The sequence below is a fragment of the Sanguibacter gelidistatuariae genome (assembly GCF_900096585.1).
In the GTDB taxonomy this organism is placed as follows: domain Bacteria; phylum Actinomycetota; class Actinomycetes; order Actinomycetales; family Cellulomonadaceae; genus Sanguibacter; species Sanguibacter gelidistatuariae.
The window spans coordinates 282,972-398,314 of sequence record NZ_FMYH01000001.1; the positions used below are offsets into that span (position 1 = coordinate 282,972).

Genomic DNA, 115,343 nt, shown 5'->3' on the forward strand with positions numbered 1-115,343 from the left:
CAGCGAGCGGCAGCACCAGGACCGCCGCGGCCGCGCCGAGCAGCAGCACCGGGCGGACCCGCGGACGGTCGACGATCGGTGCGTGCACGGCCCAGTAGAGCGCAAGGTAGGTGGCGACCGGCACGGCGACCGCGTAGCCGACGACCGTCGCGGGGATCGTCAGGTGGTGTCCGGTCTGTTCGACGGCCACCTCGAGCCCGGCCCCGAGGGCGGCGAGGGCGACGAAGATCCCGTAGTGGGCGTAGCCCCACAGGTAGGAGCGGTCGCGGTGACGGGCGAGGGCGTCGCCCGTGGCCTCGAGGAAATATAGCCACCACAGCGCGAAGATCAGGACCAGCCCGGCCACGGCGATCACGACGAGCGAGCCGCTCACCCCGCGCGACCCGAGGGCTGCCTGGACCCCGGTCGAGGCCGCGAGCACGCCCTCCCCCAGCACGATGATCGTGAAGAGGCCGTACCGTTCGGCGATGTGCTCGGCGTGCCAGGCCGTGCTCCCTGGGCGCTCGGCCCACACCGGCACCGCGAGCTCGCAGACGACGAGGGCGCCGAAGAGCGGCACCTGCCATCCTGTCGGGACGAGGCCCTGGTCCGTGGCCCACAGCCGCAGGAGCCATCCCACCTGAACCACTGAGATCCCCGCCGCGTAGCGCAGCGCGGTCTCGCGGCTCTCGGGATGCTCGCGCGCAGCGCGCAGCCACTGCGCGACAAGACCGATGCGCATAACGAGGTACCCGAGCGTGACGGCCCGGTAGTCGCCGTCCACGGCCGCCGGCACCCCAGCGGCGAGCAGCAGCACGCCTCCCATCTGGAGCATCGTCATGAGCCGGTAGAGGACGTCGTCGGTGTCGTAGGCCGAGGCGAACCATGTGAAGTTCATCCAGGCCCACCAGATGGCGAAGAACACCTGCAGGAACGGGGCCAGCACGGTCGTCGCGTGACCTTCGGCGATACCGTGGGCGAGCTGCGCGGTCGCGCTTGCGACCGCCACCACGAAGGTCAGGTCGAAGAGCAGCTCGAGCTCGGTCGACGCGCGGTGCTCCTGCTGGGTGTCGCGTGCCGTCATCCGGACCCGGATGCTGCGACGCGCTGGGGCACCTTCGTGGCTCATGTGCACACCTCGGCTACGGGGCGGACGGACCTGTCACACCACTGTAGGTCCGACCGCACCAGTGGCCCCGTCCGTGCCGTCGCGGCGGTCGACCGCCATGCCCACCGCGGCCCACCACGGCACCTACCCGCTACGGCACCTCAGGAGATCCGGGGTTGCGAAAGTTCGCACCGCCGAGGAAGATAAGTTCGCATACCCGAACTTTTGAGAGCAGGCAATGATTCCTTCCGCGAGTCCGACGACCACAGCCCCGGCCGGACCGCCCGAGGCCCGGCCGCGACGACGCACGCTGCTGCGTCTCCTGGGCCCAGCCTTCGTCGCGGCGATCGCGTACGTCGACCCCGGGAATGTCGCCGCGAACATCTCCGCCGGCGCGCAGTTCGGCTACCTGCTGGTGTGGGTGCTGGTCCTGGCCAATCTCATGGCCGTGATCGTGCAGTACCTCTCGGCCAAGCTCGGCCTGGTCACCGGGAAGTCCCTGCCCGAGGTCATCGCGGAACGCATGGGCCGTCGGGCCCGGCTCGCCTACTGGGGGCAGGCCGAGATCGTGGCCGCCGCGACCGACCTGGCCGAGGTGATCGGCGGCGCCATCGCGCTCAACCTGCTCTTCAACCTGCCCCTCGTGCTGGGCGGGGTCATCACCGGCATCATCTCGGTGCTTGTCCTGACCATCCAGCAACGCCGCGGCCAGCGGACCTTCGAGACCGTCATCACCTCGATGCTGGCGATCCTCGCGGTCGGTTTCTGCGTCGGTCTTTTCGTGTCCCCTCCCTCCGCGTCGGGCACGCTCTCCGGGCTGGTGCCGCGCTTCGAAGGCACGCCGTCGGTGCTCATCGCCGCGTCCATGCTCGGCGCGACGGTCATGCCGCACGCGATCTACCTGCACTCTTCCCTGGCCCGCGACCGGCACGGCCGCACGCACACGCCGTCCGGCCTGCGCCGGCTGCTCGTGGCCACGCGGTGGGACGTGGGGCTGGCACTCCTGCTAGCCGGCACGGTGAACATCGCGATGCTGCTGCTCGCGGCGTCGACGCTGCAGGGTCGCACCGGGGTCGACACGATCGAGGGCGCGCAGGCCGCGATCAGCGACGCCCTCGGGCCGCTCGTCGGGGCCGCGTTCGCGATCGCCCTGCTCGCCTCGGGCCTCGCCTCGACCTCCGTGGGTTCCTACGCCGGCGCCGAGATCATGCAGGGCCTGCTCCGAGTGCGGGTCCCGCTGCTCACCCGGCGCCTGGTCACCCTCATCCCCGCGCTACTGCTGCTCATGACCGGGGTCTCGCCGACGTGGCTGCTCGTGCTGAGCCAGGTCGTGCTGAGCTTCGGCATATCCTTCGCCCTCATCCCGCTCGTCCGGATCACGAGCGACAAGGCCGTCATGGGCGAGCACCGCAACGGCGTGGCGATGACCGTCGCCGCCTGGACGGTTGCGGCGGTCATCGTCGTCCTCAACGTCACGCTGATCGCGCTGACGGTGAGCGGGGCCGGGTAGGCGCCCGCGCGAATCGCGAGACCCCGACGGCGTCAGGCGAGAGCCTTCGCCTTGAGCGTCTGGAACTCCTCGGCCGAGATTGCCCCGGAGTCCAGGAGCGACTTCGCGGTGCTGATCTGGTCGGCGGGCGACTGCCCACCCGCGACCTCACGGATATAGGAGTCCGCCTGCGACTTGGCCGCCGTCGCGGCCACGTAGTGCCGCTCCGACATGCTGCGACCGCGGACGATGATGTAGACGAGCGCGGTGAGGAACGGGACGACGATGAGACAGATCACCCAGAGCGCCTTCCACCAGCCACTGAGCTCCCTGTCACGGAACAGGTCGCCAAGGATCTGAAAGAGCAGCATCAGGTAGACGATGAAGAAGAACCAGTACACGAGGAGCCAGAAGAAATCCCAGAAGTCCATGATCCGTCCGTTCGCTAGAACAGTGCGCGCGGTCCGCGGAGCGCTGAAACCAGCATAATCTCGACGTTCTCGGGCCGCACGGGCAAGCGCCTGCGGTCTGCTGGACACCGATTCGGCCCTCACCGCCGTCGCTCCCTACCCGCCGACGGCCCGCCATGCGAAGGAATAGCTGGTCGCCCGGGCGTCGAGCCGGTGCTTCGCCAGCACGCCCGGCCCGCAGGACTGCGAGCCGATGCCGTGCTGGCTTGCGTCGATGTTCAGCCACACGCGGTCGCCGCGTTCGAGGTCGGTCGGGTGAGCCGCCGCGTCGAGGTCGTGGTGGGTCCACGGGCGTGCCGTGATGTCCACCGTCGTCGTCGCACGCAGCTCGATCCCGCTGCCCGACGACGACACGATCCGCGCCCAGCGCACGTCCTGACGGTTGCCGTTCTCCTGCGGACGCAGGTACGGAGTCTGGAGGTCGTCGACGGACGACTCCCATCGTCCGACCCGTTGGGCGCGGCGCGTGTCTGCGTACGCCTCCCCCGGCCCCAGACCGAACCACTCGACGTGGTCGAGCTGCGCCGGCAGACCGACGCGCAGACCGATCCGCGGCACTGTCACCGGGGATCCGTAGCCAAGTCCCAGCGACTCCAGCTCCCGGTCCTTGTGGAACTTCCCCTCCGGGACGACCTGGACATCGACGTGGATCCAGCCGCCGGTTCCCGCCCGCCAGGTGAGAGTGGTGAGGAAGGCAGACGCCGATCCGGCCGCAGACGTACGGGACCGCACGACGAGGTCGGCCCCATCGACCGTCACGTCGACGTGGCGGTGGTGGACCCGGTCGAGGCCGAGGGCACGCCACGACCGCGCCGCGTCCTCGCCCACCGTGGACACGTCGTTGTCGGTGGGTGCTCGCCAGACGTCCAGCTCGAGCCGGCCCGTCGCCACGTCGCCGATCGCGACCAGCCCACCCTGCTCGTCGAAGGACGCCCCGCCGAGCTCAAACCCCGTCGAGATCCGCCGAGGTTCGAGCGATACACGTCCCTCCGGCTGCGCCTCCGGGGCCACCACGCGCTCGGGCCGCGCACCAAGCCGGGTCTGGGTCCACGCGACCTCGTGGCCGGCCGGCGCCCACGGTTCGTCCTGGACGAGTGCGGCGACGATCGTCAGCCAGGTCTCCCCGGTCGCGCCGCGCTCTGCGGCCCTCGCGACGTCGTCGGGCAGGGAGAGGACGACGACCGTGCTGCCGCGCGCGGGCACGACGGGTGCGTCGAGCAGGCCGGACGCGATGGTCGCCCCGTCCGTCTCCGCCGTCCAGCGGAGCTCAAGGTGCGAGGAGTCGCGGTGGTCGTAGCCGCTGGTCACCGTCACCGCGATACCCTCGCCCGACGGCTCTGCGGACAGGCGCAGGGGTGCGGTGACCTTCTTGTACTCGAGCAGACCGGGTGACGGCACCCGGTCCGGGAAGAGCAGCCCGTCCGCAATGAAGTTCCCGTCATGGAGCTCCTCGCCGAAGTCGCCTCCGTAGGCGTAGAACTCCTCGCCGGCGTTCGGCCCACTGGTCGCTCGCTGGCGGATCCCGTGGTCGATCCACTCCCACACGAAGCCGCCGTGCAGACGCGGGTAGCGGTCGAAGAGATCCTGGTACTCGGTCAGCCCGCCTGGTCCATTGCCCATCGCGTGCGCGTACTCGCACAAGATCATCGGAAGCGAGCGACGACGGGCGTCGGCCGCGGGGTCGGTCGTGCGGACCTCGGCGTTCTCACCGAAGAGGCGCATGGCGTCCGGGTGGTCGTACATCTTGCTCACGACGTCGACGTAGGGCGAGTCGAAGTCGCCCTCGTAGTGGACGAATCGGCTCGGGTCGCGGCCATGAGTCCACTCCGCCATCGCCCGCAGGTTGTCTCCGGTTCCGGACTCGTTGCCGAGCGACCACGCCACGACGCTCGGGTGGTTCTTGTCGCGCTCGACCGTGCGCGACATCCGGTCGAGGTAGGCCTCTTGCCAGCGGGGGTCCGCGCTCGGGTTGCCTTCCCACCCCTCGAAGGTGAACCCGTGGGTCTCGAGGTCGCACTCGTCGATGACCCACAGCCCGTACTCGTCGCACAAGTCGAGGAAGCGAGGGTCGGGTGGATAGTGGCTCGTGCGGACGGCGTTGATGTTGTGCTGCTTCATGAGGAGCACGTCAGCCAGCAGCGTGCCCGCATCGAGGGTTCGACCTGTGTCCGGGTGCCACTCGTGACGGTTGACCCCACGGAACTGGATCGTCTTCCCGTTGACTGTGATGAGCCCGTCTGCCACGCGCACCGTGCGGAAGCCGATGCGCAGGCTCAGTCGTTCGGTCGGTGTGGACAGCACGGCGTCGTAGAGGACCGGTGTCTCGGCGGTCCACGGGACGGCGGCAGGGATGCGGAGCTCGTCACCCGCGGGCACGCCCTCGATGCCGAGCGCCGGGATGGAGAGGACCGCAGCGACCGCCGTCTCGATGCGGAGAACTCCCTCGCCTGACGCGTGGTCGAAGTCCGCGTGGACGAAGTGGTCACGAAGGCCACCTTCGGGGAGCACGACGAGACGTACGGACCGGAAGATCCCGGAGATCCACCACATGTCCTGGTCCTCGAGATAGCTCGCGGCAGACCACTGGTGGACGCGAGCAGCCAGGACGTTGCGACCGGGCACGAGGTGCTCGGTGACGTCGAACTCCACGGGAAGGCGGCTGCCCGTGGAATACCCGAGCGGGTGCCCGTTGCACCACAGCGCGAACGAGGAGTCGACCCCCTCGAACCGGACGAGGACCCGGCCGCCGGCAGCGATGGCACCGAAGGCTTCGTCGGGGAGGTCGACGACGCGGCGGTACTCCCCGGTCGGGTTGTCGTCGGGGACGAACGGCGGCTCGACGGGGAACGGGTAGACGACGTTCGTGTATGCGGGCCGTCCGTAGCGCTCCTCGCCCGGTGACAGCAGGTCGCCCGATTCCCCTCGCAGACCGGCGATCTGCCAGCTGCTGGGCACTGCGAGCCGGTCCCAGGACGCGTCGTCGAAGACTGGGCTCTCGAATCCTTCGGTGACCTGCGCGAGCGACGGGACGAGCTGGAAGGCCCACGGGCCGTCGAGATCGATCGTCAGCGAGTCCGAGGGAGCGACGGCACGAGCGGGCTCGCGTCCCGCGCCGGGCGAGAACGAGGTGACGTAGGCCGAGGCGTCAAGCTGGTCGGACACGTCGTGCGGCGCGCGGGGGTGCATAGAGATGTACCTCTTCGGGTCGGCGGAGCGGATCCGCGGAGCTGGTCGGACGTGCCAGATGCCTCACTGCCCCTGGCCGCCGAGCGTGACCCAGATCATACGTGTTATCGGCGCCGCGCAGGCCGATACAATGCATGAAGGCCAGAAACCCGAGGGTTTCTGGCCTTCATTTCCGTACCTATCTGTGCGCCCGAAGGGATTCGAACCCCCAACCTTCTGATCCGTAGTCAGATGCTCTATCCGTTGAGCTACGGGCGCAGGTCATGCAGTTTTCGTGCTGTGAACCGTTCAGAACTTTACATGCCACTCACCGAGATCCCAAACCGGCAGGGTGGTGATCCGCGCCACGCTGCCGTGACGGCGTCAATCACACGTCCAACCGGTACCCCCGCTTGACCACCGTGGCGACCAGGCCGGGGACCCCCAGGGCCTGGCGCAGCCGGCTGAGCGAGACCTCCATCGCGTGGTCGTCCTGCGGCCCGGAGAAGGACCGGCTGGTCAGCGCCCGGGTGAGCTCCTCCCGGGTCACCACCGCGCCCTGGGCCGCCACCAGGCACCGCAGGATCGTCAGAGCCGACGGCGGCAGCTGGCGACGCTCTCCGCCCACCTCCACGACCGACCCGCGCAGGGCGAGCGGGCCGTGCCGGGTCTCGATGCGGTCGATCCCCTTGTCCTCGAGGTGCTCGCACACGAGCCGGATGAGCGCACCCATCCGGAAACGCTCCGGCTGGATCGGCTCGATGCCCACCGCGAGCAGCGGCGCGGAAGTCACCGGGCCGACGGCGGCCGCGCACACACCGGCGCGCAGGGCCGCGACGACCTGGGAGTAGACCCCCATCCCCTCGGCCGCGACGAAGAGCGCGTCGACGGCCGGGGCGCTCGTGAAGGTCACACAGTCGAGCTGCTGGGTGCAGATCGCCTCGACGAGCCGCTGCACGCGTTCGTCGGTGTCGTCGATCGCGGTCCACCGGTAGGGCGCAACGGTGATGACGTCGCGGTGCACCGCCCGCAGCCGGTCGAGCTGCGTCTCGTCGGTGTAGCCGTGCACCTGGATTCCCACGACCAGGCCCGGCGGGTAGTCGGCGAGCACCTTGTCGACGAGGGACGCCGTCGTCTCGGAGTCGCTCATGCCGGTGTCGTTGAGCCCGGCCGCTCGGATGCCGCCGCGGGCCTTGGGCCCGCGCACGAGGATGTCGGTGCTGGCGAGGGCGGCGAGAAGGTCCGGGCCGAGCCCCGCGGCGTCGGCCACCTCGAACCAGCGACGGATGCCGTAGCCGGTGGTCGCGAGCAGCACGTCGGGGACGGCGGCGATCATCGCGCGGGTGTCCTCCAGCAGCGGCCCCTCCTGCGGGGCGTGGGAGATGCGCAGGGTGGGCGCGTGCATGACCTTGGCGCCGCGCCGCTCGAAGGCGTCGATCAGGTCGCTCGAGCGGCGGTCGCTCGTGACGCCGATGCGGAAGCCCTCAAGCTGGTCCGCGCGGAAGCCGGGCCCGGGGGCATCGGTCGCGTCGGGGCCCACGTCCGGGGTCGGGAGGGAGCTTGTCGCGTCGGTCATGCCGACTGCCCCGCTGCTGCGCGCTCGCTGGACCGCGCCAGGAGGTGCTCGTTGGACGTCATGAAAGAACTCCCGATGCTGGTGGGCCGGATGCGTGAGCGATGCGCGCACCACCTCCAGGGGCATTGTCCCTGCGAGCGTAGCGCCCACCAGTTGCTGCCTGATTTCTGCCGTGTATCTCAGATGAGACAAGGATCTCACAGCTGCCATTCGGCCCTGTGAGGGCGCAGGGCACGACTGTCGACCGAAAACGCCCATCCCCTCGCCCAGCCCGTGAACAGACGAAAGGCCCCGGTCATCGACCGGGGCCTTTCGTGAAGCGGAGACGGAGGGATTCGAACCCTCGGACAGGTTTCCCCGTCACCACCTTAGCAGGGTGGCGCACTAGACCGGGCTATGCGACGTCTCCTCACCGGGACGAACCCGGCGCGGCTTCCCGCGTCAGAAGTCATCTTCTGCGGGCTGTGCAAGGGTACCCGCAAGGCGCGGCGTGGAGCAAAACGCGCTGCCCGACGGCGCGGCGCTAGTGAGCGCCCGACTTCCACGAGTCGCCGGTCACCGTCCGGGCGATGGTCAGGCCGATCGCCAGGGCGAGGACGACGAAGCCCGCCTGGACGCCGTAGGCGAGCGCTTCCACGGTCTGCCCGTCATTGAGGAAGTAGACCGCCCGGTAGGCCGCCGCGCCGGGCACCATGATGACCACCGCCGGGACCGACAACGTGAGCCGCGAGGCATTCATCCGGGGGGCCACAAGGTTGGCAAGGATGCCGACGATGAGGCCGGCCGCGCATGCAGCGGCCTGCACCACGACCCCGGCGTCGACCATCTCGATCCGGATGACGTTGGCGACCATCCCGATCCCGGCTGCCGCCAGGGCCACCCGCCAGCGGCTGTTGAACATCAGCGCGAAGCCCAGCACGCCGAAGGCGCTCGCCAAGAGCCGCAGGACCAAGGCGGCACCGGGCGCCAGGGCCAGCGGGGCCGCCGGGTTCGGGGTGAGCTCCATGACCGCGGAGACCGCCCACACGCTCATCGCCGCGGACGTCATGATCAGCAGGGCGTAGGTCAGCCGGGACACCCCGGCCGAGAAGTCCAGCCGGGACAGGTCGAGCCCCGCGGTGATCAGCGGGAAGCCGGGCACGAGGAAGAGGACCGCCGAGATGTATCCGCTCTCGTGGATCGTGTCGACCACCCCGAGCGCGAAGAGCAGGTTGACGATCCCGAGATAGACCACACTCGCCACGGCCGCGGACAGCATCGTGACGCCTAGCTGGTTGAACCCCCGGTGCAGCATGACCCGGCGGGTGGCCTGCCCCAGGCCGGCCCCGACGAACACGACGAGCACCTCGACCGGTCCGCCGTTGTTGAGGAAGGCGAACGCGGCACAGGCGACCGCGGCGAACAGCGCGTTGGCCCAGGTCTTGTAGAGCAGCGGTCGGCGCTCGATCTCGTCGAGGCTCGCCTCGATGTCCTGCTGGCGGGCGCCGGGGGCGAGAGAGCCGCACAGGCTCTCGAGGGCAGCGATCCGGTGCGCGTTGACGCCGATGCTGTGGCTCATGGCCACCTCGGTCCGGAAGATCGACCCGCGTCGTGCGGTGGCGGTGATCTCGTTCACCGTGACCTGGGCGTCGACGGAGTCGATCCCGAGTGCACGCCCCACCTGAGCCATGGCGATCTTGACCCGGTAGCTCCCGCTCCCGGCGCCGAGCAGCAGGATCCCGACCCGCAGGATGATGCCGGACTCCCGAACCAGGGCGACGGGTTCCAGGTCGTCCTGTTGAGGCAAGGCTGACGTCATCTGAACATCATCGCCGGTCGAACCCGTCCCGCGCGGGACGTGAGTCCCACCCAGGGGCCGATGGGCGTCGCGCGAGCACGGCGTGCCCGTGAGTCGCACCGCCGCGGGCGCTCAGACACCGCCACTCAGTAGCCAGCGAAGACCTGGGTCGCCCAAGCCACCCCGGTCGCGTCCACGACGTACCCGATGCCGACCTGGGTGAAGCTTGTGCGCAGGATGTTGTCCCGGTGGCCCGAGCTGTTCATCCATGCGGTGTGGATCGTCCCGGCGTTGTCGGCATAGCCTCCGGCATAGCCGACGTTCTCGCCCCAGGAGGTCCACGCACCCGGGATCTGACCAGACGTGTTGGGGTTGTGGGACATCGAGGCGGTTGCGGACATCGACGCGGACCAGTTGGACGCGATCGACTCGAGGCTTGCGCTGTACGCCAGCGGCGCCAGTCCAGCCGAGCTGCGGGCCGCATTGAGCGCGCTGAACAGAGCCTGGGCTCCGCCCGTGCTCGGAGATGCCGAGGGCGACGGGGGTGGCGCATCGACCACCGGCGCGGGCGCGGGCGCCGCCGCGGGCTGCTTGGCCTTCGGTGACTGCTTCACCGGCTCAGCCGCTGGAAGCGGCTCGGCGGGCACAGGAGCGGGATCGACCGTGGGAACCGGCTCCGGGGTGGCCTCGACCGTTGGTTCCGGTGCGGGTTCCGGTGCAGGAGTGGCGGCCGGCGTCGGCGACGCGGTCACCACGGGGCGGTGCGTCACCGTGACAACCATCAACTCGTCCGCGGAGGCATGCTCATCGACAGTGCAGCCCGAGAGCGCCAGGAGCGCGACAAGAACCAACACCACGGCTCGCGGATGACGCGCCAGGCGGCCAGATCGTCCGATCGTCATGAAGTCCTCATACCATATCCATCGGCACCGCGGCACCGGATCAGTAGCCGCGGCGACCCAAGAATACGGCCTGAAATACTGCCTGGGAACGGCCCCGTGCTGTTCGCGGCCGCCGCGAACGGGCGGGCGCGGCTGCGTTCAGGCGGAGCGGGCGAGCTCCTCGCGGGTGACGGGGTGTGCGGGCGGGCGCCCGTCGCCCAGGCGCGTGAGCTCGTCGAGCACGCCCTCGGCGAGCAGTCCGAGCTCGGTGCCGAGCGACCCGGCGATGTGCGGGGTGACGACCACCCACGGGTCGGCGAAGAGCGGCGACGTCGCCGGCAGCGGCTCCGGCTCGGTGACGTCGAGGACGACGTTGAGCGTCTCGCCGACGTCCCGGCGTCGGGCGAGCTCGGCGACGAGGGCGTCGTGGTCGAGCAGCGCGCCGCGGGACGTGTTGACGAGCGTGGCGCCGTCGCGAAGCAGCCCGAGCCGACGGCCGTCGACGAGGTGCCGGGTGCTTGGCAGGGACGGCGCGTGGACGGAGACGACGTCGCTCGTCGCGACGATCTCGTCGACGTCCGCAAGACGCACCCCGAGCGCCGTGGCCTCGTCCGCGGTGAGAAACGGGTCGGCGACGAGCACCTCGACGTGGTGGCGGTCGAGCAGCCCGATGACGAGCCGTCCGATGCGCGACGCCCCGATGATGCCGACCCGCTTGCCGTACCCGCCGATGCGAGGGAACGCGGCAGCGGCCGAGAACGTCGCGGGCTCGGCCGCGTAGGCACGGGCGGAGGGGAGGAACGACTTGTTCGCGAGGAGGATCACCCCGAGCGTGTACTCGGCGACGGGCCAGGCGTTCGCGTCGACCTGGCTCGTCACGGTGATGCCGCGGTCCCACACCTCGGTGTCGAGGAGCCACTTGACCGACCCGGCCGAGTGGACGATAGACCTCAGCCGCGGCATGCGGTCGAGCACGGAGGCGTCGACCCGCGGGCAGCCCCACCCTGTGACAAGGACCTCGATGTCCGCGAGCACCGCCTCGTCCTGCGGGTCCTCGAAGCCGACGAGCTCGGCGAACGTGCCGCCGTGGCTGAGCCCGGCGAGGCGCACCCGGGCGGCGTCGTCGAAGAGCCTGTCGAGAACCCCCTCGCCCATGACGGCGGCAACAACGGGGCGGGTCGCGCCGGGCGCCGCGGGGGTGGCCTGGGCAGTCTGGTCGACGAGGGTGGCGCGAGCGGCGGGTTCGGTCATTTGATACTTCCTGCGGTCAGTCCTGCGCGCCAGAACCTCTGCAGGAAAAGGAACGCGAGGAGCATGGGGGCGGCGATACCGGTCAATAGCCGAAAAAAGAAAGGGTCCCCAATCTACGTTTCCGCAGTTCAGGGACCATTTCTCGTAAATTGCATCGACATTGCGGAGGCGGAGGGATTTGAACCCACGGTCGGCTTTCACCGACTCCAGTTTTCAAGACTGGTGCAATCGGCCGCTCTGCCACGCCTCCTTCACGCGATCGCCGCACAGCGGCTCTCGCACAGCACATTCTGGCACGTGCCTGAGAAAGTTCCGAACCGCCCCACGGTATGGGGCGGTTCGGTCAAGGCACGGTTCAGGCCGCCCGCAGCTGCTGCATGGCGTGCTGCACGAGCGCGATGAGCGACTGCTTGGTCGCCGCACGAGAACGCGCATCTGTGTAGAGCATCGGCACGTGGGCCGGGATCTGCAGGGCCTCGCGAACGTCTTCGAGGCGGTGCTTGGCAACACCGTCGAAGCAGTTGACGCCGACGACGAAGGGGATGCCCCGCGACTCGAAGTAGTCGACTGCGGGGAAGCACTGCTCGAGCCGGTCGGTGTCCACGAGGACGACCGCTCCGATCGCGCCACGCACCAGGTCGTCCCACATGAACAGGAAGCGGTCCTGCCCGGGGGTGCCGAAGAGGTACAGCCACAGTGAGCCCGGGAGCTCGATGCGACCGAAGTCCATCGCGACCGTGGTTGTCGTCTTGCGATCCGTCACACCGCCTGCATCGTCGACCCCGAGCGAGTGCTCCGTCATCGCGGCTTCGGTGTTCAGCGGCTCGATGTCGGAGATCGAACCGATGAACGTGGTCTTGCCGACGGCGAACCCACCCGCCACGACGATCTTGACGACGGTGGGGGCCCCGGCAGGCTTGACAGGCGCGGGGGCGGCAGCATCTGCCGTACCGCTAGAGGGCTGAAATGCCATTGAGAACACTCTCCAACACACTCAGGGACAGGGCAGGGTTCTGACCGTGGCCGGTGTGGACGTTGACGGGCGTCGACGTGTGGATGGTGAGATAGCCATCATCCGCGAGGTCGGCAATGAGAATCCGGACGACGCCGAGCGGCATCCGCAACAGCGCGGAGACCTCGGCGATCGAGACATAGTTGAGCGCGGCGTGGCTGAGGATGGCCCGCTTCTCGGGAGGCAGCCCGCGGCTGTCGACGGCTCCGGGCATCACCTCGATGAGGGTCTCCAACGGCAGGTTGGAGGTCGCTGAACGCACGCGACCACCGGTCACCGCATAGGGCCGCACCGTCGCGGCCTCAAAGTGCTCGCCATCCATGGAGTGCGAGGTTGACCTGGAGTTCGTCATCGTGACCTACCTCATCCGATCGGCGTGCGGGTAGCCCCGTCAACTGGAAGCTGACCGCGCATCTCCGTGATGAGCTGGGGCGTCAGCGTTGCCTCGGTGCGGGAGACGAGCATCGCCATCTCGTAGCCGATCAGGCCGACGTCGCAGGTGGAGTCCGCGACGGCCGCGAGCACCGAGCCGTTGGAGACGTTCATCAGGAAGAGGAAGCCGTTGTCCATCTCGATGATGGACTGGCGGACCGCTCCCCCGTTGAGCTGACGCGAAGCGCCACGGGTCAAGCTCGACATACCTGCGACGATCGCGGCCAGCTGGTCCCCGCTCGTGCGGTCCAGGTGGTCCGACATGGCCATGAGCAGGCCGTCCGCGGACACGACGAGGGTGTGACGGGTGCCAGGAACTGTCCTGACGAAGTTGTCCAGCAACCAACCGAAGTTCGTCGCCTCAGTGCTGAGAACGCTCACGCTTCCTCCTTCTTCCGATGCCTCAGTGGCGATAGATCATTCAACGCGGCTGGGGCGCCGAGTCTGGAACGTTGTCCGTAAAAGTAGCAGAAGCCGTGGCGGCCCCGGCTCCCCCGCCGGACTGCCCGGTCTCTGGCGCCTGGCGACCACGCGAGGTGGCCGACTGGAACGCCGAGAGTCGGGATCGAAGCTCAGCCGCATCACGGCTGATCTTCTGCGAAGCGAGGTCGTCAGTGGTTGCTGCGACCTCCCCCCGGGTACGGCGGGTAAGCCCGCCGCCCTGGGTCGTCTGGACCGCCGCAGGGCGGTAGGAGGACAGCTGGCTGAGCTCGGCCAGCGCTTGCTCCTGGATGTTGGACCGCATGGCCAGCATCGAGGAGATGTCTCCGTCGATCTCGCTCGGCGGCGACCAGCTGTCACCGGCGTCGCGGCCTCTCGGCGGCGACCAGCTGTCACCGGCGTCCTGGCCGCTCAACGGGAGTTCCTTGAGCGGCAGAGGCGAGGGCGCGGGTGCCGCGACCGGCGCCGGGGGAGCCCAGCCTCCGAATCCGCCGAATCCGCCGTCGTCGCCCGACTCGCTGATCGACGTCGCAGGCATCCACCCGGAGACCGTCGAGGCGACCGCCGGGCTGGGAGCAGGCGCGAGCGGCTCGAAGGCACGCATGGGAACCGGAGCCGGAGCAACGACGTCGGGCGCGCGGTCTGGCACCGGAGCCACGAACTCGGCCAGTGACGGGACGAACTCGACCGGTGCGGGCGCAACCGGTGCCGAAGCGACCGATCCCGCCGGGTTGAAGGTCGGGAACGAGGTCGGGGCGACGGTCGCGTCACCGTGCTCCTGCCCCGACTCGGTGTGGCCCTTGCGTCGCAACCACCCGAATGCCCCGCGCTTGGCTGGCACAGTGCTCTGCCGCGACGACCGCCGGGTCGGCGCGTCCGAGACGACGTCCGCGAAGGTCGGCATGGTCGGCTCGAACTGTGCCGCAGGACTCACCGGGAACGGAGCAGCCGGTGAATTGGCAGGCTCGTAGTGACCGACCGGCGCGTAGGCGACCTCGTCCGGCAGCGCGGCGACGGGGAGCTGGTACGCGTCCGCCGGCTCCGGCAGCACAGCCTCGTCGTACTGCACGGCGGGCTCGTACGTACCGGCGACCTCGTCCGGCTCAAGACCGATCGGGGCGTCCGTCCAGGCCGGCTCCACGTCCACCTGGTCGTCCCGGTGAGGCAGCGCAGCCCGCCGCAGCGGCTCGAAGGCCTGAACGGGCTCGAAGGCCTGCTCTGGCTCGAAGGCGAGCCCCTCATAGGACGGCGCGACCGGAAGCATCGGGGCGAGGTGTGCACCGTACGACGCGACCGGCTCAGCCTCGTCGTATGCCTCCGGCAGGTCGAGCGACTCAGGCTCGGCCAGGTGTCCTGGTACGGCGACGAGCTCCTCTACGGGCTGCGGCCAAGTGATCGGCTCAAGCTCCTCGCGCCGAGCAGCCTGAGCACCCTGCTCCTGCCCGAGGCCTGCCTCGGCCTCGAAGGCCTCGACCGGCCGGAAGCCGTCGACCTGGAAGTCCTGCACGGGCTCGAAGAACTGAACAGGTTCAAAGGACCGAACCGGCTCGAACGCCTGAACCGGTGCGAAGGGCTGCTCGGCGTCGAAGGCCTCGACCGGCTGGAAGGACTCGGCGGGCTCAAAAGCGCCCGCGGGATCGAAGGTGTAGGGCGCCTCGAAGCTCTGCATCGCGTCGTAGGACGGCTCGGATGCGAAGCCGTCCTGCTCGACCTCGAGCACCGCGGCCTGCCACGGGAACTCCTCGTCCGGGGCCAGACCGGGGATCACCAGCGCCGGGACGGCGGCAGCGTCCTGCGCCTCGGTGCCGGCGCTGTCATCGTCGGTCGCGGACGCGTAGAGGCCAGCCGCGCTGCCCGATGCCTCGAGGCTGTTCGCGGCCTCGGCCGAGGCGCGGGTGCGGAAGTTCGAGAACATCGCGCCGCGTCGTTCGCCATCAAGGATGGGGGTGTCGTTGACCGGCTCGAGGGCGCTCACGACAGTCTCCGCGGCCTCGCTGCGGGGCCTGCTGGGCAGGCCCGCGGGCAACGTCTCGGAGAGCGTCTGGGCGGGTGTCCAGTTCTGGTCGGTCGCACTCGCCAGGTTGACGTCGGGGTTCGCCGCCTCGAGCGGCGGCAGGACCATCTCGTTGACCCCGGTCGACACATCCGCGGTCTGCTCGGCCGGTTGGGAGATCGCTGCACGCCGTCGCGGCATGCCGATGCTCGTCGCGCCGTCGGTCAGCGCGGCGATGTCCACCGGGAGAGCGTCCGGTTCGGGCGCGATCCAGTCTTGGGTCGCCTGGCGCGCAGACGAGCTGAGCGGGTCGGCGGGCGCCTCGAGCGGCACGTCGGCCTCGTCGACGAACAGTGCTAGCGGGAACGACACGGTGGCCGTGGTCCCCGCGCTACCGTCGGCGGCCCGGCTGAAGACCACGTGGGCCCCCAGACGGTCGGCCAGACGACCGACCACGAACAGGCCGAGGCGTTGCACGCCGATGACGTCCGAGGCGGAGCGGGAGGCGACCTTCTGGTTAGCCTCAACGATGTCGGTCTCGCTCATGCCGAGGCCGTGGTCGCGGACCTCGACGGTCACGTACCGCGTGGAACGGTTCGTGGTGACCTCGACCGGGGTGTTCGGCTCGGAGAACGTCGTCGCGTTCTCCAGGAGCTCGGCCAGCAGGTGTGCGGCGTTGAGCGCGTTGTGGCCGAGCATGAACGGGTCGGCTTCGAGGTTGAGACGCACGCGGTCGTAGAGCTCGATCTCCGAGGAGGCCGTCCGGACGACGTCGGAGATCGGCATGGGCGCGCGCACCCGACGCCCGGAGTCGATGCCGGCGAGCACGAGCAGCGACTCGGAGTTGCGACGCATCCGAGTGGCGAGGTGGTCGAGGCGGAAGAGGTTGGCGAGGGTGTTCGCATCCTCCTCGGACCGCTCGAGCTCGTCGAGGAAGGCAAGCTGGCGGTTGAGCAGCACGTGGTCACGGCGGGCCACGTTGACGAACATCTCGGCGATCGAGCCACGCAGTGCGGCCTGCTCCTTGGCGACCTCGACGGTCGTCGCGTTCACCGCGTTGAGCACGGCGGCGAGCTGTCCCACCTCGTCGGTGGACTCGACCTTGATGGTGGCGAGCGTGAGCTCGGGGCCTTGCCCCGGGACCGACACCTGCTCGACGAGCTTGGGCAGCTGCTCACGGACCTCCGCGGCCGCCTGGGTGAGGTGGCGCAGCGGGACAGTGATCCGGCGCGCGATACCGATGGCAATCGCGACGGAGGCGAGGACCGTCAGGACGGTCGCGAGGACGGTGACGATGGCGGTCTGGCGGGCGCTGGACGTCGCTTGGCTCGCGGCAGCATCGGTCTGCGACAGCACCTCGACCCGGATCGGCTCGAACACCTCGAGCTCGGTCGTGGAGGACGTGCCCCAGGTGTTTGCGAGCCCGCTGTTGATACCGGCAATCTGACCGGACCCCAGCAGACGTCGCACGGAGGTGTAGCTGTTGGATCCGGTTCCGATCTTCAGGTCATCGCCGTCGAGCGACGCGATGGACTCGTTCGCGGCGGTGCGTGCGGCGTTCGTCTCGCCGAACACGGCCGACAGCTCGCGGACCCGGTCGTTGCTCTGGTCCTCGGCCGCGATGTTGTCCAGCACGTACTGGACCAGGGGAACCTCGACGGCGGTCTTGTTGAAGAGGTCGTTGACCGCCACGTAGGCGTCGAGCTTCACCGCGAGCTGACGGTCGGTCAGCGTCGCGGCCAGGGACGCCGGGACATTGAGCAGCCGGTCGATCATGGCGGTGTAGTTCGTGGAGGCCAAGGCCGGCGAACGCGCCCCACGGCCCACGTTGTCACGGACGATGGCGAGGTCGGTGACGTTCTGGCTCGCGGCACCTGAGACGGCCTCGGAGACCATGGGGTCGAGCCGCGTGATGTCGAGGTTCGTGTAGATCCCACGCAGCTCGGCGAGGACCGTGTCCGTCTGCGCCTGCGCTGCGGTGTACGCGTCCTCAGCCCCAGCGACTCCTTGGAGCAACTGCACAGCCGCCAGACGTTCGGCCTGGAGCACGGTGACTGCGTCCTGCCCGCTGGGGAGGGCCGCGACGATCGCCTTGGCCTGACCGGCGAGCTGCGCGTTGCGGATCGCCTGGAGCGAGAACATCGACGCGGCGAGGCACAGCACGAGCACCGGCACGGTCAGAGCTGCGAGGATCTTGCCTCGCACACTCAGTCTCCGGAGCATGTGGACCCCTTCCATTCACTGTCTTGCTGACGCATCGCTGCTCGGTCACGGCCTTGTGCGAGCAACATCGTCCGCATGGGTTCATCGGCCGATAATCGACGCACCATTAGCCTGAAGGAGGACTTTAACCCGCCGCAGGCCCCAGACCGTGCCGCGTGACCAGGTGAGTCGTAGGCTCGGGGGCATGCGCGCGGTGATGATTGAGCAGTTCGGCGGCCCCGAAGTTCTAAAGTACACCGAGGTCACAGACGTTTTGCCGGGACAAGGCGAGGTCCTCGTCGAGGTCCGTGCGGCCGGAGTGAACCGCGCCGACGTCCTCCAGCGCCAAGGCCACTACCCACCCCCTCCCGGCGCCCCGGCCTGGCCCGGGCTGGAGGTCTCCGGGGTGATCACCGGGCTCGGCGCCGGTGTCTCCGGCTGGCAGGTCGGTGAGCGCGTGGCCGCGCTGGTCGACGGTGGTGGCTACGCCTCCCACGCCGCAGTACCCGCCGCCCAGCTGCTCCGGGTGCCCGACGGCGTCGGGCTGGTCGAGGCGGCCGGCCTGCCCGAGGCGGTGTGCACCGTGTGGAGCAACCTCGTCGACACCGCCCGCCTGCAGGCGGGCGAGTGGGTGCTCGTGCATGGTGGCTCCGGGGGCGTGGGCACCGTGGCGATTCAGCTCGCCGCTGCGCTCGGGGCGCGGGTGATGGTCACCGCGGGCAGCCAGGACCGGGTGGACCGGTGCCTCGCGCTGGGCGCCGAGGTGGGGTTCGTGCACCGAACGAGCGACGGGTCCGACTTCGCCTCAGCCCTGCCGGGCCTGGTCCAGGAGGCGACGGGCAGGCACGGTGCGGACGTGATCCTCGACGTCGTCGGGGCGGCGTACCTGGACGCGAATGTCCGCTCGCTCGCGACCGGAGGCCGCCTGGTAGTCATCGGGATGCAGGGCGGTCGCCGCGGCGAGCTCGACCTGGGCAGGCTGCTGGCGCTGCGGGCGAGCGTCAGCGGGACGACGCTGCGGGCCCGCCCCGCCCAGGAGAAGGCCCAGATCGTGACGGCGGTCCGGGCGCACGTCTGGCCGATGCTCGAGGACGGGCGGTTGCGTCCGGTCATCGACTCCGTCGTGGCCATGTCCCGGGCGGGGGAGGCCCATGCGTTGCTGGACTCAGGGGCGGTGTTCGGGAAGGTGCTGCTCGTCCCCTGACCGCTATCTCCGCCGTAAGCGGTGATCCTGGGTGAGACTGGGAGCATGGCCCAGAACATCGATCCCACCTCCCAACCTTCGGCGCGATCCGCGGCGCTCTCCCGGCAGGAGAACCAGCGCGAGGCCGAGCGTGAGCTCACCGACAGCGCAGTCGAGAGTGCGGCCAACCGCGACCAGGTCACGACCGTGATCGAGGAACCCGCCAAGATCATGCGGATCGGGGAGATGATCAAGCGGCTCCTGGACGAGGTGCGCAGCGCTCCCCTCGACGAGGCGGCCCGGTCCCGTCTCGCCCAGATCCACGAGCGGTCCCTGACCGAGCTCGAGGAGGGCCTCTCCGAGGACCTCGTGGCCGAGCTGCACCGGATCACCCTGCCGTTCGAGGACGACGTCGTGCCCTCCGAGTCCGAACTGCGGATCGCCCAGGCCCAGCTGGTCGGCTGGCTCGAGGGCCTGTTCCACGGCCTGCAGACCGCGCTCGTGGCCCAGCAGATGGCGGCGCAGGCCCAGCTGCAGCAGATGCGTGGGGCGGCCCGGGCGCTGCCCCCGGGACTGCTGCGCTCCATGAGCGGGGACGAGGACGGGGGCCAGACGCCCGACGGGCGCCCGACCCCCGGGCAGTACCTCTGACCCACCGCGTCGCTGGTCGCGGTGGGCTCCGATCAGCTCACCCCTTGACGGAGCCAGCCAGGAGGCCTCGGACGAAGTAGCGCTGGAGCGACAGGAAGACGATCAATGGGACGACGATTGAGATGAAGGCACCCGCCGAGAGCAGGTACCACGACGACCCCCGCGTGCCCGAGAGCTCGGCGATCCGCACGGTCAGTGGAGCGACGTTCGTCGTACCGCCAGCGAATGTGAGCGCGACGAGCAGGTCGTTCCAGACCCAGAGGAACTGGAAGATAGCGAAGGACGCAATCGCCGGTGTGAGCAGCGGGAGCAGCACCCTGAAGAAGATCTTCACGTGACCGGCGCCGTCGACCCGGGCCGCCTCAACGAGGGACGCCGGGATCTCTTTCATGAAGTTGTGCAGAAGGAAGACCGCGAGCGGCAGCGCGAAGATCGAGTGCGAGAGCCAGAGGGTCCAGAACGAGCCGCTGATCCCCCACTTGACGTACTGGCTGAGCAACGGGATGAGCGTCACCTGGATCGGGATCACCTGGAGCGCGAACACCGCCACGAACAGGACGTTGCGTCCCTTGAACTCGATCCAGGCGAAGGCGTAGGCCGCGAGCAGCGCGAGCGAGATCGGGATGACGACCGCAGGCAGCGTGATGACAAGAGAGTTGACGAAGTACGTCGCAAACTTCGTGGAGCTGCCGAAGAGAACCTCGTCGTAGTTGTCAAGGGTGAGGCCGGGGTTGGACAGCAACGTCCACCATCCCGAGGACTGGATCTGCGACTGCGGGCGGAAAGACGTCACGAGCAGTCCAAGAGTCGGGATCGTCCACAGGACCGCGATGATGATCGCGATACCCGACGCCCATGGTGAGCTGAGCTTGCCGCGAGCCGCGATGGCACGCTTCTCTATCCGGCTCAACTTCTTGTTCTGGATACTCATGCCCTCCTCGGCAGGCACGTCGACGAGGTTGTCGACCGGGGTCGATGGAACGCTCATCGGATCTCCTCGGTGAGTCGGAGCTGGCGGACGTTGTAGATGACCAGTGGGATGACCAGGACGAAGAGGATCACGGCCAGGGCCGCACCGAGCCCCTGATCGCGGATGGTAAAGCTCTGTTTGTAGAACTCGTTGGCGACGACGGAGGTGTTGAAGTTGCCACCCGTCATCGTGCGGACGATGTCGAAGACCTTGAGCGTGCCCATGGCGATCGTGGTGATCACGACGATGAGGGCCGGGCGGATGCTCGGCACGGTGATGTACCGGAACATCTTTATGCCTTGCAACCCATCCAGCCGCGCGGCCTCGACGATGTCGTCGGGGATCGCCTTGATCGCGGCGGACAACACCGTCATGGCGAAGCCGGCCTGGATCCAGACCATGACGACGATGAGATAGAACGTGTTCGCCGGTGCGTTGAGCAGGAACTGCTGGGGATCGAACCCGAGCCAGACGAGCAACTGGTTGAGGAGCCCGGTCTGGTTCACCCCCGGCTGGTTCGGCTTGTACTCATACACGAACTTCCAGATGATCGAGGCGCCCACCATGGAGATCGCCATCGGCATGAACACCAGCGTCTTCGCCAGTGCCTCCATCCGTGTGCGATCGACGACGACCGCGTAGACGAGGCCGATGAGGGTTGCCGCGATCGGGACCGTGATCACCCAGAAGACGGTGTTGCGCAGGACGACCTGGAACTGTTCCTCGGTGAAGGCTGTGATGTAGTTGTCGAGCCCGACGTAGTTCTTGCCCTGCCGGTCGAACAGCGAGGACCAGATGGTCTTCAGACCCGGGTATACGAGCCCGAAACCGAGCCCCAGGACCGTCGGGGCCAGGAACCCTGTCGCCACGACCCAGGTGGGAATCTTCTTGGGGCGGTCGACAGCAAAGAGGATTGCTCCCATGACCGCGACGAACAGCACGATCGCAACCACCATAAGCGCAAGCTTGTGGCCGGTCGTATCCGCGTTGATGAACCAATCCATGCTCTACCTCCGCGTGGGACTGAGCTCGGGCGACGTTGCCCAGCTGCATGGTGACAGGTCGTGCGGGTCGCCGCCATCCTGGGGCGCCCCGCACGACCTGGTCGAACAGGTGAAGCCGATCCTGACTGATCAGGTCAGCTCGCGGGCCAGGACTTCTCGATGGCCGTGAGAACCGCCTCGTCGGACTTGTCGGTCGCGATCCAGTCCGTCATCTCCGTCCAGAACGACCCCGCACCCACGGCGGCAGGCATCTGGTCAGATCCGTCGAAGCGGAAGGTGTACGCGGGGTCGGTGAGCAGCTTGTAGGACATGATGTCGATCGGGGACTGCAGCAGCGACGCGTCGAGGCCGCTGTTCGCCGAGATCCAGCCCTGGCCGGTGACCTTGGCCTTCTCGTTCGCCCACTCAGGGCTCGAGAGGTAGGCCTGGAAGGCCTGGACCTCTGGCCGGTCGGAGAAGGCAGTCACGAACTCACCACCGCCGAGCAGCGGCTTGTCGTCGGCCGTCTTGCCCGGGAGGTAGAAGGCGTAGACACCGTTGTCCTGCGGCTTCTCAGCGACAGTGACGTCCGTGGCCCAGTTGGCCTGGTAGAAGTTCGCCGCTCGCATCAGGGAGCAGGTGCCGGCGGGGATGCCGTTGCCTGCCTCGTTCCAGGGGGCCGTCGCGATCGACTGGACGTCGCCGAGACCGCCATTGACGTAGGCCGGGTTCTTCAAGACGTCACCAACCGTGGCCAGCGCCTCGACGATCTTCGGGTCGTTGAACGGGATGGTGTGGTTGACCCACTCGTCGTAGACATCGGGCCCGGCCGTGCGGAGGACGACGTCCTCGAGCCAGTCAGTGGCAGGCCACCCTGTGGCGGTGCCGGACTCGATGCCAGCGCACCACGGGATGCGCCCGGAGTCGGCGATGGTCTGCGACAAGGTCATGAGCTCGTCCCAGGTCGTAGGGATCGTGTACCCGTTGTCGGCGAACTCCTTCGGGGAGTACCAGACGAAGGACTTCACGTTGGCACCGAGGGGGGTCGCGTAGAGCTTCCCGTCGACTGTGCCGTAGTTGACCCACGCCTCGGAGTAGTACTTCGTGGCGTTGTCGATGACGGCCTGAGGTGCCGGCTTGACCGCATCCGGGAAGTCGGCGACGAGGGACTTGAGGAAGCCAGGCTGCGGGATGTAGGCGATGTCGGGTGCAGTCTTCGCGGAGAGGCGAACCGGCAGCTGAGACTCGAACTCGCGGGATCCCTCGTAGGCGATCTTCGCGCCTGTGCAGGTCTCGAAGGGGATGTAGGAGTCTGTCTGCTGCTTGGACTCGGGGTCGACGATCGAGGTGTACACCGACACCGTCTTGCCCTTGAGGTCGCCGTACTGCTTGTAGGCCGCGCAGTCGACCTTGCCCGTGCTGGAGGCGTCGGGCGACTTGTTGCCACTGTCGGAACAGCCGGCGAGGATAAGGGCGAACGCCGCCCCGGTTGCAAGAGCCGCGTAGGAGCGGCGAGTCATACTTCTCATCGTTGAGATCCTCACATCGTCGTGATCGGGTGAAATCGACAGCCGCAGGTGGCTGGGCCGCCTCGTGCCTTGCGCTCTATGCAAGCGCTTACATCTGGATTCCGCAACCGCTGCAGGGGGTATTCACGGTAACAATTCAGTCACATCTGCGCACGTCAGAGATCGACTCCCGCTCCACGAGCCGGGTCGGGTGAACCACGAGACCACCCCCCGTGGTCGCGCTCCCGCGGGATATCAGGTCTAGCAGCAGCTCGGCCGCCTGTGCCCCTGCCCCGAGGCGTCCTGGGAGATGGTCGTCAGCCCGACGAGCTCCCCGAGGTCATGGCCGTCGATCCCGATCACTGACAGGTCACGCGGAACGTCCAGCCCGCGGTCCCGCGCGGCCAAGATGACACCCATCGCCATCTCGTCCGAGGAGGCGAAGATCGCAGTCAGCTCTGGATGGGCATCAAGCAGCGCATGGGTCGAGGCCCGTCCGCCCTGGACGTCGAAGTTCCCGTTGACCTCCCAGCCCGGGTTCGGCTCGATCCCCGCGGCCCGCAGGCCGTCCACCCATCCTGAGTGTCGGGCCGCCGGCGGCGACCACGAGTGCTCCTCGTCGGGGGTCCCGGTCACGTGACCGATCAGCCGGTGACCGCGTGAGATGAGGTGCGCCGTCGCGCACTGCCCGGCGTCGTAGTCGTCCAGGCGCACCGTGAGGTGGTTGTCGCGACCGGTCCCCACGAAGGCCAGCGGGACACCCAACGCCTCCAGGGAGGCGACCTCGGCGTTGCTGAGGGGGAGCCCGACGACGAGGATCCCGTCCACCCGACGATGCAGGACGCTCGGGTCCACGGCCCTCCGCGGCTGCTCCCGGGCGATGTCGAAGGTGTAGAGCAGGGCGTCGTAGCCGACCCGGCGCAGCGTGCGCTCGGCTCCCTCGATGACGTTGGAGAAGAACCAGCGGTTCACCCAGGGGGTGAGCAGCCCGATCGTCCGGGTCCGGCCCGACGCGAGGCTGGCCGCCGACGGCGACGCGACGTAGCCGAGCTCGCGTGCGACCTCCTCGACCCGCTGGCGGGTCTTCGCCGAGACGTTGGGCAGACCGCGCAGCGCGCGCGACACGGTTGCCGTCGACACCCCCGCCGCCTTGGCCACATCGTCTATTCCCTGGGTCACGAGGGACGATTGTTCACCGGATCCGGGAGTCACGCGAACGCTCAGCCCCGCTCGACGTCCAGCAGGCTGCGCAGGACCGGGACCGCGCCGTCGTCCGTGATGGACAAGGTGACCTCGTCCGCGGCCGCGATGACGGCTGCCTCGGCGTGGCCCATGGCCACCCCGCGAGCCGCCCAGCCGAGCATCGCCACGTCGTTGCCGCCGTCGCCGATCGCAACCGTCAGCGCGGGGTCGATGCCCAGCTCGGCGCGCAGCCGCTCAAGAGCATATGCCTTGGTCACTCCGGTGGGAGCGACATCCATCCACCGGGTCCCGGCGATCATGAAGTACGTGTCGATCAGGCCCAACGAGCGCATCTGCTCCCCGAAGTCGGGGCCGGCGGTGCGGGCATGGGCGACCACGACGCGAGCGGTCTGGCGCACGCACAGGTCCTCGAAGGCCACGATCGTGTTCAGCCCGTGCAGGTTGCTGTCGGGGAACACGTCGTCGATCCAGTACCCGACGCCGACCTCTTCGAGGGCGATCCGGGCGAGCGGCATGTGCTCACGCATGACCCGTAGCGCCTGCGACGGGTCGAACATGACCACGTGCTCGAGGACAAAGCCGCCCGGGGCGCTCGGGTCGAGCCGCGCGGTGACCGAACCGTTCGAGCACACCACCCAGCCCTCGTCGATGCCGAGGTCGCGGGCGACCGGCAGGACCGCGACGAGCGGGCGGCCCGTGGCGAGCACCACCTGGTGGCCGGCCGCACGGAGGTCCGCGACGCACTGACGGACCTCGTCGGAGAGGAACTCGTCATAGGTCATGAGCGTGCCGTCGACGTCGAGGGCGACGAGCAGCTGGTCGCCAGCGCGCGTCTGGAACAGGGACGACCTGCCCTGGTCAAGACGGTCGCCGTCGCCGAGGGCGCACCCGGGCGCGTCCCCCAGACCAATGGTCATGCGTCGACCGGTTCGAGCACCTCGAGCCCGCCGAGGTAGGGCCGCAGGCCCTCGGGGACACGCACGGAGCCGTCGGCCTGCTGGTGATTCTCCAGGATGGCCACGATCCAGCGGGTGGTGCCCAGGGTGCCGTTGAGCGTCGCGACCGGGCGGGTCTCCCCCGACTCGGTGCGCTCTCGGATGCCCAGGCGGCGAGCCTGGAAGGTGGTGCAGTTCGAGGTCGAGGTGAGCTCGAGGTACCGGTTCTGGGTCGGCAGCCACGCCTCGCAGTCGAACTTGCGGGCGGCACTCGACCCGAGGTCGCCAGCCGCGGTGTCGATCACCCGGTAGGGCAGCTCGGCCTTGGCGAGCATGGCCTCTTCCCAGGCCAGCAGGCGCTCGTGCTCGGCCGCCGCCTCCTCGACGGGGACGTAGCTGAACATCTCGACCTTGTGGAACTGGTGCACGCGGATGATCCCGCGGGTGTCCTTGCCGTAGGACCCGGCCTCGCGGCGGTAGCACGCACTCCAGCCCGCATAGCGCTTGGGACCGGCGGACAGGTCGAGGATCTCGTTCGAGTGGTAGCCGGCCAGGGCCACCTCGCTCGTGCCAGTCAGGTACAGGTCGTCGGCCGGCAGGTAGTAGATCTCGTCGGCGTGCTTGCCGAGGAACCCGGTGCCCGCCATGATCTCCGGCTTGACCAAGGTCGGGGTGATCATCGGCGTAAATCCGGCCTGGTAGGCCTGGTCCATCGCGGCGTTGAGGAGCGCAAGCTCGAGACGCGCCCCGATGCCGGTGAGGTAGTAGAAGCGCGCGCCGGAGACCTTGGCGCCGCGCTCGGTGTCGATTGCGCGCAGGCGCTCACCGAGGTCGAGGTGGTCACGCGGGACGAAGTCGGCCCCGTACTCGGCCGCGAAGTCCCGCTGGCGGCCTTCGGTGCGCAGCACGATGAAGTCGGCCTCGCCGCCGGGAGGAGCCCCTTCGACGATGTTGGCGATCTGCCGGGTGAGGTCGCCGAGCGCCACCTCGGCCTCGTCGGCCTCGGCCTGCAGGCCCTTGACCTCCTCGGCGATCTTCTTGGTGCGGGCGAGCAGCGCCGTCCGCTCCTCGCCCTGCGCCTTGGCCACGTCCTTACCGAGAGACTTCTGCTCGGCGCGCAGCTGCTCGAACTCCGTCAGGGCGCTGCGGCGCCGGGAATCGGCGTCGAGCACCTGGTCGACGAGGGCCGGGTCGTCCCCTCGGGCGACCTGGCTTGCACGGACGAGGTCAGGGTTGTCGCGAACTACACGCAGATCGATCACAGTGCAAGAGTATCGACCCGCGCGCGCCTGTGGGCACACACGGCCCCGCGGCCGGTCGCAGGGCCTACCGTGAACCCATGGAACTGGAAGTGTGGCTGCTCGTCGTGGCAACCGTCGTCGCCCTCGTGGCGATCGGCCTGGCGCTCGTCGTCGTCGGGCAGCAGCGCGCGTTGCGCACGGCGGAAGATGCGCGGAACGCAGCCGACGACGCCGCGCCGACGGAGCCCGCCGGACCGGTCGGGCCGTTGCTGGCCTTCGTGGCGAACCCGTCGAAGAACGGCATGGGTCAGCTGCGGCCCGCGGTCGTCGCGCGGTGCGCGGCGGAGAACCTGCGCGAGCCGCTGTGGTTCGAGACGACCGTCGATGACCCGGGCGTGGGCCAGACCCGGGAGGCGCTGGCCCGTGGCGCGGACGTGGTGGTCGCGGTCGGCGGGGACGGGACCGTGCGCGCGGTCGCCGAGGCGATGGTCGGGACGGGACGCCCGATGGGCCTGCTCCCGATGGGCACCGGGAACCTGCTGGCCCGCAACCTCGACATCTCGGTGACAGACCGCGAGGAGGCCTTCGATGTGGCGCTCCACGGCATGGACCGGGCGATCGACGTGGGCTGGCTCCGGGTCGACCGGCCGGCCCCGACCAAGGACGGCTCGGGGAAGAAGGACGACGAGTCGCAGGCCCCAGCGGACACCAAGGACCACATCTTCCTCGTCATCGCCGGCCTCGGCTTCGATGCCGCGATGGTCGCCGACACCGACGCGAACCTCAAGTCGAAAGTGGGCTGGGTGGCCTATTTCCTCGCGGGCTTCCGCCACCTGCACGGGCGCCGGCTGGAGATGGTAATCACCCTCGACGACCGCCCGCCGGTCACCGCGCGGCTGCGCAGCCTCATGGTCGGCAACTGCGGGCGGCTGCCCGGCGGCATCACGCTCATCCCCGACGCCGTGATCGACGACGGCATCCACGACATCGCCGCGATCGACACCCGCGGCGGGATCATGGGCTGGGCGCAGCTGTTCGGCGAGGTGATGATGCAGGGCTTCGGGGTGACCAACGACCTGCCCAACAAGATCGGGCGGATCGACCACACCCGCGCCAAGAAGGTGCAGCTGCACGTGAGCGAGGGCGAGCAGGTCCAGGTCGACGGCGACGTGCTCGGGCGGGCCATCGACGTGAGCACCTGGGTGGATCCGGGTGCGCTCATCGTGCGGGCACCTGTCCCGCGTCTCAGCTCGAAGTAGGTCGTCGGCCGCGACCGGGCTGGCGCGCAGCCCTCTGGGGGTCGGCCTTCACCGAGGATTCACACGGCCCACCGCATCCCTTGCTGCCTGAGCGGCCGGGCACGCGTCGTGGCATCTAGGCTGATCCGGTGCCCCACCACCTGAGTTCCCCTGCCCGACGCCGCGCCCTCCCACGCCTGCGCGCCGCCACTTCGGGGCTGCTCATGGCAGGCGTGCTGCTGCTCGGTCCGTTGGTCGCCCCGAGCGCCGCGCTCGCCTCCGCGGGGACGACAGCCACCACGACGGGGACTGCGGGCACCGGAGCGACCACGGCCGACACCGCATCGCCCGCTCCGGTCGGCGACCGCGTCGTCCTCATCGGCACCGGTGGCGTGACCTGGGACGACGTCTCCGAGCTTGGCACGCCGGCGCTATGGAGCCTGGCTCAGGACGGCTCGATCGGCAACCTCGTGGTCCGCAGCGTCCGGAGCACCACCTGCCCCGCCGACGGCTGGCTCGCCCTGTCCGCCGGGAATCGGGCCGCCGACGAGTTCAACGCCAAGTCCATCCCGTGCCGGCTGCTCGAGAACGCGGACACCGGGACCGCTCCCGCAGTCCCAGCCTGGGACGACTACCTCACCCAGGTCGCCGACCAGTCGTTCAGCGCCGTCCCCGGAGCGTTCGGCGACGCCGTCGCCCACGCCGGGATTCCCGCCACGGCGATCGGCCCCGGCGCCGCGATCGCCCTGTCCACCACCGACGGGACGGTCGCCGGCGACTACCTCGCCACTGCCCAGGGCACCACCCCGATCCCGCCCACCGCGAACCTGGCCGACTCGATGACCACCGCGCTGGAGTCCTCCCGGCTGATCGTCGTCGACTCCGGATCGGCGCGGCGGCTGGGCTACGCGACCGAGCTCAAGGTGCCGCCCGAGCCGGTCGATCCCGAGGCCACCGACACGCCCACGGAGGAGGAGGGGGAGGAGGTCGAGCCGGGGATCGAGGAGGAGCTGGAACCTACCTCCGACATGATCCACGCCCAGGACGTCACCACGATCGACAACAACGTCGCGACGATCCTGGCCTCGCTGCGGGCCGACGACCCCGCCCTCGCCCATACGACGGTCATTCTTGCCTCGGTCTCCGACCCGGCGACCACCTCGCGCCTGAACATCGCCGCCATGCTCGGCGACGGCACCCCGGTGGGCACCCTGACCTCCCGCTCGACGCGCCAGCCGGGGTTTGTGCAGACCACGGACGTGCTGCCGACCCTGGCACGGCTGCTCGACCTCACCGACGACCTGCCGCGCAGCGCGCTCGTCGGGTCGCCGTTTACCTCCGACGCCTCCGGAGCATCCGCCGCGGCGCGAGTGGACGCCCTCGTCGACGCCGAGCGGCACGCCCTGGCCACCGCCCCGCTGATCGAGCGGTTCTTCCTCCTGTACTGCGTGGTCAACCTGCTGCTGTTCGCGGCCGTGTCCCTCGGCTTCAGCCGCCGTTTCGTCGACGCGATCGCCCGCAGCTCCGCGACCCCGCCCGTGCGGGCCCCAGCCAGGCCGGGCGCCCTGCACGGGCTCGCGGACCGGCTCGCGCCCGTGCTCAGCCGGGCCCCCGTCGTCGTGCTCACCGCACTGCGGGCAGCTGGCATCGCGATCGCGGCGATCCCGGTGGCGACCCTGCTGGCCAACCTCGCGCCCTGGTGGCGCGCGTCGACGCCGTCCCTCGCCCTCACCGCGATCATCCTCGCCTGGATCGCGGCGATCACGGCCGTCGCGGTCCTGCCGCCGTGGCGCACGTGGCTGTTCGGACCGGTCGTCATCGTCGCCACGCTCACGGCGGTCGTCCTCGCGGTCGACGTCGCGACCGGTGCGCACCTGCAGGTCTCGGCGCTCATGGGCATCCAGTCGACCGTCGCCGGTCGCTTCTACGGCTTCAACAACACCGCCTTCGCGCTGTTCGCGACGACCACGCTGCTGCTCGCGGCGGCCGTGAGCAACTGGCTCGTCTCACGCGGGCGGCGGGGGCTCGCCGCCGTGGCCGTGCTGGCCATCGGCGCCGTCGCCGTCCTGCTAGACGGCGCCCCCGGGATCGGCGCCGACTTCGGCGGCCCGCCCGCGCTCGTCCCAGCCTTCGCGATCCTCGCGCTGCTCGCCGCCGGCCTCAAGGTCACCTGGCAGCGCGTCGTCGGCGTGCTCGGGGCGGGGGCGGTCGTCGTCATCGGCTTCGCGGTGCTCGACTGGCTGCGGCCGCCCGCCGAACGCACCCATCTGGGCGCCTTCGTCGACACGGTCCTCGACGGCGGGCTGTGGGACGTGCTGGTGCGCAAGGTGGAGTCCAACATCGCCACCTTCTCCAACCCCCTCGCCCTCGTCGGCGTAGCGGGCCTGCTCGTCATCCTCTTCGTGCTGGCTCGTCCGCTGCGGGCGGCGAGCAAGGCGCCCGACTCCGAGCCGTACAGCTGGCTGACCGAGGGTGCACCGCTCAAGCAGATCACCACGGACGCCCCGATGTTCACCCCCGGGGTCATCAGCGTGGGCATCGCGCTGGGCATCGGCACGCTGGTCAACGACTCGGGCGTGGTGATCCTAGCCGTGGGGATGTCCGTGCTCGTGCCGCTCATCGCGGCGACCTACGCGGGATGGATGCTCACCCTGCGCGCGAAGTCCCGCACGCAAGTCCGACCACACCCGTGAGTGCTGGGTTTTACACGCGAAACACGGCGTTTCGCGTGTAAAACCCAGCACTCAGCGGAGGGGAGCGGGGTGGGTCAGGGCTTCTTTTTGGTCGTGAGGTTGCGGACGGCGCCACCGACTGCACGGACCTTGCGGGCGTTGATCGCCAGCAGCACGTCGCGGTACTGGCCTGCGCGGTGCATCTGGCCGCGGAAGTCGCTCCCGGAGGGGCGGTGGCGCAGGTCGCACGGCACCTCCACGGCGACGTAGCCGAGGCGCAGCAGGTCGATCGTCAGGCCGGTCTCGACCCCCCAGCCGAGGGCCAGCGGGGTCCCAGCCTCGAAGGCCTCCCGGGTCAGGCAGCGCATGCCCGACAGCGGCTGGGTCGGGGTCCACCCGGTCATCGAGGCGATCGCCCGGCGGGCGGCGCCGACGACGATCCCGCGTCCACCGGCCCCGGGCTGGGGCGGCAGCAGCGCGATGGACATGTCGGCGTGGCCGTCCAGGACCGGCGCCACGAGCGGCGCGGTGTTGACGGCCGTCTCGGCCAGGTCCCCGTCGATGAAGAGCAGCAGACGCGGGGCACGCCCGGGGGCATCCCGCATCGCGACGACGGCGGCGCCGGTCTCCATCGCGGCGGCCTTGCCCCGGTTGTGGGAGTGACGCACGACGACGGCCCCGGCGTCGCGCGCGACGTCCTGCGTGTTGTCCTCGCTGCCGTCGTCCACGACGAGCACGAGGTCGACGTGGGGGATGGCCTTCGCGGCGCGGACGGTTGCGGCGATGCGGCGGGCCTCGTCCTTGGCCGGGATGACCACGGCGACCCGCTGGCGGGCCCGCTCGCGCTCGGTGAGGTGGGCGGATGCCGACTTTGCGCGGCGCACGTGCACGAGGACCTTGTCCGCGCGGTCGTTCGTGGGCACCGCTGCATCCTTGGCCACTGGCTCACCTATCACAACGCCAACCCTAGTCGCCCGGCCGATCCTTTACCTCATCGCCCACCACGCCGCGCTCGCGCCCCATTCCGCACCAGGTGAGTCCGGTCAGTTGGCTGCCTGAGTACCGCTGGCCCCGACGTGACCTCCCGCGCTCCTCCGACTGCTCCCACCCACACCCGACACAAGTACGGTGCGTGCCCTTGAATACGGTGCGCGTGTTTGAACACACGCCCCGTATTCAAGAGCACGCACCGTATGGACACCGGGGCCGCCGGTCGACCCGTCAGAGCGTCAGACCCGTCGACCTGTCAGCGCAGGGTGATCTGGCGGGAGACGATGCCGGCGCGGGCGCGACGCTCGTCGGCCCCCAGCGGTGCGTCGTTGGCGAGCTCGGCCTGCAGGGTCGGCCAGAAGGCCGCAACGGCCTTCTCGATGTCCTCGGCCTCGGAGCCCTTGGGCAGCTCCCAGACGGGGATGACGATGCCCGAGGACCGGAAGGCGCCGAGGAACTTCGACCCGGCGAAGCCGGACTCACGCTTGGCGTGCAGGCGGGCGACCGCGCTGATGACGGTGTCCTCGTCGAAGGGCATGGCCCAGCGCAGGTACTCCCGCGCTCCCATCCGGCACCAGTACGCGCTCTCCACGGAGGAGAGCTTGACCGTCTCGATGAGCGTGGAGTTGGCCTCGTCGAGAGACTCGCGCACCTCGGCCGCGAGCGGCTCGGCGGGGTCGAACCAGTAGTCGAAGCCGTCCTGGACGGTGATCTCGAGCGGAACTGACAGGTCGAGGATGTCCTGCAGGCGCGGGCCCGGGCCGGGTAGGCCGGTACTCGTCAGCGACTGGCCGGGCTCGAGGTCGAACGCGTCCAGGGCAGCCTGGGCGAGGTCGCGGCTCGCGTCGCCGGAGCCGGCATTGGTCTGCAGCGCGACGAAGATGGTCCCGTCGGCGCGGTGCAGGGCCGGCCAGCCGCCGGGGAGGACGGTCGTGAAGGTGATCTCGCGGGCGCCGTGCTCCTTGGTGGTGCGGGCGACCGCGGTCGCCGCGGGCACCACCTCACGCAGGGCGACGAGGTCGGGCTCGCCGGCGATCCCCTCGAACGGACGCAGCACAAACTCAGGGGTCGTGTTCTTAGCCATGGCACGAGCGTACCGGCACCGATCCGCGCCGTGTTGCCCGACGCCGGCCCTGCGCCCCCCTGACGCCTCGCCGCGCGGGTGCGCCGCGCTGCCCTGGCCGTCCCGCGGTGGCAAGATCGGGTCATGGACCCGCGCGCAGGCACCCTTGCCCTCCCCGAAGACCTCATCGACGTCGACGCCGTGGTCGGCGCCTACTACGACCTCTCCCCCGACGTCGACGACCCGGCGCAGAAGGTCGTCTTCGGCACGTCCGGGCACCGCGGGTCGAGCCTCGACCACGCCTTCAACGAGGCGCACATCATCGCCACGACCGCGGCGATCATGGAGTACCGGCAGGCTCAGGGCACCGACGGCCCGCTGTTCATCGGCCGGGACACCCACGCCCTGTCCCTTCCCGCGTGGCAGACGGCGCTCGAGGTGCTCGCCGCGGCCAGCGTCCAGACCTACGTCGACGCCCGTGACTCCTACACCCCGACACCGGCCGTCTCTCACGCGATCTTGCTGCACAACGGGGCGAGCACGACCTCGGGCGTGCAGACCACCGGGCCCGGTCGGGCCGACGGGATCGTTGTGACCCCCTCGCACAACCCGCCGCGGGACGGCGGCTTCAAGTACAACCCGCCGCACGGCGGGCCCGCCGACTCCGACGCGACCAGCTGGATCGCCGATCGCGCCAACGAGATCTTGCGCAGCGGCGTCGGGCAGGTGCGCCGGGTGTCGCTCGAGACGGCGCTCGAGGCGGAGACCACGCACCGCCACGACTACCTCGTCGCCTACGTCGACGACCTCGCCACGGTCCTGGACATCGACGCGATCCGCGCCGCCGGTGTGCGGATTGGCGCCGACCCGCTCGGCGGCGCGTCCGTGGAGTACTGGGGCGCGATCGGCGAGCGCTACGGGCTCGACCTCACGGTGGTCAACCCGCAGGTCGACCCACGCTGGGCGTTCATGACGCTGGACTGGGACGCGAAGATCCGGATGGACTGCTCCTCCCCGTATGCCATGGCCTCCCTGGTCCGAGCGATGGAGGCGGGCGCCCCCTACGACATCGCGACCGGGAACGACGCCGACTCCGACCGGCACGGGATCGTCACCCGCGACGCCGGTCTGATGAATCCCAACCACTACCTCGCGGTCGCCATCAGCTATCTCTACGGCGGCGCCCGGCCGGGGTGGCCGGCCACGGCGGCGATCGGCAAGACGCTTGTATCCTCGGCTCTCATCGACCGGGTCGCCGGCGGGCTCGGGCGGCGCCTGGACGAGGTCCCGGTCGGCTTCAAGTGGTTCGTCCCCGGCCTGCTCGACGGCTCCGTCGGCTTCGGTGGGGAAGAGTCCGCGGGCGCGTCCTTCCTGCGCAAGGACGGCTCGGTGTGGACCACCGACAAGGACGGCATCCTGCTCGCCCTGCTCGGCTCGGAGATCCTCGCGACGACCGGGAAGTCACCGTCGGAGCACCACGCCGCCCTCGTCGAGCAGTACGGGGAGTCCTGGTACGCACGGGTCGACGCGCCCGCCACGCTCGAGCAGAAGGCGACGCTCGCCAAGCTCTCCCCCGAGCAGGTCACTGCCTCGACCCTGGCGGGCGAGGACATCACGGCCAAGCTCACGACCGCCCCGAGCAACGGGGCGGCGATCGGCGGCCTCAAGGTGACGACCGAGAACGCCTGGTTCGCGGCCCGCCCCTCCGGCACCGAGAACGTGTACAAGATCTACGCCGAGTCCTTCATCTCCCCGACCCACCTCGCCGAGGTGCAGGAGGCCGCGAAGGCTCTGGTGAGCGACGCCCTCGGGTAGTGCTCGCGCCAGCTGGGCAACCAGCTCGAGCAACGCCACGGCCGCCGGGGAGAAGTCCCCAGGCGGCCGTCGTGCTGCCCAGTCGCACTCGGTCGCACTCGGTGGCACAGGCGCTGAATCACGCGGAAGATCGCGCTCCGACGTGCCCGATCGGGTGAATCGGATGGGGAGTCCTCACCATCGCAATCGCCGATAAGCATGGCCGATGTTCGTTACCGTCGAGAGCGACCCGGACCATCAACCGAAGCGAGCACTCTCATGCGCATCTCCCGTGGCATCGCCACCCTGTCCGTCGCCGCGCTGACTGTGGTGGGCCTGACCGCCTGCTCGAGCGACAGCGACTCGGCCAAGACGTCGACCCGCGTGTCGACCGAGTCCAAGACGCCCACTGAGGACGTAACCCCGGACGACACCGACGAGGCGACCCCGACCGAGGAGGCCACGACGGACGCACCTGAGGCATCCGGCGACGGCATGTCCCCGGCCTGGGCCATCCCGACCACCACCCCGGGCACCCTGCTCACCACGGTCACCGGCTCGAACTTCACGGTCGACATCTACCAGGTCTCTACCGCGGTGGCGTCCAAGACCGGGCAGTTCGTCAACCCGGACACCAACACCCCGATCATCGACACAGGCGACGAGATCGTCTACGTCAACTACGTCTTCACGAACACCAGCTCCGAGGTCATCCCGCTGACGTACTCCCTCGTGAGCATGTCTCCCCGATACGCCGACTGGCCGTACATGCAGGGCATGGACTCGATCGTGGACAGTGCCCAGTTCGAGGAGATGGACGTGACCGCCTCCTCGATCGCACCGACCGGCGACTTCGAGGCCCCCTTCGCGTGGGCCCCGGGCGAGACCTTCTCCAACGGCGCGAACTTCAAGTACCAGGCCGGTTCGCCGATCGACTTCACCGCAAGGCTGACCCCGGCCGACGAGGCCGGAGACCTCGTCCACGACCTGCGCCAGGAGATCGTGGCATCCACGACGATCTCCTGACGATCGGAGCGGGCAGAAGGGACCACCCGTGGGTGGTCCCTTCTGCCTTCTCTAGCCTCGGGCGCACTGCAGGTCAGAGACCTACGAGGCCAACCGCTCACGTGCGAACCGACCAGAGCTGGTCGGTTCGTCGCAACGTTCGGGCTGGTGGATCTCGGCCCACACCGCATCGAGGGAAAGGCCGAGCACATCGGCGATCGCCGCGATGGTCGGGAAGGCCGGGGTCGCCACGCGGCCAGTCTCGATCTTCCGGAGGGTCTCCGGTGAGACGCGTGCAGCGAGCGCGGTCTCGAGCATCGAGCGCTCTCCCCTGGCGCGACGCAACAGGGCACCGAGGCGCTGTCCGCGCTCGATCTCGGCGGGTGTGAGTGGCAGTCTGACCATGGCCCCAATGGTACCGGGATAGTATGGCCGGGATAGTTATTGGTCGCGCGAGAGAGACGCCTCATGATCGAGATCCTCAACACCGCTGAGTTGGCGCGAGCGCGAGAGACAGGCGCGCTGGTCGCTCACATCTTGCAGACGCTGAAGAGCCGCAGCACGGTAGGCACGAACCTTCTGGACATCGACCGGTGGACCCAGGCCATGATCACCGACGCCGGCGCACAGTCCTGCTACGTCGACTACGCGCCATCGTTCGGACGCGGGCCGTTCGGCCACTACATCTGCACGTCGGTCAACGACGCCGTGCTCCACGGACTGCCATACGACTACACGCTCGCCGACGGCGACCTGCTGACGCTCGACCTCGCCGTCTCCCTCCGCGGACTCGCCGCAGACTCTGCCATCAGCTTCATCGTGGGCGACTCACGGCCCCCCGAGAGCGTCGCGATGATCAACGCGACCGAAGGCGCACTAGCCGCAGGCATTGCGGCTGCCGTTCCTGGTGCCCGCATCGGCGACATCTCCCATGCCATCGGCTCGGTCCTGCGCGAGGCGGGGTATCCGATCAACACCGAGTTCGGGGGTCATGGCATCGGATCGACGATGCACCAGGACCCGCACGTCACGAACACCGGACGGCCGGGCCGTGGATACACACTGCGCCCTGGGCTGCTCCTCGCACTGGAACCGTGGGTCATGGTGGACACCGCCGAACTCATCACTGACGCCGACGGGTGGACGCTCCGAAGTGCGACAGGCTGCCGGACAGCACACAGTGAGCACACGATCGCCATCACCGACGACGGGGCCGAGATCCTCACCCTGCCGAAGCAGGCGTAATCGTGAGGTCGGAGCCACACGTGCGTCTCAACGTCTCCGATCAGCACATCTAGCACACGTGTCCTGTGTCACAGTTCTCCCATGGATGCGCTCCCGCTCTCCCGCCAGGCTGCCACGCTCGCCCTGGTTCTCGCCTTCTCCGCCCTCTCGGGCTGCGCGCCGGAAGCGAGCACGCCCACCACGGCCGCGTCGTCGGACGCCCCCTACCGCGATGTGTCCCTCCCCGCGGGCGAGCGGGTCGAGGACCTCCTGTCCCGGATGGACCTGGCCGACAAGATCGGCCAGATGACCCAGGCCGAGCGGGCCGACGTGACCAACGAGACCGTGACGACCCTGCGGCTCGGCTCGGTGCTCAGCGGCGGTGGGTCCAGTCCCGTGCCGAACACCCCGCAGGCGTGGGCGGACATGTACGACGCGTTCCAGACGGCTGCGGCCCACACGCCGCTGGGCATCCCGATCCTCTACGGCATCGATGCCGTGCACGGGAACAACGCCCTCGACGGTGCGACCGTCTTCCCGCACAACATCGGGCTGGGTGCCACGCGAGACCCGGAGCTGGTCCGCAAGATCGGGCAGGCGACCGCCGAGGAGGTCGCCGCGATCGGCATCGACTGGACCTTCTCCCCGTGCCTGTGCGTCGTCCGCGACGACCGCTGGGGCCGCAGCTACGAGTCCTTCGGGGAGGACCCGGCCCTGGTGGCCTCGATGGCCACGATCATCACCGGCTACCAGGGGGACACCCTGGGCGGCTCGCCCACCTCGATCTTGGCCACGGCCAAGCACTTCATCGCCGACGGCGGGACGTCCGGCGGCACGGACCAGGGCGATGCCGTGCTGTCCGACGCCGAGCTGCGCGCCACCTACCTCCCGCCCTACCGGGCCGCGGTCGAGGCCGGCGTCGCCTCGGTCATGGTCTCCTTCTCGAGCGTCAACGGTGAGAAGGTGCACGGCAGCCCCGCGCTGCTGACCGACCTCCTCAAGGGCGAGCTCGGCTTCGACGGGATCGTCGTCTCCGACTGGAACGGCATCGACCAGATCGACGGCGTCGCCGGGTTCGACCAGGCCGAGGTCGCCCGGGCCGTCAACGCCGGGATCGACATGGTCATGGTGCCCACCGCGTACGCCACCTTCATCGCGGACCTCACCGCGGCGGTCGAGGCCGGCGACGTGCCGATGGACCGGATCGACGATGCCGTCCGCAGGATCCTCACCAAGAAGTTCGAGCTTGGGCTCTTCGAGTCCCCGCTCACCGACCGGTCGTTGTTCGCGACTGTCGGGAGCGATGAGCACCGAGCCCTGGCCCGCGAGGCCGTCGCGAAATCCCAGGTCATGCTGACCAACAACGGCGGGCTGCCGATCGCGGCGTCGTCCCGGGTGCTGGTCACCGGATCCGGCTCCGACGACCTGGGAAACCAGGCAGGGGGGTGGACCATCACCTGGCAGGGATCCAGCGGGGACACGATCGAGGGGACGACCATCCTCGAGGCCACCGAGGACGCCTTCGCCGCGGCCGACGCCGGGGGCACAGTCACCGCACGGCCCCAGATGACCGCGGACTCCGTCGCGGAGATCGCAGGCGAGATCGACGTGGCGATCGCGGTCGTGGGCGAACGCCCGTACGCGGAGTTCAAGGGCGACCGGCCCGACGGTGTGCGACTCACCGGTGCGGACGTGACCACCTTGGAGGCGCTGCGCGACGCGGGCGTGCCGACAGTCGTTGTTGTCATCTCCGGTCGCCCGATCGACCTCGGCGGGGCTGAGCGATGGGCAAGCGCGGTCGTGGCGGCCTGGCTGCCCGGGAGCGAGGGTGCCGGGGTGACCGACGTGCTGCTCGGCACGGTCGACCCCACCGGGACCCTGCCGGTGAGCTGGCCTGCCACGGCGGATCAGGAGCCGATCAACGTCGGAGACGGTCAGGTGCCGCTGTTCGCCTTCGGCGCTGGGCTGGTCGGGCCGCTCGGCTAGCCGGCCGCACGGTCAGGGCAGCAGGTCCTGGTACTCGGCGTGCCGCTCGACGAACGCCCGGACGTAGGGGCACTCGGCGATGACCGTGAGGTGCTGCGAGCGCGCGTGGTCGAGGGCCGTGCGCGCGAGGAGGGCCGCGACCCCGCGGCCCTCCCAGGCGGGCTCGACGATCGTGTGGATAGCCACGAACAACCCGTGGCCCCCCACAACATGCGCCGGGACCGGGTCGTAGGCGAGGAAACCCGCCACCTGACCGTCCGGCGTGACCGCCTCGAAGCGCTGGGAGCTCGTGTCGTTGCGGACGGACAGGTCGTCGCCGCTCGTGTCGCCGTTCGTGTCACCGCTCATCAGCCCATCATGCCCGCAAGCAACCTCACACGCCCTGGGGTACCCCGTCCACCGCGAGCCGTCCGTACAGTGAGACAATGGGGCAGTGCCCGAGGACCCCCAGCAGCCCCAGACCGCCGTGAAGACATCCCGCAACCCCTACAAGGCGCTCCTTGCGATCCCCGGCACCATGCGCTTCTCAGGCGCGGGGGCGATCGCACGGCTGCCGATGTCCATGGTCGGCATCGGCATCGTCCTGATGATCCAGCAGATCTACGGGTCCTATGCGCTCGGTGGTCGGGTCAGCGCGGCGTACATCGTCGCCCAGGCCATCTGCTCGCCGCAGATCGCCAGGTACGTCGACCGCAAGGGTCAGTCCCTGATCATGCGGCCGCTGTTCGTCATCACCTCCGCCTCCCTCGTCGGGCTCATCCTCTGCGCGGCCCTGCGCGCCCCGCAGTTCACGCTCTACGTGTTCGCGGTCCTGACTGGTGCGACCATCGGGTCGGTCGGGTCGATGGTCCGCGCCCGCTGGTCCCACCTGCTCGACGACCCGCGCCAGCTGCACAGCGCCTACTCCTTCGAGTCGGCGGTCGACGAGCTGTGCTTCGTCATCGGCCCGATGCTCGCCACCATCCTGGCGACCAGCGTGACGCCGACCGCAGGGCTGGTCGTCCCGCTGCTCGCCGTGCTGATCGGCGGGTTCTGGTTCCTGTCGCTGCGCGCCACCGAACCCCCACCGTCCATCCCCGTGCCCGGGTACAAGCGCCGCTCGGTCCTGCTCAACGGCGGCATGCTCGCGGTCATCGCCGTCTTCATCGGCATGGGTGCGATCTTCGGGGCGACCGACGTCGCGACGATCGCCTTCGCCGAGGAGGCCGGCCACGAGCCGCTCGCCGGTGCCATCCTGGGCATCTTCGCCCTGGGGTCGCTCATCTCCGGGCTGCTCTACGGCGCCAAGCACTGGATCTCTCCGCTGTGGAAGCGGTTCGCGCTCGGCATGGTCGCGCTGGCGATCGGCGTGACGCTATTCGTGTTCGTCACCTCGCTCCCCGTGCTGGCGATCGTCATGTTCGTCACCGGCTTCGCGATCGCGCCGACCCTCATCAACGGCAACAACCTCGTGCAGCTCCTCGTCCCGCCCTCCCAGCTGACCGAGGGCCTCACCTGGGTGGGCACCGCACTGGGCGTGGGTGTGTCCATCGGCACGTCGATCGGCGGTCAGCGGATCGACGCGGCCGGCGCGCACGCCGGGTTCGAGGTCGTCCTCGTCGCGGCGGCCCTCGCCGTCCTGGTGACGCTCGCCTCGCTGTGGACGCTGCGTCGTCGGACGACGGGGGCCAACAGCGCGGCCGAGGCCGCCGAAATCGCCTGAGCCATCCCGCCCGGGCGGGTGTGTCGCGAAAGACACCCGACTTGTCTGCTTCTCCTGGGCGCCGCGGCGCATCCTGGCAGAGGATGGACGGAGCGGACGACGCCGCGCTCAGCACGCTGCGCGGGCGACGCCCGGTCGACCAGCGAGAGGTGCCTAGAAGTGGCCAAGCAGAAGCAGCGCAACCAGACCGTCGCAGATCTCCTTGTCTCCCAGATCATCGAGGCCGGCGCGAAACGCATCTACGGCATCGTCGGAGACAGCCTCAACCCCGTGGTCGACGCTGTGCGCCGGGCCGCCAAGGCCGGCGCGGACATCGAGTGGGTCCAGGTCCGCCACGAGGAGGCCGCCGCCTTCGCGGCCGCCGCGGAGGCCGAGGTCACCGGGAACCTCGCGGTGTGCGCCGGGTCCTGCGGACCCGGAAACCTCCACCTCATCAACGGCCTCTACGACGCGAACCGTTCCAAGGTCCCGGTGCTCGCGATCGCCAGCCACATCCCGAGCAAGCACATCGGCACGAGCTTCTTCCAGGAGACCCACCCCGACCGGCTGTTCACCGAGTGCTCGGTCTACTCCGAGATGATCTCCTCGGCCGAGCAGGCCCCGCGGGTGATCAACTCCGCAATCCACCACGCCTACGGCGCCCCCGGCGTCGCCGTGCTCACCATCCCCGGCGACATCGCCGACCACGATGCCCCGGCCAAGCCGCTCGCAGACGTGTCCACCCGCCCGGCCCGCCCGCGCGTGCTGCCCGACGACGCGTCCCTGCGCCAGCTCGCCGCCGCGATCAACGCCGCGGACAAGGTCACCTTCTTCGCCGGGGTCGGTGTGCGGGGCGCACACGACGACGTCCTCGCTCTGGCAGACAAGGTCGCGGCCCCGGTCGGGCACTCCCTGCGCGGCAAGGAGTGGATCCAGTACGACAACCCCTTCGACGTCGGCATGTCCGGGCTGCTCGGCTACGGCTCCTGCTACGAGGCCACCCAGGAGGCGGACCTGCTCGTGCTGCTCGGGACCGACTTCCCCTACGACCAGTTCCTGCCCGAGGACGTCCGCACCGCCCAGGTCGACATCGACCCCACGCACCTGGGCCGGCGCACGCGCCTCGACCTCGCGGTCGTGGCCGACGTCGGCGAGACCGTCCGCGCACTGCTCCCCCTCATCGAGGGCGGCCGCTCGCGCAAGTTCCTCGACTCGATGGTGGGCAAGCACGAGAAGGCGATGAACGGCGTCGTCGGGGCGTACTCGGGGCGCAAGGCCGAGACCATGACCCCGATCCACCCCGAGCTCGTCGCAGACATCCTCGACCAGGAGGCCTCCGACGACGCGATCTTCACGGTCGACACGGGCATGTGCAACGTGTGGGCCGCCCGCTACATCCGGCCCAACGGACGCCGCCGGGTGATCGGCTCGTTCCTGCACGGCTCGATGGCCAACGCCATGCCGCACGCGATCGGCGCGGCAGCGTCCCAACCGGGACGTCAGGTCGTGTCGATGTCGGGGGACGGCGGCCTCGCCATGCTGCTCGGTGAGCTCGTGACGATCCGGCAGTACAACCTGCCCGTGAAGATCATCCTCTTCGACAACGCGACTCTGGGGATGGTGCGCCTGGAGATGCTGGTCGACGGCCTACCCACCTACGGGGTCGACTCGCCCTCGGTCGACTACGCGGCCGTCGCGACCGCGATCGGCATCCCGGCCGTGCGCGTCGAGCACCCACGGGACCTGCGTGCGGCGATCCGCGGAGCACTCGACCGTCCCGGACCGGCCCTCGTCGACGTCGTGACCGACCCGCACGCCCTGTCCATCCCGCCGACCATCACCGCCGGTCAGGTGCGCGGATTTGCCGTCGCCCTGAGCAAGGAGGTGCTCGGCGGCGGGCTCGGGGAAGTCGTGTCCATGGCGCGGTCCAACCTGCGCAACATGCCGCGGCCCTGAACGGGGGATGACGGGGAGGCTCGTCCGGGACTCGGTGCCTCCCCGTCATCAGAGCAGGAGGGTCAGTCGGCCGGGCGGGGCCAGGGCCGACCCTCGAGGCGCTCGATCCCCCGGTTGAAACGCTCGAGCGACCGGGCGAAGGCCTCGACCTCCTCGCCGGTCCACTCCTCCATGATCCGTCCGAGCGTGTCGACGGTCACGGAGCGCGCGTAGTCCAGGCGCTGGACGCCCTCTGCGGTCATGGTGAACTTCCTGGCCAAGCCGCCGTCGGGGTCCGGGATCCGCTCGAGGAGGCCGCCGCGCAGCATCGTCGCGGTCTGCCGGTTGACGGTCGAGGTGTCGAGGCCGAGCGCCGCACTGAGCTCCCCGATAGACAAGGGGCCGTCGATCTCGATGCGGGTGAGCACGATGTAGGCGCTGCGGTCGAGCTTCTTGTGCTCGTCGAACTTGCGCGGACCGTCGAAATAGCTGTGCCGGTTGAGCAGCATCGTCTCGAACTCGACCTGCCGCGCGGGCTCGACCATGGGTCCGGGCCTTCCTCTCGTCGGTCCGGCGCGACGTCGCGACGGACTTGAAATATGCATTTTACATACGATGTGTATAGTACACAGCCGGTGTGGCGCGCACGTCGACCGACTGAGCAGCACCGAACGACGGGAACCACCTGCATGAACGAGACTGCTCCGGCAACTCGCCCCGGGATCATCATCGCCACGCTGTCCCTGGCTGGCATCGTAGCCGCGCTCATGCAGACCCTCGTGGTCCCGCTGATCGGCGACCTCCCCACGATTCTCAACACGGCCGCCACGAACACCACCTGGGTCATCACGATCACCCTGCTCACGGCCTCCATCGCGATCCCCGTGGCCGGCCGGCTCGGCGACATGTACGGCAAGAAGCGCCTGCTGCTCGCCAGCACCGTGCCGCTCGCCGTCGGTTCCATCGTGTGCGCGCTGTCCACCTCGCTCATCCCGATGATCGTCGGACGCGGCCTGGAAGGCCTCGGCATGGGCATCGTCCCGCTCGGCATCAGCCTGCTGCGCGACGTGCTGCCCGCCAAGCGTGTCGGCTCGGCCATCGCGCTGATGAGCGCCTCGATGGGCGTCGGCGGCGCGCTCGGCCTGCCCTTCGCGGCAGCAATCGCACAGAGCGGCAGCTGGCGGGTCCTCTTCTGGGTCGTCGCAGCGCTCAGCGTCCTGGTGGCCATCGCGATCGCGGCCTTCGTCCCGGCGGGCGACGCCCCGGCCAAGCCCGGACGCTTCGACGCCGTCGGCGCCGTCGGCCTCGGAATCGGCCTCGTCGCCTTGATGCTCGCGATCTCCCGCGGCTCCGACTGGGGCTGGGGCTCCGCCACGACGGTGTCGCTCTTCGCCGGTTCGGCTGTCGTCCTCCTGGTGTGGGGCTGGTGGGAGGTCCGCACGACCGACCCGCTCGTCGACCTGCGGGTGACCGCCCGTCCCCAGGTGCTCATGACCAACCTTGCCTCGCTCCTCGTCGGGTTCGCGATGTACGCCCAGTCCCTCGTCGTCCCCCAGCTGCTCCAGATCCCGGTCGAGACCGGCTTCGGCCTGGGGCAGTCGATGATCGCCATGGGGCTGTGGATGGCCCCCGCCGGCCTCATGATGATGGCGGTCGCCCCGGTGGGCGCCAAGCTCTCCGCTGCCCGCGGCGCCAAGACCACGCTCGCCCTCGGCGCCCTGGTCATCGCGATCGGCTACGCCTCCTCGACGCTGCTGCTCGGCTCGACCGTCCGTGTGCTGGTCATGACCCTCATCATCAACTCAGGGGTCGGTCTCGCCTATGGCGCGATGCCCTCGCTCATCATGTCGGCCGTGCCCCTGAACGAGACCGCCTCGGCCAACGGTTTCAACTCGCTCATGCGGTCCATCGGCAGCTCGACCGCCGCCGCGATCATGGGCATGATCCTCGCCTCCAGGACGATCAGCTTCAGCGGCATGACCCTGCCGTCCGAGGCGGGATTCCACATCGCCCTGATGATCGGCTGCGGGGTCGCACTGACAGCCGCGATCGTCGCCTTCTTCATCCCGATGCGCCGGACTGTGTCGCCGTCGACCGCCGCGACACCTGCGGACACAGACGCACCCGACGAGGGCCTCGTCCCGGCACTGGTCGCCAGCTAGCGGGCAGATCTCCCCATCGAGGGAGACCCACGAAAGCATCGTCTTCGGATATGGTTCAGGCAAAGAACCGTCTTTGACGACGACATGGAGGCAGCGATGACAACGTTCATCATCATCGGCTCTATCGGGCTGTGCCTCCTCGTCGTGTCGATGATCCTGGGCGAGCTCATCGACTTCGGCGACGGCACGATCTCGGGCACCTCGCTCGGGGTCGGCGCCGTCGTCTTCGGTGCGCTCGGCGCCATCGCAACGGCCAACGACCTGCCCACCTGGACCGCCTACGCTGGCTCGGCCGTCGCGGCCGTTCTCGTGGTGATCCTCGTCCAGCGGCTCGTCAAGAGCCTCGCGGACACGGAGGACGGGACCGCGCGGCCCCTCGCCGGGCTCGAGGGCGTGGCCACCTCGCGAATCACCACCACAGCCGGCGAGGTGTCCCTCGACGGCGAGCTGGAACGCCGTCTGGCCTGGGCCAACCAGGTGATCACCGAGGGCACCCGGATCGTCGTCGTCGAGGAGACCCCCGGCCGCGTCCTGGTCGCGCCCCGCTGGCCCAGCGCCAGCTCGACCACGCCTCGACGCTGGCCTCAATCCACCTGACCGACCGTAGTGCAGCCATCCACCCCTCGCGGAAGGAGCCGCCCTCCGGGGCGACAACTCATGACTGACCAGACGATCACCATCATCGCCATCGCGGCCCTCGTCATCGCGTTCTTCGCGGTGCTCATCTTCATCGCCAACCGGATCCGCCGAGTGCCACCCAACGAGGCGCTCATCATCGTGGGCCGCGGAGCCGGCAAGAAGATCTCCGAGGAGGGCGGCCAGCGGGTCGTCGTCGGGGGGCGAGTGTTCGTCTGGCCGATCCTCCAGCAGGGCTTCTCGATCTCCCTCGAGCAGCGCCAGATCGGCATCACGGTCGAGGGCGTGGACAAGAACCGCATCAAGATCGCGATCAAGGCGTCCATCAACTTCAAGGTCCGCGGCGACGAAGAGGGAGTGCGCCGGGCCGGTCAGCGCTTCCTCTCCCAGCAGGGCACGCTGACCGAGATCATCAAGGAGTCCCTCGAGGGGTCGCTGCGATCGATCGTCGGCGACATGACGATCGAGCAGATCATCTCCGACCGCAAGGGCCTCTCCGACCGGGTTGTCGACTCGACCAAGACGGACCTGTCAGAGCAGGGCCTGCAGGTCGACCTGCTCAACATCTCGGACATCTCCACCCCGGGATCGGACTACCTCGCCAACCTGGGACGCGCCGAGAACGCCCGCGCGCGCCAGGTGGCCGAGGTCTCCGAGGCCGAGGCGCAGCGAGCCTCCGAGTTCGCCGCGATCGAGGCCCAGGAGCAGGTCGCCGAGCGCCGCAAGGCCTTCGAGCTCAAGCAGGCGACGATCAAGGCCCAGACCGACCGCGCCAACGCCGAGGCCAACGCGGCCGGCCAGCTCGCCCGGGCCGAGCAGGACCGCCTCGTGGCGACCCAGCAGCGCGAGGCCCTCGCCGAGCAGGCCAAGGTCACCGAGGAAGAGCTCGACATCTCCATCCGCAAGCCCGCCGAGGCGGACGCGTACGCAACCGTCCAGCGGGCAAATGCCGAGCGTGACGCGGCCAACGCCGCGACCGAGGCCGACGCGTTCAAGCGCACGACCATCGCCCAGGCCAACAAGACGGCGGCCCTGCAGGACGCCGAGGCCAACGCCGAGGCGGTGCGCCGCGCCGGTGAGGCCGAGCGTGACCGCCAGGTCGCCCTCGCCGTCGGTATCCGCGCCGAGGGTGAGGCCCGCGGTGCGGCGACCGAGGCCGAAGGGCGCGCCGAGGCGATCGCGATGGACGCCAAGGCCGAGGCGCTCAAGAAGTACGGCGAGGCGGCCCTCGTCCAAGAGCTCATCGAACGCCTCCCGGAGATCGTGCGGGCGGCGGCAGAACCGATCGGCAACATCCAGGGCATGACCGTGATCTCGACCGACGGTGCGTCTGCCATCACCAAGAACGTCGCCTCGGTGCTCAGCGAGGGCCAGGGCGTCATCAAGCAGCTCACGGGCGTCGACATCAACCAGCTCATCGCCAACCTCGCGGGATCCAAGCTCACTGGATCATCGACGCCCTCCGGGCCGTCTGCCTGACCGATTCCCGTGCCCTGACCGGCAGCGCCAGACCAGGAAAGTCCCGCCGGTCAGGGCACGCGAGGTGCCAGAATGGTCCCGTGACCACGACGCAGACCGCTGCCACCGACCTGACCGACATGACCACCCGGCTCGCCCGAGTCGTCGCCCCGCTCGCGCGCGACCTCGGCGCTCTTGAGAGCATCGAGCGCCTTGAGGGCGGCATGTTCGCCACGACGTACCGGCTGACCTTCGCCGGCGGCGGCCGCGCGGTCGCGAAGATGGCACCGACCGACTCCGGCCGCCTCATGCGCTACGAGCACGGCATCCTGGGCACCGAGGAGCTCGTCTATCGCCTCGCCTACGGGCGCCCCGAGCTGCTCATGCCCACCGTCCTGCTGTCCGACTTCAGCCGCGAGCACATCGAGACCGACATCCTCGTCGTCACCCACCTGGACGGCGTGCCGTGGCGGAGCCTGACCGAGCAGACGCCCGAGCAGCAGGCCACGATCCGGACCGGCCTGGGCAGGTTCATGGCCGCGTTGCACACCGTGACCGGCACCCGCTTCGGCTACCCCGCAGCGCCCACGCTCCAGGGCGACACCTGGCCCGAGGCCTTCGCCGTGATGTTCGGTGCCCTGCTCGACGACGCGGCCACCTGGGGATCTGACCTCCCCACCGAGCGGATCATCGCCGCCGTCGCGCGCCACGAAGAGGCCCTCGCACTCGTCGAGACACCCCACCTGATCCACACCGACCTGTGGGAGGGCAACATCTTCATCGACCCTGACACTCTGGCGATCACCGGGATCATCGACACCGAGCGCGCGTTCTGGGGTGACCCGCTCTTCGAGTTCGTCGGCGCGGACCAGGTCGGCATCGGGCCGGTGCCGGCGTCCCTCGCCGACAGCTACCGGGGCACCGGCGGCGACCTCGACGTGACCGAGCCGCCCCGCGCGGGTGCTCTGAGCCCGGCCGACGCCCGGCTGCTGCTCTACCGTGCCTACATGTACACCGTCATGCTCGTCGAGCCGGCGCCGCGCGCCTACTCGGGCGACTGGGTCGCCGCCCAGAACGCGGACCTGACCACCAAGCTCGGCGCGACGCTGGACCTGCTGCTCGCCTGAGCCGGTCCGCCTGCCCACTCTGCCTACCCACCCCGCACGCCCGCACCGACCCTCCGCGCCGCGCTCATCCGCGCCCGCGTACGCTGGCGCCATGTCGACGAAGCCTCACACCCGCCCCGCCACCCCGACGCACCTCGTGGTCATGGGCGTCTCCGGATGCGGCAAGTCGACGATCGGCATGCTGCTGGCTGACCGCACCGGCGCGCTGTTCATCGACGCCGACGACCTGCACCCCGAGGCCAACGTCGAGAAGATGCGCGCGGGCACCCCGCTCGACGACGAGGACCGCGCGCCCTGGCTCGCCGAGGTCCGTGACACCATGTCCGCGATCGCCGACGCCGGCGGGTCGAGCGTGATCGCCTGCTCCGCCCTGCGCCAGACCTACCGCGAGGTGCTCGCCCACGCGGTCGGACGGGTGCGGTTCGTGCACCTCGACGTCCCGGCCGAGGTGCTCGCCGGCCGCGTGGAGGCCCGCGCCGACCACTTCATGCCCGCCTCGCTGGTGACCTCCCAGCTCGCGACCCTTGAGACACTCGGCGACGACGAGGACGGCGTCGTCGTGCCCATGACGGGCGATCCCGACGCCGTCACGACCGCCGCGCTGGCAGCGCTGGCCGGGCAGCGGTAGACGGTCAGCGCATCAGCTGACGGCCGCGCGAGCTCGCGGGACGGTGCGAGGCGGGGCGGGACGGGGCGAGGTGCGGTGCGGTGCGGTACGGTACGTTCTGGGGATGCTGAGGGCAGACGAGATCCTGAAGAAGCAGTTCCCGGCGACGAAGTTCCGTGAGGGGTACGAGGCGTCCGCCGTGGACGACTTCCTCGACACGGTCACCGAGACGCTCCGCAGGTACGAGTCGGGGACGGGTCGGGCGCCGGACAGCCTCACGGCCGACCAGGTGACCGTCCAGAAGTTCGCCGCGACGAAGTTCCGTGCGGGCTACGGCGTCGACGCCGTCGACGACTTCCTCGACGAGATCACGGCGACGCTCCGCGGCTGGGAGAGCGGGGCTGCCGGCGCGCCGGTCCCAGCTGAGCCGGGCGTCTCGCTCGATGCCCTCGTCACCGAGCTCCAGCGGTCGATGGTCCTCTCCGGCGCCCAGCGCAGCCTCCCGGTGCTCGTCGAGATGCCCGACGGCCGGCGCCTCGCGGTCCACGACGTCGTGGTCGTCGACGGCCACGCGGTCGTCCGCGTCGGCTGACGGCAAGCCGCGCGCCGTCGCGCCGTCACCGTCGCCTTCTCACCCCACCGCCGCCCCGAACACGAGGCCGAGCGCGTACGTCGCCCCGGCGGCGCCGAACCCGATCGCGAGCTGGCGCAGCGCCCGCTTGACCGGCGACGCCCCGGAGAGCACCCCGACGGTCGCGCCGGTCAGGCACAGCGCGATACCCACCAGGCCGGAGCCGACGACGATCGCGGTGAGCCCCTCCGCGCCGAACAGGTACGGCAGCACGGGGATGAGCGCGCCCGACGCGAAGAAGCAGAAGCTCGACGCCGCCGCCCCGAACGCCGTGCCGATCGCCTCGTGGTCGCCCTCGGCGCCGTCGGGTGCGATGACCGTAGACGCGGAGAACGTCGCGATCACCGTGTCCGCGTGTGCCTGGGCCTCCTCGGCGGTGAGCCCGCGCGCCCTGTAGACCAGGGCGAGCTCGTTCACGTCGACGTCGAGGTGCCCGATCGCAGCAGCAGCCTCCGGGCTCGGGTTGGCGGCCTCGAGCAGCTCGCGCTGGGAGCGGATGGACACGTACTCCCCGGCGCCCATGGACAGCGCACCGGCGAGCAGCCCGGCCAGGCCGGACAGCAGCACGGTGGCCTGGGATGCACCCGAGGCCCCGATCCCGAGGATGAGCGCGAGGTTGGACACGAGCCCGTCGTTGGCGCCGAAGACCGCCGCACGGAACGTCCCCGACATCCGCATCCGGCCGCGGGTCGCCAGCCCGCGGACCACCTCACCGTGGATCCGCTCGTCGGCGGCCATCGCGGCGGTCGCATCGACGTCGGCGTCGTAGGTGGACCGGGCCTCGGCCTGCTGGGCGAGCGCCAGGACGAACACGCCCCCCAAGCGGCGGGCGAGCAGCCCCAGCCCGCGGGTGCGCCAGTGTCCGCGCAGCGGGCGCCCCACGTGCGGCCCCAGCAGCGCGAGCCAGTGCTCTTGGTGCCGCTTCTCGGCCTCGGCGAGGGCGAGCAGGATCTCCCGCTCCTCCCCAGTCCGACGGGCGGCGAGCTCGCGGTACACGGCGGCCTCGGCGCGCTCGTCGGCGAGGTTGCGGCGCCAGCGGCGGATCTGCCGCGATGTCGGCGTGGGGTGCACTCGGGCGGTCTCAGGCGGTGTCGTCACGGCTCCAGTGTGACAACCCTCGCCCGAAACGCAGTTCGGTCGACCGCACGCGCCGCGCAGGGGCGGCCCAAGACGCGCGTTCGTCGTCGTGAGCGCTCACCCTAGGGTGTGAGGAGATGTCGACCAGCGACTCGTGAGGAGCCGACATGACCCGGACCCGGCGGCTGCGCCTGTGCGCCCTCCTCGGGGCGCTCGCCCTCGGGGGTGCTTTCGCCAGCACCAGCGCCCCCGCGAGCTCGCCCGAGATCGCCGCTCAGCGGGCCGAGACTCGTGCACAGGACGCGCACTACCGTGCCGAGCAGCAGGTCGCGGTGCAGTCTGAGACCGCCGAGCGGCTGACGGCTCGCGGAGCCGCTGAGACCGCCATCGCCGAGCGCCTGACCGAACAGCTCCTGGTGGACCGGGCGGCGGCAGAGCAGGCCGTGGCCGAGCAGGCGGCTGCGGATCAGGCTGCCGCAGACCAAGCTGCTGCGGACCAGGCCGCCGCGGATGCCGCCAAGAAGGCGGCCGCCGACGCCACCGCACCGGCCGCGCGTGCAGACCAGCCGTCACCTGCGCCGTCGGCCACCACGCCACCCGCGCAGTCTGCCCCCGCGTGCGTCAACGACTCCACCTACACCGGCCCGCCGTTCTACACCTCACCGCCGTCGACGGAGGGCGACGGGTCCAACGGCAACATCCCGGCCTCGGCGATGACCCAGCTGACCTGGGGCTTCGACACGGTCGGCACGCCTCAGTACCTCGCGCACCGGGCCGCCGTGTCACTCGATCGGCTCAACAACTCCTATCGAGCGGCCTTCGGCGGGGACCTCGACCTGGACCTCACGTACCGCTCTTACGCCGAGCAGGTCCGGATGCGAGAGGCGTTGGGCACGATCGCCACCACGCCCGGCACCTCGACCCACGGCACCGGTCGGGCCCTCGACCTGCCCGAGTGGTCGTGCTACGCCTTCGGCTCCGAGCGATACGTCTGGCTCGTGAAGAACGGCCCGGCCTTCGGGTGGGTCACTCCTGCCTGGGCGCGGCAGGGCGGCGCCAATCCCGAATACTGGCACCTCGAGTACACCGGCTGAGGCCGCCGGCCTACGGTCGAAGGTCCCGACCCTCCCGCGGAGGCCGACCTACAGTGAAGAGTCCACCCGGCGATGAAAGGTCTCACCATGCGCACCCCCACACTCTGGGAGCAGAACCTCGAACGCAACCCCAGCCACTCGCTCTGGTACCTCGAGCGGATGCGGTCGTTGGCGGCCGGGGGCAAGGACCTTGCGGGCGAGGCTCGGACCATCGACGCCATGGTCCCGCGCGGCGCCCGCGTGCTCGACGCCGGCTGCGGGCCTGGGCGGGTTGGCGCGGCTCTCGTGGCGCTCGGGCACACCGTCGTCGGCATCGACGTAGACCCGGTCCTGATCAATGCCGCGATCGAGGACCACCCGGGGGTGCGGTGGCTCGTAGGGGACCTCGCTGAGATGGACCTCGCAGCCCACCAGGTCACCGAGGGCTTCGACGCGATCGTCTGCGCTGGGAACGTCATGACCTTCCTTGCCCCGGGGACGCACGTCACCGTGCTCGAGAACATGCGGCGCCACCTCTCGCCGTCGGGCCGGATCGTGGTGGGCTTCGGCGCCGGGCGCGGCTACCTCACGAGCGCGTTCCTGGACGATGTCGCCTCAGCCGGGCTGGCCGTGGACGCCCTGTTCTCCACGTGGGACCTACGCCCCCACAACGAGGACTCCGACTTCCTCGTCGCGGTCCTCAGCTCCTGACGTCTCCGTCCCCGATCGGACAGCTCCGGACGGCACAGTTCCCGATCGGATTCAGTAGGGTCTGAGGATGACCGACCTCACCACCTTCACCGCAACCGTCCGCGCCTTCTCGACCGAGCGCGACTGGGGACAGTTCCAGGACCCCAAGTCCCTCGTCCTGGCCCTGATGGGCGAGGTCGGCGAGGTCGCCGAGCTGCTCCAGTGGGTCCCCGCGGATCAGGCGGTCGCGACCTTCGAGGCTCCCGACCGCCGCGAGCGCATCGGCGACGAGCTCGCCGACGTGTTCATCTACCTCGTGCGCCTGGCCGACGTCCTCGGGGTGGACCTGGGTGCAGCCGGTGAGGCCAAGCTCGCGCGGAACCACGAACGGTTCCCGGTCGACGGACACGCGAGCGTCGTCGGCGTCGCGCCGCACAAGGCCTGATCATGACCGACACCCACGCGGCCCACGAGGTCCCCGAGGCCTTCGAGCTGGAGATCACCACCCCCGTCGTGCTGTGCCGACCCGACGGGCGGCTCGACCCGCTCGCGGCGGGCTGGTCACGGACGCCGCTGCACCGCACAAACCTGCCGGGCGGCATCGGGCGCGCGGGCGCCTGGGGACGCAACAAGCGCTGGGAGTACTGGGGGATCATCACCCCCACCCACGTCGTCGGCCTGACCGTCTCGAGCCTGGACTACGCCGGGGTGCACCAGCTGTGGGTGCTCGACCGCGAGACCGGCGAGGTCGTGGACCAGTCGGTCATTGCGCCCTTCGCCGCCGGGACCATGCTCCCGCACAGCCTTCACACGGGAACCGTCACTGCCCGACGCCGCGGCTTCGCCGTCGAGATCACCCCGGGACCGGCGTCGGTCCGGATCCAGGCGGCGACCGACCGGGTCCGCCTCGACCTCACCGTGGAGATGCCGGTGGGCCATGAGTCGATGTGCGTAGTCGTGCCATGGAGCGCGCGACGCTTCCAGTACACGGTCAAGGACCCGGCGCTGCGGGTCAGCGGACGGCTGAGGATGGACGGCATCGTGGTCGACGTACCCGCCGACGACAGCTGGGCGGTCCTCGATCACGGGCGCGGGCGGTGGCCGTACTCGATGGTGTGGAACTGGGGGGCGGGGTCCGGGGTGGTCGGTGGTCGCACGGTCGGCCTGACCATCGGCGGTCAGTGGACCGTGGGGACCGGGGCGACCGAGAACGCGCTCGTCGTCGACGGCCGGGTGCACAAGCTGCACGACGAGCTCACGTGGACGTACGACCGCGAGGACTGGATGGCGCCGTGGCGGGTCACCGGGCCGCGGGTGGACCTGACGTTCACCCCGTTCCACGAGCGGGTCGCGGTGACGAACCTCGTGGTGCTCGCGGGCGAGACCCACCAGTGCTTCGGCCACTGGTCCGGGCACGTGGTCGACGACGCCGGCACCCCGGTATCCGTGGACGGCCTCGTCGGCTGGGCCGAGGAGGCCCGGAACCGCTGGTAGGTGGCCCCGGTAGGTCGGGACGCCCCTCCCCCGCCCCCTTTACCCCCACCCCCGCACCCCTCCCGATAGGTGCCCGATTACCGCCCCGTTTCACGGTGAAACCAGGGCGGGAATCGGGCACCTATCGGGAGGGTGATGACGTGCGGGGGTGCGGGGTTGGGACTGGAGGGGCGGCGATCAGCGGCGATCAGGGGAGCGGGGCGGGGGCGGTGCCGTCGCCGAAGGGGCGGCCGCCGAGCGACTCGCGGCCGTGCGCCGTCGTCCAGCCGGCCAGGTCCGGGCCGACGGGGACGATCCCGGAGGGGTTGAGGTCGCGGTGCACCACGTAGTAGTGGGTCTTGATCTGGTCGAAGTCGACCGTCTCACCGAAGCCGGGGGTCTGGAACAGGTCGCGCGCGTAGGCCCACAGGATCGGCATCTCGGTGAGCTTGGACCGGTTGCACTTGAAGTGCCCGTGATAGACGGCGTCGAAGCGGACGAGGGTCGTGAAGAGGCGGACGTCGGCCTCGGTGATCGACTCGCCCATGAGGTAGCGCTGCGACGCAAGGCGCTCAGAGAGCCAGTCCAGCGCAATCCACAGCCGGGCGTAGGCCGCGTCGTAGGCCTCTTGGGTGCCGGCGAAGCCGCAGCGGTACACGCCGTTGTTGACCTCGGTGTAGATCCGGCGCATGACGGGGTCCATCTCGGCACGCAGGTGCTCGGGGTAGAGGTCCGGGGCGCCCTCGCGGTGGTAGGCGGTCCACTCGGTCGAGAAGTCGAGGGTGATCTGGGCATAGTCGTTGGTGACGACCTTGCCGGTAGTCACGTCGACGATCACCGGGACAGTGATACCCCGGGGGTAGTCGGGGTCGTAGGCGAGATAGGCCTGCTGGATCCGCTCGATCCCCAGGACAGGGTCGACGCCGCCCGGGTCGAGGTCGAAGGTCCAGCTGTCCTTGTCGTGAGTGGGCCCTGGCATGCCCAACGAGATGGCATCCTCGAGGCCGAGAAGTCGGCGGACGATGATCGTCCGGTTGGCCCAGGGGCACGCCTTGGCCGCAATCAGACGGTAGCGTCCCGCCTCCACGGGAAACCCGTCCCGCCCGTCCGCGGTGATCCGGGTCTGGATGTAGTTCGTGTCGCGAGTGAACTCTGTGCCGGGGACGGAGTAGACGCCATTCTCATTGCTCATTCAACTAGTCTGCCGCAGAATGCTGCCATTTGCAGTCCTCCCACGGGTCGACACGGGTGAATCGGAGACAGGTGCCCATGAGGATCTGCGTAAAGCGTGCGAACACCTCTTCCCAGGCTTGACCGCTGCCCGCTACTGTGGGCGCGTGACCTCACCCAACGACTTCACTCCGCCGCCCTCGGGCCCCGGTGCTGACTACTCTTCCGCCGGCTACGGGTCGGCTCCCGCAACTGGCTACGGCGCCTACCCGGTCGCAACGACCCCGTATCCCGGCGCCTACCAGAATGGCCCCTCGGGCAAGACCCGGTCCCCGATTGGCGTCTTCCTGCTCTCGATCATCACCCTCGGGATCTACGGGATCGTCTGGTACTACAAGGTCAACGTCGAGCTCAGGAACTTCAACTCCTCGATCCGAGTCAACCCGACCAACATGATCTTGCTGTATATCTTTGTGCCGTACTTCTCCTACTTCTCGATCTACTGCACGGGTCAGCGGATCCAGCAGGCCCAGGCCGCGGCCGGCCTCCCGACGAACACGTCGCCCGGGATCGGTGTGCTCCTCACCTTCCTCATCGGCGGGCACACCTTCTACTACCAGGACGCCCTGAACTCGATCTGGCAGTACCGCCAGGCCTGAGTCCTAGCCTCATTCGACGGGCCGTGCACCCACCGGGGCGCACAGCCCGTCGACGTGTCTGCCGCCCCGCATTCGCACCAGATGCTGTTGTCAGCCGGCGCGGACGGTCAGGGTGCTCGACCCGTCGGGAAGACGGCGGACGGAGATGCCGTCGGCGATGGTCTGCTTGAGCGCCTCGACGTGCGAGACCACCCCGACCACCCGGCCGCCGGCCCGGAGACGGCCGAGGATCGCGAGGACCGAGTCGAGCGTCTCGGGGTCGAGGGAACCGAAGCCCTCGTCCACGAACAGGGTTCCCAGGTCCACACCGCCGGCCTCGGCCGTGACGACGTCGGCCATGCCGAGCGCGAGGCACAGGGAGACGTAGAACGTCTCACCCCCGGACAGCGAGCTGGGCAATCGCGGGACTCCGGTCTGGTGATCGAGGACCCGCAGCGCGAGCCCTACCTTCGTGTTGCCCTTGACCTCCTTGACGTCTGAACGGACCAGCTCGTACCGCCCGTCCGACATCGTCGAGATCCGCGAGTTGGCCGCCGCGACGACGTCCTCGAATCGGCGCATGAGAACAAACGTCGCCAGGGTGAGCCGGGTGGCATTGTCCGCGGACACGCCGCCCGCCAGGTCCGCCATCCGCACGACCGGCTCGGCGGTCACCTCGACCGTCTCGAGCTGGGCGCTCGCGCGGGCGAGCACCGCCGCGTCCCGCCCCGCGTCCTCGACCGTGCGTCCGGCCAGCGCAGCGGTGACCTGGGCCTCGTGGACTGCGGTCTCGGCCGCTGTCTCCTCGGTGCGGACCGCCTCGAGGTCGACGTCGACGACGTCCGGCAGTGCGACGATCCGCTCCTCGGCCAGTCCGGCCCGCACCCGGTCGCGAGCCGCCCGATAGGCGGCCACGACCTGCTCGTGCCCCGCGACCCGATCCTTCGGGAGGACCGCGGCGCGGGCCGCCTCCGTGCTGTCGAAGGTGTTGTCCACAAGGCTGCGATCAAGCTCATCCCGGCGCTGACGGTGCCCGGACCAGGCGGTGACGGCTTGGTCCGCAGAGGTGAGCAGCGCGTCGACGGCTTCGACCCGCCCCGTGAGGTCTGCGACGACCTCCGTAACCGTGCGCGCCCCAGCCGCCGTGGAGATCTCCTCCTCGTCGGAGGCAAGGTCTGCGCCGTCGTGGTCCAGGCGGGCCCGGTCGGTCGCGGCCTGCTCCACGCGTACGGCGTGGTCGGTGCGCAGCGCCGTGGTCTCCAGGTCGAAAGCCTCGAGGTCTCGGGCGGCGGCGGCAGCCTGGTCGTGCGCGGCCGTCGCGGCCGTGACCGCGACCTGCGCAGCGGTGAGCTCGGCGGCCGCCGTGACGAAGTCGGTCCCCGCGATGGATTCTCCTGTCGTGGCGAGCCGGTCTGCGAGGCGCGCGACGAGCTGGTCGGCCGCCGCGAGGGCAGCTTCGCACTCCTGCCGGGCGGCTTCCGCGGCGTCCACGGCTGCCTGGTCCACATGGTCCGCACCGAGGCGTGCCGGTTCCGGGTGTTCCGCCGAGCCGCAGACCGGACACGGTGTCCCCACATCGAGGTTGGCCGCGATCTCGCCCGCGATGCCCGCTATCCGGGCGCGGCGAACGTCCCCTTCAGCGTCGACCGCTTGCTGGGCGAGGACGCCCATGGCCGACCGGGCGCTCAGGGCCGCGTCGTGCTCGGTCGTGAGCAGCTCCAGGCGGGCGAACGTCTCCACGAGCTCGCGGGCCGACGTCAGCCGGGCGGTGCGCAACGGCAGGTCCGCCGCGAGCGCGCGTGCCGTGTCCCGGGCGGTCTCGAGCTCGAGGTGGCCTGCTGGCCGCGCGGCGAGCGCGGTCCCCAGGTCAGCGATCGCCGCGCGTTGGGTGACCAGCGCGAGCGCTCCTGCGGCCAGCTCCGTCCGCCGTCTCGCGAGTCCCGCCTCGACCAGCAGCAGCCGGTTGAGCAGCGCGATCTGCCCGGCGTCCTCGTCCCGTCCCTGACGCAGCGCCGACCGGGCTTGCTCACGCGACCCGTCATGGGTGCCGGGTGCGGTATCCGCGGCAGCGCGATCAACGCCGTCGGCACCGCCGACAGCACCGGGTTCGAAGTCGTCCCGGCCGACGGTGAGGGCAGCCGGGACCTCGACGACCGATCGAGCCCGCTCCAGGTCGGTCTGCAGGCGCGCCGCGGCGGCCTCGGCCGCGCCCCGGGCGACCACCTCGGCCGTGATCGACGGCTCGACCATGGCTCCGCGACGAGCGGCAGTGAGCGCAAACTCCAGGTCCTGGACCTCTTGCGCCCGCCTGTCGAGCACCTGGTTCTCGGCGAGCAGAGACTCTCGGCGTGCCGCGGTCTCCACGAGCTGCTTGGCGCTCTCGAGGTCCACCCGGGCGGCCCTCAGACGGGTTCGCGCGGCGGCCTCGACGAGGGAGTGCTCCTGGGCGGCGGACGCCAGTGCGGCCACGTGCTCGTCGGCGAGCTTGGGTGCGTCGCGGGTCGAGGCCCCCCGCAGGATCTCCTCGTCCTCGAGGCTCAGCGACGCACCGACGATGAAGGACTCGACCGCGCTGCTCACCTGCGCCCGGGCCGCGGTCAGCTGATGCTGGGCGGACGCACGCATGGACGCGAGCTGCGTCTGGGCCTTCTCGTAGATCTCGGTGCCGAACACCTTCTGCAGCAGCCCCCGCCGGTCCTCAGGGTTGGCACGCAGGAAGTTCGCGAACTCGCCCTGCGGCAGCACGATGGTCTGCACGAACTGGCTGCGGTCAAGCCCGATGATCCTCGTCAGCTCGGCCCCGGCCTCGTCGAGACGATTGGCCAGGAGCTCCCCGCTGTCCCCGGGGTCCCCGAGCCCGGCGGCGACCTCGTCCCCGGTGAGCCGCCACAGCTTGATGCTGGCCTGCTGCTTGGTGGTGCCGTCCCCGCGCTTCTTCGGGCGCAGCCGCTCGGGCGTGCGCACAACCCGGAACACGCCGGCCCCGGTTTCGAAGGTGAGGTCGACGAAGGACTCGGTGTCGTCAGAAGCGTAGGCGGAGCGCAACCGGTCCTCGCTCGCGGCCGCCGAGGCGACCCTGCCATAGAGGGCGAAGACGACCGCGTCGATGAGCGTCGACTTCCCGGCTCCCGTGGGTCCCTCGAGCAGGAAGATCCCCGAGTCCGCCAAGGCCGCGAAGTCGACCGTGTGCCGGCCAGCGAAGGGGCCGATCGCCTGCAACGTCATGGAATGGAGGTACATCATGCGCTCCGGTCGGTGGCATTGGCAGCCTCGAAGGCGGTCCGCAAGACATCGGTCTCGGCGGCGCTGGGCGCCAGGCCGCTGACGTGCGCCACAAAGTCGGCGGCCACCACGACCGGGTCGCTCGCGGCCGTGACCGCGAGGGTGAGCGACTCCCGGGGCCGATCGCCGGCCGGGCGGTGCATCATGACGAGCGCGTGCGGGAATCGGTCCTTGAGCCGGGCGTTCATCTCCTGAGGACGCATCAGATCGGTGACGATCAGGCGGACCCAGTCGTCGTGGTGGCCCTCACCGGCCGCTCCGAGGAGGTCGTCGATCGTCCCGGTCACCTCCGCGAGACGGCGGGGGACGGGTGCGGCCACGAGCTCCGGCTCGCCGGACACGCCGTCGTCGTGCAGGTCGACCAGCACGGTCGACTTCGCGTGACGCATCTCGGAGAAGGAGTACGCGAGGGGGGACCCCGAGTAGCGGCCGACGGTGGGCCCCGGGCATGCCACCCGTTGCGGGCCGTGCAGGTGACCCAGGGCGACGTAGTCGACCCCCGCGAAGGTTCCGGCCGGGACCGAGTCGACGCCCCCGACCCGGATGTCACGCTCGGACTCCGAGGCGTCCGCGCCGATGACAAAGGCGTGCGCCATGACGAGCGAGCGCACCCGCTCCCCCGGTTGAGCGGCCTGACGACGCGACAGGTCGCCGCGGACGCGGCGCATGGCCGCGGCCATGACCGCCTCGTGGGAGCGTCCGAGCGGTACGCCATCGTCTTCCCGCAGGGCCGTGCGGGCCGCGTCCGGGTCGAGGTAGGGCAGGGCGTAGACCAGGACCGGGCCGCCACCGGCCGGGTCGGCGATCGCGACCGGCTGCCCGACGTCGGCCACCCGGGTGCGCAGGTGGACGTCGTCGCGCATGAGCTGGGCTCCGAAGCCCAGCCGGATCGCGGAGTCGTGGTTTCCCGGCGTGACGACGACCTGAGCGTGCTCGGCGAGCCGGGACAGCGTCTGGGACAGCAGTGTGACGGCCTCGACCGGGGGGATTGCTCGGTCGTACACGTCTCCCGAGACGACGACGGCGCCGACCCGCTCGGTCCGCACGACCTCAACCAGGTGGTCGAAGTACTCGGCCTGATGGTCGAGCAGGTCGACCCCGTGCAGCGTTCTGCCAAGGTGCCAGTCCGAGGTGTGCAAGATGCGCATGCCCAGACGGTATCCCGGACCACCGACATTGATGGTGGACGCGTCAACTCAGGTGGTCGTGGCTCCTGCGCCGAGGGTCTCGCGGTCTTCGGTGTGCTGGACGGTGAACTCCCCGGCCATACCCAGGACCTCCAGGAGGTCGAGGATGTTCTGCGACGGGTCGCGCAGCTCCAGGTCCAGCCCGCTCTCCGCGCACAAGCGGTGCAGCTGGACCAGGAAGGCCAGCCCGGAGGAATCGATAAACGTGACATCAGCGACATCGGCGACGACCGGGCTGTTTGCCGCGACGACGAACACCATCGCCTCGCCGGCCTGGTCTCGCAACGCTGCGTCGATCTCGCCGCGCAGGATCACGTGGGTGGTCCCCTCGACGTCCCGGCTCGTGATCGAGTACCCGGTGTTCGACTCACTGCTGCTCATGATGTGCCTGCCTTGTCCTGCGAAGTGGTGCGGTGTGGTGCTGTCCCTGGCGACGCGCTCGATCGGAACCGACCGGCGGAGCAGGTGCGTCACAAGACGGTAACGCTCTCCACCGACAGGCACCAGACGTGCAGTCATATCGCCACATTTCTCTCGCATCTGCGACGTCCAGCACCTGTGCCCAAAGCCAGAAGCTCTGCTGCAGGGGCTGTACCCCTGCAGCAGAGCTTCTGGCGGACAGGCCCGCTAGGCGACGACGTCCAGACGCAGCGAGCGCAGCAGGGCGAGGGTCGCCGGGCTCAACGTGACGAGGACGGGGTTGGAGCTCGTGGTCAGACCCTTCCAGATCTGGTTGGCGCCTGTGGTCCTGGGGTACATCCCGGGCGTGCTCGGCGTGAGGTGCTTGTAGAGATCGAGGTAGCTCGACGTCGCACTCTTCAGGTGGCCGTCGCTCTCCCAGGTCCAGACCTGTGACGCGGTGGCCGTCGAGCACTTCGTGAGCGTCGCCGGAGTTGCCGCCGTGAGGCAGAGGCCCGGCAGAGCAACGTTGTGGATGGCGCCACGGACATCCATGACCCAACGCTGCTCGTCGCCATCGGCACACAGCTTGCTGGTCGCCGTGGCGACAACCGAATGCGTCCCGCTGATGTCGTCGACGGTCAGGCACCGGCCGTTGTCGATCGTGAGGGCAGCGCCCTTCGGCAGGACGACCGAATCACTCTCGGTCATCCCGTTCGCCGTCAGCACGTCGACCAGCCCGGCCTTGACGGCCGAGTCGCCTGCGGCGAGTGCCGTCTTGTTCGTCGCCACGAAGGTCTCCACGGCATCCGCCGCCGCCTGCTGCAACCGGATGCGCTCGAGGACGGCCAGGGACGACGCGCTCAGGCCGGTGAGGTCGCTCTCCCAGCTCGACAGCTGGAGTGCCGCCGTGGTCGGCAGGACCGGGACGGCCGAGCCGACAAGCTTCTGCAGGGATGCGTCAAGCTCGACGATCTCGACCGCGCGGAGGGCCTTGTAGCCCTGCTCCTCCCCGATGACGACCGCGGGCGCCATCGGAGCGAGGTCCGTGGCGATCGTGATCGCGTTGCCGAGCTGAGTGGTCACGCCGCCCGTGCGGCAGTTGATGCTGGCATCGGTCGGCTTGTCGGTCGGCTTGTCGGCGTCGGCGATGTTGATGTTGAACTGCTTCACACCGTCGGTGGCCAGCAGTGCCGTGTTCTCTACGTGAGCGTCGGCGAACGTGACGCTGATCCAGCACTGGCGGGTGGAGCTCACCGTGCTTGTGTCAACTGCGCCAGCTGCGGGAGTGAAGACGTTCCCGTAGTTGCTGCGGAAGGCCGGGTACATCAAGGTGTTGGCTTCGTTGGACGGGTTGTAGCCGCCGAGCAGGGTGAAGACGGGCACGCCGACCTTGCTGGGCTTCGGCGAGCTGAACGCCTGGTTCAGAACCTTGGCGTCGACGTACTTCCCGTTCGCGGCGTCCCAGTCGCGGTATCCGCTCGGGTAGGCGAGGTCGGGAACCACCGTCTTGAGCCCGCGCTGGATGATGTCGGCGCTGTAACCCGTGTAGTGGGTGTACTTCGACAGCGTGCTGGTGACCCAACCGCCGGCCATCGAGTCGCGGTTGTAGTTGTAGATGCCCTGGTAGTTCTGGGCGAAGGGATCGCCGTTCACGTCGAACCCAGCAGGCAGGAATGCGCTGCCGCCTGCGAGGTTGGATCGCATGCGATCGCGGTAGGCGATGTAGCCCCATCCGCTCTCGCTGTTCTGGGTCGCGTTGATGACCTTGGCGTCACCGGTCAACGCGTTGTTGACTCCGGGGTAGTGGCCGAGACCGTAGGAGTGCCCGAGCTCGTGGCTGAACTCGTTGCCCCAGGACGAGTACAACGTCGCCATGCCGTTGCCGCCGCTGAGACCGTGCTTCTGCACGCCGTTGACGTACAAGCCTGCCGAGTGGTGGATGATCCGCTCGTTGAACGTCCCGGGCTGCTTCTGGTCCATGGGGGAACTCGACGTACCGAAGTTCGCCTGGTTGATCCCTGTGCTCACCTGGGCCTTGCCGACGTTCTCGCGCATGTCGCCGGCGTAGACGCCGCCGGTGTCCGCGCTGGCGTCCGTGTAGATCTTGCCGGCCTTGTCGGCTGTGCTGACGATGACCTTGTCGAGGCTCACCGTCTCGTACTTCGCCACGATCATCTTGGCGACGGGCACCGTCTGGAAGTAGTCGGATCCCGCCTTCTCCGGTTCGTTCAGCATGTAGTGGTCGGTGGATGTCGGCGCAGCTGTGAGCATCCCCAGCTCGATCGAGCTGATGATGAGCTCCTTGGGAGCTGCGAACTCGAACTTGTCAGCGGCCAGCACGCCGGTCTCACGCGTGTCGGTCGTGAACTTCAGCGACAAGCCGGACTTCATGACGTCATACGGCAGCGTGGTCGTCCAGGCCTTGCGCGTGTAGACGACGTCTTCCCTGGTGCCCGTAATGACCATGTCGGAGCGCGGGATCTGGGTCGGGTCGGCGAGCGCGATCGTGTTGATCACCACACCGTTGATGCTGACCTCGACAGATACGGAATTCGCGACCTTCTCCGGAGAGAACAGCAGCAGCGCTTCACGACTGGTGACGAGGGTCGGCATCTTCTTTGCAGTGTTGCCGCTCGCATCGATGGTGTGGCTCTGGGCGAACTGAACCTGGCCGCTCAGCGCACCCGACAGGTCGTTGCGCAGCGCACGGGCGGCGCCGGTCGCGGTCGTGTCGAAGAAGCCCAAGGACGGGAGAGTCGACAGGTCGTAGGTGGCGGAAGGCGTTGTGGTCGCCGGTGCGGCCAAAATCGGAGCCGGAGCCGGAGACGGAGCCGCGGTCGGCTTCGGCTTCGGTGCAGCAGTCGGCTCCGGTGCGGCGGTCACCTCCGGTGCAGCAGCCGGCTTCGGTGCGGCAGTCGCCTCCGGTGCAGCGGTCGGCGACACGCTCGGCTCCGTGGACGAGTCCGGCGCAGAATTCACCGGGGCAGCAACGGTCGCCTGCTCGGTCGCATTCGCGTTCGACGCGTTCCGCTTCACGTTGACGACAGCTTCTTCGTCCTCCACCTTGTGGCTCGACCCGCCGCCCGGGAGGATGCCGGTATCGCTGCCCTCGGGCTCGGCCTGACCAGGAGCGGTCGCCGGGGAAGTTCCGTCGGCCGCCGAGCCGTTCGCGGCGAGAACGCCTTGCGCAGCCATATCCGGCGCATCCGACGTCGCAGAGGTGGAAGCCTCCGACGGCCCGGAGGAGGCATCCTGCGACGAGTTGGCGGCGCACGCACCCACCCCGAGGACGAGCGCACCGGCAATCGAGAGGGGAATCCAGTTCTTCGCAAAACGGGTGGGGCGGTGCATCGGCGTTGTCCTTGAGGCTCGGACGCCACACACGCATAAGTGCAGGTGGGGCGGCATTTTGCACCACGATTGGCGCACGTGCGCAAGTATGGCGCGTGATGACCGAAGGCAACAAATCGACCCATCGGAGCGAGGTTGCGGCGGGGGCGACGTCGGCCTCCAGGACCGTTCGCGGGCTGGCTGGGCTGGCCGGGCTGGCCGCTCGCCCACAGATGAGGAGATCCCCGACTCGCGGGTGAATCTTTGGTGGAATTCAGGTTCTTCACAGATTCTCGTTGCAGAATCGTTACATGACGTCAAAGACGACTCGACTAGCGACTGCGAGCCTCCTCGCCATCGCGCTCCCTCTTGCGACCGGCTCGGTCGCCTTCGCCGACACGGTCGAGCGCCAGGACACCCTCGTCCAGGTCCGCTCCCAGGCCGACGTCGTCTCCCGCGACATCACGTCCGCGGTCACCCACACCTCCGTCTTGCCTGCGGCCCTGCGCGCGCAGACGCGCAACGCGATCGCGTCCACGCAGGCGGCAACCTCGACCGCAAAGCGGGCGCTGCGCGCCGTTGACGCGGCCGAACCGTTCTCGGCGTGGTCCACCGAGGACAGTCTCAACGACGCCCGCACGGCGCTCGACGCCGCGTCGGCCGAGCTCCGCTACGTGACTGCCAGCGTGGCCGGCATCGACGCCGGGGTGTCCACGGCTCTCCTCGCCCTCCAGCACGACCTCGACGTCCTCCGCGGCACCACCGCCGACGCCTGAACCGGCCCCGTCCACAACACCCACTTCGCTGAGTGTGGCCGAACGGCTGCCTCGCCAGCGATACGTCCAGCCATCTGACCGCACTCAGCGAGTGCGCGGGGCGCACGGGTGAGGGCGGTCAGTGGGTGGGGAGGGTGAGGGTCTTGCCGGTCCAGCGGCGGCGGAGCCAGCGGTCGTGGGAGGCCACGACGATCGTCCCGAGTGCCACGCCGATCGCCTCGCCGAGCTCGTCGGCCAGGGTCAACGAGATGTGGTTCGTCGGCTCGTCGAGGAGCAGCACCTCGGGGGCCTGCGCCACAAGCATCCCCAGCACCACGCGCCGCCGCTGACCCACGCTCAGCTCCCGCAGCGGCCGGTCGAGGTCCTTTCGCCCCACCAGGCCGAAGCCAGCGAGCTGGTCACCGGCCCCGATGAGATCGAAGAGCTCGCGCGGGGACCGCACGTCGTCCTGCAGGTAGACGTCCTGCTCGAGCATCCCGACTTGAACCCCCTCACCCCAGGTCACAGATCCCTGCGCCGGGACGACGTCCTTGGACATGACGTGCAGCAGGGTCGACTTTCCCGACCCGTTGGGCCCGGTGACCAGCAGCTTCGACCCAGCCGTGAGATCGAAGGAGGCCATCTCCAGGCGTCCGGGCACGACGACGTCGCGCAGGGACAGCGCCAGGGTGGCGCCCCCCGCGGCGGCCAGGCCGTAGGACGAGGCCCGGAATGTGAGTGGCCTGGGGGGACGGCGGACTTGGGAGTCTTCCAGGGTGTCCAGGCGCTGCTGGGCGTTGCGCACCCGGCGTGAGACCTGGCCCTCGACCCGGTCGCCGCGGCGGCCGTAGGCCATCTTGTTGTGGTCCTTGCTCTCCCGTCCGTGGGAGACGTTGCGAGCCGTCGTCGCGACAGACTCCTTGAGCTCGGCGAGCTCGTCCTGCTCCGCCTCGTACTGGCGCTCCCAGGCCACCCGCTCCGCCTTCTTGGCGGCGCGGTAGTCGGAGTACGCCCCCGTGTAGAGCGTCCCGGACAGCCCCGACGGGGTCGGGTCCAGGTCGAAGATCTCCGTGCACACGTCGTCGAGGAACACCCGGTCGTGGCTGGCCAGCACGACGACGCCGGGCATCGCCCGGACCGCCCCAGCCAGGAAGGTCGCGGCCTCGTCGTCGAGGTGGTTGGTCGGCTCGTCGAGCAGCAAGGCCCCGGGCTGACGGACAAGGAGGGCCGCCAGGTGCAGCCGGGTCCGTTCGCCGCCCGACATCTCGTCGACCGTGCGACCCATGACGTGCTCGATGCCCAGGCCCGCGAGAGTCACCTCGGCGCGCCGGTCGGCGTCCCAGACCTGTGCCACCTCGGCGCGCTGCAGCGCCCGTTCATAAGCCCCTTCGGCCTCGGCGAGGTCCTCGGCCGAGGCTCCGGGAGCACCAAGCGCGTCGGCGGCCCGCTGCACGTCGGCCTCGAGGGCGCGGACCTGGGCGAGGGCGTCGGCGATCACGTCGGCCACGGGCGTCGAGGGCGGGAACGGCATCTCTTGATGCAGGAACCCGAGGTCCTCGGGGCGCGAGATCCGTCCCGAGTCGGGCTCCTCGAAGCCAGCGAGCAGGCGCAGCAGCGTCGACTTCCCTACTCCGTTCTCCCCGACCACACCCATCCGGTGCCCAGGGGCGACCGCGAGATGGAGGCCGCTCAGGACCTTTTGCGCGCCGTAGAACTTGGTCAACCCCTCCGCGGTGAGCGGACGCAACGCTGGGTCGATCAGGGCTGGGTCGATCCGCGTGGGCGAGCCCAAGTCACGAGCCAGGTCCTGGGGCAGGTCGGCGCCGCGCTCGGGGATGGCGGGGTCGAGACGGGTCATGAGAACTCCTTGCACACGGGTCCCGGGCCGGGCGCCGACGCAGGCCGAGCGGCAGGCCATCAGGGGATGGACGAACAGATTCGCGGGCGAGGGTCAGATCCACATGTGCACCAGTCTGGCGCAGGCACCGCGGCTCGCGCGAGATATTTTCGCCATCTTCACGCGGTCCACGCCCAGTATGGGTGATCACTCGGGGCCGTTCCGCCAGACTAGGAGGATGACCCTCCTTCGCCGCCCCGACCGCCAGACCTCGCGACGCGCGCGCCTGGCCGCGAGCGCCGTCGTCGTGCTCGGAGCGCTGACACTGTCTGCATGCTCCAACCTGCCCGACGTGTCGATCTCGACCGAGCAGCTCAAGCAGCTCGCCTCCGACGCGAAGTCCCAGGTCCAGACGATCGCCGGAGACGCCAAGGCGCTCGGCACCCAGTTGAGCACGCTGCCGGCGACCCTGCAGAGCAAGGCGACCGAGGCCGCCGCGGCAGCCAAGTCCGCAGCCGAGCAGGCCCAGACCGCCCTCGAGGACGCCCAGGAAAAGGGCGCGGATGCCAAGCAGAAGCTGGCCGACGCCCAGACCGCGCTCGACGACGCGTCGAAGAAGCTCAAAGACCTCACCTCCGCCGCCGGTGACACTGTGACTCCTGAGGTGCAGTCGGCGATCGACGCCCTGACGACCCAGATCGACGCCCTCAAGGCATCCGTCGCCGAGGCGACATCCTGAACGTTGCGCACTGAGCGCAACGTCACTCCTGATTGATCCGAAAGATCCGACACGCACCCGCGCCTGATCGGCCGGACAGACATAGTGTCAAAAGATGAGTCGCACATACATCGTCACTGGTTCAGCTTCCGGCATCGGCGCCGCCACCGCCGAGCTCCTCACCTCTCGCGGAGAGCGGGTCATCGGCATCGACCTGCGCGGCGCGGACATCGAGGCCGACCTCAGCACCCCCGCCGGCCGCGCCGACGCCGCCGCGAAGGCCATCGAGCTCTCCGGCGGGACGATCGACGCGGTCATCGCGTGCGCCGGCATCTCCGCCCCCATCCCCCTGACGGTCGCCGTCAACTACTTCGGAGTCACCGAGCTCCTCGAGGCTCTCGCGCCCACGCTCGCCAAGAGCGCCGCGCCGCGCGCCGTCGTCGTCTCCTCGATGGCCAGCCTGCAGGCCAACTCCCCCGAGCTGGTCGACGCGCTGCTCGCCGGCGACGAGCCGCTCGCGCTGCAGATCGGCCAGCGGCTCGCCGACGAGGGTCCGGGCACCGCATACCTCAACTACCCCTCGAGCAAGCGCGCGCTGAGCCGCTGGGTGCGCCGCGAGTGCATCACGGCGACCTGGGCGGGAGCCGGGATCCCGCTCAACGCCGTGGCGCCGGGAACGGTCATCTCCGCGATGACCACCCAGCTCCTGGCGACCCAGGAGGGTCGCGACATGGTCGACGCCCACGTCCCCATGCCGCTCAACTACCACTCCGAGTCTGTTGTGCTCGCCAAGTTGCTCGCCTGGCTGACCAGCGAGGAGAACACGCACGTGACCGGCCAGACGATCTACGCCGACGGCGGCGCGGACGCCACGCTGCGCGGGGACGACATCTGGTCCTGACCTCAAGGACAGGGGCACGACGGCGGCACGTGCCTGGCGGCGCGTGCCGCCGTCGTTCAGCCCGCGACCTCCGTGACGTCCGCGACCTGCGCGCCCGTCACCCGGACGAGCTCCGTGCCATCGACCGTGGCACCCACCCCGTGCGCGCCGGCGCCGATCGACACCGGACGGCCGAGGACGCGCTCGTCGGCAATCACCGGCCATGGCCGCAGCGCCCCGAAGGGCGTGATGGTCCCCCGCTCGTAGCCGGTGACCTGCTGGGCGATCGCGGCGTCGGGCATGGACAGGCGCTGGACGCCGAGGAGAGCGCGCAGCTTGGGCCAGGAGATCGTCCGGTCACCGGGGACGAGCACCAGGAGATAGTCGTCCTCGCCGCGGCGCACGACGAGGGTCTTGACGATGCCCGCGGGGTCGACGCCGAGTGCGGCCGCGGCCTCGGCAAGGGAGGAGACTCGCCCGTGACGGTGGATCGTGTACTCGATCCCGGCGGCGTCCAAGGCCCCGGTGGCGCGCAATTCGCTCATCAACCCAGCCTAGCCATGCTGCGCCAGCCCTGGTTGTCGGCAGCGCTGATACCGTTGGTACAGACTTTGATACTGGAGGAACACCTATGCGTCCCGTCTTTGCCTTCGTGATGATCGCGCTGTTCGCGCTCGGCCTGTACATCATGGCCATCGCCTTTGACCACCCGGGCTCCGCGGCCTACATCTTCAGCGGCGGTCTGTTCGTCTCGATCCTCGCCTTCGCGATCCCGATGCAGTTCACGAAGGACTAGGTCCTTCGTTCCTCCACCCGGCCAACCGCGAAATAACTTGCGGCGGCTGGGAGAATAGTGGCTTGTGAGCACGGCACCGCAGAACCCCGAACCCGGCAGCACCCCCGCGGGACCCGAGGGTTCGGCGACCCCTGAACGATCGGCACGGTCCTCGGGCCGTCGGCGCGGCGGCCGTGGCGGGCGCACCGGCGAACGAACCGGCGATAGGTCCGGCGATACAGGAACCAGCCGCAAGAAGTCAGACCGCAGCAGGCCCGACCGCGCCCAGCCCAACCGCGCCCGCCTCGAGCGGGCCGCCGCGGCGCGCGCGGCCGTCGTCGTGCCGCCCATCACGTACCCCGAGCAGCTGCCGGTCTCGGCCCGCCGCGAGGACATCGCCGCGGCGATCCGTGACCACCAGGTGGTCATCGTCGCCGGTGAGACCGGCTCGGGCAAGACGACGCAGATCCCCAAGATCCTGCTCGACCTGGGCCGCGGGCGCGCCGGGCAGATCGGCCACACGCAGCCGCGACGGATCGCGGCACGCACGGTCGCCGAGCGCATCGCCGAGGAGGTCGGCACCCCCCTCGGGGAGATCGTCGGCTACCAGGTCCGCTTCACCGACACGTCCTCGGCGAACACCCTCGTCAAGGTCATGACGGACGGCATCCTGCTCGCCCAGATCCAGCGCGATCCCCAGCTGCTCGCCTACGACACGCTCATCATCGACGAGGCGCACGAGCGCAGCCTGAACATCGACTTCATCCTCGGATACCTCACCCGGCTGCTGCCCCAGCGCCCGGACCTCAAGGTGATCATCACCTCCGCGACGATCGACTCCGCGCGCTTCGCCCGGCACTTCGCCCCGGGTGGCCCCGTCGCCGATCCCGGTGAGGGCCGGCCGACAGACGACCGTCCGCTCGCCCCCGTCATTGAGGTCTCCGGGCGCACCTTCCCCGTCGACATCCGCTACCGCCCCCTGACCCCCGAGGACGCCTCGGCGAAGAAGGGCGGCGAGCGGGACCTGATGACCGGGATCTGCGACGCGGTCGACGAGCTGTGCGCCGTCGGGCACGGGGACATCCTCGTATTCCTCTCCGGCGAGCGCGAGATCCTCGACGCCGCCGACGCCCTGTCCGGGCACTTCGGCGCCCGGACCACGGACGCCCGCCGCCCCGACCACATCGAGATCATGCCGCTGTACGCGCGGCTCTCGGCCGCCGAGCAGCACCGCGTGTTCCAGTCCCACCCGGGCCGGCGGGTCGTGCTGGCGACCAACGTCGCCGAGACGTCGCTGACGGTGCCCGGCATCCGCTACGTCGTCGACCCCGGAACGGCTCGCATCTCGCGCTATTCCAAGGCGACCAAGGTGCAGCGCCTGCCGATCGAGCCGATCGCCCAGGCGAGCGCAAACCAGCGCTCCGGGCGCTGCGGGCGCGTGGCCGACGGCGTCGCGATCCGCCTGTACTCCGGGGACGACTTCCTGTCCCGGCCCGAGTTCACCGAGCCGGAGATCCTGCGCACGTCCCTCGCCTCGGTCCTGCTGCAGATGATCTCGGTCGGGGTGGTGAGCTCACCCGGCGACATGGGCCGCTTCCCCTTCGTCGAGGCGCCCGACACCCGCGCCATCCGCGACGGCGTGCAGCTGCTCACCGAGCTCGGGGCACTGGAGTCCACGAAGACCCCGGCCGGGGCCGACGCCGACGGCGGCACCCGGCTAACCGAGACCGGCCGCGCGCTGGCCCAGCTGCCCATGGACCCGCGCCTGGCCCGGATGATCGTCGAGGGTGGCAAGCGTCACGCCGCCCGCGAGGTGATGATCATCGCCGCGGCCCTGTCCATCCAGGACCCGCGCGAGCGGCCCACCGAGTTCCGCGCGCAGGCCGACCAGCAGCACGCGCGCTTCACCGACCCGACGTCGGACTTCCTCAGCTACCTCAACCTCTGGGAGTACGCCCGCGCCCAGCAGCGGGACCTGTCCTCTTCGGCGTTCCGGCGGCTGTGCCGGTCGGAGTACCTGAACTTCCTGCGGATCCGGGAGTGGCAGGACGTCGTCGGGCAGCTGCGCGAGATGGCCAAGCCGCTCGGCATCGTCATGAACGCGCCCGCCCCGCGGGTGGCGGGCGACTCCGGGAGCACGGACGGGACCGGCAACACGGTGGGCGCCGCGGCCGGCGCCTCCGGCAAGGAGGACCTCGACCTGCGCCAGACGTGGGACGGGGACACGATCCACCGGTCCCTGCTCGCCGGGCTGCTGTCCCAGATCGGCATGCAGGAGGCCACTGAGGTCAAGGCGTCGGCGGTCAAGGGACGCGAGAGCGTGGCCGACCGCCGGGCGAAGAAGTTCGCCCGCAACGAGTACCTCGGAGCCCGCGGCGCACGCTTCGCGATCTTCCCCGGCTCGGGCCTGGCCAAGAAGCCGCCGGTCTGGATCATGGCCGGCGAGCTTGTGGAGACGAGCCGGCTGTGGGGCCGCGACGTCGCCAAGATCCAGCCGGAGTGGGCCGAGGAGCTCGCCGAGCACCTGGTCAAGCGCACGTACTCCGAGCCGCACTGGTCCACCAAGCAGGGCGCCGCCCAGGCGATCGAGAAGGTGCTGCTCTACGGTGTCCCGATCGTGGCCGACCGCAAGGTCCTCTACTCCAAGGTCAACCCCGAAGAGGCCCGCGAGCTGTTCATCCGGCACGCCCTCGTCCAGGGCGAGTGGACCACGCACCACCACTTCTTCGCCGAGAACCGGCGCCTCCTCGCGGAGGCCGCCGAGCTCGAGGCTCGCTCGCGCCAGCGCGGCCTCGTGGTCGACGACGACGCGCTCTACGCCTTCTACGACGAGCGGGTGCCCGACTCGGTCGTCTCCGCCAGCCACTTCGACCAGTGGTGGAAGACCGCCCGCCGCTCCGAGCCCGAGCTGCTCACCTTCACCGCCGAGCTGCTCGTGCCCGAGGGCGCAGACGCGATCTCGGCCGACGACTTCCCCCAGGAGTGGGTCCAGGGCGACCTCACGCTCCCGCTCACCTACCAGTTCCAGCCGGGCACCGACGCGGACGGCGTGACTGTCCATGTGCCCATCTCGGTCCTCAACCGCCTCGTGCCGGACGGCTTCGACTGGATGGTCCCCGGTCTGCTCGAGGAGCTGACCACCGCGACCATCCGGTCCCTGCCCAAGCCGGTGCGGGTCCAGCTCGTGCCGGCCCCGGACGTCGCCCGCGGCGTGATCGCCTGGCTCCACGAGAACTGCCCGAGCTGGTCAGACGTGACCCGCGCCGGCGACATGGCCGAGTCCTTCGAGTCCGCCTTCACCCGGGCGGTCCGGGCGCTGCGCGGCGTGGACATCCCCGCCGACGCGTGGGACCGCGAGAAGCTGCCCGCCCACCTGCGGATGACGTTCCGGGTCTTCGAGGAGCGTGGGGGCCGGTCCGGTTCCGGGCCGGGCGGGGAGGTTGTGCTCGACGAGTCCAAGGACCTCGTGGCGCTCCAGCGCCGGCTCGCCGCCCAGTCCCAGGCCGCCGTGCGGTCGGCGGTCAAGAGTGCCGTCGGCACCGCGCTGCGCGAAGCCCAGGCAGCTGCCGCCAGCGCTGCTGCCTCGGCCGCCGCGCCGGGCGGCGAGGTCGTCGATTCTGCTCGAGTTCGTCCATCTGGACAGACGAACTCGAGCACGACAGACGAGCTCGACGGTGGTCCGGGCGGACCGCTGGCCTCGGGCGGGCCTGCCGCGACGGGGGTCACCCTCGCCGAGACCGGCCCGCTGACCACCTGGCCCACCCCGCCCGCCACCCTGCCCGACGGCGTGCTGCCCTCCCAGGTCGACTCACCCGGGCCGGGCGGGATGGTCGTGCGCGGCTACCCGGCGCTCGTGGAGGAGCGGACCGGCGCGCAGATCGCCGTGGCGCTGCGGATCCTCGCCGACGCCGCGCGCCAGGGGCCCGAGCACACCCGAGGGGTGCGCCGGCTGCTGCTGACCGAGACGGCCATGCAGGCCTCGCGGGTGACCTCGCGGTGGAGCGGCACCCAGTCGTTGACGCTCGCGGCCAGCCCGTACAAGAACACCGCGGCGCTCGTCGCCGATCTCCAGCTCGCGGCCGTCACGAGCCTCACCCCGGAGGCCGGAGCGATCCGGGACCTGGCCGCGTACACGGCGGCCCGGACGGCGGTGAAGGCGCGGCTCGAGGACGAGGTGCACAACGTCGTCGGGCACGTGGTCGCGGCGCTCACCGCGGCGCGCACCCTCGACGGTGAGATCCGGTCGGCGAACTCGCTCGCACTGCTCAACACCCTGGCCGACATCCGCGACCACGTGGGCGGGCTCGTCTACGACGGGTTCATCTCGGCGACCCCGGCCGCTCAGCTGCCGCACCTCGTGCGGTACCTGCGCGCGGCGTCGTACCGGCTGGAGAAGGCCGCGGGCAGCCCGAACCGCGACGCCGAGCTGGCCTGGCGGGTGCACGACGTCGAAGAGGTCTACGACAAGGCCCGCGCGGCCTATGCGGCGGGCCGCGTCGACCCGGCCCGGGCGGCCGCCCTCGACGAGGCTCGGTGGATGATCGAGGAGCTCCGGGTGAGTCTCTTCGCCCAGCAGCTCGGCACGAACGGCCCAGTCAGCGAGAAGCGGATCCGCAAGCTGCTCGAGGGCTGAGGAGGGCGGAGGGGCGGCCTTTTGTGCAATCGGTTGCTGTCCGCGTCAGACTGGCCTATGTTCTGTCCATGGAGCACGGTGACGTCCTCCCGCCGCCCGTCCACCCACCCTCGCCGACCATCTACGACGTGGCGTCTGCATCGGGCGTCTCCCCATCAACCGTCTCACGGGCATTCTCTCGGCCGGGACGGGTCCGGGCCGAGACCGCAGCGCACATCCATCGGATCGCTGACGATCTCGGGTACCGGCGCACCCCGCCGCCGCGACCGGGCACCCCGACCAGCACGGGGCTGCTCGCCCTGGTCGCCTCCGACCTGTCGAACTCGTTCTTCCTGCAGATCATGGGCAGCGCCCAGCGAGCCGCCGCGCACAAGGGGCAGCTGCTCGTCGTCGTCGACTCCCAGGAGTCGGGCGAGCTGGAGCGCCATGCGCTCGAACGCCTGATCGGTGTGGTCGACGGAGCCGTCCTCGCTACCTCACGGATGTCTGACGCCGCGATCCGGTCGATCGCAGCCCGGCTGCCCCTCGTCCTGCTCAACCGGCCCATGGCGGACGTGCCGAGCCTCATCACGGACACCGCCGGTGCGATGCGGGCCGCAGTTGGGCACCTCGCGGATCTTGGGCACACCGCGGTGACCTATGTCGCCGGACCCGAGGCATCCTGGGCTGACGGCATGCGATGGGCCTCTGTGCGCGGAGCGGCGGCCGATCATCGTCTCCGCGCCCGTCGCATCGGGCCCTACCCACCGACCTTGGCGGGCGGCCGGGCAGCCGCCACGGCCTTCGGCGAGCGTCCGACGACAAGCGTCATCGGGTACAACGACCTCATCTCGATCGGCCTGCTGCGCGAGCTCACCTGGCGGGGGGTCCGCGTCCCGGAGGACGTCAGCATCATCGGTCACGACAACATCCTCGAGGCCGCGCACACCGCGCCGACGCTCACGTCCGTCGCGACCCCGCTCGAGCGGCTCGGTCGCGTGGCGGTGGAGATGTTGCAGGAGCAGGCCACCGCATCACCGGGGCACAGGTCGGCGGTCGCCGCACGGACCGCGAAGCTGCCGGCTGAGCTGGTCCTGCGCGGATCGACGGGACCCGCGGCCCGGACCGCACAGCTGCGGGCGGGCTGACCCGCCCCCTTCCGTTCTCGCCCTGTGGGCAGATCTGACCTGCCGTGCACGTAAGCACGACAACTCTTGGCAACCGCTTGACACTGGCTGAGCCACCGGACTGAATGAGGGCACGGAGCGCGCGACGTCGCGTAGCTCACCGCGTGAACTTCCCCAGTCAAAGGAGATTTGAGGACATGACGCACCCCCCACGGAGACGGCAGAAGATGCAGGCGACGCTCGTTGTCGGTCTAGCAGCGCTGCTCACGGCAGGCTTCACAGTGTCCACCACCGCCACGGCGGCCGACCAACCCTGGATGAACACCTCGCTCTCGGCCGAGGAACGATCCGATCTGCTCATCGAAGCGATGACTCTCGAGCAGAAGATGCAGCAGATCGCCATGAAGCCGGTGGCCAACACCACGATCCCCGGATGCGATTTCTCCGCCCAGGGGCGCCACGTAGAGGGAATCCCAGAGCTGTCCATCCCGACCCTGCGGATGACCAACGGACCGTTCGGGAACGGCGACTGCCTCGTCGCCCCCGAGTCGACCGGCCTCACCAGTGCCCTCACCGTGGCGTCGTCCTTCGACCCGGCGGTCTCGCAGGCCTGGGGGGACATCATCGGCGAGGAGACCCGCGCGAGCGCCCACAACGTGCTCCTGACCCCGGGGATCAACCTCAGCCGCGTCGCCCAGGCCGGACGCAACTTCGAGTACTTCGGGGAAGACCCCTACCTGGCCGGCGTCATGGCGGTCGCACAGGTCAACGCGGTCCAGGACTGGGGGGTCCAGTCCGTCGCCAAGCACTTCGCCGCGAACGAGCAGGAGACCGCTCGCAACACCATGGACACGATCGTCGACGATCAGACGATGCACGAGCTGTACATGATCCCCTTCGAGATGACGATCCAAGAGGCGAACCTCGCATCGGTCATGTGCTCCTACCCGCACCTCAACGGCGTGTACGCCTGCGAGAACGGCCAGCTCCTCAACGACTGGCTCCGCGACGACCTCGGGTTCAAGGGGTATGTCATGTCTGACCGCGGCGCGACGCACACCACCGCCGCAGCTATCAAGGGTGGTCTCGACCTCGAGTTCGCGAGCCCCAAGTGGTTCACCCCGACGTTGATCGAGGCGGCGCTCACCGAAGGGTCCATCGAGGTCGCAGACATCGACCGTCAGCTCGACCGTCGCTTCACGGTGATGTTCGACCTCGGGCAGTTCGACGACCCGATCAACTCCCTCACCACGCTCACCTCCGCTGACATCGAGCGCAACGGCACGGCCGTGCGAGAGATCGGCGAACAAGGTTCGGTCCTGCTCAAGAACGAGAACGGCACGCTGCCCATCGACGCAGCCGCGCTCAGCTCGGTCGCGCTCATCGGCGCGAAGACCTTTGCGGGCGAGGCGAAGTTCAACTCCCAGGGCCCCTCGAACGCCATCGTCGTCACGTCTCCCTACACCGTGACCCCTGAGGAGGGCCTCAACAACGCCCTCGCCGCTGCTGGCTCCCTCGCTCAGGTCACCTACAACGACGCGACCGACATCGCGGCGGCGGCCGCCCTGGCCGCTGGCTCCGACGTCGCCGTCGTCATGGTCGGCGACATCTCCCGGGAGGGCGTCGACCGCACGTCGCTCTCCCTGCCCGTGACCGACGGGGTCGACCAGGACGCCCTCGTGGCAGCCGTGGTCGCAGCCAACCCGAACACCGTCGTCGTCCTCAAGAACGGCGGACCTGTCCTGCTCCCGTGGCTCGAGGACGTCCCAGCGGTGCTCGAGGCCTGGTACCCGGCGCAGGAGGACGGCAACATCGTCGCCAACCTCCTCGTCGGCCTCGAGAACCCGTCCGGCAAGCTCCCGATCACGTTCCCGACGCAGGAGCGCGAGGCCGCGTTCGCGACCGTCGAGCAGTTCCCCGGGGTCGACCCTGACGGCGCCGGTCCGCTGCCGATCACCGCGACGTACAGCGAGAAGCTCGAGATGGGCTACCGCTGGTACGACGCCAACGACGTGCAGCCGACCTTTGCCTTCGGTTTCGGGCTCTCCTACACCGACTTCGAGCTCTCCGGACTCGCCGTCACGCCGTCGACGGACGGCACCGCGCCGATCGACGTGACGTTCAGCGTCCAGAACACCGGACAGGTCAGCGGCGCCGAGGTCGGGCAGGTCTACCTCGGACTCCCGGCGGAGGCGAACCAGCCGCCCAAGCGCCTGGTCGGCTTCGACAAGGTCTCGCTCAACCCGGGTGAGAAGAAGACCATCACGGTCACCGTGGACCCGACTGCGTCCAACCACCCCCTGTCTGTGTGGGACACGGCCGCGGACGACTGGACGACCCTCGACGGCGAGTACACCGTCTACGTCGGCAACTCCTCGGACAACATCACGATGCAGAAGACGCTCACGGTGGACACCTCGGTGACGGAACCGACCGAGGAGCCCACGCAGGAGCCGACCGAGGAGCCGACGTCGGTGCCCACCACCGAGCCGACCTCCCAGCCGACCAACCCCGTCGACCCGACCACGGAACCGACGGACCCTGCAGGGAAGTCGCTGCTCACCGGAGACCAGCTCACGGACGCGAACCGAGGCGAAGTGTCCGTCCCGGCGGTCGCCGCACAGGGCGAGACGATCACCGTCACGGTCGGGGCGGTGCACGCCGGACGGGAAGTGTCGGTGTGGCTCTACTCCGACCCCGTCCTCCTCGGCACCCGCACCGTGAGCGCCGCAGGCACCGTCTCGGTGACGATCCCGGCGAGCACAGCGCCGGGCGACCACCGTCTCGTGGTGTACACCCCAGCGCTCGACCTCATCGGCTGGGATGACGTGCGCGTCACCGCTCCGACCGGGACGACCAACCCGGGCAACGGGAACCTGGCCGTCACTGGTGCCGAGTGGACAGCTGCTGCCAGCATCGCGGCACTGATGATCCTGGCCGGTGGGTCTCTGGTCCTGATCCGGCGCCGCCGGGCGAGCGGCGAGAGCTGACGCATACGACCTGGGAGGGGTAGCTGCTCACCTCTCCCTCCGAGCGCCGAAGGGCCGGTCCCTCCATCCGGGGCCGGCCCTTCGACATGCCCTACGCCCTCAGTCCCGGCGCGAGTGCCGGAGGAGCACCCGTGTCGTAGAGTCTGCGGACGCCCGGCGTCGGGCAGCCATCTGAGGAGAACAACCGTGCGGGCAGTCGTGCTGGGCGGGACCGGAGCCATCGGAGGGGCGACGTCCGCGAGGCTGGCTGACGCCGGATGGACGGTCGACGTGACCGGGCGCGACCCCGCCTCGATGCCGGCCGAGCTAGTTGCCGCCGGTGTCCGTTTTCACCAGATAGAGCGCAGCGACGTCCGAGCGATCAACGCGCTCGTCGGCGACGGCGCCGAGCTGCTCGTCGATCTGCTGGCCTACCGCGGCGCCGATGTCCGCGCGCTGCTGCCGGCGATGGCGTCCGCGACGAGCACGGTGCTCATCTCGAGCCGTGCCGTCTACCTCGACCCCGCCGGCCGGCACATCAACGGCGACACCCCGCCCCGGTTCCCCGTCCCGATCGGAGAGGGCACGCCGACGCTGCCGCCGGCGGGAGACGACGTCGACCCGTTCAGCCGGGAGGGCTACGCGCCGTCCAAGGTCGCAGCCGAGAACGCGGCGCTGGACAGCGGGCTCCCGGTCACGGTCGTCCGCCCGTCCAAGGTCCACGGACGCTGGGCACGCAACCCGCGCACCCGCACCCTGGTCGAGATGATGCTCCGCGGCGACAAGAGGATCGAGCTCGCCGGTCGTGGCACGTCGATCGACCACCTCACTGCGGCCACCAACACTGCCGCGCTCATCGAGACTGTCGCGGCGCTGCCCGGCCGGCGGATCCTCAACAGCGCCGACCCCGGCGCCCCGTCCGCCGAGCAGATCGTCCGGGCGATCGCTACGAGGCTGGGCTGGGAGGGGACGATCGACCTGCTCGACGACGCATCTGTCTCCGAGCGGGGCGCACATCCCTGGCAGTCCGTGCACCCGATCGTGCTCGACACGAGCGCGGCCGTGCGGCTCGGATACGCGCCGGTCGGCGACGGCCTGGACCTGCTCACCGAGGAGATCGACTGGGTGGCCGGGCGGGTCCGCTCCCGCTAGCCGGTCACCGCGGCGCCCGACGCCGACGTCGGCCGGTATGTCCTCACCCTCGGCCGCCCGCGGAACCAGCAAGCGCAACCAGCGGCCGCACGTGCTCCCCGAAGCGCAGCGCCTCCTCCAGGTGGGGGTAGCCGGACAGGACGAACTCGTCGATCCCTGCCGCGGCCAGCTCCGAGATCCGGGCGGCGACCTCCTCGTAGCTGCCCACGAGCGCGGTTGCGGCGCCCTCGCGCACGAGGCCGATGCCGGCCCAGAGGTTCTGATCGACCACCAGTCCGTCGCGGCGCCCGCCGTGCAGCGCGGTCATCTTTGCCTGCGCCACGGAGTCCATCCGGGCGTAGCGGGCCTGGCTGGCGGCGATCGCCTGGTCGTCCATCGCCGCGAGCAGGCGGTCGGCCTGGGCCCACGCCTCACCGGAGGTCTCCCGAGCGATGACGTGCACCCGCACGCCCACCCGTAGCTCCCGGCCGTGGCGGGCCGCCCGCGCGACGACGTCGTCGCGGCGCGCGATGACCGCCTCGTAGGAGTCCACCCAGGTGAGGAACGTGTCGACCTGCCGGGCGGCAATGTCGAGCGCCGGCTCGGAGGCTCCGCCCAGGTAGATCGTCGGGACGACGTCGGGCGGGTCGACGAGCCGAGCACCGTCGATCTGCAGGTGGTCGCCCGCAAGGGTGACCTCCTCCCCCTCAAGCAACCCCCGCAGCACGGTGAGGAACTCGTCGGTGCGGGCGTAGCGGCCGGAGTGCGCGGCCCGGTCCCCGTAGGCCCGCTGCTCGAGCGGGTCGCCGCCGGTGACGACGTTGAGCGCGACCCGCCCGCCGGTGAGCCGGGCGAAGGTCGCGGCCTGCTGCGCCACGAGGGTCGGGGAGGCCAGCCCGGGCCGGAAGGCCACGAGGAAGGTGAGGTCCGGGACAGCCTGGGCGATCATCGCGGTCGCGATCCACGGGTCCACGCAGCCCAGCCCGGTCGGGGTGAGCACGGACCCGAAGTGCGCCTGCCGCGCGGCCTGCGCCACCAGGGTGAGGTAGTCGGCCGTGGCCGGTCGGGAGACCGACCCGCCGGCGCGGTCCTGGACCGCGGTCACCGCGCCGACCTGGTGGCCGTCGCCGCCGGTGGGCAGGAACCAGTGGAAGCTCGGAGCGCTCATGCGGACTCTTTCTGGGGATTCTGGGGGTTCTGGTTGCGCGCGGGGCGCAGGTGCGCCGAGATCCGACGTCGCTGCTCGATGAAGGCGGGGTCGTCGCGGACCGCGTCGCCGGCCTGGTCGGAGGTGGAGAACGTGACCGGCTCGTCGGCCACGATCGTGCCCGGCCGGGGGCTCATGACGAGCACGCGGGTGCCGAGGTACACGGCCTCGTCGACGCTGTGGGTGATGAACACGACCGTCGTGCGGTGGGTCCGCCAGATCCGCAGCAGCTCGTCCTGCAGTCGTTCCCGGGTGATCGCGTCGAGGGCCGCGAAAGGCTCGTCCATGAGGACCACGGAGGGCCGGTTGGCGAGCACCCGCGCGAGCTGGACCCGCTGCTGCATGCCGCCGGAGAGCTCGTAGGGACGGCGACTGGCGACGTCGGCCAGGCCCACGAGCTCGAGGTGCTCGGCGACGATCGCCCGCCGTTCCGCCCGCGGAACGTGCCTCATCTTCAGCCCGAAGGCGACGTTCTCCGCGACGCTCAGCCACGGGTAGAGGTTCGGCTGCTGGAACACCACGCCGCGGTCCGGGCTCGGCCCGTCGACGACCCGTCCGCCGACCTCGACCGAGCCGGCGGTCGGCTGGGCGAAACCCGCGACGAGCCGCAGCAGCGTGGACTTCCCGCAGCCCGAAGGTCCGACGACGGCCAGGAAGGAGCCGTCGACGACGTCCAGGTCGAGCGGGCCGAGCGCGTGCGTCGTCGAGCCGTCCTTGGCTCGGAACCGTTGTTCCACGCCCGTCAGCACCAACCGGGAGGCGGTCGGTGCTGACGGGGTGAGGCCCGCAAGGCCCGGGGCTGACATCAGCCCTTCGCCACGGCGTCGACCGCGTCGGGGTAGACCGCGGAGAGGTAGGCATCCTTGTCGAGGACGGCGTCGATGGACTTCGCTTCGAGGTTGAAGCTCGCCGTCGCGACGAGGTTTGTGCCCAGACCGCCACCGAGATACTCGGGACCGGCCTGTTCCTCAGCGGTGAGGAAGATCAAGCCAGCGGCCTGGTCAAGCACCTCGACCGGATCGAGGCTCAGCTCGGCGCCGACCGCCTTGGCCCAGGTGTCGGGGTCGGAGCGGTAGAGCTCGACGGCTCGGCTCTGCTGGGCGACCCATTCCTGGACGGCCTCGGGGTGGTCGGTCGCGAACTTCGTCGAGACCACGGCGAGGTCGTACGTCGTCTTGCCCGAGGCAGCGACGTCGGCGCTGTCTGTGAGGATCGTCGCGCCCTCGCTGACCAGCTGGGCCAGGACGGGGTTCCACACGTAGGCGGCGTCGATCGACCCCTGCGACCAGGCCGCGGCGATCGCGTCCGGCTCAGCGTCGATGATGTCGACCGTCGTCGGGTCGACGCCGGCCGTCTCGAGTGCGGCGAGCAGCGAGTAGTGCGCGGTCGAGGCGAAGGGGACGGCGACCTTCTTGCCGACGAGGTCCGTAATCGACGTGATGCCGTCCTGGACCGCGAGCGCCTCGGCCGAGCCGATCACGTCGTGGATCCAGGGCACCTTGTAGGCGATCGGGGCGGAGAGCCCGCGCGAGACCGGGCTCGACCCGGCCAGGCCGATGTCGATCGACCCGCCGGCGAAGGCCTCGTTGACCGAGCCGCCCGAGTCGAAGAGCTTCCACTCGATCTCGTAGCCGGGCAGCGCCTTCTCGAGCCAGCCGCTGTTCTTCACGACGAGGTCGCCGTTGGGGATGTTCTGGTAGGCGATGGTCAGCGGGATCTTCTTGCCGTCGCCGTTGCCGTCGCCGTCGGCCGAGGAGTCGGAGGAGCAGGCGGCCAGGCCGAGCAGGCCGACGACGGCGAGCGCCGCGACGGCGCGGCGGGCGAACGACCGCGGATGCGATCGGCTGGGTGTCCGGTGGAGCGTCATGGGGGGTCCTTTCGGGGTGGACGCCGGGGCCGATGGGCCGACGGCGATGAAGCTGGTGGCAGTAGAGCTGGCATGAGTGGAGCAGCGGGAGAAAAGGTGAGGGACGGCCAGCCTCAGACCCGGCCCTTCCACGGGACGAGCCGGCGTTCCAGAGTCCGGATGAGCAGGTCGATGCCGACCGCGCAGACGCCGATGACCAGGACGCACATGATCGCGACGTCGGTCTGCAGGAACTTCTTCGTCGACCAGGCCAGCCCGCCGATCCCCGGGATGCCGTCGACCGTCTCGGCTGCCACGATCGTGGAGAAGGCGAAGCCGATCGACAGCCGAAGGCCCGTGAAGAGCTCGGGCAGGATCGCTGGGAGGAGAGTGTGGCCGACCACCTGGAGCCGCGAGGCCCCCAGTGAACGAGCCGCCTCGACCCAGTCGGTGCGCACTCCCTCGACCCCCGAGATCACCGACAGCGCAATCGGGGCGAGGGCAGCGAGGAAGAGCAGCCACACCTTGGAGGCGTCCTCGATGCCGAACCAGATGATGAGCAGGCTGAAGTAGGCCAGCGGCGGCAGGCTGCGGATGAAGCTGATGACGGGTTCCAGAACCACCCGCACCGGGCGGCTGGTCGCGAGCAGCAGCCCGAGCGGGATGCCGATCACGATGGCCCAGCCGACACCGCGGATCAGGCGCCACGCGCTCGCCCACAGGTGCTCCCAGAGGAAGTAGCCGCTCAGCCCCCGGACGTCGTCGTGGACGGTCACGGACTGGATGAACCGTTCCCACACCGAGGACGGCTTGGGGACGACGATCTCCGACCACACGCCGCGGTCGGTGACGAACCACCAGAGGCCGAAGAAGACCGCGACCGCGCCCAGGCGCAGGGCCAGGTCGCCGATGCGGCGTCGCCAGATCAGGTCGGTGCTCATGGGTGAGGAGTCCCTAGGGGGGTCGGGAGAGTCAGGCCCCGGGCTCGGGACACTGGAGATCGCGGTCAGGCGGTGCGCCCGCAGGGCGCGCGGCACGGCGAGACCGGCGGGCACGGCGGCCGGCGGCCGGTCAGTCCCGGAGCGGCAGGTGCACAGCACGGGCGGCGAGCCGACCGGCATGGCCGGCGGGCGGCGTCGGGCAGGCGATACGCGCTACCGGGCAGGGTCGACCAGGCGACAGGCGGGACCAGGCCGACACGAGCGGACGGCGCGTGCGGCGTCGGCGGTCGTGCGCGGTGCGCTGGAGCGGGCCTGTGTCATGAGCGGGAGATTAGGCGTCGTACCGGACGGCGCCTAGCAAAATCCCAGGAATCTCACCATGCGAACACCCCCGTCCCAAACCCCTCGCTGAGTGCGGTCACACGGCTGCCCAAAACGGACATCCGGCAGCCGTGTGACCGCACTCAGCGGACCCGACGGCTCAAGGGGTGGGGGGTGGGGCGAGCTGGCTGTGGCGGTAGGAGTAGGACAGGTAGATGACCGTGCCGACGACAAGCCACGCGGCAAACCGCAACCAGGTCAGGGTCGTGAGGTTGGACATGAGCCACAGGCACGCGACCCCGGCCACGATCGGCAGGACCGGAGACCACGGCACCCGGAAGCCGCGCGGCAGGTCGGGGCGGCTGCGCCGCAGGATCGGGATGCCGAAGCTGACGAGCACAAAGGCCGACAGCGTCCCGATGTTGATCATCTCCTCGAGCAGCTCGACCTTGGCCAGCCCCGCGATGAGCGCGACGACGATCCCCGCGCCGATCTGCAGCCGCACCGGGGTGTGGAAGCGGGGCGAGGTCTTGGACAGTCCGCGCGGGAGCAGTCCGTCACGGCTCATCGAGAAGACGATCCGGGTCAGGCCCAGGAGCAGGACCATGATGACCGACGTCAGCCCGAGCAGGATGCCGATCGAGATGACCTTCCCGGCCCAGTCCGCCCCCACAAGCACAAACGCCGTGGTGAGCGATGGGCTGTCGGAGGCCGCGAGCTCCCGGAAGGAGACCATCCCGGTCACCACGACGGTCACGAGGATGTAGAGGACCGTCACGACCGCGAGGCCGCCGAGGATCCCGCGCGGGAGGGCCTTCTGCGGGTTCTTGGTCTCCTCGGCCGTGGTCGCCACGACGTCGAAGCCGATGAAGGCGAAGAAGACCAGGGCCGCGCCGGAGAGCACACCGACGATGCCATAGGTGGTCGGTTCCATGCCTGACAGGAAGGCGAAGAGCGGCTGGTGCAGTCGGGAGACGCTCTCCGCCGGCTCGGCTGGCGGGATGAACGGTGTGTAGTTCTCGGCCTTGACGTAGAAGAAGCCGACGACGATGACAAAGACCGTGATGGACACCTTGAGGATCACGAGCACGGCGTTGACCCGTGAGCTGAGCTTCGTCCCGATCACGAGCAGGACTGTGAACACCCCGACGATGAACACCGGGCCCCAGTCGATCAACACGGGCCCGGCGTGGATCGTCGTGGGGATGGTGATGCCGAACAGGCCGAAGGCGTCCGAGAGGTAGACGCCCCAGAACTTCGCGATCACCGCCGCGGCGAGCAGCATCTCCAGGATGAGGTCCCAGCCGATGATCCACGCGACGAACTCCCCCATCGTCGCGTAGGAGAAGGTGTAGGCGGAGCCGGCGATGGGCAGGGTCGAGGCGAACTCGGCGTAGCACATGATGGCCAGCGCACACACGACCGAGGCGATGACGAAGGACAGGATGACGCCGGGCCCGGCGTAGTTGGCGGCCGCGGTCGCCCCGACCGAAAAGATGCCGGCCCCGATCGCGACGGCGACGCCCATGACCGCCAGGTCCCACGCGGTCAGGTCGCGCTTAAGCGACCTCTCGGGGTCCGTCGTCGAGGCGAGTGCCTCCTCGACGCTCTTGCGCCGGAAGATGTTCAGGCCGCCTGCCATGTCGTGCCCTCCTTGACGGCGTCAGTGGTCGCCATCGAGCATGCACCCTGATCAGCGGCCCCGCGCGGGCGGCGCGCCGCGGGGCCCCAGACCTGGCCGCCGCCGCGACGGTCGAGGCGCTCGGTCAGGGTGGGCTCAGAACTCCGGTTCTACGAGGCCGTCCTGCCCGGCGACCATGTCGCCGCAGGAGACCTCCTGAGCGGTGACAACGACCGGGTCGGTGGCCGCGGCGTCGGTCGCCACGACCGTCTTCTCGCCGTTGGTGGCGAGGGTGCCGTTGTCGCTCAGGTCGACGAAGGTCCGCGTGACGGTCCAGCTGCTGCCCTCCTCGGTTGCGAGCAGGCCCGCGAGCTGCAGCACGCCGTCGACGGCGGTGCAGCCCACGCCGGTGCCCTGGTCGCCGAATCCGCGGTCGAAGGTGTAGGGCGCGCCCTTGACGTCCATCGTCTGGTGGATGGAGCAGTCCGCGAGGGAGTAGACGAGCGCCTCCCGGCCGACGTCGACGATCGCGATCGGCGTTCCGTCCGCGCCGACCTTGTTGACCACGCCCTTGGCCGGGATCGGGCTGGCGGAGACGATCGGCGTGGAGAAGGTGGCCCCCGAGGCGGTCGTGATGCCGAAGGACCGTCCCGAGCCGCCGCTGATCCAGGCCTTGTCCGGGCGGCCGTCGTCGTCAACGTCGATCACCTGGACGAAGATCGCGTCCTCGGGCGCCCCGATCTCGGTCGGCGTGCAGCCGGGGCCGGTCGTCGCGGACGGCGAGGCCTCCGAGGTCGTCGGGGTCGGCGTGGTGGTCGATCCGGTGGTCGACGGGCTGGGGCTGTCGCTCCCGTAGATCCCGCCCGGTCCACCGTCGCCGCAGCCGACGAGCAGCAGAGCGACCACGGCGGCCGCCGCAGGCGCCCATCGCACGCGGCGACGGGCGACGGCGGGCAGCGGGCTAGCCGCGGGACGAAGCACAGCGGACGGGGAGCTCTGCCCAGAAGTCATGCCTCCGGTCTATCTCACTGCACCAGGTCCCGCATCTGCCCGACGCCGTTCCGCACGCCACCGCGCGCCCGGCGCCTCACCCGGCGCCACGCGCCGGGTGAGGCGCACCCGTTGAAGACGTCGGGGTCGGGCCCGATGCGCCCGTCCGTGTCGAGCCCGTCGATCTGCGCCATCTGGGCCGGCGTCAGCTCGAAGCCGAAGACATCGAGGTTCGCCGCGATCCGTGCCGGGGTGACGGACTTCGGGACGACGACCGAGCCGTGCTGCAGGTGCCAGCGCAGCACGGCCTGGGCCGGGCTCACCTCGTGCGCCTGCGCGACCGCTGCCACGACCGGGTCGGCCAGGATCGTGCCCTGCCCGAGCGGGCTCCAGGCCTGCGTCACGATCCCGTGCTCCGCATGCCAGGCCCGCAGGTCACGCTGCTGGAAGGCCGGGTGCAGCTCGACCTGGTTGATCACCGGGGTCACCCCGGTCGCCGCGAGCAGGGCGAGGTGAGCGGGCTGGAAGTTGGAGACGCCCACCTCCGGACGAGCCCGGCGTCGCGCAGCGCGACAAGCTCCTCCCAGGCCTCGACGAAGCGGCCGAGACCGGGCGCCGGCCAATGGATGAGGAAGAGGTCGAGCCGGTCCAACCCCAGGCGGTCCAGGCTCGCCTCGAGGGCCGGGCGCACCGCGTGGCGCTCGAGGCTGTCGATCCACAGCTTGCTCGTGACGAACACGTCGTCCCGGGTCAGGCTGGACTGGGCGAGTGCGCGCCCGACGCCGGCCTCGTTGCCGTAGATCGCAGCCGTGTCGACGGCGCGGTACCCGGCCTCGAGGGCGAGGCCGACGGCCTCGGTGGTCTCGGCGTCGGGCACCTGGAAGACACCGAATCCCAGCTGGGGGATGGAGGTGGTGGCGGAGAGGGCGACGGAGGGGATGGTGGGGACTGCGGTGCTCATGAGATTCCTTGGGTGGTGAGGATGGGGGAAGAGGCGGCGGGCTGCGGGGTGGCACGGCGATCGAGGATCGACGCGACGGTCAGGGCGACGAGCGCCGCAACGGTCATCACGGCGCCGGCCCAGAGCGGGGAGACGTAGCCCAGGCCCGCGCCGATGGTCAGGCCGCCGATCCAGGCACCGAGCGCGTTGCCGATGTTGAAGGCGCCGATGTTCGCGGCCGAGGCCATCGTCGGCGCGTGGGCGGCGTGGCTCATGATGCGGAGCTGGAGGCCGGGGACGGTCGCGAAACCGAAGGCCCCCATGAGGAACAGTGATACGACGGTCATGATCTGGTTGCCCGCAGTGAGGGCGAAGATGCCCAGCACGACGGTCAGCGCGACGAAGATGACCGACAGCGCGGGGACGAGCGCACGGTCGGCGGCCTTGCCGCCGAGCAGGTTGCCCACGAACAGCCCGGCACCGAAGACGACCAGCAGCCACGGGACGCTCGTGGATGAGAAGCCGCTCACCTCTGTGAGCGTGTACGCGATGTAGGTAAAGGCCCCGAACATTCCGCCATAGCCGAGGATCGTGACGAGGATGGACCACCACACCTGGGGAGAGCGGAATGCGCGGAGCTCGGTGCGCAGACGCGGGGGCTCCTCGCCCGCGGCGCGGGTGGTGGGCGGAACCAGGGCGACGATCCCGGCGAGCGCGATGACGCCGACCGCGGTGATGGCCCAGAACGTCGAGCGCCAGCCGAACTGCTGCCCGAGGAAGGTCCCGAAGGGCACTCCCAGGACGTTTGCTGTGGTCAGGCCTGCGAACATCATGGCGATCGCTGCCGCCCGGCGCTCCGGGGCGACCATGTCTGCCGCGACGACTGCGCCGATGCCGAAGAACGCGCCGTGGCACAGGGCCGCGAGGATCCGGCCGGCGAGCAGCAGCTCGTAGGTGCCGGCGAGGGCGGAGAGCAGGTTGCCCGCGATGAACAGGACCATCAGACCGACGAGCACCCGTTTGCGGTCGAAGCGGAGGACGGCCGCGGTCAGGGCGATCGCACCGACCGCGACGGCCAGGGCGTAGCCGGAGATGAGGTAGCCGGCGACCGGTTCGGAAACTCCGAACTCGGCGGCGATCTCGGGCAGGAGGCCCATGATGACAAATTCAGTGAGCCCGATGCCGAATCCTCCGACGGCGAGGGCAAGCAGTCCTAGAGGCATGCGGTTCGTCCTTGTCTGTGCGAGTGCAACTGTGGTGCGCACGATGCTGATGCGTGTGCAACTACCCGCGCACACACTAGTTGCACGCGCTTCCTAAATAGTTGCACACGCGGGTAGTTGCCGCAAGCCGTATACTGGATGGACCACGCACCGCAAGGAGAGATACATGGGAATCGCCGACGACGCCGTCGAGATCCGGGCCCAGGGCTGGCGCACGCTCGCCGCGCTGCACGGGATCATCGACACCACGCTCGAACGCGCGCTCCAGGGCCAGCATGATCTGTCCGTTGTCGAGTACACGGTGCTCGACGCCCTGTCTCGCCAGCACGGCTGGCACATGCGCATGCAGCAGCTCGCCCGCGCCGCGGCGCTCAGCGCGAGCGCTACGACCCGGTTGGTCACCCGTCTCGAGCAGCGCGGTCTGCTCACCCGGATCCTGTGCCAGGACGACCGCCGCGGCATCTACACCGAACTCACCCCGGCGGGCGAGGCGCTGCTGCGCGCAACGCGGCCCACCCACGACGCGGCCCTCGCCGAGGCGCTCGCCCAGGCCGGTCAGATCCCCGAGGTCGCCCCGCTCGTCGAGGCGCTGCACGACCTCCCGGCCTCCGACCTGCGCGGCGCCGAGCTCCAGGACGCCGCCACCGCCTGAGGTGACCCTGGCGTCGTCCGGGAGGCCACTCATCCGGACGAGCGCTGGAACAAGAACGGCGGCTACCCGCGGCCCACAGGGCCACGGGCGGCCGCCCGGTTCACCAGAGAGACCGTCAGGACAGCCCGGTGCCCAGCTTGCGGAAAGTCGCCAGCCCGGAGCCGAGCACACCGGCCCGCTGGCCGAGCTGCGCGGTGACGATCTCAGGAATGGCGGCCACCCGGGCCAGGGTCTCGAGGCGTTCACGCAGCGGAGCGACGAGCGCGTCGCCCGCCTCCGAGAGACCGCCCCCGAGGACGAGGCGCGACGGGGACAGCAGGGTGATGACGCCCAGCAGGCCGTGCGCGAGCCAGTCGATCGCCTCGGACCAGACCTGGTCGGCGAGCGGGTCGGTGCCCAGGGCGTTCACGACGTCGAGGGAGGTCGCACCGGGCCGGCCGATCGCGCGGGCATAGGCGTGGCCGATCGCGCGGGCCGAGCAGTACATCTCCAGGCAGCCCACCTGTCCGCACGGGCAGGGCAGGCCTCCGGCGACGATCGGTACGTGGCCAAGCTCGCCGGCCTGGTGCAGCCCACCCTCGACCGCCTTCCCGCCGCAGACGATCGTGGCGGCGATCCCGGTGCCGATGAACACCGCCACCAGGTCGTCGGTCCCCATGCCGGCACCGAGGGTGTGCTCGGCCAGGCCGGCGACGGTGACGTCGTGGTGGACATGCACCGGGAGGCCGATCTTCTCGCTCAGCCGGTCCCCGACCGGGGTGTTGACCCAGCCGAGGTTGCTCGCAAGCCGCACGACGCCGGTCTCACGCTCGATGATCCCGGGAACCCCCAGGCCCACCGCGCGAACCCGGCCACGGTCGGTCGCGTCGAGCCCGGACATGAGCTGCCCGCAGAGCCGCTCGATCGTCGTGAGCGTCGCCTCGCCGTCACCATAGGGCGTGGGCAGGCTCGCGCTGACGAGCGGACGACCGAGGCCCTCGTCGAGGACCTCGCCCCGGGCGTTCGTGCCGCCGACGTCGAGAGCGAGGACGAGCGTGTCGCTCACAACCCCTGCCAGGCGGGCTTGTGGTTGTAGGAGTATCGGTAGTACTCGGCAAGCTTGAGGCCGGAAGCCGCAGCCTCGTCGAGCAGCACTGTGGCGTGCGGGTGCAGCTGGAGGACCGAGCCGGGACAGAACGCACTGACCGGACCCTCGACCATGGCCGCCACGGCGTCCGCCTTGTTCGCGCCGGTGGCCACGAGAACGAGGTGACGAGCCTCGAGGATCGTCCCCAGTCCCTGCGTGAGCACGTGATAGGGGACGTCGTCGACGCTGTCGAAGAAACGCGCGTTGTCATCGCGGGTCTGCTCGGTCAAGGTCTTGAGCCGGGTGCGCGAGGCGAGGGAGGAGCCGGGCTCGTTGAACGCGATGTGCCCGTCGGTGCCGATCCCGAGCAGCTGGATGTCGACGCCGCCTGCCGCCGCGATCGCGGCGTCGTACCGCGTCCCCGCGGTGGCGACGTCTGAGGAGAAGCCGTCGGGGCTCTGCACGTGGTCGTCCGCGATGTCGACGAGGCCGGTGAACTCCCGGCGGATGACCTCGCGGTAGGACTCCGGGTGGCCCTGGGGCAGCCCGACGTACTCGTCCAGCAGGAATGCCCGTGTGCGGGCGAAGCTCAGACCGTCCTCGGCATGTCGGCGCACGAGCTCCCGGTAGACCGGGAGCGGCGAGGACCCGGTGGCGAGCCCGAGGATCGGGGCGGCATGCGAGCGGACGAGCTGCTCAATCGAGTCCGCGACGACCGAGGCGATGTCCTCGGCGGTCTGCTGGATCACGATCTCCATGGTGAGCTCCTTCTGTTGAGCACGTGACTGTCGGCGCGCTCGTCGTCGATCTGACCGAATGGTCTGGATCACTGGTCTGAGGTGGGGGAAGTAGGACGGTGCCGGGATCCTGATCCCGGCACCGGTCACCCGCTCGGCGTCACCACGGTCACGACAGACCGAGCTCTCGGTCGAGGACGTGGGCGGCCGCTCCTGCGAGGATGCCGTCGTGCCCGAGGGCGGACATCCTCAGCCGCACGTGCTCGTCCCCGAACGGTCGGGTGAGCGCGAGCACGGTCGACTCGGCCGCCTGCAGCAGCGGGCCGTTGAGCAGCTCGTCGGGGCCTGAGAGCACGACGTCGCGCAGGCCCAGCGCCTGAGTGATGGGGGCGAGGATCTTGCCGAGCTGACGACCGGCGGCGGCGAGGACGCCCGCGGCCTCAGCCTCGCTCAGCCCTTTGATCTTGGCCCGCAGGCGCGGCACGGCCACCAGGGACTCCAGGCAGCCACGGCGTCCGCAGGAGCACTCGGGGCCGTCGGCCAGCACGTTCACATGGCCGATCTCACCCGCCGCGCCGTCCGGGCCGCGCAACAGCGAGCCGTCGAGCAGGATGCCGGCACCCACACCGTGGCCGATCTCCACGAGGAGCAGGCCCGAGCCCGAGCCCTCCCCGAAGGTGTCCTCGGCGAGCGCGGCGGTGTCGGCGTCGTTGGCGACGTGGGTGGGATGACCCAGCGCCTCCTCAAGCTCGGTGCGCAGGTCGACGTTGGTCCAGCCGAGGTTGGGTGCACGGCGCACCACACCGTCGACGGTGACAACGCCCGGGGTGCCCACCCCGATCCCGAGGACCCGTCCAGGAGACGTCTTGACCAGGTGCTTCGCGAGGGCGATCGTCTTGTCGACCGCTGCCTGCCCGGTCGCCCCGTCCAGGTCGACCTGCGTCGTCTTGACCCGCGACCCGGCGAGGTCGACGAGCGCTCCGCGCAGCACCGTGTCGTCGGAGAGGTCGAGGCACACGACGAAGCCGCCGCTGACGTTGACGCCGACGAGCGTGGCCGGCTTGCCCATGTGCGTTCCCGGGCGGACACCCAGCTCGACGATGAGGTCGCTCTCCAGGAGATCGGCGACGACGTCGGACACGGTGACTCGGGCGAGCCCGGTGAGGCGCGCGAGGTCGGCACGGCTGACCGGGCCGCCGTCGAACAGGTGCTGGAGGACCAGGGAACGGTGGTGGATCCGCGCGTCCGAGGGTAGTATCTTGCCCGCTGTCGAGCCGGTACGCGCCGACGGACGACGCACTTCGGCAGGTGCTACGTTTCGTGCCATATAATAAGTACACCTTACATACTTAGTCGCTGTCAATCGGCCCTACCGTGTACCCGCTGCCTCTTGGTGGCGCTCGAAGGAGAGCATAATGCCCGTTCCAGTCCTCCCGGCCCCACAGAATGTGACAATTTCGGAGGGTCCCGGGTCACCGCTGCGGACCGAGGACCGCGACGCGCTCGTGGCCTCGCTCAGCACCTGGGCACCACGCGCCGCCGACCTGGCCGCGCGAATCTCCGTGGCCGCCGCAGAGACCGCGCCGGCAACCCCGGTCGAGGTTGCCACCGCGTCCGACAAGACGCTTCCCAGCGAGGGTTACACCCTCACACTGTCGCCGGAGCGGTGGACGCTGCGTGCACGTGACGAGGCAGGTGCGTTCTGGGCCGTGCAGACCCTGACCCAGCTCGTCCGCGAGGGACAGGTCCCGGTCGTAGAGATCACCGACCACCCCGCCTACCCGGTGCGTGGCGTCATGCTCGACATCAGCAGGTTCTTCTTCGGCCCGCGCGACATCAAGGCCGTCATCGACCTCGCCTCGGCCTACAAGATGAACATCCTGCACCTGCACCTGACCGACGACCAGGGCTGGCGCCTGGAGATCGAGACCCGCCCGCTGCTCACCGAGCTCGCCTCCGGGACCGATGTCGGCGGCGGCACGGGCGGGTTCCTCACCCTTGCCGAGTACGAGGACCTCCAGGACTACGCCGACGCCCGTCACGTGACGATCGTCCCGGAGATCGACCTGCCCGGCCACACCCACGCGGCGCAGATCGCCTACCCCGAGATCAGCCCGGACGGCGAACCCCGGGAGCCGTACCTGGGCACCAAGGTCGGCTTCAGCGCGTTGCACCTGACCTCCGACGCCGCATGGAGCTTCGTAGAAGACGTCGTAGCCTCGGTGTCCAAGCACACCCGCGGGGAGTACATCCACCTCGGCGGGGACGAGTCGCTCACGCTGAGCGACGAGGACTATCGGGTCTACATGCAGCGCCTGGCCGAGGTCGGCGCGAAGTACGGCAAGAAGCTGACCTTCTGGCAGGAGGCGTCCGTCGCAGAGCTCCCCGCCCAGACGCGCCTGCAGTTCTGGAACCCGCAGATCGAGACCGGCCACCTGGCCGCGGTCGCCCTCGCCCAGGACGTGACATTCATCGCCTCCCCCGCGACCCGCGCCTACCTCGACCAGAAGTACACGGCGGACTTCGAGCTCGGCCTCGACTGGGCGCGCCTGACCGACATCGAGGACGCCTACGACTGGGACCCGGTCGCCGAGCTTCCCGGCATCCCGGCGGAGTCCATCATCGGAGTCGAGGCCTGCCTGTGGGCCGAGACCCTGAGGTCCTTCGACGACATCACGATGCTGGTCCTGCCTCGTCTGCCCGCGCTGGCCTCGGTGGCCTGGGGATCTCCGAAGGACTTCCCCGCCTTCGCCACCGCCCTCGCCCAGCACGGCACCTGGTGGGCTGGCGAAGGACTGGCGTTCTACCGGTCTGAGGCCATCAGCTGGGCCTGACCGGCGGATCGACGAGGGGCCCGGAAGCCATTGGCTTCCGGGCCCCTCGTCGATCCAGGCCGTCCGGCCGGGCCGCGTCAGACCAGGCGCTCGCCGGACCGGAACACGTCCCGGACCGTCACCGTCTCGTCGAGCACGACGACGTCGGCACGTGCTCCCGGTTCAAGGTTTCCCACGTCGGTGCGGCCGAGCACCGCAGCCGGGGTCGTGGTGACCGCCGCGAGCGCATCCTCGAAGGGGATCCCCGCGACGGTCGTGGCGTAGCGCAGCGCCACGTCGAGGGTGAGCGTGCTGCCCGCGATCGAGCCGCCCTCGCGGAGCCGGGCGACACCGTCCACCACGTCGACGACCAGGTCGCCGAGCAGGTACTCCCCGTCGCTGACCCCGGCGGCCGCCATGGCGTCCGTCACGAACACCGTGCGGCCCACGCCTGCCGAGCGCGCCGCGTGCTCGAGGGTGATGGGGTGCAGATGCACGCCGTCGGCGACGACCTCGACCACCACGCGGGGGTCCTCGAGCAGGGCTAGGACCGGGCCGGGCGCCCGGTGGTGGATCGGCAGCATCGCGTTGAACAGGTGCGTGGCCAGGGTGACTCCGGCGTCGACCGAGGCGGTGGCCATGGCGGCGTCGGCGTCCGTGTGCCCGATCGCCGCGATCGCGCCATGGCCGACGATGCGCCGCACGGCGTCGAGCCCACCGGGCAGCTCGGGCGCGATGGTGACGACCTTGACCGCGCCAGGTCGCGCGCCGAGCAAGAAGTCGATGTCCTCGATGGTCGGCTCGCGCAGCAGGTTCGGGTCGTGCGCACCGCGGTGCAGGGGGCTCAGCCAGGGACCCTCGAGGTGGATGCCGGCGAGGTCGCCCGCCTCGACCAGGTCGGCAAGGACCTCCACCGCCTCCCGCAGGACCTGCATGGGCTGCGTGACGAGGCTGGCGATCATCGTCGTCGTCCCGTGGGAGCGGTGCGTGGCGATGACCGTGCGGGCGCTGTCTGTGATCGAGGAGCCCGCACCGAAGGCCGCGCCGCCCCCGCCGTGGGAATGGATGTCGACGAAGCCGGGCACCACCTGGTGGCCAGTTGCGTCCACCCGGGGAAGATCGCTCCAGTCGGGAGGGACCTCGCCCTCGCCGACCCCGGCGACCAGCCCGTCCGCGACGGCCAGCCAGCCCCCTCGCACGACTCGCTGCCCGGTGTGCACGGTTCCGCCGGTGATGACATATGTCTCTGTGTTGGTCACCAACACACCCTAGCGACGTGTCGGCCGCGGATGCACCTCCGCTTCGTTGCGGGTGCAGACGCGGCGGACACGTCCGATCTGTGCACTTCAGCGGCCCACCGGCCCCCTTCGGCTGGGGGAACAACAGGCCATGGCAGGACATTGCCACGCCCGCTCCCGGGACAGAAGCGGGGCTGCGCGGCGCGCTGTTCAGCCACGCACCTCCCCGGGTCGGACACGTCATTTCATGCCACCGGCAAACGCTGTCCGGCACCATCCGAAGGGCTGGATCATTGATTCCGGCAGGGGAGCCACCCCGGCACCAGTACCACCAGCGCTAGGAGAGTCTGATGGACAACATCATCCGATCTGCAGCCACGCGATCGGCGAGCATCGCCTCAGCGGCGGTCCTCGCCACCGGCTTGGTCCTGGCTGCTGGGACAGCTGCCTCCGCCCAAGTACCCGCTCCGCAGGTGGGGACGACCCAGGTCGTCACCACATCGGGGTCCGTCCTCGTCGGGACGAGTTCGACGAAGAAGCCCATCGGGACGAACCCTGGTGTGGCCCAGCCGCTGAACGGGAGTGCATGGCAGGACTGACCGGCACGTCCGCTCGACCTGAAGGGTGCACATCATGAGCACAGTCAGCACGATGCGGCCGAGTTCGACGTCCCACGTTGACTGGTGGTTCGCGAGGCTAGGGACCGGGGGGTTGCAGCCACGCGACACGGTCATCAGCGATGTGATCGGGCCTCTTGTGCAAGAGGCCCGGTCACAGGGGCTCCTGAGATGGAGCTTCACCTGGCACCAGAGCTCGACCCGGACTTCGCTCATGCTGGCGCTGCTGGGAACCGCACGTGTGGGACAGCTGCTGCCTGCGAGCTGGATCACGGCAGAAGACCGATCGGACACCGCGGTGTCCTGGCCGCAGGGGGGCCAGGAGACCGGGGCAGCCGCCTCGGACCTCGCCGAGTCCTTCGAAGAGCTCAGCTGCGACCTCGCGGTCTGGGCCGCCCAGGAACTCTCCCGGGAGACCGCCCGCGCCGCCCTCGGCGCCCTGCTCCTGCACGACGCCGCCCACGTGCTGCTGAGCCGACAGGTCTCGGACCCGCATCGCGGGGCCGGTGCCTGGGAGGAGTACTGGGACCGCCACGAGGCCACCTGGGGCCACCGCCACGACGCGGTCGCCCCGACGCTTCTCGCCCTCGACCTCAGTGCCCTGGCGACCTACTCCCTCGGGCCTCAGGTTGCCGAGCTCCGCTCGAGCTCGGTCGCGACCGAGTGGCGACACCGGTGGTCGCGCGGGCTGGAGCGCCTCCTCGACCGGTCGCGCGAGCTCGACCTCCCCAGCTCCCCGACCCGGCTCACCCTCATCCACTCCCACCTCCTCCTCAACCGCCTCGGCTTCCTCCCGCACGAGGAAGCCAGGCTCGGAGCGGTCGCTCGGGCGCTCGACGCCGAGAGCACCCCGCGCGCGGAGGAGCCCTCGCCGACAAGAGGTGAATGCCATGAACACTCTCACTGACGAGACCCTCGACCTGGCCGAGCGGCTCGAGGCCGCGGTGACCCTGGACGGGGTCCTCAACGAGTCCGCGATCGCCACCGCGCTCGACGTGCCGCGCGCGGCCGCCGCGAACCAGATCCGACGGCTCGTCGCCGACGGGGCGATCCGGCCGTTCGAGCAGACCCGTTCCTACGTGCTGACGACGGAGGCCTGCGAAGGGCTGCGCAACCGGTGGGCCCGGTCGTGGGCCCTGGCCGTCTGGCCTGCGGACTCGTAGAACCCCTCGGCGGTCTCGACGTATCTGCGGCCCGGTGATGAGCTAGGCTCGAGGGCACCGTCGTCGCACACCCGAAGGGGCGCCATGCCAGCACCCGATGGCCCACGCGACCAGGTGGCGAGCGAGACCGCGATGCGCCTCGGGCTCAGCGACACCGCCCGCGAGGTCTACCTCTTCACCGCGTCGAACCCAGGCCTCGATCGGGCGGTCGCCCGTGACCGCCTAGGCCTGCCCTTCGACGAGGTCGACGTCGCATTGGCGTCCCTCGAGGCCGCGCGGCTCATCCGCAGGTCGTCCGGCGACCAGGGCTCCCACCATGTCTCCTGGGTGGCCGTCGCGCCCGAGCTCGCCGCGACGAGCCTGCTGGCCGATCAAGAGGAGCAGGTCGCCCGCCTCAGCCTGGACATCGCCGAACGCCGGGCACAGTTTCTGGCGCTGCTCCCCGGCTACCTGGACTCCCGGGCCGGCAGCTACTCCGAGGCCGGCATCGAGGTGATCGAGACCGGCGAGGAGGTCAACACCGTCCTGTCCCGGATCATCCGCGACACCCAGAAGCAGTGCTGGTGCGCGCACCCGGGCAACGGGCTCAATCCGGAGAACGTCCGCACGTCGTGGAAGAACGACCAGGAGATGATGGCCCGTGGCGTCGAGCTGAGGTCGATCCTCCAGCACAGCACCCGGACGCAGCTCGGCGCTCAGCGGTATGCGGCCCTGGCCATCCCGGCCGGCGCGAAGATCCGCACCATCCCGCTCGTCCCCGCGCGCACGCTGATCTACGACGGGGAGCTCGCCTTTCTCAGCCGCTTCGTCGACGGCCGCCCCAAGGGCGCCCTCCTGGTCCGCGACCCTGACCTCGTGGGCTACCTCATCCAGGTCTATGAGGCGACCTGGTCGCTCGCGCAAGACTTTCCCATCGACGTCGAGCCGGCCGGGTCGGACACCGAGCTCGACGACACCTCCCGGGCTGTGCTGGCGCTGCTCGCCGCGGGCCACAAGGACGAGGTCATCGCCCGGCGGCTGGGGTGCAGCGTGCGCACCGCCCGACGGCACGTCTCGGCGATCATGGAGACCCTTGAGGCGGAGAGCCGCTTCCAGGCGGGCGTGCGCGCCGCGCAGGCCGGCTGGCTCGACGCCTGAGCGTCGGCCCAGCGAGCCCTGGACCATACCCTCCTCGGGGCCGCTGTGGCAGGATGCTCGCCATGGGAATCCAGAGCACGCTCGGCGAGGACGAGTACGTCGTCCTCAACCTCCGCACGCACGTCAAGGCCCTCTTCGTGGCGATGCTCGTCCTTGTGGTCACCGTCGTCGCCGGGGTGATCCTCGCGCTCATGGCCCCGGAGGGCTCGGCCCAGCAGGGCCTGCGCTGGGCGATCCTCGGCGTGGCCGTGGTGATCATCCTGCTGTGGAGCTTCATGCCGTTCCTGCGCTGGATCACCTCCCGCTACACGATCACCAACCGCCGCCTCATCACCCGCAGCGGGATCATCACGCGCACCGGCCGTGACATCCCGCTGTACCGGATCAACGACGTGACCTACGAGAAGGACCTGCTCGACCGGCTCCTCGGCTGCGGCACGATCATCATCTCCGACGCGACCGACAAGGCCGGTGTCGTGCTGCACGACGTCCCTCGAGTGGAGAAGGTCCAGGTCCAGCTGCACGAGCTGCTCTTCGCGGCCGACGACGGGTCCGACGACGGCGAGTTCCCACCCACCGAGCCTCGCCGCCGCCGCTGACGCACCTGCCCCGGGCACGCACCACACCCACCCGGGCAAGCCCCACACCCACCCCGGTCGAGCACCGCCACCCTCGCCCACCACCCGCTGAGTGCGGCCGAATGGCTGCCCGATGTCCGGTTTGGGCAGCCATATGACCGCACTCAGCGGGTGATGCGAGCCTTCCCAGACGGATTCGTCTCACGCTTCGAGAGCCTCTAGCCCGCCTGCTGGATGCCCTCTAGGGTGGGACTACCATCCAGAGCGGTTGAGAGTCCTGGCTCGTCGACACCGCAGCAACCCCCCACAATGGAAGCCTCCTGAGGGTGCGGGTGCTAACGCCAGGTCCGATGGAGAGACCTCATGACGGCTTCCGACGTACCACCGAGCGCTCCGGCGACGGCCCACGCAGCACCCGAGCTGAACGCTGCCCACATCCGTCCCCCCACGCGCCAGCGCCCCACGATCTCCTTCGAGCTCATGCCCCCGCGCAACCCCGCAGCCGCCCCGAAGTTCTGGGGGACGGTCGAGCGTCTGATCGCCGCACGCCCCGACTTCGTGTCCGTCACCTACGGCGCGGCCGGCGGGGACCGCGACACGGCCCGCACGGTCATCAGCCGGATCCTCGAGCACGCACCCGTCCTGCCGATCGCCCACCTGACCTGTGTCGGCGCCTCCCGGGACAACGTCGCCGAGGTCATCGACGAGTTCCTCGCCGAGGGTGTGCGCAGTTTCCTCGCGCTGCGCGGGGACCCCCCGCGCGACCAGCCGGACTGGCGCCCGCACCCCGACGGCGTGCACTCCTCCGACGAACTCGTCGCGCTCCTGCGCGAGGTCGAGGCCACCCGGTGCGCGTCCAACCCGTCCACCGCCCTGCGTTCTGCGGCCCGACCGCTGACCATCGCCGTGGCCACCTTCCCCGACGGCAACCTCGCCGCCGGCACCACCCGCACCCAAGAGGTGCAACGGCTCCTGGAGAAGCAGCAGGCAGGCGCGAACTTCGCCATCACCCAGCTCTTCTACGAGGCCAGCACGTACATCGACTTCGTCACGGAGGCCCGCGCGGCCGGTGTGACGATCCCGATCCTCGCGGGGCTGCTCCCGATGACCGACCCGTCCCGGCTCGCCCGGGTCGAGTCCCTCACCGGTGTCCCCGCGCCGTCGGCCCTCGTCCGTGAGCTCGAGGCTCTCGACGACCCGGCCGCACGCCACGCTCTCGGTATTCGCGCCTCGGTCGAGCTCGCGAACGCCGTCCTCGCAGCCGGAGCCCCGGGCCTGCACATCTACACCTTCAACAAGCACGAAGCCGCACTTGACCTGCTCGAGGGCGTACACCTCGGCGGCGAACCAGTTCACCCGGGCTTCTCCGGCACTGGTTCTGACCTGGCCAGCGGGCCGTGGGTCGGCGCATCCCCAATACCTGCAGTTCTCACCTAAAGGGATGACCATGACGACACCTCACGAGCGCAGCTCCATCTCCCCCCAGGGAACATTCCCGGCATTCCCCGCCGGAACCGTCCTCGGCTACCCCCGCATCGGCCCGCGCCGCGAGCTCAAGAAGGCCGTCGAGTCCTTCTGGGCCGGCCGGATCGACGCGACCGAGCTCGAGGCCACAGCCGCGACCCTGCGTAAGAACACCCGCGACCGCCTGGTCTCCCTCGGCCTCTCGGCCACAGACGCCGCGATCCCGGGCACCTTCTCCTTCTACGACCAGGTGCTCGACGCCGCGGCGACCGTGGGCGCCGTGCCCACCCGTTTCGCCGGGCTCACCGACGCCAACGGCACCCTCGACCTCGCCGGCTACTTCACCGTTGCCCGCGGCGCAGGCGAGGACGCCCCGCTCGAGATGACGAAGTGGTTCGATACGAACTACCACTACCTCGTCCCCGAGATCGGCCCGGACACCGAGTTCCGCTTCGCGAGCGACCGCATCGTCCGCGAGTTCGCCGAGGGCCTGGCCGACGGCGTCACGACCCGCCCCGTGCTCGTCGGCCCGGTCACGTTCCTGCTGCTCAGCAAGGCAGCCGACGACGCACCGGCCGGCTTCCAGCCGCTCTCCCGCCTCGCCGACCTGCTCCCCGTCTACGCCCAGGTGCTCACCGCTCTCGCCGCCGCCGGGGCGACCTGGGTCCAGCTCGACGAGCCGGCCCTGGTCACCGACAACATCGACGTGCCGCTCGCCGACGTGCTCACTGCGGTGACTGCCGCCTACCGCGCGCTCGCGACCGACCTGACCCGTCCCACCCGCCCGGCCATCCTGCTCGGCGCCCCCTTCGGCGACCTGCAGGAGGCGCTCGTCGTCGTCGCGGCGACCGACGTCGAGGCCCTGGCCATCGACCTCGTCAAGGGTTCTGCGCCGACCGGCCCGGTCGCCGGCCTGGAGACCAAGACCCTCGTCGCCGGCGTCGTCGACGGCCACAACATCTGGCGCGCGGACCTGTCCGCCAAGCTTGAGATCGTCGAACGCCTCCAGGTGCTCGGCGCCGGCGCGGTCACGGTGGGCACGTCCACCTCGCTCCAGCACGTGCCGCACACCACGGCCGACGAGCCCGACCTCGACGACACCCTGAAGAGCTGGTTGGCCTTCGCAGACGAGAAGGTCACCGAGGTCGTCACCCTCGCGCAGGGCCTGACCGAGGGCCGCGAGGCCATCGACGCCCAGCTGGTCGCCGCGAGCGCGGCCGTCGCCTCCCGCGCGACCGCTGCGGGCGTCGTCGCGGCAGACGTCCGTGAGCGCACGGCTGCCCTGGCCGACGGCGACTTCCACCGCGGCCCGGCCGCCGAGCGGCGCGCGGCGCAGGCCGAGCGGCTCAACCTGCCGCTCCTGCCCACGACGACCATCGGGTCGTTCCCGCAGACCCTCGAGATCCGCAAGGCGCGCGCCGCCCACGCCAAGGGCGAGCTCTCCCTCGAGGCCTACGAGGACGAGATGCGCGCGGAGATCAAGCGCGTCGTCGACCTGCAGGAGGAGATCGGCATCGACGTCCTCGTGCACGGCGAGGCCGAGCGCAACGACATGGTGCAGTACTTCGCCGAGCTGCTCGACGGCTTCGCGGTGACCCAGAACGGGTGGGTGCAGTCCTACGGCTCGCGCTGCACGCGCCCGTCGATCCTGTGGGGCGACGTGTCCCGCCCGGCGCCGATGACCGTGCGCTGGACCGAATACACGCAGTCGCTGTCGACCAAGCCGGTCAAGGGCATGCTCACCGGACCGGTGACGATCATGGCCTGGTCCTTCGTCCGCGACGACATCGCGCTGGGCGAGACCGCGAACCAGATCGGCCTCGCGCTGCGCGACGAGATCGGCGACCTCGAGTCCGCCGGCATCGCGATCATCCAGGTGGACGAGCCCGCGCTGCGCGAGCTGCTACCGCTGCGCAAGGCGGACCAGGCGGCCTACCTCGACTGGTCGGTCAGCTCCTTCACGCTCTCGACCGCCGGGGTTCGCCCGGACACCCAGATCCACACGCACCTGTGCTACTCCGAGTTCGGTGAGGTCATCGGCGCGATCGACGCCCTCGACGCGGACGTGACCTCGATCGAGGCCGCCCGCTCGCGCATGGAGATCCTGCCGGACCTCAACGCCTCCGGGTTCTCCCGCGGGGTCGGCCCTGGCGTGTACGACATCCACTCCCCGCGCGTGCCCTCCCAGGACGAGGTCACCGAGCTGCTCGAGCTCGCGGTGAAGTCCGTCGACCCAGCCCTGCTGTGGGTCAACCCCGACTGCGGGCTCAAGACCCGCGGCTACGCCGAGACGACGCCGTCCCTCAAGCACCTGGTCGAGGCCGCTCGCGCGGTGCGCGCCCAGCTCGGCTGACAGCCGGCCAGCCGGTTGCCGGCGCAGCGGGTGGTCCGAGACTCACGTCTGGGACCACCCGCTGCGGCGCACTGTGCGCACCCAGGTCTCGACCTCGGCGCGTGAGCGCAGGCGCACGAGGGTCAGGTGCGGGGCCGTTGCCTCTGGTGTCGGTGGTGAGGTGCACGATGGGCTGGCTGGCAATTGGGGAAGTGGGTGGTGAGATGACGTTGCAGGGTTTCCGGCTCGAGCTCGCGCCCACGCCTGAGCAGGCCGGGCGGTTGTCCGCGCATGAGGGTTTGCATCGGGTGGTGTTCAACCATTGCCTCGCGCGCGTCAAGGCCGTGATGGATCAACGCGCGGCTGAGCGGTCGTACGGCATCGTGGATGCGGACCTGACGCCAGTCCAGTCGTGGTCGGGTCCCGGGTTGGAGAAGTACTGGCGCGAGACTGCGGCGACATACCCGTGGTTCGCGGGTGAGCGCATGTCTTCGCGGGTGCCGAAGGAGGCGTGCCGGTCGTTGGCGGCGGCCTTGTCGAACTGGTCGACGTCGAAGGCCGGGGCGCGCCGGGGCCGCAAGGTTGGGTTCCCCGGCTTTCGCCGGCGTAAGGATGGTGGCAGGTTCCGCATGGACTCCGATCGCATTCACCCCACAGGTGCCCGCGCCATGCACATTCCAGCTGTGGGCGTGGTCCGCACTCGGGAGGATGCCACCTGGCTCACCGGGCGCCTGGCAGAGGGCCGGGCGCGCATCTTGGGCGGTGCTGCCTCCCGGGTGGCGGGGCGGTGGTGGGTGTCCTTCCAGGTCGAGGTCGACCGCACGGATATCAACGCCCACCACCGCGCGCCCACTGATGGCCCGGTCGTCGGCATCGACCTCGGGATCAAGACCTACGCGACCATCGCGTCCTCGGACGGGACCGTGGTGGAGGTCGCCAACCCGCGTCATCTGGCCCGAGCTCAGCGCAAGCTGGCCAGGCTCAACAAGGCCCTGGCGCGCACCCAGCGCGGGTCGGCCAACCGTGCCAAGGCCGTCCGCAAGGTTGCCCAGGTGCATCTGGACGTCGCTCACGCGCGGGCGGACTTCGGGCACAAGTTCACGACGGAACTGGCGAGAACCAAGTCCGTGATCGTCGTGGAAGACCTGCACGTAGCAGGCATGGTCAAGAACCGCAGGCTCGCCCGGGCGATCTCCGACGCAGGGTGGGCCACCGTCCTGCACCAGCTCGCCTACAAGGCAGCCTGGTACGGGTCGCGTCTGGTGGTCGCCGACCGCTGGTTCCCGTCTTCGCGCCTGTGCTCGGCGTGCGGGGTCATCAACACCGAACTCACCCTGGCTGATCGGGTGTGGACGTGCCCGTGCGGCATCGTTCACGATCGTGACGTCACCGCCGCCCGCAACCTGCTGGGCCTCGTAGCCTAACCAGTACGACCGTCGCCGGGAAGTTCCCCGGAGACGCAAAATGCCTGTGGAGGCAGCATCAGACTCCCTCGGGAGCAGCAGCCAATGAAGCAGGAAACGAATCACTTACGATTCGTGAACGGCCAAGCATCTGCATCCGAGCATCCTAAGCCGCTGCGGCTACAGCGTCTTGGTCATCAGCGCGGCCGGTCCGAGCACGGTCGTCACCCTGTCCACCACGCGCCACCCCGACTTCAGGTAGAGCAGCTCTGCGTGCTCGGTGACCAGGTACAGGGTGCCCACGCCGCGAGCGCGGGCCAGGTCCTCGACCTCCCTGCCCAGCCGGGTCGCGAGCCCAAGGTCGCGATGCTCCTCGTGGACGAACATCGCGGCCATCCAGGGCGAGAGGTCGGGCCGGTCGGGGAGGTCGCTCGGCCACAGGCTCGCCATCCCGATCGCCCGTCCGTGCTTGACGGCGACAACGGTCTCGAGGCTCGCGTCGTCGGCATCGGTGTCCTCGTGCGGCGTGAATTTCGCGACGGCGCGCGCGAGGGTGCTGCTGCTCTGGCTACCCCACAGGCCGAAGGACCAGGCCGCACACACGTCGGCGTGCTCGGGGTGCTCGCTCAGCAGGACGAACTCGATGCTCATCATCCAGTTCTACCGGACACTGGGCCTGCTCACCCCTGCTCAACCCTGCTGACCCACGGTCCGCACGTCGCACGGCTCGTGACCTGCTCGCGGCACTAGTGTGAACGGTATGCCTGACATCGCACCGGACGTGCAGCCGACCACCCCGAGCGACGCCGCCATCAAGGTGACCCTGTCGAGCGCATCGGTATACCCGCGCAAGGTCGCCTACGCCTTCGAGCTCGCCGCCGAGCTCGGCTACGACGGCGTGGAGGTCATGGTGTGGTCCGACTCGACCACACAGGACGACAACGCCCTCGCCCACCTGGCCCAGCAGTCCGGCGTCGAGATCCGCTCGATCCACGCCCCCACCCTCCTGGTCAGTCAGAACGTCTGGGGCGCCAAGCCCGGCCCCAAGCTCGCCAAGGCGGTGGACATGGCGTCCTCGCTCGGGGCGAGCACCGTCGTCGTGCATCCGCCGTTCGCGTGGCAGCGCAAGTACGCCCGCAAGTTCGTCGACCAGGTCCACGAGCTCACGGCCGAGTCCGGGCTGACCATCGCCGTGGAGAACATGTACCCGTGGCGCCCACGCAAGCACGACTACGGCGCGTACCTGCCCGGCTGGGACCCGACCGAGCACGACTACGACTCGGTGACGTTGGACCTGTCCCACGCCGCGACAGCACGCCAGGACTCCCTGGCGATGGCCAAGGCCTTCGGGAGCCGACTGCACCACGTCCATCTGACCGACGGCACCGACTCCGGGATGGACGAGCACCTCGTGCCGGGCCGCGGCTCCCAGCCGGCAGCAGCGCTGCTGCAGCACCTGAGCGGCTCCGGGTGGACCGGCGACGTCGTCATCGAGATCGGCACCCGCAAGGCCCGCACCGCCGCCGAGCGCCACGACGACGTCGCGCAGTCCCTGACCTTTGCCCGGACGTACCTGACCCCCGGGCCCCACGCCGACTTCGTCCCGACCCCACCCCCCGCCCACCACCGCCCCGACGACGCCTGGGAGCTCGCCCCCTGACCCCCTCCCCTCCCGCTGAGTGCTGGATTTTACACAATAAACGCCGCATTTCGCCTGTAGAACCCGGCACTCACGGGATCCGACGGCGTTGGAGCGGCGGGGCGGCGGGGGTCGGGGCGGCGTCTGGGCTGGTCGCGGCGGTGTGGACGGCGGGGGTCCGGGAGCACCGGCGAACCGGGGGATAATCGGTGTCATGCCTATCGATCCTGCCGAGCTCGCCGCTGCCGTCCGCGTGCTCGAGGCCGCCAACGACCTCGACCCCGAGCACCCGGACAAGATCGCGCTGCAGCGCGCCACGGCCAAGCTCTACAAGACCGTCAAGAAGCAGCGCCGCGACGCCGCGAAGGACGCCATCCGCTCGGCGGACCACGCCATCATCGCCGCGACCGCGACGGGCGCACCCAGCCGCATCGACGACGAGACCCAGGGCCTGGAGCTGCTGCCCGCGGCGACCGGGCACTCCGCCGGCACGCTCCTCAAGTCGCAGGCCTGCTACGTCTGCAAGCAGCAGTACAACGACGTCGACGTGTTCTACCACCAGCTCTGCCCCGAGTGCGCGGCCCTCAACCGGGACCGCCGCGACGCCCGCACGGACCTGACCGGCAAGCGCGCACTGCTCACCGGCGGCCGCGCGAAGATCGGCATGTACATCGCGCTGCGGCTGCTGCGCGACGGCGCGCACACGACGATCACCACCCGCTTCCCGAACGACGCCATCCGCCGGTTCAAGGCCATGGACGACGCCGAGGACTGGATCCACCGCCTGCGCATCATCGGCATCGACCTGCGCGACCCGGCCCAGGTCGTGGCCCTGGCCGACGACGTCTCCGCGCAGGGTCCGCTCGACATCCTCATCAACAACGCCGCCCAGACCGTGCGTCGCTCCCCCGGGGCCTACGCGCCGCTGGCCGCAGCCGAGGATGCCGAGCTCCCGGCCGGGTACCTGCCCGAGACCCTGACCTTCGGGCGCAGCCACGACACCCACCCAGCCTCCCTCGAGGGGACTGTCCCGACCGAGGCGACCGCCATGGCCCACCCGAGCGTGACGACGGCGGACCTGCTCACCAAGCTGGCCCTGACCGCCGGCTCCGCCTCCCTGGACCGGGTCGCGAACGCGACCGCGATCGATGCCGCGGGCCTGGTCCCCGACCTCGTCTCGTCCAACTCCTGGGTGCAGAACGTCGAGGACGTGGACCCGCTCGAGCTGCTCGAGGTCCAGCTGTGCAACTCGACCGCGCCGTTCATCCTCATCAGCCGGCTCCGGGAGTCCATGCGGACCGCCGCGGCCGACCGGACGTACATCGTCAACGTCTCGGCGATGGAGGGTCAGTTCTCCCGCGGCTACAAGGGACCGGGGCACCCGCACACGAACATGGCCAAGGCCGCGGTCAACATGCTCACCCGGACCAGCGCGCGCGAGATGTTCGAGACCGACAACATCCTCATGACGAGCGTCGACACCGGCTGGATCACGGACGAGCGGCCGCACACCACGAAGGTGCGCCTGGCCGAGGAGGGCTTCCACGCGCCCCTCGATCTGGTCGACGGCGCGGCGCGGGTCTACGACCCGATCGTGCGTGGGGAGCTCGGCGAGGACGTGTTCGGCTGCTTCCTCAAGGACTACAAGCCGTCCGCCTGGTAGACCTACGTCCGGGACCTCGGGTACCGGTGTGCCCAGCTTCAGCCCAGGCGCTCGGGCGCCTCAGGCGAAGTGAGAGTCGAGCGCTTCGACGATCCGCACGTCGCCGTCGAGCCACGGCACGTCGAAGAAGCTTGACGGCTGCAACCAGCGGAGCTCGTCGTGCTCGATGAGAGGCTCCGGCTCACCGCCGGTCACACGGGCGAACCAGAGCCGCATGACGTGGCGATCGGTGATCACCCAGGCCCCGTCGTCGGGTCCCACCAGCTCGCGCCCGAGGTCCACACGTACACCGAGCTCTTCGATGAGCTCGCGGTGCAGACCCTCGACGGGCGTCTCACCGGGATCGACCTTGCCGCCCGGGAACTCCCACCGGCCGGCGAGGTGCTCAGGGCGTGACCTCCGCGCAGCCAACAGGGCTGTCGGACGGGAGAGGTCGTCGACGATGACTGCGGCCACGACGAGAACAGGCTTGGCTGACATACCTGAGATTCTCTCAGGTATGTCGATCATGCCGGGTCGTACCCGAGATCGGTCAGCCTTCGGCCTGGTACAGACCGGCCGCGCGCGCCCACTCCACAGCCTCGGAACGGGTCGAGACGCCCAGCTTGCGGTACACGCTGCGCACCTGAGACTTCACAGTGTTCCGAGTCACGAACAACTTCGAGGCGATCTGCTCGAGCGTCACCTCTTCGGTGAGGTTGGACAGCACCACACGCTCACGCCGGGTGAGCGAGCCGCTCGACGTCTTGGCCGATCCTGACAGCTCCATCGTGGTCATTCTTCCTCCAGCCATTCCCGGCGTCCCAGCGACTCTGGATTCGTGCCCGGTTACTTCTGTCACATGGAGAGACATGCCTGCCGTCGATCTATGACGCGAATTTCACCCCGAGTTTTGGAAAGTTCCCCCACTGCGGGTGATGACAACATCCGATCGACTGTGTCCTCGCAGATCAGATGCCATTTCTGGTGGCTTTTGAGGACCCCTGCGAGCCGTGAATCTCTCCACAATCCCGTGAATATCCCTCTAATCCAACCATCATTTGACCCATCCGCACTCCGGGAAAAACCGGCAGACAGTTGGATCTCCGGCCAACCGGGCGGCCCAGGTGGCGGTCGAGGCCAACTCTGGCATAGGATCCCTCTCCCATCCGTTACCAGAACGTTAGAAACCGACCTTGGCCTCGTACTCCTGGGCAGACAGGACGGGTCCGACCTCGGTCACGTCGACCTTGATGAGCCAACCCGCCCCGTAGGGGTCGGAGTTGAGCAGCTCGGGGCTGTCCACGGCAGCCGAGTTGATCTCGACGACGGTGCCGCTGACCGGAGAGAACAGTTCCGAGACTGACTTGGTCGACTCGACCTCGCCGATCACCGATCCGGCTGTGAGCTGGGTACCCACCGCGGGCAGCTCAAGGTAGACGATGTCCCCGAGGGCGTCCTGCGCGGTCCAGGTGATACCGATCGTCGCCGGGGAACCGTCTGTGAGCCACTCGTGCTCGACGGTGTAGGTGAGGTCTGCGGGGAAGTTCGACGGGGTGTTCGACGGGGTGTTCGACATAGTGATCTCCAGAGGACGTTGAGCGGAAGGCTGAGAGAGAAGCTGGCGGGCCTGGGTGTGGAACGACTGACCTCATCGTTCCTCACGCAGGCCCACGACCGCGAGATGAAACGCGGATCAGTTCCGGTCAGGAACGGGCCCGCCGGTAGAACGGCAGCTCGACGACCTCCACAGCCTCACCGCGGCCCCGCACGTCCACGGCCAACCGGGTGCCCACGGCGGAGACCTCGGGGGTGACGTAGGCGAGCGCGATCGGGTAGCCGAGCGTGGGGGACGGCGCCCCGGAAGTCACATGCCCGATGACGAGGTCAAGCTTGGTCGCGTCGAAGGCCACCGGGTAGCCGGCCCGCGCCGGGCGCCGCCCGTCGACCTTGAGACCGACGAGCACCCGTGCGGGCTCGGAGCCCTTGCGCGAGGCCAGCGCGGCGCGTCCCACGAAGGCCAGCGGCTCGCCGTCGGGCCCGGTCTTGTCCAGGCGGACGACGCGGCCCAGGCCAGCCTCGTAGGGCGTGGTGGTGAGGTCGAGCTCGTGGCCGTAGAGCGGCATGCCCGCCTCCAAGCGCAGGCTGTCCCGGCAGGACAGCCCCGCCGGCACGAGGCCGACCGGGGCGCCCTGGGCGAGCAGCGCACGCCACAGCTCCACCGCCTGGCCGCCCGGGACGAACAGCTCGAAGCCGTCCTCGCCGGTGTACCCGGTCCGGGCGACGAGCACGTCAAGACCGGCCACGACCGCCGTCGTGATCGCGTAGTACTTGAGCCCAGCGATCGCGGCGGCGGTCTCGGGGCTGGCCAGGGCGGTGACGATGCCCTCGGCGAGCGGACCCTGGACGGCGATGAGCGCAGTCTCGGGCGAGGTGAAGATGACCTCGGCGGTGAAGTTCCGCACCCGCTCGACAAGCTCGCCGAAGACGACGTCGGCGTTGCCGGCGTTGGCCACGACGAGGAACTCGGTCTCGCCGGTGCGGTAGACGACGAGGTCGTCGATCACCGCGCCGTCCTCTTGCGCGATCATCGAGTAGCGGGCCCGGCCCACCTCGAGGGTGCTCAGCCAGCCCACGAGGGCGTAGTCGAGCGCGGCGCCCGCACCGGTCCCAGTCACGGTGATCTCGCCCATGTGGGAGAGGTCGAACAGTCCCGCGGCGGAGCGCACCGCGTTGTGCTCGGCGAGGTCGGAGCCGTAGCGCAGCGGCATCTGCCAGCCGCCGAAGGCCGTCATGGACGCACCGAGGGCCACGTGCTCCTCGTGCAGCGGGGTGAACCGTTCGGTGCTCATGCGTTGTCCTTGCTCACTGAGGGGATCGTGGTAGCAGAAGGGGTGGGAGAGGCAGGCGCCACGTCGTCGGCGTATGCCTCTATGGGCGGGCAGGAGCACACGAGGTTGCGGTCCCCGTACGCGCCGTCGATGCGGCGCACCGGCGGCCAGTACTTGCCAGCGCGCAGCGAGGGCAGCGGGTAGGCGGCCAGCTCGCGGAAGTAGGGCTTGTCCCAGGCGTCGGAGACGACGGCGGCCGCGGTGTGCGGGGCCTGGCGCAGCGGCGAGGAGGCGAGCTCCCAGGTGCCGGCGGCGACCTCGTCGATCTCGGCGCGGATGGCGAGCATGGCGTCGATGAACCGGTGGATCTCGGCGAGGTCCTCGCTCTCGGTCGGCTCGACCATGAGCGTCCCGGGGACCGGGAAGGACAGCGTCGGGGCGTGGAAGCCGTAGTCCATGAGGCGCTTGGCGACGTCCTCGGCGGTGACCCCGGTCACCGCGGTGAGCGGGCGCAGGTCGAGGATGCACTCGTGCGCGACGAGCCCGCCCGGGCCGGTGTAGAGCACCGGGAAGGCGTCGCCCAGGCGTGAGGCCAGGTAGTTCGCGGAGACGACGGCGATCTCCGTGGCCCGGCGCAGCCCGTCCGGTCCCATGAGGGAGACGTAGGCGTAGGGGATGGGCAGGATGCCCGCGGAGCCGAAGGGCGCCGCGGAGACGGGCGCCGCGCCGTCGGTCGCGAGCGGGTCGCCGGGCAGGAACGCCGCGAGGTGCGCCGCGACGCCGACCGGGCCGACGCCGGGGCCGCCGCCGCCGTGCGGGATGCAGAACGTCTTGTGCAGGTTGAGGTGGGACACGTCCCCGCCGAACTGTCCGGGCTTGGCGAGGCCGACGAGCGCGTTGAGGTTCGCCCCGTCGATGTAGACCTGACCGCCGACGCCGTGCACGAGGTCGCAGACCTGACGCACCCCCTCCTCGTAGACACCGTGCGTCGAGGGATAGGTGATCATGATCGCGGCGACCTGCGGGCCGTGCTGGTCGAGCTTGGCGCGCAGGTCCTCGAGGAGGATCTCCCCGTCGCCCGCCGTCGCGATGACGACGACGCGCATGCCGGCCATCGCGGCCGAGGCCGCGTTGGTGCCGTGCGCGGAGGCGGGGATGAGGCAGATGTCGCGGCCGGCCTCCCCACGCGAGCGGTGGTACCCGGCGATCGCGAGCAGGCCGGCGAACTCGCCCTGCGACCCGGCGTTCGGCTGGACCGAGACCGCGGCGTAGCCGGTGATCTCGGCGAGGTTCGCCTCGAGGGTCGTGATGAGCTCTGCGTAGCCCTGCGCCTGAGACCGAGGGGCGAAGGGGTGCAGGCCGGCGAACTCGGGCCAGGAGATGGGCTCCATCTGCACGGCGGCGTTGAGCTTCATGGTGCATGAGCCGAGCGGGATCATCGTGCGGTCTAGGGCCAGGTCCTTGTCGGAGAGGGTGCGCAGGTAGCGCAGCATCTGGGTCTCTGAACGGTGGGTGTGGAAGATCGGGTGTTCTAGGTACGTGCTTGTCCTGCGGTATGAGTGGGGCAGGGAATCTGGGGAGCCCGGCCCGCCCGCGGCGACTTCGTCGCCGATGCCCGAGCCACGCCCTGCCGGGCTCCCCAGATTCCCTGCTGCTGCTGAGAAAATCTGCGCGAGCTGTTCCACGTGGAACGGCGTGGTGGTCTCGTCGCAGGCGATCTGGACGTGATCGGCGTCGGGGGCGTAGAGGTTGATGCCGGCGGCGTCGGCTGCCGCGACGATCGCTGCGGAACCTCCGGGGACGACGAGGCGGACGGTGTCGAAGAAGGTGGTGTGCTCGACGGTGAGGCCGGCTGCGCGGGCTGCGGCGGCGACGGCTGTCGCGCGGGTGTGGGTGCGTTCGGCGATCGCCTTGAGGCCTGCGGGGCCGTGGTAGACGGCGTACATCGAGGCGACGATCGCGAGCAGGGCCTGCGCGGTGCAGATGTTGCTCGTCGCCTTCTCGCGGCGGATGTGCTGCTCACGGGTCTGCAGGGCGAGGCGGTAGGCCACGTCGCCGTCGGCGTCGACGCTCACACCGACCAGGCGGCCGGGGAGCATCCGCTCGATGCCCTTGCGCACCGACATGAAGGCGGCGTGCGGGCCGCCGTAGAAGAGCGGGACGCCGAAGCGCTGGGCGGAGCCGACGGCGACGTCCGCGCCGAGGTCGCCGGGGGCGGCGAGCAGGGTGAGGGCGAGCAGGTCGGTCGCGACCGTGACGAACGCGCCGGCCGCCTTGGCCTCGGCGACGATCGGGGCGAGGTCACGGGCCTGCCCGCTCGCGCCGAGCTGGGCCACCACGAGCCCGACGACGTCGGCGCCCTCCTGACCGGCGGCCGCGAGCGCGGCGCTCACCCCGGCGGCGAAGCCCCCGGACAGGTCGGCGACGACGACCGGGAGGCCGATCGCGTCGGCGCGGCCCAGGGTGACCGAGAGGGACTGGGGGAAGAGGTCGGCGTCGAGCACGACGACGCCGGGGCCGGCCGTGGCGGGGCGCTTGGCCGCGCGCCACATAAGCGCGACGGCCTCGGCCACGGCGGTTGCCTCGTCGAGCAGCGAAGCGTTGGCGACGTCGAGGCCGGTGAGGTCGCAGACGACGGTCTGGAAATTGAGCAGCGCCTCGAGGCGGCCCTGGGAGATCTCCGGCTGGTAGGGCGTGTACGCGGTGTACCAGGCGGGGTTCTCGAGCACGCCGCGGCGGATGACGGCCGGGGTGATCGTGTCGTAGTAGCCGAGGCCGATCATCTGCGTGCGCATCTGGTTCTTCGCGGCGATCGCGCGCAGGTCCGCGAGGACCTCGGCCTCGGTGCGGGCCGCGGGCAGGTCGAGCGGGCCGTCGAGGCGGATCGAGGCGGGGACTGCGGCGTCGATCAGCGCGTCGACACTCGGGTAACCGAGGTGGTCGAGCATGACCGCGACGTCGTCGCGGGAGCCGGCCGATCCGTCGCGGGGGCCGATGTGGCGGCCTACGAACACGTCGTCGGCGGTCGCGCGCGGGGGGTGGGACGAGATCACGGGAGGCTCCTGTGCAGTCGGGGACGGCGGTAACCGGACCCCATGGTCATGGATCCTCCCCGCTCTGTCATCGGACCCGTGCCGCCTGGGCTGGGCCCGGTTGGGAGGGTCTACCTGAGAGTTTGGCCCGCGATGGTGGGCGGGCTTGCCCCTTCGGTGAGGCAGGCGGCGGGGTCCCGGGAAGGGGACTGCCGACGTCGGACCTGCTGTTCAGAGTTGCCTTGCCGCGGCGGTACATGGGCCTGAGAGTTTCCCGGGGAGGGTTTGCTCCTTCGGCGCCTGAGGTGGTGGGTGGCCGGTCAGGACTCTCCCACCGCGGTTCGAACGGCGCTGTATGTGGTTGTGAGACCAAGCGTACCGGGCGGTGGGAGCGTCGAGGCTGGCGGTCACATCGTGAGCATCACGTCCTGTGCGGTGCAGTCGCCGGCCGCGGCGAAGACCGCGTCCTTGAGGATGTCCATGCTCTCCTCGGTGTCGTTCCCGGAACCGGCGTCGAGCGCAATCAGATACAGCGGGGCGAAGAGGAAGCGCGTCTCGTCCGGTGCGCTCAGCTGGGCGGCCACGGCGCGGTCGGCGATGTCGCCGTAGCCGTCGGATTCAGCGGGGTCGACGAGCCTGAGGTCGGCCATGATCGTGTTGAACTCTTCGCAGGAGGACTTCACGGTGGTCGTGGCGCCGTCGGTGAGATCGGTCTCGTCCTCGGTCGCCTCGTCGTCGGGCGTCTCATCCTCGGGCGTCTCGTCATCCGAGGCTGACGTGGTGTCCGTCGGGGACGAGGGCTGGGGGTCCGTGTCGGAGGAGCTTGAGGAGCAGGCACCCATCGCCAGGACCAGCCCGAGCGACAGCGTGGTTGCAGCAACGGTTCGAGCGATCAGCATGGGGTTCCTCGTCGTCTGAGGTCGCCGACCCGGGGGCCGCGACCTGTCCAGGATGGTCTCCCACAAAACTACCCGCGGACACGGCCCGCAGACCGCCCCCTGCATGGGGACTAGTCCCCTCAGGTCCGCAGTCCGAGGACGACAACGATCGTCACCGCAGTGACGAGGGCGAACCCGAACGCGAGCATCAGGGCGACTCCGACGCCGCGCGCAACCCTGCCAGAGGTAGTACGGCACCGGCGAGTTCCCGGGCGCCGGTCGGCCGTTGTCCTCTCCTGCGCGACGCCGGTTGCCGGGTCCCGCACTCACGTCGCGGACGGGCCCTCGAGCGTGGCCTGCCACGCGACGATCCGATCAACCGCCTCGGCCACGACCTCGGGCGCGGCCGCGAAGGACAGCCGGACCCAGTCCTTGCCGCGGACGGCGTCGAAGTCGGTCCCCGGGGTGAGCGCAACCCCGGTCTCGGCGAGCAGCCGCGCGCACCAGGTGACCGAGTCGAGGCCGGACCGGGACACGTCCGCGTAGACGTAGAACGCGCCGTCGGCCGGGGCGACCGGTCCCCAGCCGAGCTCGTCGAGCCGGTCGAGCACGAGGCGCCGGGACGTGGCGTACTGCTCGACGTTCTCCCGCGCGGCGGCGTAGCCCTCCTCGCTGAAGGCGGCCGTGCCTGCGTGCTGGGCGAGGGCCGGCGGGCACAGCGCGACGTTGCCGGCGAGCGCGTCGACGGGGGTCACGAGGTCGTCGGGGAGCAGCAGCCAGCCCAGGCGCCAGCCGGTCATCGCCCAGTACTTGGAGAAGGAGTTGACGACGACGGCCCCGCCGCCGAGGTACGCCGCCGCGGTCGCGGCGCCGGCGCCCGGGGCTGCCAGGCCATCCGGCCCGTAGGTGATCCCGTGGTAGATCTCGTCGCTGATCAGGCGGACGTCGAAATCTTCGCACCAGGCCGCGAGCGCGGCGAGCTCGTCGGCGGGGAGCATGGTCCCGGTCGGGTTTGCCGGGCTCGCAATGATCAGGCCGTCCAGGCCACCCTCGTAGTAGGCCTGCTGCAGCTGGGACACGGTCGGCTGGTACCGGGTCTCGGGGCCGCAGTCGAGCTCGACGACCTCGCAGCCCAGCGAGGTGAGGATGTTGCGGTAGGCGGGGTAGCCCGGGCGGGCCAGCGCAACCCGGTCCCCCACGTCGAAGGCGGCGAGGAAGGCGAGCATGAACCCGCCCGAGGACCCGGTGGTCACGGCGACCTGCGCGGGTGAGATCTCGACGTCGTACCAGCGGGCGTAGTGGTCGGCGATCGCCTGGCGCAGGGCCGGGGCGCCCATCGCCTCGGTGTAGCCGAGGTCACCCGCGGTGAGCAGGTCGATCGCCCTGCGGCGCACGGCCTCCGAGGCGCCCGTCGCCGGCTCGCCGGCGCACAGGTTGAGCACGGAGCGACCCGAGTCGCGCAGCGCGTTCGCCGCGGCGAGCACCTCCATGACCGCGAACGCCGGGACCTGGGACCGACCGGAGATCTTCATGCCGCCATCCTCCCCCATCCCCCTCGCCAGAGGCAGGCAAGCCCCTCGCCGAGCGCGGGGACAGACTCCGCTGAGTGCGGGGAAACGGCTGCCCAAACCGGACATGAGGCAGCCATTTGACCGCACTCAGCGGAGGGGGAGGATGCCGGCGGCGCGCAGGCGGCGGGCGAGGGTCTGGCCGTCGGGGCCGCGGACCTCCGGGACGGTCGTCCCGGTCACCGTCCCGCCGTCGGGCCGCGCGGCGTCGGCGGCCGTGGGGGCGCCGTGGGCGAACACGTGCTCGCTCGAGGACAGCTCACGGATGACGACGGCGCGCACCGCGCTCGGGTGCGCGCGGGCGAAGTCGCGGTAGATCTGCGGGTCGCGCTGGCCGTCGTCGCCCACCAGGACCCACCGGATGTGCGGGAGCTCGGCCGCGAGCCGGTCGAGGGCCTGGCGCTTGTGCTCGGGGCCGCTGCGGAACAGTCCCGTGTTCGTCGGTCCCCAGTCGGTGAGCAGCAACGGCCCGGCCGGGAAGCGGTGGTGGGCGAGGAACCGGCGCAGCGCGGGCGCGACGTTCCACGCGTTCGTGGACAGGTAGACCACCGGCATGGCGGCGTCGAGCCCGCCCAGCTCGGCGTAGAGCTGCGACATCCCCGGGACGGGAAGCCGTGCGTCCTCGTGCAGCACGAGGAGGTTCCAGATCGCGCTCAGCGGCCGCGGCAGCATGGTCACCATGACCGTGTCGTCGACGTCGCTCAGCAGGCCGGTGCACGGCCGCGTGGAGATCACCCGGACTGGCGCGAGCACGGCCGGGCCGCCCTCCGGGAGGATCCGGACGTCGTGCCACCCCTCCCCCAGCGTCGCCGGGAGGGTCACGTCGATGTAGCCGCCTCGGTCGGTCAGGACCTCGTGCACCGCGCCGCCTACGACCACCTGGACCCGCGTTCCCGGGAGCTGGGCGGTGACGAAGCTGCGCCAGCCACGCACGGCGCGCAGCGTCTCGGGCGTCCTCATGCGGGCCCGACGGCGCCGCAGCTGGGGGGCGGAGTCCTTGGGCTGGGCCGTGGGGTCGCTCGCCTGGTTGCCGCCGGAGGCCGACGGCGCGGGCGCGAGCATGACCCGCGCCAGGACCCGAATCCACCCCGGATCCGCTCCCGGAGCCAGCCCGTACCCCGCGTACGGCTCGACCCGCGGGCTCCATCCGCGTCGCCTCAGGGCCGTGGCCAGCCCGCGGTCGAAGCGCGACTCCCACCGCCCGGCCCAGTGCGGTCTGCTCGACGCCTCGGTGCCCATGCACACGCAGTCTTCCAGGCCCGCCCGGCTCCTGCCCGACGCCGCTCGTGACGACCTTCGGCTGAGGCCTACGCCTCCTCGGACGTGGGTTCGCCCAGCCGGGCCCGCGTCCACTCCACGATTCCGTCTGCCGCGGCCTCGATCTGGCTCAGGCACTCCTGGAAGTCGGTCAGGTCCCCGTACCAGGGGTCCTCGACGTCGAGGAGGCTCTCCTGGGAGGAGTCCTTGGTGCGGGGCGCGCCCGGGTCGAAGGTGCGGAACATGACGATGTCCGCGGCGGCGTCGGGCAGGCCGTGGCGGAGGGCGAGGCGGCGCAGCTCGGCGGCGTGCGCGGCGGTCATCGGCAGCACGAGGTCCCGCTCGACGAGGTCCTCGGGGCGGACCCGGCGGGCGCTGTGCCCCTCGAGCGCGGCGTCGGAGTACCCGGCCGCCGCCAGCAC

Annotated in this window: 94 protein-coding genes, 3 tRNA genes, 1 pseudogene and 2 riboswitches (2 of these 100 cut by a window edge); of the genes and pseudogenes, 43 read left to right on the forward strand and 55 right to left on the reverse strand. The window is 70.1% G+C overall.

Going from position 1 to position 115,343, the window contains the following annotated elements:
- A protein-coding gene (locus BLQ50_RS01285) for a low temperature requirement protein A (protein ID WP_217629067.1) crosses the window boundary here: on the reverse strand, positions 1–1,108 show its 5' portion. 116 nt of this gene lie to the left of the window's left edge; only the first 1,108 of its 1,224 coding nucleotides appear in the window; its start codon is at positions 1,106–1,108; the stop codon falls past the left edge of the window.
- Between the two features lie 217 nt (positions 1,109–1,325).
- Between BLQ50_RS01285 and BLQ50_RS01290 the strand changes: the two genes are divergently transcribed.
- Complete coding sequence (locus tag BLQ50_RS01290; RefSeq protein ID WP_093180602.1) at positions 1,326–2,597, forward strand: Nramp family divalent metal transporter; 1,272 nt, start codon at positions 1,326–1,328, stop codon at positions 2,595–2,597.
- Positions 2,598–2,629: 32 nt separating this feature from the next.
- Here the strand turns inward: BLQ50_RS01290 and BLQ50_RS01295 are convergent, their stop codons facing one another.
- From BLQ50_RS01295 to BLQ50_RS01355, 13 genes are all read right to left on the reverse strand, one after another.
- The gene (locus tag BLQ50_RS01295; RefSeq protein ID WP_093180604.1) at positions 2,630–3,007 is read right to left on the reverse strand and encodes an SHOCT domain-containing protein; all 378 of its coding nucleotides are present in this window, start codon (positions 3,005–3,007) and stop codon (positions 2,630–2,632) included.
- A gap of 135 nt (positions 3,008–3,142) precedes the next feature.
- Positions 3,143–6,232 carry a glycoside hydrolase family 2 TIM barrel-domain containing protein gene (locus BLQ50_RS01300; protein ID WP_093180605.1) on the reverse strand — a complete coding sequence of 1,030 codons (3,090 nt, stop codon included), beginning with the start codon at positions 6,230–6,232 and terminating at the stop codon, positions 3,143–3,145.
- Between the two features lie 185 nt (positions 6,233–6,417).
- A tRNA-Arg gene (locus BLQ50_RS01305) sits at positions 6,418–6,490 on the reverse strand.
- A 109-nt stretch (positions 6,491–6,599) separates the two neighbouring features.
- Positions 6,600–7,787, reverse strand: coding sequence for a uroporphyrinogen-III synthase (locus BLQ50_RS01310; RefSeq protein ID WP_093180607.1), 1,188 nt, complete (start codon positions 7,785–7,787; stop codon positions 6,600–6,602).
- A 320-nt stretch (positions 7,788–8,107) separates the two neighbouring features.
- Positions 8,108–8,196: transfer RNA gene (locus tag BLQ50_RS01315), tRNA-Ser, on the reverse strand.
- A gap of 114 nt (positions 8,197–8,310) precedes the next feature.
- Positions 8,311–9,585, reverse strand: coding sequence for a threonine/serine exporter family protein (locus tag BLQ50_RS01320; protein WP_175558971.1), 1,275 nt, complete (start codon positions 9,583–9,585; stop codon positions 8,311–8,313).
- Positions 9,586–9,710: 125 nt separating this feature from the next.
- Positions 9,711–10,466, reverse strand: coding sequence for a CAP domain-containing protein (locus tag BLQ50_RS01325; RefSeq protein ID WP_093180608.1), 756 nt, complete (start codon positions 10,464–10,466; stop codon positions 9,711–9,713).
- A 138-nt stretch (positions 10,467–10,604) separates the two neighbouring features.
- Positions 10,605–11,696 carry a hydroxyacid dehydrogenase gene (locus tag BLQ50_RS01330; protein WP_093180610.1) on the reverse strand — a complete coding sequence of 364 codons (1,092 nt, stop codon included), beginning with the start codon at positions 11,694–11,696 and terminating at the stop codon, positions 10,605–10,607.
- A 163-nt stretch (positions 11,697–11,859) separates the two neighbouring features.
- Positions 11,860–11,946, reverse strand: a tRNA-Ser gene (locus BLQ50_RS01335).
- A gap of 105 nt (positions 11,947–12,051) precedes the next feature.
- Positions 12,052–12,669 carry a GTP-binding protein gene (locus BLQ50_RS01340; protein ID WP_093180611.1) on the reverse strand — a complete coding sequence of 206 codons (618 nt, stop codon included), beginning with the start codon at positions 12,667–12,669 and terminating at the stop codon, positions 12,052–12,054.
- A complete protein-coding gene (locus BLQ50_RS01345; protein WP_093180613.1) occupies positions 12,650–13,030 on the reverse strand; it encodes a DUF742 domain-containing protein in 381 nt (126 codons plus the stop codon). The genes BLQ50_RS01340 and BLQ50_RS01345 overlap by 20 nt, the downstream gene beginning before the upstream one ends.
- A 41-nt stretch (positions 13,031–13,071) precedes the next feature.
- Positions 13,072–13,521, reverse strand: coding sequence for a roadblock/LC7 domain-containing protein (locus BLQ50_RS01350; protein WP_093180614.1), 450 nt, complete (start codon positions 13,519–13,521; stop codon positions 13,072–13,074).
- A 40-nt stretch (positions 13,522–13,561) separates the two neighbouring features.
- Positions 13,562–17,779 (reverse strand): sensor histidine kinase, encoded by a 4,218-nt coding sequence (locus BLQ50_RS01355; protein WP_175558973.1) that lies wholly within the window; start codon positions 17,777–17,779, stop codon positions 13,562–13,564.
- Between the two features lie 202 nt (positions 17,780–17,981).
- Here BLQ50_RS01355 and BLQ50_RS01360 point away from each other — a divergent pair, with 202 nt between their 5' ends.
- Positions 17,982–18,980: an NAD(P)H-quinone oxidoreductase gene (locus tag BLQ50_RS01360; protein WP_093180618.1), complete on the forward strand. Its 999-nt coding sequence runs from the start codon at positions 17,982–17,984 to the stop codon at positions 18,978–18,980.
- A 45-nt stretch (positions 18,981–19,025) separates the two neighbouring features.
- Positions 19,026–19,610, forward strand: a complete 585-nt coding sequence (locus BLQ50_RS01365) for a bacterial proteasome activator family protein (RefSeq protein ID WP_093181608.1) — start codon at positions 19,026–19,028, stop codon at positions 19,608–19,610.
- A gap of 37 nt (positions 19,611–19,647) precedes the next feature.
- On the opposite strand, the gene BLQ50_RS01370 is transcribed toward BLQ50_RS01365, so the two are convergent.
- The 6 genes from BLQ50_RS01370 to serS form a co-directional block, all read right to left on the reverse strand.
- On the reverse strand, positions 19,648–20,541 hold the full coding sequence (locus BLQ50_RS01370) for a carbohydrate ABC transporter permease (RefSeq protein ID WP_175559015.1): 894 nt from the start codon (positions 20,539–20,541) through the stop codon (positions 19,648–19,650).
- A gap of 53 nt (positions 20,542–20,594) precedes the next feature.
- Positions 20,595–21,584, reverse strand: coding sequence for a carbohydrate ABC transporter permease (locus BLQ50_RS01375; protein WP_093180621.1), 990 nt, complete (start codon positions 21,582–21,584; stop codon positions 20,595–20,597).
- Positions 21,585–21,718: 134 nt separating this feature from the next.
- Entirely contained in the window at positions 21,719–23,092 is a 1,374-nt protein-coding gene (locus BLQ50_RS01380) for an ABC transporter substrate-binding protein (protein WP_093180622.1), read from the reverse strand.
- Between the two features lie 240 nt (positions 23,093–23,332).
- A complete protein-coding gene (locus tag BLQ50_RS01385) occupies positions 23,333–24,250 on the reverse strand; it encodes a LacI family DNA-binding transcriptional regulator (protein WP_245700826.1) in 918 nt (305 codons plus the stop codon).
- A 41-nt stretch (positions 24,251–24,291) separates the two neighbouring features.
- On the reverse strand, positions 24,292–25,191 hold the full coding sequence (locus BLQ50_RS01390) for an HAD family hydrolase (protein WP_093180624.1): 900 nt from the start codon (positions 25,189–25,191) through the stop codon (positions 24,292–24,294).
- On the reverse strand, positions 25,188–26,471 hold the full coding sequence (gene serS, locus BLQ50_RS01395; RefSeq protein WP_093180625.1) for a serine--tRNA ligase: 1,284 nt from the start codon (positions 26,469–26,471) through the stop codon (positions 25,188–25,190). The genes BLQ50_RS01390 and serS overlap by 4 nt, the downstream gene beginning before the upstream one ends.
- A 77-nt stretch (positions 26,472–26,548) precedes the next feature.
- Here serS and BLQ50_RS01400 point away from each other — a divergent pair, with 77 nt between their 5' ends.
- Positions 26,549–27,709 carry a diacylglycerol/lipid kinase family protein gene (locus BLQ50_RS01400; protein ID WP_093180627.1) on the forward strand — a complete coding sequence of 387 codons (1,161 nt, stop codon included), beginning with the start codon at positions 26,549–26,551 and terminating at the stop codon, positions 27,707–27,709.
- A 128-nt stretch (positions 27,710–27,837) separates the two neighbouring features.
- Positions 27,838–30,381, forward strand: coding sequence for a hypothetical protein (locus BLQ50_RS01405; protein ID WP_093180628.1), 2,544 nt, complete (start codon positions 27,838–27,840; stop codon positions 30,379–30,381).
- Positions 30,382–30,455: 74 nt separating this feature from the next.
- Here the strand turns inward: BLQ50_RS01405 and BLQ50_RS01410 are convergent, their stop codons facing one another.
- Positions 30,456–31,244, reverse strand: a complete 789-nt coding sequence (locus tag BLQ50_RS01410) for a glycosyltransferase family 2 protein (RefSeq protein ID WP_245700888.1) — start codon at positions 31,242–31,244, stop codon at positions 30,456–30,458.
- Positions 31,245–31,606: 362 nt separating this feature from the next.
- The gene (locus tag BLQ50_RS01415) at positions 31,607–32,434 is read right to left on the reverse strand and encodes a DUF5926 family protein (RefSeq protein ID WP_093180632.1); all 828 of its coding nucleotides are present in this window, start codon (positions 32,432–32,434) and stop codon (positions 31,607–31,609) included.
- Between the two features lie 123 nt (positions 32,435–32,557).
- Here BLQ50_RS01415 and pgm point away from each other — a divergent pair, with 123 nt between their 5' ends.
- On the forward strand, positions 32,558–34,228 hold the full coding sequence (gene pgm / locus BLQ50_RS01420; protein WP_093180634.1) for a phosphoglucomutase (alpha-D-glucose-1,6-bisphosphate-dependent): 1,671 nt from the start codon (positions 32,558–32,560) through the stop codon (positions 34,226–34,228).
- A gap of 258 nt (positions 34,229–34,486) precedes the next feature.
- On the forward strand, positions 34,487–35,233 hold the full coding sequence (locus BLQ50_RS01425) for a hypothetical protein (RefSeq protein WP_093180636.1): 747 nt from the start codon (positions 34,487–34,489) through the stop codon (positions 35,231–35,233).
- 81 nt (positions 35,234–35,314) lie between these two features.
- Here the strand turns inward: BLQ50_RS01425 and BLQ50_RS01430 are convergent, their stop codons facing one another.
- Positions 35,315–35,617, reverse strand: coding sequence for a helix-turn-helix domain-containing protein (locus BLQ50_RS01430; protein WP_093180638.1), 303 nt, complete (start codon positions 35,615–35,617; stop codon positions 35,315–35,317).
- 63 nt (positions 35,618–35,680) lie between these two features.
- Between BLQ50_RS01430 and map the strand changes: the two genes are divergently transcribed.
- Both map and BLQ50_RS01440 read left to right on the forward strand, forming a co-directional pair.
- Positions 35,681–36,457 carry a type I methionyl aminopeptidase gene (map, locus tag BLQ50_RS01435; protein WP_093180640.1) on the forward strand — a complete coding sequence of 259 codons (777 nt, stop codon included), beginning with the start codon at positions 35,681–35,683 and terminating at the stop codon, positions 36,455–36,457.
- 81 nt (positions 36,458–36,538) lie between these two features.
- Positions 36,539–38,422 (forward strand): glycoside hydrolase family 3 protein, encoded by a 1,884-nt coding sequence (locus tag BLQ50_RS01440; RefSeq protein ID WP_093180642.1) that lies wholly within the window; start codon positions 36,539–36,541, stop codon positions 38,420–38,422.
- A gap of 12 nt (positions 38,423–38,434) precedes the next feature.
- Here BLQ50_RS01440 and BLQ50_RS01445 read toward each other — a convergent pair whose 3' ends face one another.
- Positions 38,435–38,770, reverse strand: a complete 336-nt coding sequence (locus tag BLQ50_RS01445) for a GNAT family N-acetyltransferase (RefSeq protein ID WP_093180644.1) — start codon at positions 38,768–38,770, stop codon at positions 38,435–38,437.
- An 85-nt stretch (positions 38,771–38,855) separates the two neighbouring features.
- Between BLQ50_RS01445 and BLQ50_RS01450 the strand changes: the two genes are divergently transcribed.
- Both BLQ50_RS01450 and BLQ50_RS01455 read left to right on the forward strand, forming a co-directional pair.
- A complete protein-coding gene (locus BLQ50_RS01450) occupies positions 38,856–40,124 on the forward strand; it encodes an MFS transporter (protein ID WP_093180645.1) in 1,269 nt (422 codons plus the stop codon).
- A gap of 159 nt (positions 40,125–40,283) precedes the next feature.
- A complete protein-coding gene (locus BLQ50_RS01455; RefSeq protein WP_093180647.1) occupies positions 40,284–42,059 on the forward strand; it encodes a pyruvate dehydrogenase in 1,776 nt (591 codons plus the stop codon).
- A gap of 62 nt (positions 42,060–42,121) precedes the next feature.
- Here BLQ50_RS01455 and BLQ50_RS01460 read toward each other — a convergent pair whose 3' ends face one another.
- Positions 42,122–42,583: a MarR family winged helix-turn-helix transcriptional regulator gene (locus tag BLQ50_RS01460; RefSeq protein ID WP_093180649.1), complete on the reverse strand. Its 462-nt coding sequence runs from the start codon at positions 42,581–42,583 to the stop codon at positions 42,122–42,124.
- Positions 42,584–42,727: 144 nt separating this feature from the next.
- Here BLQ50_RS01460 and BLQ50_RS01465 point away from each other — a divergent pair, with 144 nt between their 5' ends.
- From BLQ50_RS01465 to BLQ50_RS18760, 6 genes are all read left to right on the forward strand, one after another.
- Entirely contained in the window at positions 42,728–44,200 is a 1,473-nt protein-coding gene (locus BLQ50_RS01465) for an MFS transporter (RefSeq protein WP_093180650.1), read from the forward strand.
- Between the two features lie 96 nt (positions 44,201–44,296).
- Complete coding sequence (locus BLQ50_RS01470) at positions 44,297–44,797, forward strand: hypothetical protein (protein ID WP_093180652.1); 501 nt, start codon at positions 44,297–44,299, stop codon at positions 44,795–44,797.
- Between the two features lie 60 nt (positions 44,798–44,857).
- Positions 44,858–46,315: a flotillin family protein gene (locus BLQ50_RS01475; RefSeq protein ID WP_093180654.1), complete on the forward strand. Its 1,458-nt coding sequence runs from the start codon at positions 44,858–44,860 to the stop codon at positions 46,313–46,315.
- Between the two features lie 80 nt (positions 46,316–46,395).
- Positions 46,396–47,421 (forward strand): phosphotransferase family protein, encoded by a 1,026-nt coding sequence (locus tag BLQ50_RS01480; protein ID WP_245700827.1) that lies wholly within the window; start codon positions 46,396–46,398, stop codon positions 47,419–47,421.
- Positions 47,422–47,512: 91 nt separating this feature from the next.
- Positions 47,513–48,049 carry a gluconokinase gene (locus tag BLQ50_RS01485; RefSeq protein ID WP_093180656.1) on the forward strand — a complete coding sequence of 179 codons (537 nt, stop codon included), beginning with the start codon at positions 47,513–47,515 and terminating at the stop codon, positions 48,047–48,049.
- A 103-nt stretch (positions 48,050–48,152) separates the two neighbouring features.
- Positions 48,153–48,620 carry a DivIVA domain-containing protein gene (locus BLQ50_RS18760; protein ID WP_139185738.1) on the forward strand — a complete coding sequence of 156 codons (468 nt, stop codon included), beginning with the start codon at positions 48,153–48,155 and terminating at the stop codon, positions 48,618–48,620.
- 39 nt (positions 48,621–48,659) lie between these two features.
- Here BLQ50_RS18760 and BLQ50_RS01495 read toward each other — a convergent pair whose 3' ends face one another.
- Entirely contained in the window at positions 48,660–49,757 is a 1,098-nt protein-coding gene (locus BLQ50_RS01495) for a VIT1/CCC1 transporter family protein (protein WP_217629068.1), read from the reverse strand.
- Between the two features lie 146 nt (positions 49,758–49,903).
- On the opposite strand from BLQ50_RS01495, the gene BLQ50_RS18490 reads away from it, so the two are divergent.
- The 4 genes from BLQ50_RS18490 to BLQ50_RS01515 all read left to right on the forward strand — a co-directional run bounded on the left by BLQ50_RS18490 (position 49,904) and on the right by BLQ50_RS01515 (position 52,993).
- Complete coding sequence (locus BLQ50_RS18490; RefSeq protein ID WP_093180660.1) at positions 49,904–50,830, forward strand: M15 family metallopeptidase; 927 nt, start codon at positions 49,904–49,906, stop codon at positions 50,828–50,830.
- 87 nt (positions 50,831–50,917) lie between these two features.
- Complete coding sequence (locus BLQ50_RS01505) at positions 50,918–51,520, forward strand: class I SAM-dependent methyltransferase (RefSeq protein WP_093181611.1); 603 nt, start codon at positions 50,918–50,920, stop codon at positions 51,518–51,520.
- Positions 51,521–51,587: 67 nt separating this feature from the next.
- The gene (locus BLQ50_RS01510) at positions 51,588–51,944 is read left to right on the forward strand and encodes a nucleotide pyrophosphohydrolase (RefSeq protein WP_093180662.1); all 357 of its coding nucleotides are present in this window, start codon (positions 51,588–51,590) and stop codon (positions 51,942–51,944) included.
- A gap of 2 nt (positions 51,945–51,946) precedes the next feature.
- Positions 51,947–52,993: a DUF2804 domain-containing protein gene (locus BLQ50_RS01515; RefSeq protein WP_093180664.1), complete on the forward strand. Its 1,047-nt coding sequence runs from the start codon at positions 51,947–51,949 to the stop codon at positions 52,991–52,993.
- A 187-nt stretch (positions 52,994–53,180) separates the two neighbouring features.
- Here the strand turns inward: BLQ50_RS01515 and BLQ50_RS01520 are convergent, their stop codons facing one another.
- Positions 53,181–54,164, reverse strand: coding sequence for a glutathione S-transferase family protein (locus tag BLQ50_RS01520; RefSeq protein WP_093180666.1), 984 nt, complete (start codon positions 54,162–54,164; stop codon positions 53,181–53,183).
- Between the two features lie 145 nt (positions 54,165–54,309).
- Between BLQ50_RS01520 and BLQ50_RS01525 the strand changes: the two genes are divergently transcribed.
- A complete protein-coding gene (locus tag BLQ50_RS01525) occupies positions 54,310–54,801 on the forward strand; it encodes a DUF4234 domain-containing protein (RefSeq protein WP_175558974.1) in 492 nt (163 codons plus the stop codon).
- 90 nt (positions 54,802–54,891) lie between these two features.
- On the opposite strand, the gene BLQ50_RS01530 is transcribed toward BLQ50_RS01525, so the two are convergent.
- From BLQ50_RS01530 to BLQ50_RS01545, 4 genes are all read right to left on the reverse strand, one after another.
- Positions 54,892–58,005, reverse strand: coding sequence for an AAA family ATPase (locus BLQ50_RS01530; protein WP_175558975.1), 3,114 nt, complete (start codon positions 58,003–58,005; stop codon positions 54,892–54,894).
- A 14-nt stretch (positions 58,006–58,019) separates the two neighbouring features.
- Positions 58,020–59,210 carry an exonuclease SbcCD subunit D gene (locus BLQ50_RS01535; protein WP_093180671.1) on the reverse strand — a complete coding sequence of 397 codons (1,191 nt, stop codon included), beginning with the start codon at positions 59,208–59,210 and terminating at the stop codon, positions 58,020–58,022.
- Between the two features lie 48 nt (positions 59,211–59,258).
- Positions 59,259–59,630: an STAS domain-containing protein gene (locus tag BLQ50_RS01540; RefSeq protein ID WP_175558976.1), complete on the reverse strand. Its 372-nt coding sequence runs from the start codon at positions 59,628–59,630 to the stop codon at positions 59,259–59,261.
- Positions 59,631–59,876: 246 nt separating this feature from the next.
- The gene (locus tag BLQ50_RS01545) at positions 59,877–62,396 is read right to left on the reverse strand and encodes a M66 family metalloprotease (RefSeq protein WP_139185673.1); all 2,520 of its coding nucleotides are present in this window, start codon (positions 62,394–62,396) and stop codon (positions 59,877–59,879) included.
- Positions 62,397–62,421: 25 nt separating this feature from the next.
- On the opposite strand from BLQ50_RS01545, the gene BLQ50_RS01550 reads away from it, so the two are divergent.
- Both BLQ50_RS01550 and BLQ50_RS18495 read left to right on the forward strand, forming a co-directional pair.
- Complete coding sequence (locus tag BLQ50_RS01550) at positions 62,422–62,775, forward strand: hypothetical protein (protein ID WP_093180677.1); 354 nt, start codon at positions 62,422–62,424, stop codon at positions 62,773–62,775.
- 517 nt (positions 62,776–63,292) lie between these two features.
- Positions 63,293–63,757: a hypothetical protein gene (locus tag BLQ50_RS18495; RefSeq protein WP_093180679.1), complete on the forward strand. Its 465-nt coding sequence runs from the start codon at positions 63,293–63,295 to the stop codon at positions 63,755–63,757.
- A gap of 118 nt (positions 63,758–63,875) precedes the next feature.
- On the opposite strand, the gene BLQ50_RS01560 is transcribed toward BLQ50_RS18495, so the two are convergent.
- Positions 63,876–65,594, reverse strand: a complete 1,719-nt coding sequence (locus BLQ50_RS01560) for an ABC-F family ATP-binding cassette domain-containing protein (RefSeq protein ID WP_093180681.1) — start codon at positions 65,592–65,594, stop codon at positions 63,876–63,878.
- Positions 65,595–65,811: 217 nt separating this feature from the next.
- On the opposite strand from BLQ50_RS01560, the gene BLQ50_RS01565 reads away from it, so the two are divergent.
- Both BLQ50_RS01565 and BLQ50_RS01570 read left to right on the forward strand, forming a co-directional pair.
- The gene (locus BLQ50_RS01565; RefSeq protein ID WP_093180683.1) at positions 65,812–66,312 is read left to right on the forward strand and encodes a hypothetical protein; all 501 of its coding nucleotides are present in this window, start codon (positions 65,812–65,814) and stop codon (positions 66,310–66,312) included.
- Positions 66,313–66,406: 94 nt separating this feature from the next.
- Entirely contained in the window at positions 66,407–67,192 is a 786-nt protein-coding gene (locus BLQ50_RS01570; protein ID WP_093180685.1) for an SDR family oxidoreductase, read from the forward strand.
- 56 nt (positions 67,193–67,248) lie between these two features.
- Here BLQ50_RS01570 and BLQ50_RS01575 read toward each other — a convergent pair whose 3' ends face one another.
- Positions 67,249–67,716, reverse strand: a complete 468-nt coding sequence (locus BLQ50_RS01575) for an aminoacyl-tRNA deacylase (protein ID WP_093180687.1) — start codon at positions 67,714–67,716, stop codon at positions 67,249–67,251.
- Positions 67,717–67,802: 86 nt separating this feature from the next.
- Here BLQ50_RS01575 and BLQ50_RS18500 point away from each other — a divergent pair, with 86 nt between their 5' ends.
- The 5 genes from BLQ50_RS18500 to BLQ50_RS01595 all read left to right on the forward strand — a co-directional run bounded on the left by BLQ50_RS18500 (position 67,803) and on the right by BLQ50_RS01595 (position 77,806).
- Positions 67,803–67,967 (forward strand): hypothetical protein, encoded by a 165-nt coding sequence (locus tag BLQ50_RS18500; protein WP_175558977.1) that lies wholly within the window; start codon positions 67,803–67,805, stop codon positions 67,965–67,967.
- A 64-nt stretch (positions 67,968–68,031) separates the two neighbouring features.
- The gene (gene hrpA / locus BLQ50_RS01580; RefSeq protein WP_093180689.1) at positions 68,032–72,579 is read left to right on the forward strand and encodes an ATP-dependent RNA helicase HrpA; all 4,548 of its coding nucleotides are present in this window, start codon (positions 68,032–68,034) and stop codon (positions 72,577–72,579) included.
- A gap of 68 nt (positions 72,580–72,647) precedes the next feature.
- Positions 72,648–73,706: a LacI family DNA-binding transcriptional regulator gene (locus BLQ50_RS01585; RefSeq protein WP_093180691.1), complete on the forward strand. Its 1,059-nt coding sequence runs from the start codon at positions 72,648–72,650 to the stop codon at positions 73,704–73,706.
- Between the two features lie 176 nt (positions 73,707–73,882).
- Positions 73,883–76,675 (forward strand): beta-glucosidase family protein, encoded by a 2,793-nt coding sequence (locus BLQ50_RS01590; protein WP_175558978.1) that lies wholly within the window; start codon positions 73,883–73,885, stop codon positions 76,673–76,675.
- Between the two features lie 186 nt (positions 76,676–76,861).
- A complete protein-coding gene (locus tag BLQ50_RS01595) occupies positions 76,862–77,806 on the forward strand; it encodes an NAD-dependent epimerase/dehydratase family protein (protein WP_245700828.1) in 945 nt (314 codons plus the stop codon).
- Between the two features lie 43 nt (positions 77,807–77,849).
- Here BLQ50_RS01595 and BLQ50_RS01600 read toward each other — a convergent pair whose 3' ends face one another.
- The 8 genes and pseudogenes from BLQ50_RS01600 to BLQ50_RS01635 all read right to left on the reverse strand — a co-directional run bounded on the left by BLQ50_RS01600 (position 77,850) and on the right by BLQ50_RS01635 (position 86,874).
- Positions 77,850–78,953 (reverse strand): LLM class flavin-dependent oxidoreductase, encoded by a 1,104-nt coding sequence (locus BLQ50_RS01600; RefSeq protein ID WP_093180695.1) that lies wholly within the window; start codon positions 78,951–78,953, stop codon positions 77,850–77,852.
- On the reverse strand, positions 78,950–79,798 hold the full coding sequence (locus BLQ50_RS01605) for an ABC transporter ATP-binding protein (RefSeq protein ID WP_093180697.1): 849 nt from the start codon (positions 79,796–79,798) through the stop codon (positions 78,950–78,952). The genes BLQ50_RS01600 and BLQ50_RS01605 overlap by 4 nt, the downstream gene beginning before the upstream one ends.
- Positions 79,798–80,859, reverse strand: a complete 1,062-nt coding sequence (locus BLQ50_RS01610; RefSeq protein WP_093180699.1) for a taurine ABC transporter substrate-binding protein — start codon at positions 80,857–80,859, stop codon at positions 79,798–79,800. The genes BLQ50_RS01605 and BLQ50_RS01610 overlap by 1 nt, the downstream gene beginning before the upstream one ends.
- A gap of 113 nt (positions 80,860–80,972) precedes the next feature.
- Positions 80,973–81,779 (reverse strand): ABC transporter permease, encoded by an 807-nt coding sequence (locus tag BLQ50_RS01615; protein ID WP_093180701.1) that lies wholly within the window; start codon positions 81,777–81,779, stop codon positions 80,973–80,975.
- A 481-nt stretch (positions 81,780–82,260) separates the two neighbouring features.
- A complete protein-coding gene (locus tag BLQ50_RS01620) occupies positions 82,261–83,742 on the reverse strand; it encodes an APC family permease (protein WP_175558979.1) in 1,482 nt (493 codons plus the stop codon).
- A gap of 135 nt (positions 83,743–83,877) precedes the next feature.
- On the reverse strand, positions 83,878–84,732 hold the full coding sequence (locus BLQ50_RS01625) for a hypothetical protein (RefSeq protein ID WP_139185681.1): 855 nt from the start codon (positions 84,730–84,732) through the stop codon (positions 83,878–83,880).
- Positions 84,733–84,746: 14 nt separating this feature from the next.
- A pseudogene (locus BLQ50_RS19315) lies at positions 84,747–85,672 on the reverse strand (aldo/keto reductase).
- Complete coding sequence (locus BLQ50_RS01635) at positions 85,669–86,874, reverse strand: MFS transporter (protein WP_093180705.1); 1,206 nt, start codon at positions 86,872–86,874, stop codon at positions 85,669–85,671. Before BLQ50_RS01635 ends, BLQ50_RS19315 begins: the two are co-directional and overlap by 4 nt.
- Positions 86,875–87,040: 166 nt before the next feature.
- On the opposite strand from BLQ50_RS01635, the gene BLQ50_RS01640 reads away from it, so the two are divergent.
- On the forward strand, positions 87,041–87,526 hold the full coding sequence (locus tag BLQ50_RS01640) for a MarR family winged helix-turn-helix transcriptional regulator (RefSeq protein ID WP_093180707.1): 486 nt from the start codon (positions 87,041–87,043) through the stop codon (positions 87,524–87,526).
- Positions 87,527–87,641: 115 nt separating this feature from the next.
- On the opposite strand, the gene BLQ50_RS01645 is transcribed toward BLQ50_RS01640, so the two are convergent.
- The 3 genes from BLQ50_RS01645 to BLQ50_RS01655 all read right to left on the reverse strand — a co-directional run bounded on the left by BLQ50_RS01645 (position 87,642) and on the right by BLQ50_RS01655 (position 90,656).
- A complete protein-coding gene (locus BLQ50_RS01645) occupies positions 87,642–88,571 on the reverse strand; it encodes an ROK family protein (RefSeq protein ID WP_093180709.1) in 930 nt (309 codons plus the stop codon).
- Positions 88,568–89,350, reverse strand: coding sequence for a glucosamine-6-phosphate deaminase (gene nagB, locus BLQ50_RS01650; protein WP_093180711.1), 783 nt, complete (start codon positions 89,348–89,350; stop codon positions 88,568–88,570). The genes BLQ50_RS01645 and nagB overlap by 4 nt, the downstream gene beginning before the upstream one ends.
- A gap of 148 nt (positions 89,351–89,498) precedes the next feature.
- Positions 89,499–90,656: an ROK family transcriptional regulator gene (locus tag BLQ50_RS01655; RefSeq protein WP_093180712.1), complete on the reverse strand. Its 1,158-nt coding sequence runs from the start codon at positions 90,654–90,656 to the stop codon at positions 89,499–89,501.
- An 88-nt stretch (positions 90,657–90,744) separates the two neighbouring features.
- On the opposite strand from BLQ50_RS01655, the gene BLQ50_RS01660 reads away from it, so the two are divergent.
- A complete protein-coding gene (locus BLQ50_RS01660) occupies positions 90,745–92,163 on the forward strand; it encodes a family 20 glycosylhydrolase (protein WP_093180714.1) in 1,419 nt (472 codons plus the stop codon).
- A 77-nt stretch (positions 92,164–92,240) separates the two neighbouring features.
- Here BLQ50_RS01660 and nagA read toward each other — a convergent pair whose 3' ends face one another.
- Positions 92,241–93,401, reverse strand: coding sequence for an N-acetylglucosamine-6-phosphate deacetylase (gene nagA, locus BLQ50_RS01665; protein ID WP_175558980.1), 1,161 nt, complete (start codon positions 93,399–93,401; stop codon positions 92,241–92,243).
- 329 nt (positions 93,402–93,730) lie between these two features.
- On the opposite strand from nagA, the gene BLQ50_RS01670 reads away from it, so the two are divergent.
- The 8 genes from BLQ50_RS01670 to BLQ50_RS01705 all read left to right on the forward strand — a co-directional run bounded on the left by BLQ50_RS01670 (position 93,731) and on the right by BLQ50_RS01705 (position 102,095).
- Positions 93,731–93,979, forward strand: a complete 249-nt coding sequence (locus BLQ50_RS01670; protein ID WP_093180717.1) for a hypothetical protein — start codon at positions 93,731–93,733, stop codon at positions 93,977–93,979.
- Positions 93,980–94,211: 232 nt separating this feature from the next.
- Positions 94,212–94,904 (forward strand): hypothetical protein, encoded by a 693-nt coding sequence (locus BLQ50_RS01675; RefSeq protein ID WP_139185683.1) that lies wholly within the window; start codon positions 94,212–94,214, stop codon positions 94,902–94,904.
- Positions 94,888–95,160 (forward strand): hypothetical protein, encoded by a 273-nt coding sequence (locus BLQ50_RS01680; protein ID WP_093180720.1) that lies wholly within the window; start codon positions 94,888–94,890, stop codon positions 95,158–95,160. Before BLQ50_RS01675 ends, BLQ50_RS01680 begins: the two co-directional genes overlap by 17 nt.
- 84 nt (positions 95,161–95,244) lie before the next feature.
- Positions 95,245–96,297 (forward strand): helix-turn-helix transcriptional regulator, encoded by a 1,053-nt coding sequence (locus tag BLQ50_RS18905; protein WP_093180722.1) that lies wholly within the window; start codon positions 95,245–95,247, stop codon positions 96,295–96,297.
- Positions 96,298–96,359: 62 nt separating this feature from the next.
- A complete protein-coding gene (locus BLQ50_RS01690; RefSeq protein ID WP_093180723.1) occupies positions 96,360–96,896 on the forward strand; it encodes a PH domain-containing protein in 537 nt (178 codons plus the stop codon).
- Positions 96,897–97,127: 231 nt separating this feature from the next.
- A riboswitch (SAM riboswitch) is annotated at positions 97,128–97,232 on the forward strand.
- A gap of 6 nt (positions 97,233–97,238) precedes the next feature.
- Positions 97,239–98,312, forward strand: a complete 1,074-nt coding sequence (locus BLQ50_RS01695; RefSeq protein WP_093180725.1) for a methylenetetrahydrofolate reductase — start codon at positions 97,239–97,241, stop codon at positions 98,310–98,312.
- A 10-nt stretch (positions 98,313–98,322) separates the two neighbouring features.
- On the forward strand, positions 98,323–100,692 hold the full coding sequence (metE, locus tag BLQ50_RS01700) for a 5-methyltetrahydropteroyltriglutamate--homocysteine S-methyltransferase (protein WP_093180727.1): 2,370 nt from the start codon (positions 98,323–98,325) through the stop codon (positions 100,690–100,692).
- A 203-nt stretch (positions 100,693–100,895) separates the two neighbouring features.
- Positions 100,896–102,095, forward strand: coding sequence for an RNA-guided endonuclease TnpB family protein (locus BLQ50_RS01705; protein ID WP_093180728.1), 1,200 nt, complete (start codon positions 100,896–100,898; stop codon positions 102,093–102,095).
- A gap of 159 nt (positions 102,096–102,254) precedes the next feature.
- Here the strand turns inward: BLQ50_RS01705 and BLQ50_RS01710 are convergent, their stop codons facing one another.
- A complete protein-coding gene (locus BLQ50_RS01710; protein WP_175558981.1) occupies positions 102,255–102,725 on the reverse strand; it encodes a GNAT family N-acetyltransferase in 471 nt (156 codons plus the stop codon).
- A gap of 109 nt (positions 102,726–102,834) precedes the next feature.
- Between BLQ50_RS01710 and BLQ50_RS01715 the strand changes: the two genes are divergently transcribed.
- Positions 102,835–103,734 (forward strand): sugar phosphate isomerase/epimerase family protein, encoded by a 900-nt coding sequence (locus BLQ50_RS01715; RefSeq protein ID WP_093180732.1) that lies wholly within the window; start codon positions 102,835–102,837, stop codon positions 103,732–103,734.
- A 193-nt stretch (positions 103,735–103,927) separates the two neighbouring features.
- Positions 103,928–105,376, forward strand: a complete 1,449-nt coding sequence (locus BLQ50_RS01720) for an SDR family NAD(P)-dependent oxidoreductase (RefSeq protein ID WP_093180733.1) — start codon at positions 103,928–103,930, stop codon at positions 105,374–105,376.
- A 60-nt stretch (positions 105,377–105,436) separates the two neighbouring features.
- Here the strand turns inward: BLQ50_RS01720 and BLQ50_RS01725 are convergent, their stop codons facing one another.
- From BLQ50_RS01725 to BLQ50_RS01770, 9 genes are all read right to left on the reverse strand, one after another.
- On the reverse strand, positions 105,437–105,856 hold the full coding sequence (locus tag BLQ50_RS01725; protein WP_093180735.1) for a (deoxy)nucleoside triphosphate pyrophosphohydrolase: 420 nt from the start codon (positions 105,854–105,856) through the stop codon (positions 105,437–105,439).
- 52 nt (positions 105,857–105,908) lie between these two features.
- Complete coding sequence (locus BLQ50_RS01730; protein ID WP_093180736.1) at positions 105,909–106,154, reverse strand: LuxR C-terminal-related transcriptional regulator; 246 nt, start codon at positions 106,152–106,154, stop codon at positions 105,909–105,911.
- Positions 106,155–106,538: 384 nt separating this feature from the next.
- On the reverse strand, positions 106,539–106,934 hold the full coding sequence (gene gcvH / locus BLQ50_RS01735) for a glycine cleavage system protein GcvH (RefSeq protein ID WP_093180738.1): 396 nt from the start codon (positions 106,932–106,934) through the stop codon (positions 106,539–106,541).
- A gap of 127 nt (positions 106,935–107,061) precedes the next feature.
- A complete protein-coding gene (gene gcvT, locus BLQ50_RS01740; RefSeq protein ID WP_093180739.1) occupies positions 107,062–108,207 on the reverse strand; it encodes a glycine cleavage system aminomethyltransferase GcvT in 1,146 nt (381 codons plus the stop codon).
- Complete coding sequence (gene gcvP / locus BLQ50_RS01745; protein WP_093181616.1) at positions 108,204–111,236, reverse strand: aminomethyl-transferring glycine dehydrogenase; 3,033 nt, start codon at positions 111,234–111,236, stop codon at positions 108,204–108,206. Before gcvP ends, gcvT begins: the two co-directional genes overlap by 4 nt.
- Positions 111,237–111,459: 223 nt before the next feature.
- Positions 111,460–111,562: riboswitch (glycine riboswitch) on the reverse strand.
- Positions 111,563–111,625: 63 nt separating this feature from the next.
- Entirely contained in the window at positions 111,626–112,117 is a 492-nt protein-coding gene (locus tag BLQ50_RS01750; RefSeq protein WP_093180741.1) for a hypothetical protein, read from the reverse strand.
- Between the two features lie 305 nt (positions 112,118–112,422).
- The gene (locus BLQ50_RS01760; RefSeq protein ID WP_093180744.1) at positions 112,423–113,628 is read right to left on the reverse strand and encodes an aminotransferase class I/II-fold pyridoxal phosphate-dependent enzyme; all 1,206 of its coding nucleotides are present in this window, start codon (positions 113,626–113,628) and stop codon (positions 112,423–112,425) included.
- A gap of 126 nt (positions 113,629–113,754) precedes the next feature.
- On the reverse strand, positions 113,755–114,903 hold the full coding sequence (locus BLQ50_RS19160) for an App1 family protein phosphatidate phosphatase (RefSeq protein WP_093180746.1): 1,149 nt from the start codon (positions 114,901–114,903) through the stop codon (positions 113,755–113,757).
- 68 nt (positions 114,904–114,971) lie between these two features.
- On the reverse strand, positions 114,972–115,343 hold the 3' portion of the coding sequence (locus tag BLQ50_RS01770) for a low molecular weight protein-tyrosine-phosphatase (RefSeq protein WP_093180747.1). It continues 174 nt past the right edge of the window; 372 of the gene's 546 nt are visible here — the last part of the coding sequence; its start codon lies off the right edge, out of view; its stop codon occupies positions 114,972–114,974.

Excerpts from the sequence above, each read along its gene's own strand:
- BLQ50_RS01720 (WP_093180733.1), top strand. The coding sequence starts at position 103,928 with ATGCCTATCGATCCTGCCGAGCTCGCCGCTGCCGTCCGCGTGCTCGAG.
- BLQ50_RS01465 (WP_093180650.1), top strand. The coding sequence starts at position 42,728 with ATGAACGAGACTGCTCCGGCAACTCGCCCCGGGATCATCATCGCCACG.
- gcvH (WP_093180738.1), bottom strand. The coding sequence starts at position 106,934 with ATGTCGAACACCCCGTCGAACACCCCGTCGAACTTCCCCGCAGACCTC.
- BLQ50_RS01290 (WP_093180602.1), top strand. The coding sequence starts at position 1,326 with ATGATTCCTTCCGCGAGTCCGACGACCACAGCCCCGGCCGGACCGCCC.
- BLQ50_RS01505 (WP_093181611.1), top strand. The coding sequence starts at position 50,918 with ATGCGCACCCCCACACTCTGGGAGCAGAACCTCGAACGCAACCCCAGC.
- BLQ50_RS01430 (WP_093180638.1), bottom strand. The coding sequence starts at position 35,617 with ATGGTCAGACTGCCACTCACACCCGCCGAGATCGAGCGCGGACAGCGC.
- pgm (WP_093180634.1), top strand. The coding sequence starts at position 32,558 with ATGGACCCGCGCGCAGGCACCCTTGCCCTCCCCGAAGACCTCATCGAC.
- BLQ50_RS01565 (WP_093180683.1), top strand. The coding sequence starts at position 65,812 with ATGACCCTCCTTCGCCGCCCCGACCGCCAGACCTCGCGACGCGCGCGC.
- map (WP_093180640.1), top strand. The coding sequence starts at position 35,681 with ATGATCGAGATCCTCAACACCGCTGAGTTGGCGCGAGCGCGAGAGACA.
- BLQ50_RS01560 (WP_093180681.1), bottom strand. The coding sequence starts at position 65,594 with ATGACCCGTCTCGACCCCGCCATCCCCGAGCGCGGCGCCGACCTGCCC.
- BLQ50_RS19160 (WP_093180746.1), bottom strand. The coding sequence starts at position 114,903 with ATGGGCACCGAGGCGTCGAGCAGACCGCACTGGGCCGGGCGGTGGGAG.
- BLQ50_RS01330 (WP_093180610.1), bottom strand. The coding sequence starts at position 11,696 with ATGACCGAACCCGCCGCTCGCGCCACCCTCGTCGACCAGACTGCCCAG.
- BLQ50_RS01615 (WP_093180701.1), bottom strand. The coding sequence starts at position 81,779 with ATGAGCACCGACCTGATCTGGCGACGCCGCATCGGCGACCTGGCCCTG.
- BLQ50_RS01380 (WP_093180622.1), bottom strand. The coding sequence starts at position 23,092 with ATGAGAAGTATGACTCGCCGCTCCTACGCGGCTCTTGCAACCGGGGCG.
- BLQ50_RS01600 (WP_093180695.1), bottom strand. The coding sequence starts at position 78,953 with ATGAGCGCTCCGAGCTTCCACTGGTTCCTGCCCACCGGCGGCGACGGC.
- BLQ50_RS01725 (WP_093180735.1), bottom strand. The coding sequence starts at position 105,856 with ATGTCAGCCAAGCCTGTTCTCGTCGTGGCCGCAGTCATCGTCGACGAC.
- BLQ50_RS01750 (WP_093180741.1), bottom strand. The coding sequence starts at position 112,117 with ATGCTGATCGCTCGAACCGTTGCTGCAACCACGCTGTCGCTCGGGCTG.
- BLQ50_RS01365 (WP_093181608.1), top strand. The coding sequence starts at position 19,026 with ATGGCCCAGAACATCGATCCCACCTCCCAACCTTCGGCGCGATCCGCG.
- BLQ50_RS18905 (WP_093180722.1), top strand. The coding sequence starts at position 95,245 with ATGCCAGCACCCGATGGCCCACGCGACCAGGTGGCGAGCGAGACCGCG.
- BLQ50_RS01340 (WP_093180611.1), bottom strand. The coding sequence starts at position 12,669 with ATGGCATTTCAGCCCTCTAGCGGTACGGCAGATGCTGCCGCCCCCGCG.
- BLQ50_RS01295 (WP_093180604.1), bottom strand. The coding sequence starts at position 3,007 with ATGGACTTCTGGGATTTCTTCTGGCTCCTCGTGTACTGGTTCTTCTTC.
- BLQ50_RS01540 (WP_175558976.1), bottom strand. The coding sequence starts at position 59,630 with ATGAGCAGCAGTGAGTCGAACACCGGGTACTCGATCACGAGCCGGGAC.
- BLQ50_RS18495 (WP_093180679.1), top strand. The coding sequence starts at position 63,293 with ATGACGTCAAAGACGACTCGACTAGCGACTGCGAGCCTCCTCGCCATC.
- BLQ50_RS01370 (WP_175559015.1), bottom strand. The coding sequence starts at position 20,541 with ATGAGTATCCAGAACAAGAAGTTGAGCCGGATAGAGAAGCGTGCCATC.
- BLQ50_RS01640 (WP_093180707.1), top strand. The coding sequence starts at position 87,041 with ATGGGAATCGCCGACGACGCCGTCGAGATCCGGGCCCAGGGCTGGCGC.
- gcvT (WP_093180739.1), bottom strand. The coding sequence starts at position 108,207 with ATGAGCACCGAACGGTTCACCCCGCTGCACGAGGAGCACGTGGCCCTC.
- BLQ50_RS01325 (WP_093180608.1), bottom strand. The coding sequence starts at position 10,466 with ATGACGATCGGACGATCTGGCCGCCTGGCGCGTCATCCGCGAGCCGTG.
- BLQ50_RS01400 (WP_093180627.1), top strand. The coding sequence starts at position 26,549 with ATGGAACTGGAAGTGTGGCTGCTCGTCGTGGCAACCGTCGTCGCCCTC.
- BLQ50_RS01670 (WP_093180717.1), top strand. The coding sequence starts at position 93,731 with ATGGACAACATCATCCGATCTGCAGCCACGCGATCGGCGAGCATCGCC.
- BLQ50_RS01530 (WP_175558975.1), bottom strand. The coding sequence starts at position 58,005 with ATGACGTTGCAGGCGATCGGCCCCTTCGCTGGCCGGCACACGGTCGAC.
- BLQ50_RS01655 (WP_093180712.1), bottom strand. The coding sequence starts at position 90,656 with ATGGCACGAAACGTAGCACCTGCCGAAGTGCGTCGTCCGTCGGCGCGT.
- BLQ50_RS01470 (WP_093180652.1), top strand. The coding sequence starts at position 44,297 with ATGACAACGTTCATCATCATCGGCTCTATCGGGCTGTGCCTCCTCGTC.
- BLQ50_RS01425 (WP_093180636.1), top strand. The coding sequence starts at position 34,487 with ATGCGCATCTCCCGTGGCATCGCCACCCTGTCCGTCGCCGCGCTGACT.
- BLQ50_RS01310 (WP_093180607.1), bottom strand. The coding sequence starts at position 7,787 with ATGACCGACGCGACAAGCTCCCTCCCGACCCCGGACGTGGGCCCCGAC.
- BLQ50_RS01520 (WP_093180666.1), bottom strand. The coding sequence starts at position 54,164 with ATGAGCAATGAGAATGGCGTCTACTCCGTCCCCGGCACAGAGTTCACT.
- BLQ50_RS01585 (WP_093180691.1), top strand. The coding sequence starts at position 72,648 with ATGGAGCACGGTGACGTCCTCCCGCCGCCCGTCCACCCACCCTCGCCG.
- BLQ50_RS01590 (WP_175558978.1), top strand. The coding sequence starts at position 73,883 with ATGACGCACCCCCCACGGAGACGGCAGAAGATGCAGGCGACGCTCGTT.
- BLQ50_RS01660 (WP_093180714.1), top strand. The coding sequence starts at position 90,745 with ATGCCCGTTCCAGTCCTCCCGGCCCCACAGAATGTGACAATTTCGGAG.
- BLQ50_RS01375 (WP_093180621.1), bottom strand. The coding sequence starts at position 21,584 with ATGGATTGGTTCATCAACGCGGATACGACCGGCCACAAGCTTGCGCTT.
- BLQ50_RS01635 (WP_093180705.1), bottom strand. The coding sequence starts at position 86,874 with ATGCCTCTAGGACTGCTTGCCCTCGCCGTCGGAGGATTCGGCATCGGG.
- BLQ50_RS01575 (WP_093180687.1), bottom strand. The coding sequence starts at position 67,716 with ATGAGCGAATTGCGCGCCACCGGGGCCTTGGACGCCGCCGGGATCGAG.
- BLQ50_RS01705 (WP_093180728.1), top strand. The coding sequence starts at position 100,896 with ATGACGTTGCAGGGTTTCCGGCTCGAGCTCGCGCCCACGCCTGAGCAG.
- BLQ50_RS01760 (WP_093180744.1), bottom strand. The coding sequence starts at position 113,628 with ATGAAGATCTCCGGTCGGTCCCAGGTCCCGGCGTTCGCGGTCATGGAG.
- BLQ50_RS01625 (WP_139185681.1), bottom strand. The coding sequence starts at position 84,732 with ATGACTTCTGGGCAGAGCTCCCCGTCCGCTGTGCTTCGTCCCGCGGCT.
- BLQ50_RS01440 (WP_093180642.1), top strand. The coding sequence starts at position 36,539 with ATGGATGCGCTCCCGCTCTCCCGCCAGGCTGCCACGCTCGCCCTGGTT.
- metE (WP_093180727.1), top strand. The coding sequence starts at position 98,323 with ATGACGACACCTCACGAGCGCAGCTCCATCTCCCCCCAGGGAACATTC.
- BLQ50_RS01475 (WP_093180654.1), top strand. The coding sequence starts at position 44,858 with ATGACTGACCAGACGATCACCATCATCGCCATCGCGGCCCTCGTCATC.
- BLQ50_RS01710 (WP_175558981.1), bottom strand. The coding sequence starts at position 102,725 with ATGAGCATCGAGTTCGTCCTGCTGAGCGAGCACCCCGAGCACGCCGAC.
- BLQ50_RS01535 (WP_093180671.1), bottom strand. The coding sequence starts at position 59,210 with ATGCGCATCTTGCACACCTCGGACTGGCACCTTGGCAGAACGCTGCAC.
- BLQ50_RS01610 (WP_093180699.1), bottom strand. The coding sequence starts at position 80,859 with ATGACGCTCCACCGGACACCCAGCCGATCGCATCCGCGGTCGTTCGCC.
- BLQ50_RS01320 (WP_175558971.1), bottom strand. The coding sequence starts at position 9,585 with ATGACGTCAGCCTTGCCTCAACAGGACGACCTGGAACCCGTCGCCCTG.
- BLQ50_RS01695 (WP_093180725.1), top strand. The coding sequence starts at position 97,239 with ATGACGGCTTCCGACGTACCACCGAGCGCTCCGGCGACGGCCCACGCA.
- BLQ50_RS01345 (WP_093180613.1), bottom strand. The coding sequence starts at position 13,030 with ATGGATGGCGAGCACTTTGAGGCCGCGACGGTGCGGCCCTATGCGGTG.
- BLQ50_RS18500 (WP_175558977.1), top strand. The coding sequence starts at position 67,803 with ATGCGTCCCGTCTTTGCCTTCGTGATGATCGCGCTGTTCGCGCTCGGC.
- BLQ50_RS01300 (WP_093180605.1), bottom strand. The coding sequence starts at position 6,232 with ATGCACCCCCGCGCGCCGCACGACGTGTCCGACCAGCTTGACGCCTCG.
- BLQ50_RS01675 (WP_139185683.1), top strand. The coding sequence starts at position 94,212 with ATGCTGGCGCTGCTGGGAACCGCACGTGTGGGACAGCTGCTGCCTGCG.
- BLQ50_RS01360 (WP_093180618.1), top strand. The coding sequence starts at position 17,982 with ATGCGCGCGGTGATGATTGAGCAGTTCGGCGGCCCCGAAGTTCTAAAG.
- BLQ50_RS01415 (WP_093180632.1), bottom strand. The coding sequence starts at position 32,434 with ATGGCTAAGAACACGACCCCTGAGTTTGTGCTGCGTCCGTTCGAGGGG.
- BLQ50_RS18490 (WP_093180660.1), top strand. The coding sequence starts at position 49,904 with ATGACCCGGACCCGGCGGCTGCGCCTGTGCGCCCTCCTCGGGGCGCTC.
- BLQ50_RS01510 (WP_093180662.1), top strand. The coding sequence starts at position 51,588 with ATGACCGACCTCACCACCTTCACCGCAACCGTCCGCGCCTTCTCGACC.
- BLQ50_RS18760 (WP_139185738.1), top strand. The coding sequence starts at position 48,153 with ATGCTGAGGGCAGACGAGATCCTGAAGAAGCAGTTCCCGGCGACGAAG.
- BLQ50_RS01460 (WP_093180649.1), bottom strand. The coding sequence starts at position 42,583 with ATGGTCGAGCCCGCGCGGCAGGTCGAGTTCGAGACGATGCTGCTCAAC.
- BLQ50_RS01715 (WP_093180732.1), top strand. The coding sequence starts at position 102,835 with ATGCCTGACATCGCACCGGACGTGCAGCCGACCACCCCGAGCGACGCC.
- BLQ50_RS01485 (WP_093180656.1), top strand. The coding sequence starts at position 47,513 with ATGTCGACGAAGCCTCACACCCGCCCCGCCACCCCGACGCACCTCGTG.
- BLQ50_RS01680 (WP_093180720.1), top strand. The coding sequence starts at position 94,888 with ATGAACACTCTCACTGACGAGACCCTCGACCTGGCCGAGCGGCTCGAG.
- BLQ50_RS01570 (WP_093180685.1), top strand. The coding sequence starts at position 66,407 with ATGAGTCGCACATACATCGTCACTGGTTCAGCTTCCGGCATCGGCGCC.
- BLQ50_RS01390 (WP_093180624.1), bottom strand. The coding sequence starts at position 25,191 with ATGACCATTGGTCTGGGGGACGCGCCCGGGTGCGCCCTCGGCGACGGC.
- nagB (WP_093180711.1), bottom strand. The coding sequence starts at position 89,350 with ATGGAGATCGTGATCCAGCAGACCGCCGAGGACATCGCCTCGGTCGTC.
- BLQ50_RS01515 (WP_093180664.1), top strand. The coding sequence starts at position 51,947 with ATGACCGACACCCACGCGGCCCACGAGGTCCCCGAGGCCTTCGAGCTG.
- BLQ50_RS01730 (WP_093180736.1), bottom strand. The coding sequence starts at position 106,154 with ATGACCACGATGGAGCTGTCAGGATCGGCCAAGACGTCGAGCGGCTCG.
- BLQ50_RS01690 (WP_093180723.1), top strand. The coding sequence starts at position 96,360 with ATGGGAATCCAGAGCACGCTCGGCGAGGACGAGTACGTCGTCCTCAAC.
- BLQ50_RS01620 (WP_175558979.1), bottom strand. The coding sequence starts at position 83,742 with ATGGCAGGCGGCCTGAACATCTTCCGGCGCAAGAGCGTCGAGGAGGCA.
- BLQ50_RS01445 (WP_093180644.1), bottom strand. The coding sequence starts at position 38,770 with ATGAGCGGTGACACGAACGGCGACACGAGCGGCGACGACCTGTCCGTC.
- BLQ50_RS01605 (WP_093180697.1), bottom strand. The coding sequence starts at position 79,798 with ATGTCAGCCCCGGGCCTTGCGGGCCTCACCCCGTCAGCACCGACCGCC.